Raw genomic sequence first — 115343 nt, forward strand, 5'->3', positions numbered from 1 at the left:
CTTTTAACTCTTTTAGAGATGTATATAATACTTCATCAATTTGTTCTGCTTGTTCTTTTATATTATGGTGTGCTCCACCTTTTACTTCCTTAATGATGGAATCAATAATGCTCAACTCTTTTAAGTCTGGTGCAGTAATTCTCATTTTTTCAGCTGCTTGTTTAGCCTGCCCAGCATCTTTCCATAAAATAGATGCTGCTCCTTCTGGTGTAATAACCGAGTATGTGGAGTTCTCTAGCATATGAATATGGTTACCAACGCCAAGTGCTAAAGCACCACCACTACCACCCTCTCCAATTACAATACAGACAATTGGGACTTCCATCGATGCCATTTCAAATAAATTTTTGGCAATAGCTTCACTTTGTCCTCTTTCCTCAGCAGCTTTACCAGGATATGCACCTTTTGTGTCAATAAAACAAATAATGGGACGATTGAACTTATCCGCTTGTTTCATTAGGCGCAGGGCTTTTCGATATCCTTCTGGGTGAGGCATTCCAAAATTTCTGCGAATATTTTCCTTCGTGTCCTTTCCTCTTTGATGGCCGACAATCGTTACTGGTAGTCCTTTGTATTTCGCAATTCCACCTACAATTGCCTCGTCATCTCCAAAGCCTCTATCTCCATGTAATTCGATAAAATCGGTAAACAAATGGGGAATATAGTCAAGGGTCGTTGGTCTATTTGGATGTCTAGCAATTTGAACTCGATCCCAAGGTTTCATATTATCATACACATCTTTTTCCAGTTTTTTTAAACGTATTTCTAATTTCTCAATTTCTGTACTTAAATCAACATTCGCATTTTCCGAGAAGTCTTTTAATTCTTGGATTTTATCTTTCAATTCATTAATTGGTTTATCAAAATCTAATCCTACCATTCTAATTCACCACCAGTTTGATGCATTTCAAGCACTAGGCTAAGTTTTTCTTTTAATTCTAATCTAGGTATTACCGCATCTAATTGACCGTGCTTTAGTAAAAACTCTGCCGTTTGGAAGTCCTCCGGAAGCTCTTCTCCTATTGTTTGTTCAATAATACGACGTCCCGCAAAACCAATTAATGCACCTGGTTCCGCAAAATTATAATCGCCAAGTGAGGCAAAGCTTGCAGAAACGCCTCCTGTTGTTGGGTGGGTCATAATGGTAATATATAAACCGCCATTATCGCTAAATCGTTTTAATGCTATACTTGTTTTCGCCATTTGCATAAGACTTAGCACGCCTTCTTGCATTCTTGCTCCACCAGAAGCCGTAAAAATTATAAAGGGTAGCGAAAGCTCGTCAGCCTTTTCAACAGCGAGAGTAATTTTTTCTCCAACTACTGAACCCATACTCCCCATCCGGAAAGAAGAATCCATTACAGCTATTACTACTTTTTTGCCATTTATTTCTCCTGTTCCTGTAACAACAGCTTCATTCATATTTGTTTTTTTTATATCACCGGCAATTTTATCTTCATAACCAGGAAATTGCAAAGGATTTCCGGTTCTCATTTCTGCATTTAGCTCAACAAAAGTTGCTTCATCTAAGATGCAGTTCATTCTTTCATAAGCTTTCATGGGCAGATGATACCCACAATTTAGACAAACCTTATGATTCTTCTGTAATTCACGTGTATACATTATTTTCTTACAATTAGAACATTTTGTCATAATCCCTTCAGGAACTTCATTTTTTGATAATTCTGAAGGTAATGTTGCATATTTTAGTTTTTTTGATTTCGAAAATATTCCCTTAATCAATATGGAAACCTCCCCATAAGTAACAATTTAGATTTGAATCGGATTCCTATCATTTCCAAGCACCAATAATCAGTTGAAATTATTGTAATTACTAAATACACTCCATAATTGCATTTGATTCTTTTGTTTTAATGAATCTAAAAGAAGGAGGTAATCCTCCCTCTTCCATTCTTTCGCAGGAATTGTTAGTGAATGATAATAGTCATTTAAAATAGTCCATAAACGATGGACCAAGAAATTATCAGCTATTTTAATGATTTGAAAGAAAAACTCACTTTCTGATATTTCTCGTTCATTTACCAACTGTTTTAAATGTGCCAATTCATCTTCTGTAATTTTTTCCATGGCAATATATAGAGCATTTAATTGAATATAATTCTTAGTTTCCAAAACGTCTTGTTTTGCTTTATCATTCTGCAATATAAAAGTACTGATCAATTCTACTAATTTATGACCTTGAAAATCACGAAGAAAGGTTCCTTCCCCTTTTCTTGTTTCAATCAGTCCAAGCAGCTCTAATGCCCTCAGAGCTTCTCTAATGGATGATCTGCCTGCGTGTAGGGTATCACTTAATACTCGTTCAGAGGGAAGCTTGTCCCCTGGTTTCAGGCCGTTTTGATTAATCATTTCTCGTAAATGATTCACGATATCCACATATAATTTGGATTCCTTTGAAGATGATTCATTCACCTTATGTCATCACTCACTTCTTTCTTGCCTTTTTTTTGGCAATGTTATTAGAAAATAAATAAAGTATAAGTACAAAAAATCCAATCCAAAAATTTAGGCTAAGTGGTCTGACCAGTCAGCTTATTAAACAATATAACAACTTTTTAAAGTTGTAAAGTTTTATTCAGATAAGAAAACGCGATTAGCACCTAGTAAAGTAGATAATTCAGCGATACATTCCTTACTTGGTGAAATTTTATATTCTTCGTTTAAAACGATGTTTTTTCCTGTTTCCTCATAATGAATAATAACTGGAGTAGTTCCTGGAAATTTCCTCATAACCGCCAATAGCTCTAATCTTTGGTTCATCATATGCTTCTCATTCATCACTTTAATAAACAACTTATGTTCCTTTTTAGAAAGTGACTGGACAATCGTCCTCATCGATTCAACTAATTGAATAACAAATTGTTTATTGCCGTTTCTTTCTTCACATTTCCCTTCCAAATATACGATTTCACCCGAGTTAAGCAGACTTTGATATTTCTTAAAAATAGTTGGAAAAATAACACCCTGCATTTCTCCACTCTGATCACTAAGCTGGATAAATGCCATTGGCTCTCCTTTTTTAGTGCGAATGATATTTATTTCTGTTACATAGACAATGCTTTTATGTTTTTTTCCTACTTCCATTTCATTAATAGCAAAGGTTTGCAGAGTTGCTTGATACGGCTTATAGATAGACACTGGATGGTCTGATAAGTAAAATCCTAAGGCATCTTTTTCTAAAGCCAATTTATCTTCCACTCTAAGTGGTTCTACTTCTACATATTTCGGTTTAAAAAAGAAATCATCCTCACTAAATAAATCATTTTGCTCTTCATCCTCTGGGTGAACCAATTGTGCATGCTGTATTGCTACATCAATAGATGCCAGCAAAATAGCACGATCAACTCCGAATTCATCAAAGCTTCCGGAATAAATAAGCATTTCCAGCACTCTTCTGTTAACCGTCTTCGGGGATACTCGTATACAAAAATCAAATAAATCTTCAAATTTTTTCTGACTTCTCGCCTTAAGTATTTCTCTTAATACATTTCCGCCTATACCTTTTATGCCTGCTAAGCTATAACGAATTTTATTCTTTTCTACACGGAAAAAGTAATTACTTTGATTAATAGAAGGCGGAGTCAATTCAATATCCATCTGTTTTAACTCTTGAATATACTGAATTATTTTCCCTGTGTTTCCAATGGATGATGTTAATAGTGCCGCCATAAAATATAGAGGATAGTTTGCTTTTAAATAGGCAAGCTGATAAGCAATCATGCTATATGCTACTGCATGACTTCTATTAAAACCATAGTTGGCAAAACGCACAATTAACTCATATATTTCATTCGCTGTTTTTTCGTGATATCCTTTTCTTTCTGCTCCTTTTACAAAATGAATCCTTTCTTTTTCCAGAATTTCCTTTTGCTTCTTACTCACAGCTCGTCTTAACAAATCCGCCTCTCCTAGTGAGAACCCTGCCATTTTAGAAGCAATCTGCATAATTTGCTCTTGATAAACAATCACTCCATAGGTGCTCTTTAGTATCTCTTCTAAATCAGGGTGATAATAGTTAATCGATTCTTTGCCATGTTTTCTATTGATGTAATGAGGTATATTCTCCATTGGTCCTGGACGATAAAGCGCATTAACAGCTACAATATCTTCAAAATCAGTTGGCTGTAACCTCTTTAATACATTACGCATTCCTTCTGATTCCAATTGAAAGATCCCAGTTGTCTCTCCTCTACTTAATAGCTTGAAAACATTTTGGTCATCAATTGGTATTTTTCGTATATCTATTCTTTTCTTCGTCGCTTTATAAAGCATGTCAAGAATAGCTTCAATAAAAGATAGATTTCTTAATCCAAGAAAATCCATTTTCAATAAGCCTAGTTCCTCTAAATATTCCATGCTATACTGTGTTAAATAAATATCGTCATGGCTCCCTTGGATCGGAATAATATCAACAAGGGGCTGTTGACTAAGAACCACGCCGGCAGCATGGGTTGATGTATGCCTTGGAAGCCCTTCGATTTTACATGCAGTATCAAATAGTTTTTGATTACGAGGAGATGATTCAACAAATTGCTGCAAACGAATGGATTCTTGATAGCTTTGTTTGAGATTAATGCCTAGTTTTGATGGGATCATTCTTGACAGTTCATCCAACTCTTTAACAGATAAGCCAAATGCTCGGCCAACATCGCGTAAGGCTGCTTTAGCAGCAAGTGTACCAAAGGTAATAATTTGCGCAACATGAAGCTCTCCATATTTATTTTTCACATATGAAATAACTTTTTCCCGCTTATTATCAGGAAAATCAATATCGATATCAGGCATGGAGATTCTCTCTGGATTTAGAAACCTTTCAAAAAGCAATTGATATTTAATAGGATCTACATCTGTAATATGTAAAACATAAGCAACAATAGATCCCGCAGCTGAACCCCTTCCAGGACCTGTTAATATTCCATTCTCTCGCGCAAACTTCATAAAATCCCAAACTATTAAGAAATAGTCACTATAATTCATTCTCCCAATGATGTCCAATTCATATTCCAACCGTGCAGTGTGTTCTGGAGAAGGATGAGAATATCTGTCATTTAAACCAGCCATACATAATTCTCTCAAATAACTAAGAGCATTTTTGCCTGCAGGTACAGTATATTTAGGCAAGGTTGCAAGTATGCCATTCATTTCAATCTGACAAGACTCTCCTACCTTCCATGTGTTTTCCAGAATATCTGGTTGATCATTGAATAACGTGATCATTGCTTCTTTGTCTTTTAGATAATGTTGATTAGAACTCCATTCATCTTGCTCTATATCGGAAAGCTTCTCCCCATTTTTGATTGCCTTTAAGCATTCATAAGCAAAATGGTCCTCCTCCTCCAAGTAAAATACATTATTCGTTGCTACCAGCTTCACTTTCTCTTCGGAAGCTAATCTGGATAACTTTTCATTTAATGCATCTTCAATAGCAATGCCGTGTCTTTGAATAGATAAAAAGCATTGACCTGGTTCAAAAATGGACTTCCATAACATTAATGTATTTCTTGCTGATTCCGAATCATCCTTCAGTAAATTTTGTTCAATCTCTCCTTCAAATCCAGGTGAGATTGCAATCAAGCCTTTGGCATAATGCTTTAACCATTTCACAGGAATTCCTTGTGGGTTTTTTGTTTGAACAGCACTCGTTATTTTTAATAAATTTTTAAAGCCGTGACTAGTTCTAGCTAATAAGACCAATGGGTAAGCTTTATCTTCTTCCCATTCACTTATTACATCAACCGTTAGTCCGATAATCGGTTTTATCCCTTGCTTTAATGATTCTTTATAAAAAGAAGCTGCACCATACATCACATTGCGATCCGTTAAAGCAATGGAACGATAGCCATACTTTTTAGCATTTGTAACTAACTCTTTAATTGAAAGCGTGCTAGATAAAAGGCTATATGCACTAGACACTTGAAGATGTATAAAAGACATAAAATTAATTCACCACTTTTCTTTAAAATTTTTTATTCCTTCTAAACAAGAAAATATGTAAAAAATGCTTGGAAAAGGTGTCATTTTTTCTTTATTTATAACCTTTTACCACTATAAAGGCTATTCCTTTTTAAAAAGCAATAATTATTATTCTATCTTATTAGTTTATCTCAAAATAAAAGACTTTTTCCTTTCATTATAGATGTTCACAGCAAAAAAAGAAAATATGTTCTCTTTATTAAGAAATGACGTTAAAGTTCCACACAAGTATATGTGACCTTTAAAATCATTCATAAATGGAATAGATTGTCCATAATAATAAGAATAGAAGATTACAAGATATGCGAAAGAGAAAAAATACACAACCGTGAGAATAAATATTTTATTCTATGGAGAAGAATCATTCCTATTTGATTTGCTGCTTGGATAGAAACAAAAACTAATAAAAGTTAGAGAGGTAAACGTATGAATCAACAACCATTCTTCCCTACCTTCATCGAAAGCTACTTTATTGCCTTAGGGGTTATTTTAGGAGGCGCACTTTTAGGTGGACTTGCTGCATTTCTAACTGGAAAACCACTCCTTACTGAAATCATTCGCATTTCTGGAATCATCAAAATTTGGGCGATTGTTACAGCGATTGGCGGGACATTTGATGCTATTGATACGATTGAAAAGGGAATCTATGATGCTGGTACAAAAGACTTGTTCAAACAAATCTTATTAATTGTTTCTGCTTTTGGAGGAGCACATACAGGCATTACAATTATTAAGTGGATTACACAGGAGTATATATAAATGAGAATTCCACCATATTATAAAAATCAAGCTGTACAACGTTTTTTTGCCGGAATGGTTATCGGTGGAGTAATCAGTTGGTGTATTTTTGTCTTTATTTTTGGTGTATGGCAGGAACGATATAGCTCGGAAATTAAAACACAGAAAGCAACTATTGAGGATTTAGAAAGAGAGAAAAAAATATGGCAAGAGGAATTTGCTGCCCAAAATAAAACGACCGAAGAAAAGCTGACAGTCGAGGATATCGTTGTAAAGATTAGCAATGCAGATAAAGAAAAATATGATATTAAGCCCTTTAATGCCTTAGAGATGGAAGATGCCATTAAAGAAGATTTATCGACCATTATTGCAAAAGACCTCGATATGGTCTATAAAAGTCGCGCACTGTTAAAAAAATCGATTGAAAACAAAGTAGTTGTTTCTGATAAAAAGCGTTATAAATTTAAAGTAACAGAGTTGATTATTTATACAACAGTTCATGTCGAATTAAGAGTCACCTTTGGCGATTAAAAAAAGGGGCTATCCGTCAAGCATAACGGAGCAGCACCTTTTTTCTTTCTTGACGAATAATTAAACTATTAGAGAATTACCTTATCTACAAACTTCCTCTAAATCCTTCACTACTTTACCTGCATCATCCCATTGATAAATGGTTGCGCCTGAGGCCATTGGATGTCCTCCACCATTATAATTTTTTGCAATTCCATTAATAACTGGACCTTTGGAACGCAATCTTACGCGAATCTGATCTGCTTCTTCAATAAAAAAGACCCATGCTTTTAAACCTTTTACACTCCCTAAACTGCTAACAAGTAACGATGCCTCTGCAGGAGTTGCCTGAAATTGAGCTAATATTTCCTTATTAAGCTTCATACTTGCTACTCCATTGGCATGAACTTGAAAATTTTGCATAACATAGCCACTTAGCTTGACAATATGAGGATCGAGTTCATACATTTGATCATACATTTCTGTGCGCGAAAAAGAATATTTGATTAATTCTCCAGCATAATGAAATGTTTTTTCTGATGTGCTTGGATATAGAAATCTCCCAGTATCTCCAACAATTCCCGCATATAGCAGCCTCGCAGACTCATCACTCATCTTTAGCCCCTGATCTTTTCCATACAAATAAAATTCATAGATCAACTCACTTGTGGAACTTGCTGTAGTCTCTACCCAAACTATATCGCCATATGCATCATCATTGGGATGATGATCTATCTTTATTAGCATTTTCCCAGTCAGGTAGCGCTGATCACATACTCTTTCTTGATTAGCCGTATCACATACAATCACCAACGCATCAGCATAGGTGCTGTCATCAATGACATCTAGTCTTCGCAAAAAGTTTAAGGAAGCTTCTTCTTTTCCTACCGTATAGACGTTTTTATCCGGAAAAGAAGTTTTTATGATTTCTGCTAATCCACCTTGCGATCCATATGCATCTGGATCTGGACGGACGTGTCTATGAATAATGATAGTATTAAAGGCTTTTATAGCATCTAATATTTTCTGTTTCATTTATTTCTCCCTTCATTAATGACGATCAATTAATTGACACATCATCATCGCTTTTCCAACAAGTATTCCATGGTTAAACACTTCTACATCCACTTTCCCAAATTTTCGTCCAACTTCTAAAATTTTAGGAACTATTTCAATGACACTATCCATTTGAACTGGCTTAATAAAATAGATGGTCATATTTTCGACAACTAAATCACCTTTTTTAAACCCTCTTAGTACTCTGTTCGCCGCTTCGGAAACAACCGTAGTAAACACCCCATAAGATATGGTCCCTAAGTGATTAGTCATTTGCGGAGTTACTTCACAGGAAAAGCTTGTTTCCCCTTTGTTTTTTCCTTTAGTCAATAAGACATGCTTTGTGACAATATCATCAATCGTTTCCCCAATTTGCGGTTGCCTTTGGTTCATTTGCAACGCTTTTAATACATCTTGTCTACTAATAATCCCTTCTAGCTTATTTGCTTCATCTACAACTGGCAGGACTTCAATTCCTTCCCATACCATCATATGAGAACAAGAAGCAACACTTGTTTTGCCACTAACCGTCATTGGGTGTTTTGTCATGACTTTATCAATCGTCATATCCATCGATTTTCCAATGACATCTTTTGAAGTAATCATCCCTTGTACTTTTAAGCTTTGATCCACTACTGGGAAACGACCGTGTAATGTTTCTTTATTATATTTATGCCATAAAGCCACATCATCTGTTGTCTTTAGATAAATCGTATCTTTAAGCGGTGTTAAAATATCTTCTACTAAAACAATTTCTTTTTTTATGAGCTGGTCATAGATTGCCCGGTTTATCATCGTTGCCACAGTAAATGTATCATAGCTTGTTGAAATTATTGGGAGTTGCAAATCGTCTGCTAAACGTTTCACATGCTCCTCTGTATCGAATCCACCTGTAATTAAAACCGCAGCACCAGCTTTTAATACATGTTCATGTGCCCGTACACGGTTCCCTATGATCAAAAGGTTTCCAGGACCTGTATAACGCATCATCGCATCTAATTTCATCGCCCCAATAACAAAACGATTTAAAGTTTTATGTAAACCAGCTCGCCCACCAAGAACTTGTCCATCTACAATATTAACTACTTCTGCATAGGTTAACTTTTCAATATTTTCTTTCTTCTTTCGTTCAATTCTAATCGTACCAACTCTTTCAATGGTACTTACATACCCTTTATTCTCTGCTTCTTTTATCGCTCTATATGCTGTTCCTTCACTTACATTTAATGCTTTCGCAATTTGTCGAACAGAAATTTTTTCTCCTACTTGTAATTCATCAATATAATTTAATATTTGCTCATGTTTTGTAGCCAAATTACCACCCTCTTTTAAGAAAAGCACACTGCTTCTCGCAAACAAACTTAGAAAATTCTATTGCTTATATCTCTCGTTTGCTCTAAGCGAATACTGCCTGTACTAGACATTTTCATACCATTTCTTGCAATTTATTATAATTTATTCATCTATGTTTCAATAGTTTGCGGCTAACTATTAATTTCTTCTCTTTAAAGCTGCCTTCTTTAGTATCTATGTTTTCCCTAAGTAAAAAATCTATTGAAAAAAGCTTGTATATCTTTATTATAGAGTGAACTACTAGGGTATTCAATGAATTCTCTGTTAATCGGCATTAAAACATTCAGTCATTTCGTTTTTGTGTGGAGTATATCTTTTGTGAACATCTTATTTCTTTTTAAAAAGTCTGATTGGTTTTAACATATTACAAGCAAAAAAGGGCTGGAAGAAAATAATCCCAGCCGAAGATAAATCGAACCACTATACGTATATCACCAATAAAGCCTCATATAATTATTTATCAACAAACGGATCCTTATTTATTAATAACGGGAGATAGATTGTTCGTTTTAATTCTATCCCTCTCCTTTTTTATCTTATTGGTAATAATAGATTTTCTTCTTTTTCTGCACTTTACTATAAGACCTTTTGGCTGTTCGTGGTTTTTTAGGGGTATATAGTAATGCCGTTAAATTTCCCGCTACCACCATTAAGGCAAAGGCTAGCCATGTAATCGAAAATATTCCTTCAACCCCATCACTGAAGGGAGAAAGTCTTGGCATGCCATAATATAAAAGAACACCACATAGTAATATACATAATAAATATCTATTCTTATTCATAATCGCTAAAACCTCCTTGATACTATCCTATGCGGACAAGAATAAAAAAAGTATTTAAAATTAGCTAAAGCATCTATTCACACAGAAAATTTCGCAAGTCTAAATATTTACATACACGACTTATGTTGATAATCTTATAGGATAAGAATAATATTTAACTCGTCCTACAATATAAGAAAAAGGAAAAAGTATAGACTTGTTAAGAAACACTTGGAGGTAGGTTGAATTGGAAAAAAAAATAGCGTCTCTAGCAAATTGGATGAAGCAGGAAGAAATTGATTTCACCTTTTTAACATCTACAGATAATATTTTCTATTTTAGCGGATTCTATAGTGATCCACATGAAAGATTATTGGCTTTGATTGTCTTCCCAGAAAACGATCCGATATTAGTTTGTCCTGCAATGGAAACAAATGATGCAAAAGATGCCGGGTGGAACTATGATATCATCGGCTATAGCGATACAGAAAATCCATGGGAAACTATTCAAAGTATGGTTCAAAGCCGTACAAGCCGTACAAGAAAAGTAGCTCTTGAAATGGATCACATGAATGTGGCAAGATATCAGGCACTTCAAACATCATTTCCTAACATTGAAGGATATGTTTCTGCAGAAGAAAAAATTAATACTTTGCGCATGATAAAAACATCAGATGAATTAGCTAAGATAAAAGAAGCTTGTAAATGGGCTGATTTTGCTATTGAAGTAGGCTGTAATGAAATAGTAGAAGGCAAATCTGAAATGGAAATTCTAGCTGCTATTGAATATGAATTAAAGAAACAAGGAATTGGTAAGATGTCCTTTTCAACCATGGTACTAACTGGAGTGAACGGCGCTTCCCCTCATGGAAATCCAGGAGAGACAAAAATAAAAAAAGGAGACTTAGTATTATTCGACTTGGGGGTTGTTGTTGATGGATATTGTTCTGATATAACAAGAACAGTGGCATTTGGCGACATTAATGAGAAGCAAAAAGATATTTATGATACAGTTTTAAAAGCTCAGCTAACAGCTATCGAAGCCTCTAAGCCTGGCGTTTCTTGTGCTACTGTTGATCTAGCTGCTCGTAACACAATAAGAGAAGCTGGTTATGGCGAGTTTTTCCCTCATCGTTTAGGACATGGATTGGGTATTAGTGTTCACGAATTCCCTTCCTTAACTGAAACAAATTCCCTTGTTTTACAAGAAGGTATGGTATATACAATCGAGCCGGGCATTTATGTACCGAATGTTGCAGGAGTCCGGATAGAAGATGATGTATATGTTACAAAAGATGGAGTAGAGATTTTAACAAAATTTCCGAAAGAGCTTCAAATTATTCAATAAATGGTAAATAAGAAAATCCGCTTGATTTTTTGCTAATTATTATGCGGGTGCCAACCACAAACCTGTTTTCTAAAAACCCCAACGATAATTCGGAGTTTCCTCGAGCATCTCCATATAATCGTTGGGGTTTATATTTGGTTAGAATACTTAAAACCACTATTATCATCTCTTTTAAATGTACTTGCACCTAATTTTATATTTTACATAAAATACCTAAACTTAAAAGGGGCAGAAAAGGGGGATGAAGAGAATGGTTAAATATGTAGATTATACAGATTCAAAAGTCCAATACCATTTTGATGTAAATAAAAGTAATTTTTTCACAAGAGATAGTCATAACTATATTAATGTTTTAGGAGAACAACAGTTAAATTCGTTAGAAAATGTATCCTTGCTAGATATCTATTTAAGTAAAGATGTTGTTGTAGAACCACATATTCACCAAAATGCGGCAGAGCTCGTATACTGCATTTCTGGTTCTGCTACTGTTTCACTGTTAAATCCTTTCACAAAAAAAGTTCTAAACTATACCATTACGCCTGGCCAAGTAGCTAATGTTCCTCAAGGCTGGTGGCATTATGAAATCGCAAATACAAATAAGACGCATTTATTAGCTATATTCAATGCACCTACACCTGAAGCAATCTTTGGCTCTGATTTACTTCGTCTAACTCCTCCAGACTTAATGGCACATACTTATTCATTAGATCTTAATAAGTGGAAATCCACCATCTCTCCTATTAATAAAACAACGATTCTAGGTCCGGCTATTAGTAGAAATAGCCCTAGCCAAAATTATTATGCTGACGCCAATTATCCTCAGCCTATCTATCAGCCTTACTACATTCCAAGAAATTACTAACAAATAGAGTTCAGATGAGGTACCAAAAATTATTCATTAAAAAAACGACTTTTTTATGACAGCACTCATAGGCTGGTTAGTAGGGAGCGCTGAGGGAGGTTCAGCCTACTTCATGTATCCGTAGATTAAACAAACTAGTTTTGCTCTTCCTACTGTCCTTTTTGTTTTAGTCTTTTATTTGTTTCTGCTCTTTGTCCAAGAAGGCATCAACCGCGCCGTCGTTATAGGAATCCATCACTTGGGCAGTTACTTCTTCGCTTCCCTTTTCATCAAATTCAAAATCATTCTGTATTCTTTCATTTTGTTTGTGCATCCCTATTCCTTCCTTTCTTATTTTCTTCCCTATTATTTGAATGAAAAGTTAACCTTATGCATGAATTGGGTATATAATAGAAGGAGATAAACTTAAGGAGTGAATGCTATGAACGTAAACTATCAAAACATTATTGTGGCAGTAGATGGTTCAGATGAGGCTGATAATGCTATAAAGAAAGCGATTTCGATAGCAAAAGAAAATAATGCTAGGCTTGTCATTGCCCACGTTATTGATACGAGATCTTTTGCAACGGTAGCTGCGTACGATCAATCCATTGCAGCTAAATCAGATGAATTCGCTAATGAGCTCTTAGATAAATATATTGTTCAAGCAACTGCAGCAGGAGTTCAGAATGTTGTAAAGGCAATTGAATTCGGTTCTCCAAGAGCAGTAGTTCCTCGGGAAATTGCGACAAAGTATAAAGCAGATTTAATTGTGTGTGGAGCGACAGGTTTAAATGCCGTTGAGAGATTTATTATCGGTAGTGTCTCTGAAGGAATTACCAGAAATGCTCCTTGTGATGTTTTAATTGTTAGAAGCAGTGATCAATAGATATAAAAAGAAGAAAGTTCTATTATAGAAAGCAGTGTTTGCAATCAAATAATAGAACTTTCTTCTTTTACTTCACTTCTTCTTTTTCCCAAACACAAAGCTTTGCTTTTTCAATCGCTTGCTTTATTTGGGTAAATCCAGTTCCGCCAGCACTATTTCGTCTTTCAACTGCCGTTCTGGGATTTAATACATGGTAGATATCCTGTTCAAATAAGCTGCTCGCTTCTTGTAATTCTGTAATACTTAAATCCTGCAAATAACATTTTTTATTCACACAATATAGAACCAATTTCCCTACTACTTCATGCGCCTCTCTGAAAGGCATCCCTTTTTCTGATAAATAATCAGCTAATTCTGTAGCATTAGAAAAGTCATTTTTCGTGGCATTTTCCATTCCTTGCTCATTAACCTTCATTGTTTGAATCATACCAGCAAAAATGCGCAAAGAGCCAACCACCGTTTTTACGGTATCAAACATCCCTTCTTTATCTTCCTGCATATCTTTATTGTAAGCTAAAGGCAAACCTTTCAATACAGTTAACAAGCCCATTAAATTTCCATAAACCCGCCCGGTTTTTCCACGGATTAATTCAGCCATATCTGGATTTTTCTTTTGGGGCATAATACTGCTTCCCGTGGAAAAACTATCGTCTAATTCAATAAATTTAAATTCTTGAGAAGACCAAAGAATAATTTCTTCACTAAAGCGCGATAGATGCATCATTAAAATAGAACTAGTTGATAGAAATTCTAGGATAAAGTCACGATCGCTTACTGCATCCATACTATTTTCATAAATGGAATCAAAGCCAAGTAGGTCAGCACTATAGGAACGATCAATAGGAAAGGTTGTTCCTGCTAAAGCACCGGCACCTAGTGGTGATACATTAATTCTCGTTACGTTTTCCTGATATCGCTGTTTGTCTCTTTCAAACATCCAGAAATACGCCATTAAATGATGCGCAAAAGAGATAGGCTGGGCACGCTGAAGATGTGTATACCCAGGCATTACTGTTTCAATATGATGCTCTGCCTTTTCCAACAACGCGCTTTGCAGCTCATTCAATAATTGAATAATTTGCTTTACTTGTGTTCGCAGGTAAAGATGCATATCTGTTGCAACTTGATCATTTCTACTTCTACCAGTATGGAGCTTCCCACCTATAGGACCAATTAAATCCGTTAATTTACTTTCTAAATTAAGATGGATATCTTCTAATTTTACAGAAAAAGTTAATTCATCCTTTTCTGCTTGCTTTTTTAACGTAAGTAACCCATTTTTGATTTTCTCTGCCTCTTCTACTGACAATATCCCTGTTTTAGAGAGCATTGCCACATGGGCAATGCTCCCTTCTATATCTTCTAATACTAGCTCCTGATCAAAGGAAATGGACGCACCGAATTCATCTACCCATTCCTCGGCAGATTTTGTAAATCTACCTCCCCATAATTTCTTCACACAGACACCTTCTTGTCGTTTTCCACAATGCTTTGAACCTTTGTAGGAAGTCCCCAAAGTTTAATGAAGCCAACCGCTGCTGCATGATCAAACTCATCGTCGGAAGTATACGTAGCAAGTTTTTCATCATATAAAGAATATGGTGATTTTCTTCCTTCTACAATCGCATGCCCTTTAAATAGTTTCACGCGAACCGTTCCTGTCACGTTTTTCTGGGTTTCTTGCAAGAAAGCTTGCAATGCTTTTGTAATTGGAGAGAACCAAAGTCCCTCATAAATAACTTCTGTGATTTTCTTTTCGATAACTGGTTTAAAATGTGCTACTTCTTTTACAAGCGTAATATCTTCTAATTCTTTATGTGCTTTCATCAATGTTAAAGCACCTGGACATTCATACACTTCTCTTGATTTAATTCCTACTAATCTATTTTCTACATGATCGATTCTACCCACACCATGTTTTCCGGCGATCTTATTTAACTCAAGAATTAGCGCAGATAAAGAATAAGTAATACCATCTATGCTGACAGGGACACCTTCCTTAAATTCAATTTCAATAATATCTGCTTGATCAGGAGCATTTTCGAGACTTACTGTTAAGTCATACGCTTCTTCTGGAGGGGCAGCCCAAGGATCTTCTAAAATTCCACATTCATTGCTTCTTCCCCATAGATTTTGGTCTATAGAAAATGGACTATCCAAGTTAACCGGGATTGGAATATTTTTTTCTTTTGCATAAGCAATTTCTTCTTCACGAGACCATCCCCACTCGCGGACTGGTGCTAATACTTTTAAATTAGGATTTAATGCTTGGATAGATACTTCAAAACGCACTTGGTCATTTCCTTTTCCCGTACATCCATGTGCGACCGCAACAGCATTTTCTTTTTCTGCTACTTCTACTAATTTTTTGGAAATTAAAGGTCTAGATAATGCAGAGACAAGGGGATACTTTCCTTCATAAAGGGTATGTGCCTGCATAGCAGTAAGTGCAAAATCCTGTGCGAATTCTTCTTTTGCATCGATGACATAAGATTGAACTGCACCAACCGAAAGTGCTTTTTGTTGTATAAAGTTCAAATCCTTTCCTTCACCAACATCTAAGCAGCAAGCTACTACATCATAACCTTGATCCTGTAACCATTTTATTGCTACAGATGTATCTAATCCTCCTGAATATGCTAAGACTACTTTTGGATTTGCCATTACCTAATTCCTCCTATATGCGAATAAATATTCATTTATTTATATTTTTATTCAAAAACTATATGTATCACTTTAACAACTTTCCCTAATAATTTCAATAGAATTTTTATAAAAATTTAAATAATTTTATTTTTATACACACAAAAAGATAGGAAGTCTCAGTATACATCCTATTAATAAACTAATTATTTGTATCTATAAAAATAAGCTTAATGTTTTATGCATTATTTTATACATTTCATTAGTAGATAAATCTATTTTTATATATAAAAAAGGTCAACCCTTTTCTTTACATGAAAAGTTATTGACCTTTTTATTATTATTTATGCAACTCGCTGACGACATGACTTAATTCAGGAAGGATTAATTTGTTCATCGCAAGCCGTACAGCCCCTGTAGATCCTGGAGTACAAAAAATGACCGTATTATTAATCGTTCCAGCAATCGCTCTTGTTAGTATGGCACTAGAGCCTATATCTTCTGTATAGCTTAACATTCGAAACAGTTCTCCAAATCCATCTAATTCTTTTGTTAAGAGAGGTTTAATAGCTTCGATGGTAACATCCCTTGGTGAAATTCCTGTCCCTCCATTTAGGAGAATACAGTCTATTTCAGCTGATTGCACGCCCGTTATTATTTCTTGTACAATTTGTTCTTTCTCATCCTTTACAATGACATACTTTTGTATAGAATGGTTTTCCTGTTCTAGCAGATCAATCATCAATTTACCGCTTTTATCATTTTCCTCAGATCTTGTATCACTAACGGTTATTATTTTACAGCCCACCTGTAAGTATTGATGCTTCGTATGGATTTGTTTATTCATCTTTCCCCACTCTTTCGCTCGTTTTCTTTCTCCACTGTAAAATATGCTTCATGTGTCTTATCCAATAATAACGATGCTTTGTCGCGTGTAAATAAATGAAGGCGATGCATTGGTCTTGTCATTGCTACATATAAAAGCTTTAAATCTATTTCTTCTTGGGAAAAAGACTCATTTAACGTAAAAAGAAGAACTGCGTCAAATTCCAGTCCCTTGGAAAGGTAGCTTGGGACAATAATTAAATAATTCTTTTCAAGATCTTCATTTTCTTGAAGAAATTGGACATTAGGCACTTTTCTTTTTTGCATCTCTTTCAATATTGCTTTACATTCTTCCTCTGTTTTACCAATAATAGCAATAGAGTGATAACCGTCATTATGCAGTCGATCTGCTACTTGAATCATTCTGTCAACCAATTCTTGTTTTTGCTCATATAAATGAACAGTTGGTTTTTCTCCATGGCGGACAACTGGTTTTACTTTGGGCAAATCTTCATTGACTAAATGCAAAATTTCATTTGCCAAAAACATAATTTCAATCGTAGTCCGGTAGCTTTTTTGCAAGGTCATATAATTCGCGCGCGGAAAAATAGTTTGCTGTAATGTCTGCCAGTTCTGTAATCCTCGATAGGAGTGAATCCCTTGTGCTAAATCTCCAACAAGGGTAAACATATCTGTTTCTAGTCCTGCTTTTAAGGCATATAGCTGAAATTCGCTATAATCCTGCACTTCATCAATGACAATATTCTTCGCTCGATATTCTTTATCTATGCCAAATATTTTATACTGCAAATAAAATAATGCCCCTAAGTCCTCGATTTCCACTTTCTTTTGTTTTAATATCTTTCGCTGGAAGGCAATCAAATAATCTAATTGCTTTTCTGTTAGCGAATCTTCCGTATATTTTCTAAGGAGCTCCTTATCCGCAAATAATCTGGAATAATACCCATATAAATCGGTTGTTTCCATCGTCTTCATATATCTTCTAACAGCAGTTGATGCTTCTTTCTTTACTGTTGCTAATCTTTCTGCCTTCGTGTCTAGAAAATAGACAACTTTCTCTTTACGCTTTGTATCTTCTTTTATCTTTAAGGCTCGATCTAATGCATCTTCATACTTATCTTCCAACTTACTTAAGATTATTTTCTTTTTCCGTTTTAAATCAGCTTGTAAGATTCCCTTTATTTTCTCTTTCCGTTTGATTAAAGGAAGATAATCGTATTCCTTCTTAAATAAACGCTCCAGTTTCTTTGCTCCATATAACGGGAATTTTTCTACCCGAAAATCTTCTTTTGGACTCATTTCATTACATATATCCACTAAATATTTATCCATTACCTTTTTATATTCTAAAGATCCTTTATAACGGGAAAGCCACTTAACCAATTCTTCTTGTTTGTTCGTATGATTTATAAATGTTAGTAGTTTTTTATTTGACTGAATTTCTTGCCAATGCATAGTAAAACATAATCTAGGAATGTCGTTTGGCGAATCTTCTCTACGCCCAAATCAGGCAGTGCTTGTGCAATATATCCGATAAACATATTATTTGGCGCAATAATCATTAATTGCTCAGGTTGAAAATATTTTGCATAGTTATAGATAAAATAGGATATTCGGTGTAAAGCAATAGTTGTCTTACCACTTCCGGCCGCTCCTTGCACAATGATCGGTCGATTTAAATCAGCTCGAATTATTTCATTTTGTTCTGCTTGAATGGTTGAAATAATCTCTGTTAGTCGTTGGTCTGCTTTTCCAGCAAGAGATTGCTGCAATAATTCATCTGTCGTCGTTAAATCTATATCCTGATAATGAAGGAGCTCCCCTTTTTCAATTTTAAATTGTCTTTTTAACGATAAATGCCCATCAATCGTTTCTTCATTGACTTCATATGAAACTTCTCCCAATCGTCCATCGTAATAGACATTTGCAATTGGTGAACGCCAGTCTACTATAATTGGTTTTTGTGTGTCTTTTTCAAAAAGCGATGTCTTTCCTAAATAATAGACATTCTTTTGGGATTTCCCTTTCATTTGATAATCAATCCGCGCAAAATAGGGAGCATCTAAAATACGTTTTAAAATACTTAACTCGGTTGTTGCAAGCTGCAAAAACTTACTATTCGTTAAATAGTTGATATAACTCAAACTACTGTCAAGCGCCTCTTCATTGCTTATGGATTCTCGCACATTTTCCTGTAAAGTCCCTTGATTGATTTGCGCCTCATGCAAAACGTCATTCATATAATTTTTCGTATATTCAAGTCTTTTCTTTTCCTGTTCCCATTCGTCTATTGAAAAGTCTTCCATTGTTTCCCCTTTCTCCATTTATAAGAAACTTCCATCCGTATTTTAGTCCACGGTTGCTGCACCTATCTCAAAGTCGGATAAATTCTATCTTGTTTGCTTAGTAAATAGCTTTTTTGATAAAAATGATTTGCCATTTCCGTCATCCTTTTCGTAAAATGGTAATTCGCAGCTGCTCCTATTATGGTACCAGCCTTACTGTATTTCCTTTTAAGAAATAAAATAAAGGAAAGCTTTATCAGCTCATTTAATAAAGAATGCAGCATCTTTTCCTGAACTATTTCATCCTTTCCATCATAAAAGAAACCTTGCTGTTCTTGCTCTAATTCATCCATTAGCTCATTCCATGCTTCTTTTCGCTGCTCATGCGGTAAACAGCCTGCACAGAAAACTTTCAATGCCGTCATGATTTCATTGGGACTATCTGCTGGTCTCCCATATAGCGAAGCAAGAACCTGAACGGATCGAAGATTAATAATAAGCATCGAGAGAAAATCTCCCATGAAAAAACCAGTATGCTTTGAAGCCAAAGCCCCTTGGACCGAGGCAAGCATCCTGTAATGAGCCATTTGTTTTTCTGCAATGGATTGTAATTGGTCTATACTCAATTTTGTCATATCTCTTAAAGTGAAGATGGATTCATTATGTACTCTTGCCTGCTGCATAATTTTTTGGGCGGTGTTTCGTTGAAATGTGGAATTAATTAAGATGGCATGAAGATGAAATAAGATATTATTAAGTGATCGTACAATTTTTTGTTTTTGCCATTCAGGTAAATAGGATAAGCCAGTATCTATGTAATCTGAATAAAGATGGAGAATTTTGATTGGGCGCTCACTTTTCCTTTCCTTTTCCCATTGTTCTATTTTATCCAAATAATAAGCTTCAGCTTTTGTAAGCATTTAATCCCCCCTGAATAATAAGAATCATTCCTTATTTTACTAAAAGAAGCCAATAAAAGACAATCTTTATCGTACATTGAGCTACGAAAAAGATTGTCTTGTTATTCTTATCCTAGATCTTTGCAGACTTAACTTAAATACCAGCTAATCTACAAACGTCTCTTGCAATCATTACTTCTTCATTTGTTGGGATTACCATTACTTTTACTGGAGAATGTGGATAGTTAACGAATGACTCTTCTCCAGAAATTTTATTCAATGTTGGATCCCAATATACTCCCATAAATTCAAGACCTTGAAGAACTCTTGCACGAACAATTTCACTATTCTCCCCAATACCAGCAGTAAAGATGATTGCATCTACACCGTTCATTCCAGATGCATATGAGCCAATGTATTTATGGATGTTATCTGCAAAAATTCTCAATGCAAGTTCCGCACGATCGTTGCCTTCTTTTGCTTGCTCTGTAATATCACGTAAATCACTGGAGAAACCAGAGATTCCTAAAAGACCACTCTTCTTATTTAACACTTGTAATACTTCATCAGCAGATTGATCTGTTTTTTCCATGATAAATGGAATTAACGCAGGGTCAATATTACCAGAACGAGTTCCCATTGTAACACCTGCAAGAGGAGTGAATCCCATTGAAGTATCAACAGACTTTCCACCTTCAATAGCTGCAATACTAGCGCCATTTCCTAAGTGACATGAAATTAAACGTAATTGGTCAATAGGACGGCCTAATAATTCAGCAGCGCGTTGAGACACGTATTTATGGCTTGTTCCATGGAAACCATATTTACGAATTCCATATTGCTCATAATATTCATATGGAAGGCTGTATAAATAAGATTTTTCCGGCATTGTTTGATGGAACGCTGTATCAAATACTGCTACAGCCGGTACATTTGGCAATACATGTTGGAATGCACGAATACCAGTTAAGTTAGCTGGATTGTGTAAAGGCGCTAATTCAGATAAAGTATCAATTTTACCAATTACATCATCTGTAATTAATGCAGAATCAGCAAATTCTTCTCCGCCATGAACTACACGATGACCAATTCCTTCGATTTCATCTAAAGAAGCGATAATACCTAACTCTGTTAATTTGCCTAAAAGAATCTTTACAGCGACATCATGATCAGGAATTTCTGTAACTTCCTTGATTTTTTCTCCGTTGACAGAGATATTAAATACAGCATCAGTTAATCCAATACGCTCTATTAAACCTTTTGTAATTACTTCTTCACTTGGCATTTCGAACAATTGAAACTTTAGTGAAGAACTACCAGCATTAATCGCAATTATTTTTGCCATAAAATGATTTACTCCCCTTTTGTATAACAACTTTTTATTTATTTGCCTGACATTGAACAGATCGAATCATACAACAGACAAGATTTACTTCTTTCAGTTTTTCATTAAAACATTCTACTAGAAACATTTCAAGCACATTATGCCCAGTTATTCATTTTTTTTTAGATTTTCGTCGTTTTTTCGAAAAAAAGACAAATTTATGCCGATTATCTTCTATATAATAAAAGGAAACTGTCTTATAACACTTAACGTAATTTAAGTTATTATCCTTATTTATTTGCTTGTATCCATGTGTCCAATTCACTTAAAACTTGTTCCATTGCACGCATATTAGAGAAGCTAGGCACTTTTGCAAGTAAAACTTGCTTTGGTGCTACTATATTATTCCCCTTTTTCTGTAGAATCAATATACTTTTTGCGGACTGTTTATTTTTGAAAAGCGTCTCTGGCAATTGCATTATTGCTTGTATGTGTACTTCTTCTTTTATATAGTCATGAAGTTTAGCCGCTTGCTCTGATTCAAATAAATTATTGGGAATAACAAAGAAAGCATAGCCACCAGGCTTAACATAATTTATACTTTGTTCGATGAACAAATGATGTGCATATGTATGCCCATCTTCTGCTTTCACTTTAAATTCATTCGCACGAATATCGTTTGGATAATACCCTACTGGTAAATCACTTACGACAACGTCTACTGGATCGATAAACAAATGTTCTAAACTATCTTGGTTGAAAAATTCAATCGGTTGTTCCTGAAGATTAGCATTTACTAACGCTAACTGTAAAAGCAAGTCATCAATATCAACACCGTAGGCAGCGATGTTCTTACCGATTTGATGATTCATCACAGTGGTTAATAAATTCCCTGTCCCAACTGCCAAATCTAATAACCGAAGTTCTTCTTTCGTATAAAACTTTTGCACTAAATAACCAAACAGGATTCCAATTGAATCTGGTGTCATTTGATGATTAGGCTGTGTATTTTCTTTCATCCCTTTTAAAATGACTAATTGAAACGCTTTACGAATTTCCTCTTTTGAGTATTTAGCCAAGTGAATCGATTCATATGATTTTTTTAATCTTTTTTTACTTAATTCACTCAATTCTTCCTGTAAAATCGCTTCTTGAAAAATATTCTCTCCTGTTAAAGCTAAAGATTCTAAATACGTATATTCTAGTTCCTCTTGTATGATCAAAGCTGTTTCATTAAAAACTGTAAATAATTCTTCTACTGGAGAAATGTTCATTTTATCACCTAATTATTATAGATTTCTTAAAAAATAAACCAAATAAAAAGAGTCTGTCCCTTTTAAAAGGCCAAACTCTAGCTTATCATACGGTTAAGAAATTAACCAGATAATCGATTGTTTTATCTGCCATTCAGCAAATTAATTAGCTTCTTTTACTGCTTTGATTGCTGCCTCATAATTTGGATGGTTGCTTCCTTCACTAACATATTCTACATATGTTACCGTATCACTAGCATCTACTACGAAAACCGCACGTGCTAATAATCGCAATTCTTTCATCACTACACCATATGCTTCCCCGAAAGACAAATCTCTATGGTCTGATACGGTAATAACATTATCCAACCCACTTGCTGCACACCATCTTCTTTGCGCAAAAGGTAAATCGACACTCACTGTTATTACTTCCACATTCTCAAGCTTGGAAGCTTCCTCATTAAATTTTCTTATTTGTGCATCACAGACACCTGTATCAACAGAAGGAACTACACTAAAAAGACGAATCTTTCCTTTTGAGCTAGCTAAAGATACTTCTGACATATCATTCGCTAATACTGTAAAATCGGGAGCTTTGTCTCCAACTTTGATTTCGTTCCCAATCAGTGTGACTGGATTATGTTTAAAAGTTACATTTGCCATTGGTCTCTCCTCCATATTCTTATGTAATTACTTTCATCATATCGATAGTTGCTACTATTTGCAAAAAATACGAACTGTTTAAAGAACATTTGCAGGCAAAGTGAAACGAGCTCACCGATTCTTGTGAACTCGTTTTGCTAACAATTAAATTTGCAGCTTGCTGAATATTAAAATTCAATATCTTCTTTTTGTTGCTGCGATTGTCCTTCACTACTGTTGGAATCAGAAGACGATTCTTTCTTAGCAAACATTTGCTGAATTTTATCAACAGCTTGTGGAGCAATATCCAAGATTTTTTCATAAAGATGAGTACTTTCATCTAAGTGGACCATTTTTACTCCTTGAGCATTTACAATCAGAAATGCAATTGGTGTAATACTAACTCCACCACCGCTACCTCCACCAAAAGGATGCTTTGTTAAAGAATCATTTAATGAATGGTTCTCTAACGTAAATTCACTGCCTCCAGCCGCAAATCCAAATCCAACTTTAGACACAGTTAAAATCACACTGCCATCTGGTGTTTCTACAGGATCGCCAATAATCGTATTAACATCAATCATTTCTTTTAAATTTTCCATTGCAGTTGTCATTAAGCCTTGAATCGGATGATCTGACATTTTCCTATTCCTCCATTGTCTATTGTTTACTTTGGATAGACGTTTCCTTTGTTTTAAAATTAGGGAAACCATCTTTCCAATATTTCACCAGTTTAATTCCTGCCATCATAGCATGCCCTAACCGAAATTGAATCATACAAGAAAATAATGTTTCAGAGGCAACTCCCTGAAATTGAGGATAGATGTTTATTTTCGGCATATCATGCAGCTTCATATAATTACTAATCATTCCGATGATACTGCCTTTTACTGACCAAATAGCACCTGAAATCATCCCTGTATGTGCGGCATCTCCTAAACCTACAATAGAGCTCCATTCTATATTCTTTATTGTTAGTTTTGCTAAAAATGACCTTACTATGCGGTGAAAATGAACAACATGATTTAATAGCTCTTGGGAATTGGACAAAAAATTTAATAAATCTGAGCCAGAAAATTGTTTTGTATCCTCTATTTTCTCTTTTTTGCCTGCTATTTCTGTTTCTTCTTCTATTACTAATGTCGGAGAGTCCTCATCTATTTTAATTAGAGGTATTGTCTTTTTATAGCGAATAATTCCAAATAACGCACGAACTTCTATTTTTAAATCATCGTTATCTTTCTTATGGTAATAGCGGATATGTATCGTTAATTTTAAAAAAAATGAAAATAGTAGAAGTAATAAAAAAGCACCAATTATAATAGCTAGAATGAAAAGAACTTTCATTTTGGTAACACTTCCCTTCAGCTTATTATTATTGGATAAAACAGCCAAAATTAAACATGCTAAGTCAGGGGGGAATTACCAGAATCCGTGTCTCACACAATCAATACAAAAAACCTGAACAATTATACGAAAAATAAACATTTCCGTATAATTGTTCAGGTCTATATTAGTTAGAATACAGCAATCCTAATCTCATTTTCTGTTAACGATCATGTACTACTGCCGTATCAGCAAATAAATCATGAATTCCTTGTTTTTTTGGTAAGAAGGCAACTAAAGCATATAAAATGAAAAAGCTGCTAGAGATAAATCGGCCTATCCACTCACGGAAAAGAATAGTATCCCATGTTAGTTTTTCTTTGTTTATCGGGACTACTTTTAACCCAAAAATCATTTTCCCTAATGTTTGTTTCAAAAATTTTGTCATTAGCACAAAATATAAATAAAACGTAATAGCGGTACAAATGTTTACCGTAGAGAAAATACCTGATTCATATAACGGGGCATCTGCTATTCGTAAAATAGGATAGATTAGAATACGATTAACACTTGAAACAATAATTAAATCGGCCAAATATGCCCAAAAGCGCATCCAAAATCCTGCATATACATAAGAACCTTCCCCCAATGGCAACTTCTTTTCTTTTGGTACAATTGGTGTTTGCTCATTCCTATCTACTATTTCATTGTACGAAAAAGTAGATTCTGAAACCGTTTCTTCCTTTAAAGAATTTTCAGTTTCCAACTTTTCATGTTCATTACTCAATTAGTTCCCCTCCTATTCTGCATATAAATACATTAAACGAGGTGAGTTAGCATTTGTGACGATTTTTAATATATTTGCTAATTCTTTATCCTCACTTGTTATTAATTTTTTCGCAGTCATGCCAAACAAGGAACCAAAGCCAGTATTGTCCGTATACTTAACAACCGCAGCATCATTTAATTTATTGTCTGCTTTCATCTTTTCTACAACATCATCAAAATAACCAAAATCATCAATCAAATTTAATTCCTTCGCTTGTCTTCCATCATAGATACGACCATCTGCGATTTTCTTTACTTCTGCCTCTTTCATACCTCGTCCGTCTGCAATGACTTTAACAAAGCCCGCATAAGAATTATCAATTAATCGTTGTAAAATTTCTCTTTCTTCCTCTGTCATTTCTCTAGTAGAACTCATGATATCCTTGTATTTACCACTTTTAATTGTAACAAACTCGACTCCGTACTTTTCAGCAAGACCTTCAAAATTATATCCACTCATAATAACACCAAGCGATCCCGTTAATGTTTCAGGACTTGCAAAAATTTTATCAGCAGGAGCTGAAATATAATAACCACCAGAAGCTGCCATTGATCCCATTGATACGTAGACAGGTATTTTAGCTTCCTTTTGAATTTCCACTATTTTATCGTGAATCTGCGCACTTTCCACTACTCCTCCACCTGGAGAGTTCACTTTCAAAATAACTCCTTTTACACTTGGATCTTCTTTTATGTAATCCAGCTTTTCCATAAAGGAAGTATGGTTATAACCAGCTGCTGAAAAAAGAGAATCAGCATCCCCAGTATCCTGTATCGTTCCAGACACTTCTAGAACCGCTATTTTCTTAGCAATATTACCATCCTCTATGTATTCTTCTACATAAGGCGCTTTACCTTCGCCTAGAAATTGCCCAAATAACTCTTCCACATCGGTTGTAAATGCTATTGATACCAAACTAGTAATAATGGAGAAGGCAAAAATAACACCTGCTATTCCTAAAGCCGCCCAACGTTTTCCATTCATTCACTCAAAACCCCCTAATATTTGTTCTATTTTCTATACGTCCTACCAACAAAAATGTTTCAGAAAAACCAACTTCAATATTTATTATTTTACTTCTCATGCTATTCCTTTAGCTTCTTTCTTTTTTGCTGAAGAAAATAGCTTTGTTCGTGAAAGAGAATAAATTGTTAATGCAGACCAAATAAATATAAATGCTAATAAGTGTGCCGTTGTAAAAGGCTCATGATAGACAAATACACCAAGAATTAATGTCAATGTAGGTGTTAAGTATTGTATGAATCCTAGCATGGATAAAGGAATTCGTTGCGCTCCCTTAGCGAAAAATAATAACGGAGCAGCTGTTAACACGCCTGATATAATTAACAAAAAGTCTAAACTGGTTGAAATGGCCAAAAAGGCATGATCCCCTTTAGCAAATAAATAACCGATATAAAGGAGTGCAAATGGGGTAATAAACATGGTTTCCAATGTTAATCCTACATCGGAATCAACTTTGATTAATTTTTTGGCCAAGCCATATAAACCAAATGTCATTGCTAAAGATATTGCTATCCAAGGAAAGGCTCCATGGGCGAATGTAATAATACAAACTCCAATTGCAGCTAATAAAACGGAAACATACTGGATCTTCGATAATTTTTCTTTCATCACAAAAATGCCTAATAATACACTTACTAATGGATTTATATAATACCCAAGACTCGTTTCGATTATTTTGTTGGCATTTACCGCCCAAATATAGATAAACCAGTTACAACTAACTAGCACAGAGGCTATAAATAGCATAATCCCCTGTTTTTTTTGATACTTAAAAGATCGTAGTGTTTGAAAAAACAGTGTCCATTTCCATGTAATAGTTAGTAAAATACACATAAAAATAAACGACCAAACTATTCTGTTTGCAAGTATTTCATCTGCTCCTACTCCTTGCAGATGTTTCCAATATATCGGAAACAGCCCCCATATTAAATAGGAAATTCCCGCAAAGATGGCCCCTATCCGTACATTATTTTTCTCCATTTTTCATCGCTTCTTTCTATAATCGAAATATTCCATATTATATATATTTTTTTGGAGGCTGACAATCAATCTTTTTTAGAAATCTTTGGAATGGATTAACTTCCTCTGTTAATTACGTTCATACATTATTTCATTTCCAACAATCGTTTTCATTACCTTGATTTTCTCTATTTCATGTGGATTTACGTGAAAAATATCCTTATTTAAAATCGTAAAATCCGCTACATACCCTTTCTCAATTTTCCCCCGATCCTCTTCATGACAAATTGCATAGGCACTGCCTTTTGTATACAGGCAAACTGCTTCATAAATCGTTAAAGCCTCTTTGGGAATATATCCTTTTCCTTGTTTATCCTCTTGGTTAGATCTTGTCACTGCTGCTTGAATTCCTACTAAAGGATTCACATTTTCAATTGGAGCATCTGAACCTCCTGCACAATGCAACCCTTCTTCTAATAAAGTTTTCCAAGCATAACAGTATGCTAAATTTTCCTCTCCCAGTCTGTCGATAACCCATGGAAAATCGGAAACTACAAAGCTAGGCTGGATATCTAGTATTAAAGGTAATCCCTTCAAGCGTTCGATTAAATCCTTGCGCAGCATGGTTGCATGGATAAGACGGTCTCTCCCAAAGCCTTGCAAAGGATACTTTTCAATGGCATTCAACACCATCTCAAAGGCAGCATCCCCAATGGCATGTACAGCAATCGGGCATTCTTTTTCTCTAGCCATTGCTACTAGGTCATTTAACCTTTCTTGGGTAAAAATACTTACTCCATTTGTCGAAGGATCATCATGATACGGTCTACTTAAAAAGGCAGTTCTTCCTCCGAAAGCGCCATCTGCAAATATCTTCATGCTACCAAACTCTACCCATTCGGAACCACCTAAGTATTTCCCACCATCTTCTATCATCTCTTCAAACACTTCATGGTGCACAAGCAGATGGGCTCTAAATAGATTGCCCTCTTCTTCGATTACTTTTTTAAAGGACTGATATGTTCCTTTATATCCATGATAGTAATTTAAGTCTTCTGTATGAGCTCCAGTAAGGCCTAATCGATAAGCATCTTTAATTCCCGCTCGCAATGCATTCTCCACATATTCGTCTGTTACTTTTGGTAGAACACTTGTAATTAATTCTTGAGCTTGATCTTTAAATACACCGTTAGGATTGCCTAATTCATCCTTCTCCATAACTCCCCCGAATGGAACTGGTGTATCATTTGTAATATTGGCAATCTTTAAAGCATATGAATTCACCGCAATCGCATGCTTGCATATCCGATTAAGGAGAACGGGATGATTAGAAACATGCTGATCGATGTCCTTAGCTGTCAGGACTTTCTGTTCAGGCCACATGTTTTCATTCCAACCATCGCCAATAATCCATTGCCCTTCTTTAATATCCCTTGCATAACTAGCTAACATCTGTAAAGCTTCCTCTTTTGATGTGCAAGCAGATAAATTTAGTCTTAAAAGCTTTTCTCCGTGGCCAATCAAATGCATATGACTATCGACAAAGCCTGGTAGAAGCACATCGCCTTTTAAGTCTATTTCTCCCTCTATGGTTCCGCCATGTTTTTCTTGCAAATATTCCTTATCACCATAATCTACTATATACTGTCCATCTGTTAGTATAGCTTCTATGAGATCTCCGTCTTCTTTAAGTGTGTATATTTTCCCACCATAAATAAGTTTTTTCATGAAAACCCCTCCCATTTCCACTTTTCTTTTTACAAAAAGGACACTCTTTAAAGTGCCCTTTTTGTCTCCCTATTTCATTTAATATACTATTTTAGTACTTACTATTTTTTTCATTCTCTCTTAATTCAACTCGTCTAATTTTACCTGACGTCGTTTTTGGTAGCTCATTCATAAATTCTATTTTCCGAGGATATTTATAAGGAGCGGTTAATTTCTTTACATGGGATTGCAGCTCTTTCGTTAATTCCTCGTTTCCTTCGATTCCATCTCTAAGGACGACAAATGCCTTCACTACATTCCCTCTTATTGGATCTGGACTTGCTACAACCGCACATTCTTTCACCGCTTTATGTTTAACAAGCGCATCTTCCACTTCAAATGGTCCAATCGTATAGCCAGAACTGATAATAATATCATCTCTTCTACCTTCAAACCAATAATAGCCATCTTCATCTTTTCTCGCACGATCTCCTGTAACGTAATAATCCCCGCGAAATTGATTTTGTGTTCTTTCTGGTTCTTTTAAATATTCCTTAAACAACGCTGGCGTATCTTTGTGAACTGCTATGTCTCCTACTTCACCAACTGAACAAATTTCACCATCTTCATTGATAATTTCCACCAAATTTCCTGGTGTTGGTTTTCCCATGGATCCAGGTCTTAATTCGACTCCTTTTGTTATCCCAACTAATAATGTATTTTCTGTTTGTCCATATCCATCACGTACATCTAGGTGGAAATGTTCTTTAAATACATCAATTACTTCCCTGTTTAAGGGTTCGCCAGCAGAAACAGCACTTCGTAATTGGTTTAATTGATACTTATGAATATCCTCCACTTTCGCCATTAGACGATACTCCGTTGGTGTACAACAGAAAACATTAACCTCATATTTCTCCAAAAGCTGTAAATATTTTTCCGGATTAAATCTACCATGATAAACAAGTCCAATTGCTCCTGAACCTAATACTGATAATAAAGGACTCCATACCCATTTTTGCCATCCAGGTCCTGCTGTTGCCCACACTAAATCTCCTTCTTCAATACAGAGCCAATTTGGAGCAGCTGTTCTTAGGTGAGCATATGCCCAGCCATGCGTATGTACAACACCTTTTGGGTTCCCTGTAGTTCCTGAAGTATAGGAAATAAAAGCCGTATCTGTTTTCAATGTAGGAGCTAACTGTAGCTCGTCAGAAACATCCTGTGCCCTTGCATCTAAATGCATCCATCCTTCTTTTTCTTCTCCCAGCACAAACCGTTTAATCATATGTATATCTTCCACTAGTTCTAATTCGCCTATGAAAGGATAATAACTAACAACTGCTTTTACATCTCCATGCTTGATCCGATATTGCAAATCTTTGGCACGCAGCATTTCGGAACTTGGTAAAATCGTTAATCCTAATTTTAATGCAGCTAAATATACTTGATATGCTTCTATTATTCGCGGAACAATAACAAGCACGACATCTCCTTTTTGTAAACCCTCATCCTTAAATACATTTCCTATTCTATTTGCTGCTTTCATTAAGGAGGAATATGTAACTTCTTTTGTTTCGCCTTCTTCGTTCTCCCATTTCAATGCAAGTCTATCTTGATTCTGGGCAAATTTCTCAATCTCCGAAACAAAATTATATTGTTTTGGAGCTATTAAATCTTCCGTCTTCATAATCAATTCCTCCTGATTCTAATTGTAAATACTTAACCCATTATACTACCCCATTTGTATTTTTTAAATTATTTAAATTTCAAAGCACTAGGAAATTGATAGTTTTTTAAAGAATTACTCTAATATCTACATGGAAGTTCGATAGAAGAGGGTGGGACAAAAGAATTTTACATAAAGAAAAAGCCAAACTATAATACAATAAAATATCGTAATAGTTCGGGTTTTTCTTTTCGCTGATTTATCTTTTTTATAGCTAAAAAACAAGTTCGTTCCATTGCGCTCCAGTCACTCGCTTTCCGCGGGGAGGAAGCTGAGCCTCCTCACTGCGCTGCGGGGTCTCAGCCTTTCCTCTATTTCCCGCAGGAGTCGAGTGTCTTCCACTCCATTTCACTAATCTTATAAAATGGGGCGAGAAACAAAAATAGATTTTATTTATCATTCGTCTAATTCAACAAATGATTATTCAGCTTTAAGCATATCCTTTTTAGTTTTGTCTCAGCCCCATTTATTTTTAAACAATACCGCAAAGAAAGAGCAAGGCGTTATGCCTTGCTCCTTGTAGCCATTTTATTCAATTATTTTGAGAAACCGCCGCCTAATTGTTGCTCAGCCATTTGAACTAAACGTTTAGTGATTTCACCACCAACTGAACCGTTAGCGCGAGAAGTTGTTTCAGCACCTAAGTTTACACCAAACTCAGTAGCAATTTCATATTTCATTTGATCTAGAGCTTGAGAAACTCCAGGTACTAATAATTGATTTGAATTGTTGCTGCTTGCCATGTGTATCACCTCCTTGTGATAATAGAATGTGTAATACACATGGCATTCATTCGTTTTAATTACTGGTAATTCTTCACAAAAATATTGGGAATTTTTGTTACCAAAAATTATACTGCTTCGCTCAGAAAAGGGAATCCGTTTCCGTGTTTACTTTATTACTCTCTTCTCTTTTCAGAATTATCGTTTCCACATTTTTGACTGCTTCTTCAATCAAGGGCTCAAAATCAGTAAAACTTTCATAATACTGTATTTTTTCCTTTTTCGGTTTTGTTTTTGGAGAAGAAGGCACAAATACTGTACAACAATCCTCATATGGACGAATGGAAATATCATGGGTATCAATTTTCTTTGCCCATTCAATAATTTCCGTTTTATCTGTTGTTATTAAAGGTCTTAAAATAGGAGTATTAGTCACGTCATTGATCGCATACATGCTTTCGAGCGTTTGGCTCGCCACTTGCCCTAAGCTTTCTCCCGTAATGATAGCTAATGCTTCTTGTCTTTTCCGAATTTCATCTGTGATTCTTAACATAATTCTTCGTGTTGCAGTCATCGTATAGTTCTCTGGAATTTGTTTATGAATCAACTGCTGAATTGTCGTAAATGGAACAATATGCAAAACAAAATGTCCGTTAAAACTGGCCAGTTTCTCCGAAATATCAATTACCTTTTGTTTTGCTCTTTCACTAGTAAACGGCGGACTAAAGAAATGTACTCCCTCTACTTCAAGTCCCCTTTTCATGGACAAGTATCCAGCTACCGGACTATCTAATCCTCCAGATAACATCAACATTGCTTTTCCACTTGTTCCTGAAGGTAATCCTCCTGCTCCTGCTATATTTTCACAGGAAAGGTAGATAGCTTCTGTTCTGACTTCAATTTGGACATTTATATCAGGGTTTTTAACATCTACTTTTAAACCAGGGATATTTTTTAATAAATGACCACCAATTGTCTGATTGATTTCATTAGTGTCAAGTTCAAACCCTTTGTCTGCGCGTCTAGCACTTATTTTGAAAGTAGACCCTTCCTCATATAAAGAAGTAACAATTTCTAAAGCTGCCGCTTTGATTATTTCGATATCTCTTTCTAGCTTTATTGCAGGACTAAAAGATTGAATACCAAAGATATTTTTTAGAACTTTGGAAATTCCGTCAACATCTTCCCCATTTAATAATACATACATTCTTTCTCTTTTTGCTTCAATAGACACAGTCGGAAATGCCTCTAAAGACTTTGCAATTGTCCGTCTTAATTTATCTACAAATTGTTTTCTATTTCTCCCCTTTGTAGATAGTTCCCCATAGCGTATTAAAATACGATCATATTTCATTTCATTACACCTCTCAACCATTCTTTAATATCTTGTATTGCAGCCATTACTTTTTCCATTTCTTCCATTGTGTTTGCATACGATAAACTAATTCGAAAAGAGTTTTCAGCAATTTGTTCGGGTACACCCATACCTAATAATGTCTTACTAACTTTATTAGTTTTGGAAGAACATGCACTCGTTGTAGAAATATAAATATCACGTTCTTCTAATGCATGAACAAATACCTCTGCTTTTATTCCTTCAATAGAGAAATTAAGAATATGGGCCACACTTTTTCCTAGAGCTGGCGAATGGATAGAGACACCATCTATTCTAGCTAGCTGTTCACGCAAATAAAGATTTATTTGTGTGAGGACAGACATTTTCTCTTTTTGATTTTGTAACTGCATCCGTAATGCCTTGGCAGTTGCTACTGCCCCAGCTACATTCTCTGTTCCACTTCTAAAAGTATTTTCTTGACCACCGCCGGCTAATAGTGGTTGAATTCTTTTACCTTCTTTTATATAAAGAACGCCATTCCCTTTAAGTCCATGAAATTTATGTGCTGAAATCGTATAAGCGTCTACATTAGCCTTCTTTAAAGAAATTGGCTGCTTTCCAATTCCTTGAACTCCATCCACATGAAAAAAAACATTCGGATAATTAGATAAACACTTGCCTATCTCTTCAATCGGCTGAATTGAACCTACTTCATTATTAACATGCATCACTGAGACTAGGATGGTTTCTTTACGAATATGTTTGATTATATCTTCTGCAGAAACTTGTCCATATTTATTAACGGGGACATACGTAATAGTAAAACCATCTTCTGCTAATTGTTCCATTACCTTGTGAATAGAATCATGTTCAATAGTTGTTGTTATTATATGATTTCCTTTTCCTTTAAACGTACGAGCTATCCCTTTTAAAACAGTATTATTCCCTTCTGTTCCTCCTGAAGTAAAATATATTTCATTACTCTTTACTTCTAAGAGCTCAGCAATTTGCTCTCTTGCCTGTATTAGTAGTTTCTCCGCTTCCATACCTATCCGATGGATCGAGGATGGATTTCCAAAAAACTTTTGAGATACTGTTGTATAAGATTCAAGAACTTCTGAAAAAGGTTTAGTTGTAGCACTATTATCTATATAGATCATTACATCGGAATTTCCTTTCCTTGAAAAAGTTAACTTTACTTAGTTAAATGGATATATTTATTAACAGCCATTAGTCGTATCATATCTTAAAAATAGGATCTTTCTAGAAAGAAGTGGTTTTTCAAAAGAATATTTATCGATTGAAAACTGCGCTGCTTTTTTATACTCTTTGACAGGATATCCGCTAAGCCAAACGCTTAACGACAGATGCCCGTTGCATTTAGGTATTAAGCCCCACCATGAAAGTTTTACTTTATAATGCTACCATATGTTAAACCTTTTGCAAATACACGGATAAGCTGCACCATTCCCTTCATTCCGTAAAAAAAAGTCTGAGTTGATTTCCTCAGACTTTTTTTACACATATTACTTTGGCTTCTTAATGTTGATTTTCTTTCCATTCATTTGACCAAGCTTCGATTTTACTCATACTGCCTGGCTCTATTTCTTCGATGGTGGCTGCTGCATATTGCAATGCCTCTTTATAGCGGTAGTTTCTAAAATGAGCTTCAGCTTCTAATAAACCTTGATGGACTTTTTGATATTTACGACGATACCTATTTCCATATTGAATAATTTTCTCTGCTAAATAAACCGTTTCAACCAATTCAATTGTTACGTTTACTAGCATTGTCACTTTTTCTTCGGTCACATCAATGATCTTCTTCGCTTCAACCATATTTAACGGCGTATGCTCTAGCATTCTTTTTGCTTGGTCAATACTCTCTTTTGCTTCTTGCATTAGTTGATTATATTCCTCTGTGACACCTGGCAAATTGCTATTTGTCACTCTTCTTACCGCATCGGCCACTTGTTTACTTAATTCTCTTAAGCGATTATGGGCAGAAACTTCGTCTTTACGAAGGGCATGAAGCTTTTCAAATAGTGCTTTTTGTTCTAAAGAAGCATTTTCTAACTGTTCCTTTAATACTTTTAACTCTTCTCCCAAAAGTGTATGTGCTGCTGATTCGGTTAGTAGTTTATGCTCTAATACTTCATATTGCTTGAAAAGAAAATTCAATTTCTTCTCTAGCTTAAATTGAAGCTCAATATCTTCATTATCTAAATTATAGTTCTTTTGTAACAAGCCAACCTCTACTTGAAGCTGCGCATTTCCTTGCTGTACATCTGCTAAGATTTCTTTTGTTGCATTCATATTGATATGGCAATAATTTTTTGCTAGCACTTCTTTTTCTAATAAGTCATAAAGTAAATCTAGTTTATCCTGAATTTCAGAAACAACCTTCTCTACAGCTTCCACATTTCCTTCCTTTAAATCTGTTTCTGTGGAAGCAAGTTCATTAGTTAAACTTGCTATTTCTTCTTCCATTTGCAAATGTTCTAAAATGTATCCTTGCTCTATCATATCTGCATACCCATCTTTTAACTCATCAAGTTGTTCTGGCAGCTTCGTTTGACATTCAATTAATAATGGAGGAATTTTTTCAATCAAATAAGTAATAGTTGATAAACGATCCTGGATTTTATATACTATTTCTCTTGCTTCTAAATAATCTCCATTATTCGTTTTCTCATCATAAGTAATAAATAATTCCGCTATTTCTTGAAGCATTGTTTCAATCTTTTTCTCTGTATCACCAAAAGTATGGCGATGGGCTAAAAGATTTTTTTTGCTGACACGATAAGATTCTTTAAGTTCTTCCATTTCAGTGCGGTTTTTTTCTTCACTACCGACAAGGTTATTAAGCTCTTCTAATAGTGTATCAATTCTTTTATCCACACTTTCCATTTTCATCCGAATAATATCTTGTGTCTTTTTCGCTTTTGGAAAATTATATTTATCAATATAACTCTCTGTATCAAAAAGCAGCTCTTCAATTTCAGGTAATTCAGCCGTAACGATATCGTCCCATTCTTTTCTCCATCTTTCAAATAACTCTTCAGTTTGTCCAATCATATTTAATTGTTTAACCTTCGCGAGCTCTTCCAGTACTGGACGATTCATGATATTTATTTTCCAGTTTTCTAATTCATCTACTCCGTTATAATACTTTCTTTTAATAAAATATCCCGCTACGAATAGGCAAATAACTATTCCTATTCCTCCAATTATGTAATTCATTTGAAGCCCCCTGTTCATACACCGGCCATAATTCCGTATCTATTTTCACTATTGTTAATCAAAATTAAGCAGCAGTAATCCATAAATAAAAAACAAAGGATTAAATGCCCTAAAAAACTTATTAAGTTCAACAACTCTATGTGATAACGAAATATGTTAAAACAATTAAGAGATGTCTCCCTATAAGCAAGTAAAATTCTTTGTATTTATGATAACATGTAAACGACAATTTTTGACTATTATTTTACGTTTTTTTCATAATTTCGTATTCTTTTTTCAAAGTTCGATAGATATCTTAATTATATAAGGATTCATTTAAAAATACACGTAGGAAAACTTCTTTATTTACCTCGCTGTTAAATTAAGTATATATTGAATATAGAAGGAATAGAAAGGATGGTAATTACAATGAAGAAGGACGGACATATCCATACACCATTTTGTCCTCATGGAACAAAGGATTCGCTTAGGCAATACGTTGAACAAGCAATTATGCTGGGTTTTACGGAAATGACATTTACAGAGCATGCACCATTACCAAAAAGTTTTATCGATACCACGCCAACACAGGATAGTAGTATAACGCTGGAAGCACTGCCTTTCTACATAAAGGAAGTTCAGCATATCAAGAAAGAATATAAAGAAAGGATAAAGATCAATATAGGGCTTGAAATAGATTATATAGAAGGATTCGAACTAGAAATAAAAGATTTTCTAGCTGAATGGGGACATTTTTTGGACGACAGTATCCTAAGTGTTCACTTTTTGAAAAATCCATTATCTAATCGCTATGATTGTGTGGATTATAGTCCTGAATATTTTGGACATATGATCGAACAGTATGGGGGAGTTTCAAAACTATATGACTGCTACTATCAAACACTTCTTAAATCGATTAAAGCAGACCTAGGCCCAGCCAAGCCAAAAAGACTAGGCCACATCACCCTTATACATAAGTTCCAGCAGCTTTATCCACAGGAACAAAACTTTCAAACAATTATTTTCACCATTTTAGATGAAATGAAAATACATGGATATGAACTGGATTATAATGGTGCAGGCGTAAATAAGCCATATTGCAAAGAACCATATCCCCCTAAATGGATTGTGCAGGAAGCGATAAAACGTGATATCCCTTTAGTATATGGATCTGATGCTCATCAGGCAAAAGATTTAGGGCAAGGCTGGGACGTCATGTTATGGAATAATCAATAATTCTTTTTCGTTCAAACAAACAACATCGTGAATCCACCGATGAACCTCTTCTAAATATTTTCTTTTAAAGTAGTCCTCATTTAAAAAAATATGAAGAACTTCGGTCACATAATAAGAATGAATAAAAGGCATCGAGAGCAGTCCTTTTAATTGTATAATACTATAGGAAATAGATTGTTTTCTAAATTCCTTCCTCTCGATTCCTTTTTCAAGGATTTGCGTAAAAATATACCTTTCTTTTACATAATAGGTGGACATTATTTCTCTTACAACTTGTGAATCGATGGATACCTCTCGTAAAACAAATCTTGTCAGCTGTGGATTTTTACATTGATAGGTAATAATGCAATCCACCATTTTCTTCAATTTCTCTGTTGGACTACCAGACTGAAGAAATACTTGTTCAAGCAGTTCTAAATACGTTTCAAAAAAGTTCATATAGCAATACTCTAACAATCCTTGTTTCCCATTGAAATAATACGATATATTGGCAATATTCACCTTTGCTAATCCAGCAATATCACGTATAGAAGTACCGTGATAGCCTTTTCGATTAAATAAAGAAATGGCTGCTTCCACAATGGCATCCCTTGTTGAAATTTCTTTCATCTAGTCTACCTCTTTTCTGTTGCGAATCATTAAAAAGTATGGTTGAATATTAAAAACTTCTATATAATTGAGAAAGACTGTTTTTGTAAAGACAATCGTTTTCTATTTAATTACATTTCTTTATCAGTAGGAAGAATCCTTTAAAAACCTTCCGACAAAGTGCTGGATTCTTCTGTATTTATCGTCAAAAAACAACATTTAAAATGAGAAAGATTGGTGATATACATGTTTAGTGTCGAAACATATAATGGTAACCGCGAACAACAGTATCAATTAGTTGAAAAGCAATTACGTGCATTATTAGAGGGAGAACATAATGCTATTGCGAATCTATCTAATGCCTCCGCATTATTGAATCAATTTTTGCAAAACATCAATTGGGTAGGTTTTTATCTGGTAGAAGAAAATGAACTAGTTCTTGGACCATTCCAAGGATTACCTGCTTGTGTTCGTATTCCATTTGGGAGAGGTGTTTGTGGTACAGCTGCTCACAATAAAGAAACTGTAAGAGTTGAGGATGTCCATCAATTCCCTGGCCATATTGCGTGTGATGCAGCTTCTCAATCCGAAATTGTCATCCCTTTAGTCAAAGAAGATGGCACATTAATTGGAGTACTTGATATCGATTCCCCAGAAAAGAATCGATTTGATGAATTGGATCAAAAATACTTAGAATTATTCGCTTCTACTTTAGTTAAGTATTTATAATTATAGGAATAATTTTGTTATTGTCAGCTTGCAAAAAAGGTGTTTAATCTTTCCTGTGGAGAAAGGTAAAACACCTTTTTATTCTCTAAATAAGAAGAGTATTTTGAATGATAACCTTGTCTTTTCCTGTTTCTTTTGCCGTGTACAACGCTTTATCAGCACGCTTAAAAAGGGTATTATACGTATCATTACTTTGTTTATTCCAATAAGAAACCCCGCATGAAATGGTTACTGCTGGTTTAGAAATTCCCCTTACCTTTTTTACTAATCTTTCAGCAATAGTAACACCTAAAGAAAGAGGAACTCTAGGGAGATAAATGGCTAATTCCTCTCCACCCCATCTAGAACCAATATCAGAACTTCGAATATTATCTTTAATAATATTCGCTACCTGTATAATAATATCATCGCCAATTTGATGACCATATGTGTCATTTATCAATTTAAAATCATCGATATCAATTAAAATAAACGTTCCTTCCTTATCTTCCCGTAAAGACATTTGGATTTTTTCATCCAAATAATTTCTTGAATATAATTTTGTTAAATGATCTGTAACAACCATTTTTTCTAATTCTTCTCTTAACAAAGAATTGGTTAAGGCAAGGGTCGAATGATGAATCAATGATTGTAATAGTTTAAATGTATCAAAGGAAAAATGATAGGCAGAAGGATGCATGACAATCGCAACCCCCTTTAATACACCTGTTTGCATCATCGGCACAGCCATAATGGATTTATATCGTGTCCCCTCAAGCTGCATACTAAAATCTCCTAGAAACAGAGAATCTTTCTCGATTTGAATTTTTTCTTTAACATATTTAATATATTGCTGTGATTCTTGATTAAAAAAGAAAGAAGAGCTCCCTGACAGCACTTTTGTAGAATTGTTTTCAAGTGAAAATAAGATAAATCCTACTTCTTGTGCATCAAAACTAGCAGATATTCTTTCACAAATATAGGTCATTATTTCGTTTAAGCGCAAATTGGAATTTAATTGATGAGATGCCTCATTAATTAGTTGCAAATCTGTAACTAATTTTTTAGATTGTTGATATAACTGAGCATTTTCCAAAGCCCCTCCTGCTGTATTAGCTAATAAAGAAATAAATTCCACTTCGTTTTTCGGAAAGGAGATTGCATTTGGAACAATAATTTGCAAAACGCCATAGACTCCTTGTTTTCCTTTTAAAGGCGCATAAATAACTGAACTTTTTTCCTCTTTTAAGTTTTCGAATTGCAATTCAGCAGTGACATAAGATTCCATCGCAGCCGTATTTTCGCCATCATATTCTAAGTCCTTAACTGGTAAATCTGTTGGACTATTGTTATCGTGGGAAAGCAGAAGAAAATAATGATAGAATGGGTAAACTTCCTTTAAAGTGAAGATTACTTCTCTTAATACGTCTTCCATCATCATGGATGAATGAAACTTCTCCGTCACTTTAAATAACTGCTTGTATTTCTTTTTTTCTTTCATTGTGTCCGCAATATTCTGCATATTCACAAAAAAACTTCCGACTTCTTTCCCTGCCATCTCTAACAAAAAACTCTCTCCATTGGGGTCATCCAATATTTCCTTCTTCATTTTAATTGCTAAAATATGATCGACTTTTTCTTTTTTCTTGTTCTTTAGTGCTAACAACATATAATCATGTGCCAAATCATCTTTTATAGAAGTTCGAGAAAATTTATATTCACATAGAAAAGATATGTCTTCGTTCAGACAAACGTCTTTATCTGCGCAATTCTTTAATCCAGTTGAAGATACAATCTTCCAATTAACATCCCATTCTTCGTTAGTATACAAAGTTACTTCAACGGCACCAAATACTTCTTGGATTGCTTCAAGTGCAGCTTGCGTGATGATGCCAATGTTTTCATGTATCACTTTCGTATTATATAAATCAAAAAAACGACTTTTTAACATTAATATTTTTTGGTGGCCAAGGAAGTCCATGTATTTATCACCTAATTCACCTAACTATTCATTCTTTGATTATTTATTCATAATTTACATAGACAAAATAAATCGATATATGCAATCTCATTATAAATAAATTCCCATCCCATTTTGGTTATTTAATAATAAATATAGTTTTGGAATTTAAATCGTAACAAATTTCTGAAAAACAAAGCACATAATTAATAACAGGGAAATAATTTCTTGGAGGACATTAACTAATAATGCTAAATAACAAAAAACAGTTCTAATTACTTATATTGTATACCTATTCAAACTGGAGGAATATTACGCATAAAATCCTTCAAAGTATTGCTACCCAATAGGCTTTCAATGAAAGATATGCAAAAAGATTTCTAGGATATCTTACCTAATAGGATAATCTAGTTAAATTATACTAATTATATCATATTGGCAATAAATAGGTAGAAAAAAAATGATAAGATCTTGTTGATATACTACGATTTTCTCGAAAAATAACGTATCTGCAAATACTACTTGACTTTTCACCTATAAAAAACATATAATATTCTTTGTGTAAAATAGCGCAGCATATGTAAACACTTTTTGTCTTATTTTGTTCCTCAAATATTGATTTGATGGTGTATTGAGTAACCCTTGGCTGCTAGGGCGAAGGTACAGGAAGACAAAATAAACAAGAAGACATGTTACATCTGTTTTTATTTTACCAAATAAAAACATGAAGGAGGAGTCAATTATGGCTCGTTATACAGGTCCAAGCTGGAAACTTTCTCGTCGTCTTGGTATTTCTTTAAGTGGTACAGGTAAGGAGTTAGATAAACGCCCTTACGCTCCAGGACAACATGGTCCAAACCAACGTAAAAAATTATCAGAATACGGATTACAATTACAAGAAAAACAAAAACTTCGTCATATGTATGGTGTGAACGAACGTCAATTCCGTAATCTTTTTGATATCGCAGGTAAAATGACTGGTAAGCATGGTGAAAACTTCATGATCTTATTAGAAACTCGCCTTGATAACGTTGTTTACCGTTTAGGTTTAGCTCGTACTCGTCGTCAAGCACGTCAATTAGTTAACCATGGTCATATCTTAGTAGATGGCAAACGCCTTGATATCCCATCATACCGCGTTAAAGCTGGTCAAACTATCACTTTACGTGAAAAATCTCGCAACCTTGAAGTTGTTAAAGAAGCAGTAGAAGTAAATAACTTCGTACCTGATTTCTTAACTTTCGATGCAGATAAATTAGAAGGTACATTCACTCGTTTACCAGAACGTTCTGAATTACCAGCTGAAATTAACGAAGCTCTTATCGTTGAGTTCTACTCTCGTTAATAGAATTACTAAAAAAAGCCCCTTTTTCCTTTTGGAATCAGGGCTTTTTTAATGACATTATGTCTTTTCTAGTCACAATTTCCTCCCAAAGGAAAAAGGAGCTCTCCCCAATTAGCCTTTTCTTTCTTTTTTGGTCTTTTTACAAGAATATTATTTATAAATAATCCCTCTTCATAAAAAAATGTTGCTATTTGCACTTGGTGAAAAAAAGGAAAGAACAAATCCTTTATTCTCATTTCTATATCTCTTGTATATTTAACATTTGGGAGACTAATCTGAATAACAGTCTTTTCTCTTTTTTGTTCATATACAAGCCAATATTCATTGACAACCTGGTTTATTATTTGTTGAAATCCCCATTTTTCTTTTCCCTTTTCTTCCCTGCTAGTAAGACTTATTTTATCCCCTAATATCTCTTGATTCTTAAATAGTTCTATTATACCCTCCTTTTGGAAGTCCACACTCCATTCGGGGGAAACGAGATCTCCTGTTAGGATTGTCGGGAAGCAGTCCATTCGATCTTCTACTTTTGTTTGTTGATTCAAATAATCTATTATCGCCATATAAGATGATCGACTATCACATTGATTCACTTGCAGAAGGATTTGTTCATATATATTTGCCCGTAAATTAATTAAAGTAACAATATTATTTTTCCACTTCACTTTATCAAAAAGCATTTGAAATTCCGGAATCACATAGCTGCTCTCAAAACGACTTAAAGGGTATTGAAAAGCGATAGAATAATGATCCTTTTCATAATACTTCATCATAAACATTCGCATTACAATATACTCTAAAAAAGGAGACGGTACATTTAAGACTTCACTGTTTAGTTTCATTGGTTTCACAGGAAAAGTAAGTCTATTACATCTTCCCGTTTCTCCCTCCTTCAACAATTGTTTATTATAAGTATAAAACAATTTGTTGGATAAACAGATTAGAAATGGAAAAAAATATATCTTTTTCACATTTTAGACAATATATTGTAACAAAATGTTGCCATTAAAAATGCTGTCTGATGAAAAATAGTTCTTTTATCAGACTGTAGACAAACCTTAGAATTTTAAAAATAGAAGTTGGTCTATAGTATATTTAATAATTTCATAGAATAGTGACATTGCTTTCTGTGGGACTTGTGCTGAGCCGCGGTCTGCTTACAGCCTGCAGGATCTCAGGCATCCACAGGAATCTCACCCCTTATACACTACAAACAATACATAAAAATCCCTTTTAACTTTTCTAAAATCATTTTGTCAACAAACTGATTTCATTTCATTAAATACCATTATTTCATTTCAAAAAACCACCCTAAAAGTTTCCTTTTAGGGTGGTTGCCATTAAAACTTAATTAAATAATATTTTTTCTTGCCTCGACGGATGACGGTAAACTGTCCTTCAATTCGATCTTCTTCAGTAAGTTCATAATCTAGTTCCTGTTTGCGCTCTCCATTAATATAGACAGCACCATTTGTTATATCTTCGCGCGCTTGTCTTTTCGAGGATACAATACCAGCAGCCACTAATAAATCAACAAGCAGAGCTTCTCCTTCTGTATGTTCATATGTTGGCACATCTTTAAAGCCCTGTTTGATTTCTTCTGCCGTTAAATTTTTTATGTCTCCACTAAAGAGCGCTGCCGTTATTTTTTGTGCCTGTTCTAGGGCAGATTCTCCATGAATTAATTTCGTCATCTCTTCCGCTAATGTTTTTTGTGCTTTGCGGAGATGAGCCTCTTCTTGTACAGACTTTTCTAATTCCTCAATTTCTTCTTTAGAAAGGAAAGTAAAGAATTTCAAATACTTAATCACATCAGCATCTGCTGTGTTAATCCAAAATTGATAAAATTCATAAGGAGTTGTTTTTTCAGGATCTAACCAAACAGCACCACTTTCCGTTTTACCAAACTTCGTACCATCTGCCTTTGTCACAAGTGGAATGGTTAAACCATACGCCTTAGCCCCTTCTGGCATATTCTTTCTAATTAATTCTAACCCTGTTGTAATATTCCCCCACTGGTCACTTCCGCCAATTTGCAATTTACAATCATGATGTTCATATAAATGTAAAAAGTCTAATGCTTGTAAAATTGTATACGTAAATTCAGTAAAAGATATCCCTGTTTCTAAACGATTAGCAATGGTATCTTTTGCTAACATATAATTAATTCCAATGTGTTTTCCATAATCACGTAAGAATGTAACAATATCCATTTTCCCTGCCCAATCATAGTTATTCACCATAATTGCACCATTTGTTCCATCAAAGTCAAAGATTCTTTCCAATTGTCCTTGTAAGCATTTCACATTATAGCCAATAACATCTAATGTTTGTAGCTTTCTTTCTTCGCTTTTTCCACTTGGATCCCCAATTAAACCTGTTGCCCCACCTACTAACACAATTGGGCGATGTCCTGCGTTTTGAAAACGTCTTAATGTTAAAAACGGTAATAGATGTCCAATATGCATGCTATCAGCAGTAGGGTCAACGCCACAATATAAACTAGTCATTCCTTTTTCCAATTGTTCTTTCAATCCTGCTTCATCTGTCTGTTGGTAAATAATACCTCTCCATTGAAGATCTTCTAGTAAATTCATGTATATTCCTCCATTATAAAGTAAACTATCCTTGTCCTTTTTTTCGTTATTGATTTAAAAACACAAAAAAGTCCCTGCATCTAATATGCAGGGACGCCAAATCAGCGCGGTACCACCCAAAACTTGAGAAAATAGTTTCTCCACTTCATTTGAATAACGGTTCACGCCGTTCACTGCTACTAATTTACTATAACTTTCCCAGTGAAAGCTCCAGGAGGTAATTCATTCTTTTATTTATACCATTTTGCACCGACCAATGGCTCTCTGTTTATAGTGATAAAAGAACTACTTCTTCCCTTCAAAGCAATAACGAATCAATATATAGTTAGTTTATTTTTATCACATAAAAGCTGTTAATGTCAAACAATTATTCGAAGAAACAGGAAAAATATCGAACTCTGTCTATATTCCCCTCTCCTTTATGCTATAATGTATGTGATTTTAGGGGGAATGATACCATGAACGAAAGGCCGAAGTGGAAAAATGCTTTAAACCATTTTAAAAACTTCTTCACCAATAAACGAACACTGAAAGGAGCCCGTTTAACCTATGAAGTAACATGGAATGTAGCTTTGCTCTTTATCATCATTACTGTGGTAGGGGGTGCATTTGGGCTCGGAATTGGTGCAGGATACTTTGCATCACTTGTTAAGGATGAGCCAATCCGTCCTTACACAACAATGCAAAAAGATATTTATAATTACGAAGAAACTTCAGAGCTATTCTTTGCTAACGATGAGTATTTAGGAAAAGTGCCTACAGACCTTGAGAGGGAAGAAGTAAAAATTAAAGATGTTTCTCCCTATTTAAAAGATGCTGTTATCGCTACTGAAGATGAAAATTTCTACAATCATAACGGAGTAGTTCCAAAAGCAATCTTCCGTGCATTATTTCAAGAAGTAGCAAATTCTTCTACGCAATCTGGTGGAAGTACGTTAACACAACAGTTAATAAAGAATCAAATTTTAACTAACGAAGTTTCTTTTGAACGAAAAGCAAAAGAAATTCTCCTAGCACTGAGGCTAGAGAAATTCTTTGAGAAGGATGAAATATTAGAAGCTTACTTAAATGTTTCAACCTTAGGAAGAAATTCATCTGGCAGAAACATTGCAGGTGTACAGGCTGCAGCAAATGGTATATTTGGTGTAGATGCAAAGGATTTAACTTTGCCTCAAGCTGCATTTATTGCAGGTCTTCCACAAAGTCCATTTGGCTACACTCCTTTTACACAAGAAGGAAAATTAAAAAAGAAATTAGAACCAGGTTTAAATCGAATGAAAACAGTTTTAAACCGAATGTATGACCAAAAGAAAATTTCTAAACAAGAATATGATACTGCCATGAAATATGACATAACGAAGGATTTTATCGGTCCGCAAAAAAGTCCAATTGAAGATTATCCGGCTGTTACGATTGAAATCCAACAAAGAAGCATAGAAATTATTGCCGAATTGTTAGCAAAAGAAGATGGATATACAAAAGAAGACTTACAAGAAGACGATGTATTAGCAGAACAATACACTACACTTGCTGACCGTCAGATCCATCAAAATGGATACAAAATTCATAGTACCATCAATAAGAAAATCTATGATATTCAACAAAAGGCAGTCAAAAATTTCTCTCTTTTTGGACCAGATAAGAAACAACAAGTGATTGATCCAGAAACAAAAGAAAAAGTGACTATTATGGAACCTGTTGAAACTGGAGCAATTTTGATAGAAAACAAAACTGGGGCTATTTTAAGTTTTGTTGGAGGGCGTGATTATAATCGAGAAGCAACAAATCATGCCACACGTAGTGTTAGATCAAATGGTTCAACCATGAAACCACTTTTAGTTTATGGTCCAGCAATTGAACTGGGAACATTATCGCCTGGAAGTGTTTTACCAGATGTTCCATTAAGATTAAATCCTAGTAAACCTGGGAGTATTTGGCCAAACAACTATGACTCGCGATTTCATGGTTTAGTAACAGCAAGATATGCACTACAGCAATCATACAATGTTCCAGCAGTAAAAGCATATATTGATATATTGCCACAGAAACCAATTAAATTCTTAGAAAAAATGGGCATTTCGTCATTAACTCCTGCTGATGCTTCAAACAGGGCTACTGCTATCGGCGGCCTGGAGGATGGTATAACTGTTGAAGAAAATACCAATGCCTTTTCTACCTTTGCTAATAGTGGGAAATTTATCGATGCTTATATGATTGACAAGATTGAAGATAAAGATGGCAATGTTATTTATCAGCATGAAGTAAAACCTGTCGATGTATTTAGCCCACAAACCGCATACTTAACATTAGACATGATGAGAGATGTGATGAATCGTGGAACAGCCGCTGCCGTAAACAGCCGCCTAAAATTTAATTCTGACTGGGCTGGTAAGACCGGAACAGCCCAAAACTTTACAGATTCTTGGTTAGTTGCGACAAATCCAAATGTAACTTTTGGAGTTTGGACAGGTTATGATACACCAAAATCTTTAGAAACGTCTGGTATATCATACAGTAAACGTAATAACTACTTGTGGGCAGATTTACTAAATGCTGCATATGACGTTGCACCTGATCTTGTAGCTCCGTCCAAAAGCTTCAAGATGCCTGGTGGAATCGTAAGACAATCTGTATGTTCTATTTCTGGACTACTGCCTTCTGAGGGATGCTCAAAAGCCGGATTAGTGACAACTGATTTATTCAAGTCAGGAACGGTTCCATCTAAGAGGGACGACAGTTTAGTTGCAGGTAAATATGTAAAAATCGGTGATAAGAAATACATGGCTTTAGATTCTACTCCAAGTGAATTCGCTGAACCAGGATTAATGCTAAATCCAGACTATATCGAAAAGCTATTTGGTATTCGTATCAGCGATCCAAGTATTCTAAGCGAGAACAATCAAAAGCTCAAGAATCTTATCATTCCAAGCAATAAAATTGAAGACAACGGGAAGGCTCCTAGTGCACTAAAAATCAATCTTAAAGGTAACACTATTAAATGGAGCAAGCATAGTGAAAAAGATGTAATTGGTTACCGGGTCTATAAAAATGGCAAAAAAGTAAAGAGTTTAAAAGCAGCAAATACGTTAAGTTTTAAAGGTGGTAATGGAAAATATATTGTTAAAGCAGTTGATATTGCTGGGAAAGAATCAAAGGCATCAAATGAAGTGGTAATTGGCAATTCCCAAGAAAAGCAAGAGAGTCAAACTAAAAAGGAAAGTCAAGAAAAAAAGACCAGCACTAAAGAGCAAACAGCGAACAAGCCAAAAGACAACAAAGAAAAAAACAGCAAGCCAAATAATGACAAACCTAAAGACGACAAGCCAACAGAAAATAACCAGCAAAACAATAAAGAACAAACAGAAAAGCCTGATAAAAAGACAGAAAATGATTAACTCCAATAAGGTTGGAACATAAATATTTCAATAACCATAACCTCAAACTATTATACGTACACACTAAAATCTATTCGTATAATGGTTTGGGGTTTTTATTTATTTTACGAAAGAAGGTTTGTGGTAATCATCAGCAAACTGAATATACTTCACTTTCCATAAGGTGAGCGCCATGCTCCTAGCGTCTTTAGTTTCTGCAGGAAGCAGACAGTACATCGTGTCTGTAGAGTAGTAGTGAATTGGATTGGTGTTTCGCACTAAATTAGAGAGTATTCGTCATTATGCAATATATTTTGTCCATCAGCAACTCTTTTCTCGTTTCTTTTTTTTCAAAAAAAAAGACCAAGGCTGGATGTTTAATCCGATTTTGGTCTTTTCCGTATCTAAACTTATTTTGTAGATTTTCGAGATTCTATACGATGTGGAAGTGTAACAATATGATCTTCTACTGTTTCTTTATTCATATATTTAGTAAGCAATCTCATAGCCACGGCACCGATATCATACAATGGTTGTACAACAGTTGTCAGTTGCGGGCGAACCATAAGTGTTAATTTTGTATTATCAGAGGTAACAATTTCGAAATCCTCCGGAACATTATATCCTTTGTCTTCTGCTCCATGAATGACACCTAGAGCCATTTCATCTGAACCAACAAAGATTGCCGTTGGTTTATTATCACCTTCAATTAATTTATCGAAAGCTTCCATACCAGATTCATAGCTATAATCTCCTTCAACAACTAAGGATTCATTAAATTCGATTCCAGCTGCTTCTAATGCCTTTTTATAACCGCCTAATTTCTCATTTTTGTTGATTGGTTCTTCTAAGGATCCAAGGACAATTCCAATAGATTTATGGCCCTTTTCAACAAAGCTAGTTACTACATCGTACGTAGCTTGCGCATAATCAATGTTAACAGAAGAAATCTTTTTGCTTTCTTCAATACTAGCCGCAAGCACAATTGGTACAGGAGACTTTTCAAATTCAGTAACATGTTCCTCTGTTATATTGCCACCCATAAATACAATACCATCCACTTGTTTGCCTAACATGGTATTTAATAAGTGCAACTCTTTATCTTTATTTTGATCAGAGTTACTTAAAATAATATTATATTTATACATTGTAGCAATATCCTCAATACCTCTTGCTAATTCCGCGTAGAATGTGCTTGAGATATCAGGGATAATTACTCCAACCGTAGTAGTTTTCTTACTTGCTAGCCCTCTTGCTACAGCATTTGGACGATATCCTAAGCGATCAATAACTTCTAATACCTTTTTTCTTGTTGTTGGCTTAACGTTTGGATTTCCATTAACAACACGGGAAACGGTTGCCATAGAAACACTAGCTTCTCTTGCGACATCATATATTGTGATATTCATTGTGATTTTTACACTCCTTTTAGTCGAACTATTTCTTTCTATTATTTTATGGCAAGAAGCTACTTTCTTAATCATAAAAGATTCCCAATTTAGCTAATCTTGTCTAAGTATGTACTAATGATACGATATAGCAGGAAAACCCGCAATGACAAGCTTTCATTTTTTTTCAAAAAAAACGACTTTTTTTCGCTTTTTTAGCAAAAAAATTTTTTTATTAAGCATTCTTCCATTCAGTTTACCATAAAATGAGGAAAAATATAAATGAATTTGTCATACTATCAAATTCATTATAAAAAATAAAAAACCTCGTAAGTGTTTCTAAACAATTACGAGGTAATGATAATCATATTTTTATGCATTTACATATGGTGTAGCTTGTAACGCACGGTAAAATTCATCGAATTGGTCAATATCCATTTGCTGTGCTGAATCAGATAATGCGACAGCAGGATCTGGATGAACTTCTGCCATTACTCCATCTGCCCCAATAGCTAAAGCTGCTTTCGCACAAGGTAATAATAAATCCTTTCTGCCAGTTGAATGTGTCACATCAACAAAGACAGGAAGATGTGTTTCTTGTTTTAAAATTGGAACAGCAGAAATATCTAATGTATTTCTTGTTGCCCGTTCATACGTACGAATACCACGTTCACAGAGGATAATCTGATCATTTCCTTGTGACATTATATATTCTGCAGCATTGATGAACTCTTCAATCGTTGCTGCTAAACCACGTTTTAATAGAATCGGTTTTTTTACACTTCCAGCAGCTTTTAACAGCTCAAAGTTTTGCATATTACGAGCACCAATTTGAATAACATCAATATAATCTAACGCTGTTTCAATGTGTTCCGTACTAACAATTTCACTAATTACTGCTAAATCGTATTCATCTGCCACTCTTTTTAAGATTTTCAAACCTTCTACACCAAGTCCTTGGAAATCATATGGAGATGTTCTTGGCTTAAATGCGCCACCACGAAGAAGCTTTAATCCTTTATCTTGTACGGACGCTGCCACTTGAGCAACTTGTTCATATGATTCTACTGAACATGGCCCAAACACAAATTTAGGTGTACCGTCACCAATTTTTGTTCCTTTTATATCAACAATAGTATCCTCTGCTTTTTTCTTACGAGATACTAATAACGCTTTACTGTCATCTTCTTGTTGTAATTGTAAGCCCATTTTGAAAATTTGCTTAAACAAATGAGAAATTGTCCCATTATCAAATGGCCCATCATTTTTATTTAAGATATGATCAAGCATTTTTCTTTCGCGAACAGGATCATATCGATGTGCACCGTGGGTAACTTTTGTTTGGGCAATTTTTTGCACAAGGCTTGCCCGCTCATTAATTTTTTCTAAAATTTCTAAATTTAATTCATCCACTCGATTACGTAATTCTTCTAATTCCTTATTACTCACAATCATCTCATCCCTTCATTAAAAGCACAAATCCATGTAATTTCCTTTACACTATTTGCTTAGATTCTTTATACAAATGCAAAAATATGTTACATTTCTCTTAATTGGGTTAATTATAAATCATATTTATCCCATTGTCACTAATTTTATTTAATGCTTAAACGCTTTTAAGTGCTAAAGTGCCAATTGTTTGTCAAGAAGTTAGATAATTGGTTCACTATAATCTATTTTAATTTATATTTTATAAACAATCTTTAAATAAAAAGAAGGTGTTTTCTATGCAAAAACATGAAAAACTATTTGCATTAGATATTGGTACTCGATCAGTTGTCGGAATTATCTTAGAAAAAAAAGAGGATAGTTATCATGTAGCTGATTTATTATCCATCGAACATACAGAAAGAGCAATGTTGGATGGTCAAATACATGATGTGTTAGCTGTTTCCAAAATTATTAAAGAAATAAAAGATCAGTTAGAAATCAAACATGGACCTTTAGAAAGAGTGAGTGTTGCAGCTGCTGGAAGAGCCTTAAAAACTGAACGGGCTGCTTATGAAATGAATATAGAAAGAAAGCCACTCATTACAAAAGAAGATATTTTACATATGGAGTTAACAGCTGTACAGCAGGCACAAAGCACTGTCGCAGAAAAAAATGAGCGAGATAAAAGTCAATTTTATTATTGTGTGGGCTATTCCGTCCTTCGCTACTCTTTAGATGATCAAGCTATGGGTAGCTTAATTGATCAGCAAGGTTCAATAGCGAAGGTAGAAATTATCGCAACTTTCTTGCCTAAAGTAGTAGTTGAATCATTAATCGCTGCCTTGCATCGAGCAAATTTAGAAATTCAGGCATTGACGTTAGAGCCCATTGCTGCCATTAATGTCCTTATTCCTCCATCGATGAGAAGATTAAATGTAGCTTTAGTAGACATTGGAGCAGGAACATCAGATATAGCTATCACCGATACTGGAACCGTCATTGCCTATGGAATGGTACCTGTCGCTGGAGATGAAATAACAGAAGCAATCAGTGATGCGTATTTATTGGACTTTCCATTAGCCGAAAAGGCAAAAAGAGAATTATCTCAAAAAGATCAGATTTCTATTTCGGATATTCTTGGCTTTACAACGGAATTGCATAAGGAAGAAGTAATTAAGGAAATTGAACCAGCTTTAGATAAATTAGCAGATACGATTTGCCGGGAGATTCTTTCATTAAACAATCATAAATCCCCTAAAGCTGTAATGCTTGTTGGTGGTGGAAGCCAAACGCCAGCTTTACAACAAAAAATGGCGGAAATGCTTAATCTGCCTTCTAACCGGGTTGCCATTAGAGGCATTGATGCCATTACTCACCTTACATTTGAGGAAAATTTCCATTTAGGGCCCGAGCTTGTTACACCAGTCGGAATTGCTATCGCTGCTGAAAAATCGCCAGTCCAATACAAAACAGTTTATATAAATGAGCAGCCTGTAAGACTGTTTGAGGTAAATAAATTGACCGTTGGGGATTGTATTTTAGCATCTGGCATTCGAATGAACCAATTATACGGAAAGCCAGGTAATGCAATGATTGTTACAATCAATAATCAAAAAATTACCATACCAGGAAGTCATGGTGAAGGACCCACTATTTTAAGAAAAGATGTCCCTTGCTCTTTAGAAGATACAGTAGAAGATGGCGAAACATTAACGGTTTATCGTGGCAGAGATGGAGAACAAGCCATGGTTCAAATAAAGGACTTACTAGATGCTGAATCGGACAAAGAAATAAAGATCAATAATAAAAGCTATACGCTTCATACCAAAATTCTTTGCAATGGCAACCCTGTTTCCCCTGAGCATCCGATTGCTGACAAAGATATCATTGAATATAAAGCAGACACTACTATTCAAGAAGCACTAGAAGGGCTCCATTTAACGAATTTAATAGAGGAGTTAAGACCTTTCCAACTATTGATTAACGGCAAAGAGACTGTCCTTCCTGCTTTCTCTGGGAAGGTTGTTAAAAATGGTCTTCCTTGCCGATTAAACCAATTGCTTAGTCACAAGGATGAAGTTATCTTGGAAAAAAGAAAAACACCAACTGTTCAAGAATTAGCAGAAAGAAAACAAATTTTAATGTATCAAGTACTTCCAGTTTATTTTAATGACAAAAAGATTACACTTACAAAGCAGCTAGCACAAATACAAAGAAGAGGACAACTCCTCCAAATGGAAGATCTCTTATTCAGCGGGGATGATATTCGTATCGAGCAGAAACCATTTGAAGGCTTTTTATTTCAGGACTTATTTGCGTTTGTTGATATCAATATGCCACAAAGTGGCGGGGGATCTTTTCAGCTATTGCGTAACGGCGAACAAGCTACGTTTTTGACCCCTATAGAAAAAGGGGATAAATTATCGATTGTTTGGCCAGCTAAAACGAAAAGCCCTTCTATGAATAATTAATTGTTTACCCAAGGAATTCAGAATGCACTCCTTCTGAATTCCTTTTTTATCGAATGTTTATAACTTATTTTCTTCGCTAGCTTTTTGTAAAGAAGCTGCAGTAATCTGTCCATGGGATGCATGCCAAACAATATTATTATGAACAAAAAGCAATGCTTGTGGTGATTCATGTCTTACTTCATATTTTTCAGCAATATAATTAGATACATCTCGTGCATCTTGCACAGTTAAATAATAAGTATCTACTGCATTATTTCCGCTTGCATATTGCTTATATTCATCGAAAGCTCTCGCACTAATTGGACATGTTACACTATGTTTAACTAACCAAAAAGCATCTTTGTTCTGAACTAACTCTTCGATCTTTTCGATAGTCTTTATTATTTCCATACCTAAAAATCACCCTTTATCTATTTGTTTATCCCATGACATATAAAAAAACAGTCTATATACCTTTTCTTTCTTGCATTATTCTAAAAGATTTGGTTCTCATTGAATGCAGAAAGCAATGTGTATATAGACTGTATACTTTATCTCGCTTTTATACAAAAATAATGTTTAATGGTTATATTTACTTTCTGTTTCATCAAATGCACGTTTTGTTTCTTCTAACTTTTGCTGAATTTCATCAAACTCAGCATTTTTTAAGCTTGAGCTTAAATCAGATGCTTCTTCTTTTAGCTCATCAAAACGGGCTGACATATTTTCTTGCCCTTTTGTTTTTTTTACTTTATCCATAATTTCAGCAGATGTTTTGGTAACAGCATTACTAAGTTGATCTGTTTTATCTTTAGCAATAGAAATAAACTCTGAGCCTTTTTCTTTGACCGTATCAGTTAACTCAATCCCTTTTTCCTTGAGTATGCCAGCTTGTCCGTTTAAATCATGAAGCAGTTCTCTTCCAGGCTTTGGCGCAAGAAATAAAGCAGTTGCTGCTCCGACAACCCCACCTACTAGAGCACCTAATAGAAAATCCTTTGAACTTGAGCTTTCATTTGCATGAATTATTTCTTGTTCTCGCTTCATCTTAACATCCTCCTTTTAATTACTTCTTACTCGTGTTCGGTTTTGTTCAGCCTTCTTAGCTCTCCATTGATCTCTAATATTCATAAACACCTTGCTGTACTGAACAATTTGAGCTATTTTATCTTGATTTTTTACAAGGGTGTTTTCTACATTATTGGTAATCGTTTGTACCGATTGATTAAACCCTTGTACACTCGTACCAACATCTTTTACTGCGTCAACCACAGAATTTAAACTTTCAGATTTCTGTTGAATATCTGCAGCTAAATCATTCGTTTTTTGCAATAAAATAGTTGTTTCTCTTGTGACGCCATCCAGTTGCCTTTCTAACCCGACAAGTGTTTTAGAAACACTATCCAGTGTAGTATGTAATGACTTCAATGTTCTCGCAACATAAATGACAAGAACCGTAAACGCAATAGCTATTAAAGCTACACTTAAGTATAAAAGATTTATCATATTTATCGCACCTCCACTTTATTGGTCTTTTCCCAGATTCGCGTTTGCTAAAACCTTAGTTTTATTATAATTGGAAAAACTTTCAGAAACAAATGATTCTTTAGCAAGAGTAACTATACAATCGAAGCAAATAATCTTTCTTCCTTATTTTTTCTATTTTAAGTTTTTTTATTTAAGGAAAAAATATTTTCGGGTACAATAAGATAGTTATCACATTTTTTAATATTTTGGAGGTACATATGAAGGATCCACGAATTGATCAACTAGCAAAAAACTTAATTAATTATTCCATTCGCTTACAAAAAGGCGAAAAAGTTCTTATTGAAAACTTTGGACTTCAAAAGGAACTTGTAAAAGCGCTTGTGCGTGAAGCATATGCAACTGGTGGTTATCCTTTTGTTTCACTGAAAGATAATGATATTAATCGCTCCTTGCTTTTAGGCGCTCAAACAGAACAATATGAAATGATGGCACAATTCGAAGCAAATGTCATGAGTAATATGGATGCATACATCGGGCTTCGAGCTGGTGATAACATTAATGAGCTTGCAGACGTTCCTGCAGAACAAATGAAGATTGAAGGTGCAACCATTGGCAAAAAGGTACATAGAGAAATTCGTGTACCAAACACAAAATGGGTAGTTCTTCGTTATCCAAGCCCATCCATGGCACAGCTTGCGAGAATGAGCACCGATGCATTTGAAGATTTTTATTTCAACGTGTGCAACCTAGATTATGGAAAAATGGATAAAGCAATGGATAATCTTGTAGAATTAATGAATCGTACCGACAAAGTTCGCTTAACTGGTCCTGGCACTGACTTAACTTTCTCTATTAAAGATATTCCGTCCATCAAATGCTCTGGTCAAATGAATATTCCTGACGGCGAGGTTTATACGGCACCTGTACGTGATTCTATCAATGGTGTACTAACCTATAATACACCTTCCCCTTATCAAGGATTCACTTTTGAAAATGTCAGCCTGAAGTTTGAAAATGGAAAAATTATCGAAGCAACATCTAATGACTCCGAAAGATTAAATAAAATTTTGGATACAGATGAAGGCGCTCGTTATATTGGCGAATTCGCTATTGGGGTAAATCCATATATTCTTCATCCAATGCAAGATATCTTATTCGATGAAAAAATCGATGGAAGCTTCCACTTTACACCTGGCCAAGCCTATGATGATGCATATAACGGCAACGATTCCAATATCCACTGGGATATGGTAAATATTCAACGTCCTGATTATGGTGGTGGGGAAATTTACTTTGATGATGTACTTATAAGAAAAGATGGTAAGTTTGTTATTCCAGAATTAGAAGTATTAAATCCAGAAAATTTAAAGTAACCTATGAAAAAGGGAATCAGAATTTTTAAATTCTGATTCCCTTTTATTATTTGCCTAATGTTTTTTCATAAGCACTTTGATATTTTTGAATATCTCCTGCGCCCATAAACAAGATTACACTATTATCATGTTCTTTCAGAGAAGAAACTGTCTCTTCTGAAATAATTTTGCTTCCAGGTACCTTATCAGCTAAATCTGTAATACTTAGCTTTCCATGATTCTCACGGGCGGAACCAAATATATCACATAGATAAGTAGAATCTGCTAAATTTAAACTATCAGCAAATTCTTGAAGAAATGCTTGAGTACGAGAGAATGTATGTGGCTGGAATACAGCAACAATTTCTCTATCTGGATACTTTTGGCGAGCGGCTTCCACCGTTGCTTTTATTTCCGTAGGATGGTGAGCATAATCATCGATAATAACCTGTGTACCAATTGTCTTTTCTGTAAATCTTCGTTTTACACCTTCAAATGTCATTAAGCGCTCTTTAACGATTTCCGCATCTAGTTCCTCATAATGACTAAGCGTAATAACAGCTAAAGCATTTAAGATATTATGGTCCCCAAATGTCGGAATGGAGAAGGTATTGTAATACGTATTACGTACATAAACTTCAAAAGTTGTACCTTCAGTTGTTTTCTCCACATTTCTCGCTTGGAAATCATTTTCATCTCCAAATCCATAAAATACAACTGGTACTTTTGCTTGAATTTTTTGTAAATGTTCGTCATCCCCACAAGCAAAAATTCCTTTTTTTACTTGCCATGCCATCTCTTGAAAGGCAGAAAAAACATCATCCACATTGGCAAAATAATCTGGATGATCAAAATCAATATTGGTCATCAATGCATAATCAGGGAAATAGGATAAGAAATGTCTTCGATATTCACATGCTTCAAAAGCGAAATATTCTGCTCCAGTTACCCCTTTCCCTGTACCATCACCAATTAAATACGCTGTCGGCTTTGCCCCCTTCATTACATGGGAAAGCAAACCAGTTGTTGATGTCTTTCCATGTGCTCCAGTTACAGCTATACTTGTAAATTGCTTCATAAAATCTCCAAGGAAACGATGGTATCGAATCACTGGAAGACCCAGTTTTACTGCTTCTTCAACTTCCTCATGTGTATCTGGAAATGCATTTCCTACAATAACATTCATTCCTGGTTGAATATTTTCACGTTGAAAAGGAAGAATTTTTATTCCAGCTTGTTCTAAAGCAATCTGAGTGAAAAATCTTTTATCCACATCAGAGCCTTGTACCTCAAAACCCATATCATGTAAAATTTGTGCTAATGCACTCATACCCGACCCTTTTATACCTACGAAGTGGTAAATAGTCATATAAAGAACCTCCAACTACGCATATCTTTTAACAGTATATGATATCCTCATTCAATTTGCTCATTGCATTTATGTATGCAACTTTGTTCACTTTATTTTTCTCATTCAACTAATTAATCATGTTTCGATAATACACTAACTTTTTTTTCCTTTTTTTATTTCACATTTATACATTATACCATCTTTCATGATGAAAAACTATGGAACAGTATAATTCCAATGTATGGCAGCAGTTTACGTAGTAATCCTTTTTCCTACTTATTCATTTTCCTGTAATAACAGCAATTCACTTTCTGTTATTAATACGTCTCTAGGCTTTGTGCCTCTCGCTTCTGATATAAACCCCTGCTTTTCCATCATATCAATTAATCTCGCTGCTCGGTTATATCCTATCTTGAAATTCCTTTGCAGACTAGATGTAGACGCTCCACCTTGTTCAATAATAAATTCACAAGCTTCATAAAATAACTCATCTTCTTCTTCAGACATTTGAACTTTTTTTAACAGCTCTTCTTGTTCAAATAAATATTCTGGTTTTCTTTCTTTCCTAACATGTGCCACTACCTGATCAATTTCTTCATCTGATACAAATGTACCTTGCAATCGAACGGGCTTTGATGTTCCATTTTCTAAAAATAGCATATCCCCTTTACCCAAAAGCTTCTCGGCACCACTAATATCAATGACGGTACGTGAATCAATTTGAGAGGAAACAGAAAACGCAATTCGTGTTGGAACATTTGCCTTAATCAATCCCGTAATAACATCAACTGATGGTCTTTGTGTAGCAATTAATAGGTGAATCCCACACGCTCTTGCTTTTTGAGCTATTCTACTAATCGCTTCTTCTACATCCGCAGGTGCCATCATCATTAAATCGGCTAACTCATCAATTACGATCACTAAATATGGTAATTTCTCACTATATCTTTTATGTTCTTCCGCTAATTGATTATATTTTGTAATATCTCTAACACCAGCATGTGCTAATAGCTCATACCTTCTTTCCATCTCTTCGACAGCCCATTTTAGTGCAGCAGTTGCCGTCTTTATATCTGTAATAACAGGACTTGCTAAATGGGGAACATAATTATATGGCGCTAATTCAACCATTTTAGGATCTACTAATAATAGCTTTAATTCCTCTGGCTTTGCTTTGTATAGTAAGCTCACAAGCATTGTATTAATACACACACTTTTTCCAGATCCGGTTGCTCCAGCTATTAATCCATGTGGCATTTTGCGTAAATCTGTAACGATTGGTTTTCCTGAAATATCCAAACCCATTGCTACCGTCAAGGGAGATGTTGAACTTTTAAATTCTTCACTCTCCAAAATCTCTCTTATAAGTACAGGGCGACTTTTTTGGTTTGGAACTTCAATTCCTACTGTATGCTTTCCAGGAATCGGCGCCTCAATTCTGATATCCTTTGCAGCCAAACTTAATTTTAAGTCATCAGAAAGATTGGTAATTTTGCTAACCTTTACTCCTGGTTCTGGTTGTACCTCATAGCGTGTTACAGAAGGTCCTTGTGTAACATTTACCACCTTTGCATGAACATTAAAATTGGTAAATGTATCGTTTAACAGCATAGTCTGCTCTTCAATCCATCCATCCTTTTCTATTTGCAAAATAGGTGGATTCAATAAATTTTCTTCGGGAAAAACGTAATAAGGTAAGTCATTTTGTTCCTCATCTTCTTTTTCTATCATAGACGGAACTACAGCTTCTGCCTTCGACTGTGACTCTGGCTCCTCATATATTTTTTTCTCGACTTTTTGATTTGCCAATCGTTTTCTGTCTTTATTTAGCATCAACACATTAAATGGTAAAGGACCTTTACGAGAAGATGTCTTCTTCTCCTCTATTTTCCCCTGGGAAACTTCTTCCTTCTTTTCTTCTACTATTGCTTCATCATTTTCCTGATAAGCTTCTTCTACTACTTCCACTTCTTCAAACTTTAACAATGATTGATCATCATTAAGTTCTTGAACGTCTATTAAACTTTCTTCCTGCTCATTTACTTCCATTTCTGCTTCGCTGGCAAAAATGCTTAGAGAAGCAATATTCTCTACCTCTAGTGCACTATCAGCTTTAGAACTTATTTCTTCATGAAAATATTCCTCAGCTTTTATAGAAAGAGATGAATCTTGCTCCATTATACTGTCCACTGTTACCGTTTCTTGCGCAACAGCTGTTTCAGCCTTATGCAGTTCAACTGTCTCCTCATTATCATGTTGTTGTCCAGATTCTTGCGGTTCTAGCGACTCTATGTTACTTTCCGCTTCTTGAAGTTCAGCTACTTCCGCATTCTTTTCCATTTCTTGAAGTTCAGGTGACACTACAACTCTTTCTGCTTCTTGCGGTTCTGCCGCCTCTAAATTCCTCTTCGCTTCTTGTGATTCAGCTACCTCATCATTCATTCCAGCAAATGTTAGTAGTTCTTCATTTACTCTTATTTCCTTTTGTTCTTTCTGGCCACTGTTCGCTTCTTTCGAAATTCCAACTTTTTTTTCTATTATTGGTCGCGATTCCGTTGTCCTTGTCTCTTTCCTTTCTGGACGGTTATATCCATATATCGGAGAAACAACTTCTGTAGGTTTGAAAGGACGATTAGTACTATATGTATTGGATACTTTGTCTTCCTTCTGGTCACTTTTCGTCTGTTCTACATATGGAGGTTTATATGGTTGATCGTTTTCACGCCTATTCTCATGGAAGGCTTGCCTAGGTTCTCTTCTCTTCCTTCTATCCGTCTCTTTCTTATCATCTTTCTCTTCATCTGGAATTAGCGGAAAGCGAAAGTTCCCTTTCGGATATTGATAAATAATCTTTGAATCTATTTCTTTCTTCCATGCCGTAGACTCCATTTTCGGTTGCTGTTCTACTTCAACCGATTCTTCAACTTGGTTCAGCTCCTCTTCTTCACTAGCAAACTGTTTAAATACTTTTTTGAACCAATTCACACGTAATCACTCTTTCTTTCCAATCTCATTACTATTTTAACAGTTATGTTCAGAATTGGGAGCACTATTTTTAACAACTCTCCCTTTCCCTCTTTAGCAGAAAGTTAAACAAAGATAAATTTCCTCTTTGTTCTTTTTAATTGCCAACACTCCAACAACTCTGGTTCTATAACTAGACTAGATACATTTACCATAGCAATTAAAAAAGAGACACCTTTTGAAAGTTTGTATATCCTAATTGCCTCTTTCATTAAGTCTCTCTTTTTAATTAGGTTAAAACAGGGAACTTATAGAAACATTCTAGCTTTTCCATCCATATAATTGTTATTTTAGTATAAAAATATTTCAATCAGATGTCATTCAAAAGTAAATTATAAATCGATTTGATTACATTGTCCCTATTATCTTTCTCTTTTTTTATTTTTACCTAAAATAAATATAGGTTCTAATTCACCATCCTCATATAGGAAAGATAGTGCTGTAATAGGAACTCTTCCGCTTGCAAAGAAACTCATCGTCATTTGAGCTAAGATATCGTATCCTGTTTCATTTCGAATATCACCAATAATTAGTACATCTTGATGGGGAACAGCTACCGTCATTGTGCCTTCACGCTGCTCATACATATCCTTTAAAAAGGCATCATTTAATATTCGACTTGCATCATAGCCATCATTGCTGTTTAAAAAATAAAAAACATTACCAGCAACACTATCTGCTTTTACATTTGTAGATAAAGACCTAACATTAAAAAGAGCCATTTCCTTAATCGAAGTGGCAGACCAATTTTCTTTTTTCATCAATTTCTCATCAATGAGGCGATAGGTATTCCCCATATCCAAAGCATAATAAATTCTAGTTTCTGCCGTATGCTCATCTGTTATAAAGGGAATTTCCTCATTTGATTGTTGAGGAAAAGAAGTGGAACGAATCACAGGAAATATTTTTTTCTCTTTTCCTTCTATTTCTCCATCTTTTTCGATTGCTCCTAAGCCCTGTTCAATATAATAAACAATCTCGTCGACTGCTTTTTCTTTTTTTGTTTCCCATTTTGCAATTATTTCAGGCAAGGAAACGGTAACTCCCTTTCCTGTTGCTTTACTCTCTATACGTACTTGATCTTTTTTACTATCAAATGAAAAAGTTCGATCCTCATTACTTATTCGTTGGATAAGCATATCCTTCATTTTTTTACTTGTCATTTTCATGCTTGTTTCACTTCCGTCCTCTTCAATTTCTTCCTATTTATTATACTCTAAATGATTCGATAATCATCTTTTTAATAGGCAGTTTTTTCTTGTAATCAATGGAAAAAGGTTATCTCCGCTTAAAATATAGCAGTGAACTCCGTCCTTTTCCAAGCTACATTTTATATAGGAGACAACCTTTTATAAGACAAACACTTTTTTACTATTACAGCAAATAAAGAACAAACTCGCTACTGATGCTTTGTAGACTTAATAAGCCTCCACGGTCTTATTCCGTGTTGAGAATAAGCTAAATCATTCTCTCACTTATTATTTTCTTTATAAAGATTCAATAAATTTTTCAATTTCTTCCTGTGTTTTTCGATCTTTGCTTACAAATCTACCAAGTTCTTTCCCGCCTTCAAAAGCGATAAAGCTTGGAATACCAAATACATCTAGCTCTATACAAGTATCAATAAATTTATCGCGATCGATATGTATAAATGTATATTGATCATATTTCGCTTCAACTTCTGGCATAAATGGTTCGATAAAGCGACAGTCTCCACACCATTCTGCTGAAAAAAGAAATATATGTTTCTCTGGACTATTTTTAAGCTCTGCAAATTCTTCTGCTGATTGTAAATGTTTCAATGTAAATGCCCCCTTCATAATATGTACCCTTTCATAAATAGTATCAGAATTATAGCTTCCTCACTACTAATATGCTTTCCTATTGCTTCATTTTTATCAAGCTTTTTCTACTTAAATTCAGCTAATTTCTAAAGTCCCTCTAGCTCTTATTTTCTTTGATATTCCATTTGACCTAGAAGCAATTCAACAACATGTTCAAACATTGCTGTCCTATTAATCCTGCCGTTTGTGAAGATTCCTATAGCACCTTCTGTTGAGCGAACATTTTCTTTTTGGGCATATTCATCCATAACCGGACCTAGTTCTCTTCCTGCAACTAATTTTGTTTCAATTTCCTTTGGTAGCGGAATTCTTGCTCCACTAGCTATATAGGTGGTTCCATCCTTCCAAACAAGCGCTCCCCAATTAGTTAAAAAGAGAATGTCATTTGTTCGGTGGACGCCTCCTTCCAAGCCAATCCCTATCTCGCCGGCCCCTTCCTGCAATGCAGCCTTCGCTCGGTTAACGGCCCCTTTGATCGTTTCCTCATCTGAAAATGGCTGTTCGCTTACCCCAGAGCTCACATTAAATGTAGCAAACTCTATAGCCGTATCTTTTTCTAAACAGTTTTTTACTGCTTTTACTTTTGCTTTATTATTAGTGCCAATACAAACTTTCACTTTGCTTCACTCCTAATATCATGACAAAATAGTTTATAAAAAAGGTATCTCTCATATACCAATTGTATTGGAGATACCTTTGATTAAATTTTTTATATGCATTATTTTAAAAATAGTTTTGGTTATTATTGATTTGCACGCAGTGTTTCGATGGTTGTATGATCCGTTGTTTTTACTAATTTAGTTACCAGTTCTTTTGCTGCCGCATAATCATCGATGTGGATAATAGAAGCACTTGTATGAATATAACGTGAGCATATGCCAATAACAGCACTAGGTACACCATTGTTTGAAATATGAACCTGTCCCGCATCCGTTCCGCCTGGTGAAATAAAGTACTGGTAGGCAATATTATTAGATTCCGCTGTATCTAAAATAAATTCTCTCATCCCTTTATGCATAACCATCGTGGCATCATAAATGCGTAACAATGCTCCTTTTCCAAGCTGACCAAATTGATTTTTATCACCAGAGGCATCATTTGCAGGACTTGCGTCTAAAGCATAAAATACATCTGGCTTAATCATATTAGCTGCAGTTCTAGCACCTCTAAGACCTACTTCCTCTTGCACAGTAGCCCCAGAATACAAGATATTCGGAATCTCCTCCCCTTGAAGATTCTTTAACAATTCAATCGCTAAACCACAACCATAACGATTATCCCAGGCTTTTGCCATAATTTTCTTTTCATTAGCCATTGGCGTAAATGGACAAATTGGCACAATCATTTGACCAGGCTTAATCCCAATTTTCAATGCATCTTCCTTATCATCCGCTCCGATATCGATCAGCATATTTTTTATATCCATTGGTTTACTTCTTAATGCTTCGTCCAATAGATGTGGAGGAATCGAACCGATTACCCCAGTAACAGGTCCTTTATTAGTTATAATCTGTACTCTTTGTGCTAAAAGAACTTGACTCCACCAGCCACCGATAGGCTGAAAACGAATCATTCCGTTATCCGTGATTGCAGTAACCATAAAACCAACTTCATCCATATGTCCGGCAACCATAACAGTTGGTCCATTTTCCGTTCCTCTTTTGACCCCAAAAATACTGCCAAGGTTATCTTGTACGATTTCATTTGTATAAAGACTTAATTGTTCTTTCATAAATTTTCGAACTTGGTGTTCATTTCCAGCTACTCCCGGAAGTTCCGTTAATGTTCGAAACATATCTAATGTCTGTTGTTCCATTCTAGTTAAACCCCTTTAATTACTATGTATTTTGATAATATATTTATTGTACCGAAATATCTAACTGCATACCACTACTTTCCTCTAACCAATTAGAAATTATCCACTTTAAAACCTAGAACCAGTATTCAGGAAGAAATCGGCTAATCATTTCTTCTATGATATAAATTAGTTATAATAACAATATCTACTTTTTTGTAGCTCGAAGTATTTAGCCTAATACAAAAAAATACGACACAAAACATAAGGAGTTCTATTATGAATTGGAAACATATCATAGGCGGTGTTGTGGCAGGACTAGCCGCAAGCTATATCGTGAAAGAAGTCATTGTTAAAAATAGTAGTCTTTCGGGTGACCAGGTCTTATCTTTAGCTAAAACTGCTTTTAAAGAAAAGGGACCGATTAACGGATCTTGGATAAATATGGAGAAGGAAATACTTCATACGCAAGCATCTTCCCTTACCGTTTATAGAGGTGGTATCACTCGCATGAACGGTGACACACAAGAAGTATATGAATTCATTTCAGATAGTGAGACAGGCAGGATTCTTGATGTTAATCAATTAACCTAACTGTATTTTAGCAGCTGGGACAAAGCAATTTAAAAGAATAAAAAACCCAACCAATGATACGAAATATTTTTGAAATCTTCGTATCATTGGTTGGGTATATCTTGGCTGGAAAGGTTACGTCTCCAACCTCTTTTACTCTTATTTAAATTGCACTTCACAACGATAAATTCTATTTCCTCGATTAGAAAATTTCTCTTCATATTCAGTCATGATATTGCCCTCATAATCGCTATTATGCAAATCAAGGCTTACATATTTTAAAAGCATTCCATATTCAGAAAAACTCTTAAGAGAGTATTCAAATAACCCTTGGTTATCTGTTTTAAAATGCACTTCTCCTTTATCAATGAGAACTGATTGATATGAATCCAAGAACGTTTTATACGTAAGTCTTCGTTTTTCGTGTCTTGTTTTTGGCCAAGGATCGGAAAAATTTAAATAAACTCGTGCAATTTCTCCTTTTTCAAAATAATCCTTAAGCTTTTCTGCATTTATATTCATTAACTTCAAGTTTGGTACTTCTGCTTCAATTAATCGATCTAACGCAGAAACAATGACACTTTCCTGAAGTTCTACGCCAATATAATTAATAGAAGGATTTGCTTTTGCCATTTCTGTGATAAATCTACCTTTTCCAGTACCAATCTCAATATGGATCGGCCCTTTTTGACTAAATGCCTGATCCCATTTCCCTTTCCAATCTTCCGGGGTTTGGATAACATATTGCGGATATGCACTTAATTTATCTTTCGCCCATGGTTTATGTCTTAATCGCATGTGGACACTCCTTATTAATAACTATCGTTTCAAACAATATCATGCATTATACATCGATGCAATACTCTTTTCTTGGCAATTGATTTTTTTGAAGGATAAATTTACATTAGGAACATTTGTATAAAGAAAAAAAGAATTCACAACCTATAAGTGAATTCCTTAACTGGTATTTGAAAAGAATGATTTTACTCTTTTCATACTAGAACCTATAGAAAGGGTGTTCTATGTGCCTATAAACCATGAGCATCAACTAGCATTATTAGCCGATATTCTCAGTAATCAACAAACAGATTGCTGTGGATCTGTAGCAGAATGCGAACAGATCGAAAGATTGATTACTTCTTTAAGAACCAATGATCAAATTGATCAAAATATCCTTCCGATTTTAGAGGAAGTACACCTTTACAGCAAGCAAGGAGTCAATGCCTCCAATTTAGACAATCATATTCATTCACACCAAGACCAATTGTCGCAATGGGTAGATGGAATTAACAATTTATCTTAAAAAGGTAAATGGACGATTAATCAATGTCATGTAAAAATTGCATCCATTTTTGCATTTCGCTAAATCGGCCTTTTTTCTTATACCAACGTATGGAATTAATCGTTTGAGCAATAACATACCATTTCATTCTTAAGGATAAATGATCGGTAAGTTCATACCCATAAGTATGTAACCAATTTTTCCAATCTTCCTTTGGAATGTACCAATAAAGTAACATGCCTAAATCAATGGCTGGATCTGCAATCATTGCACCATCCCAGTCAATTAAATACAACTGGTTGTCTTCAGAAAGCAGCCAGTTGTTATGATTTACATCACAATGACAAACGACATGCTCTGTTGTTTTGATAAACGGAAGATTATCCTCTAAAAATTGGATATAACGAATGATATCTTCGTTATCTTTTAATTCATCGTCTATTTCTGCTTTTATGACTGACAAAATCATTTCAGGATGAAAAGATGTTTTACCTAGTCTTTTGAGCATCTCTAATAAAGGCTTAGAGGTATGAATTTTTTTGAGTAACATGGTTACTCTTTCATCCGTCATATCCGAATGACTAAATTCTCTACCAATCAGCCATTGCTGGGCAGTAAAAACATCTCCGTTTTCAAATCTTTTTGTCCAAACAAGTTTTGGGACAATTCCTTCTGCTGACAGCACAGCTAAAAATGGAGAAGAATTTCGTTTTAAAAAAAGCTTCTGTCCATTATTTTGTGCAAAAAAGGCTTCGCCTGTTTCTCCACCTGCAGGAGTTATTTCCCAATCTTGCCCTAATAAATGTTCCAAAATTGTTCACCTACTATATATTATGCTCCAAAAAAAAGATGAGAAATTCCTGTTTGAGTCTTTTTTGTCCTAAATTTGTAGGAAGAACAAACAAAAATGGTTATTAGCTATTCATCAATTATAGTAAATTATACTCATCGTACAGCTATCAATCTTTAACTAGCACATATGTGCCTAAAATTTAATGAGATAAAAAAGAAAAAGGACATAGTATCCATACAATTATACTATGTATCCAATATTTCCAATCATTTTATATTAAATTTTACTTAAATACTTATTTTTAATTGAAAGTTTCTCATTTAAATATTATCTCTTATTTCATTTTTTAGTCAAGTGAATCTCCAGTTAAAATAAATATTTCTCTTAAAAAATATCGAATTCTCCTATTAAGAACATCTCTCGTGAAATTCCCACTATTCAGGCAATAGTAATCTCACTTGCCAAATAGCATGCTATTTGGCAAGTATCGTTACACTACTTGGGTTAACTATTAGGCTGTCTCCATGTATTATTGGATAGTCCTCTTCATATACGATTCCGTCTTCCACAAGTATCTTCCATTCATTTTCCGGACAAAAGCCTTTCTCTGCAGACTCATTACCATTTATCAATACGATGATAGTTTTCCATTCTCCAAATTGCTGCAAATCATCTAAACAATACTGGATAACTTCATTTGCTTGCTGATTTATAGTTACATGTTTTTGGATTTCTTCCACAGATCGTAACCGGAAAGCACGATTATTTTTTCTTAGGGAAATTAATCCTTTTATATAGTCAACATTTCTTAAGAATTGGTCTTTTCTATTCCAATCTAACTGATTAATCTCATCAGGCGATTGATAACTATTTTCCACACCAAATTTTGTGCGAAAAAATTCCTGTCCCGAATGCAAGAAAGGGATTCCTTGACTTAGAAGAACAAGAGAAGTTGCCAGTCGATGTTTTCTCCTTTTCTCTTCATCTGATGCCTCTGGAAAACAAATATCGATTTTATCCCATAATGTATGATTATCATGTGATTCCACATAGTTTACAGATTGCCCTGGTTCAAGAAACATGCCACCCTCTTTATAGATTCCAACGCTTCCAGCTAATAATTCAGCAATTTCTCCTTTATATTGCATATTTCCAAGCGCGTATCCTCGATCATATTGATCAAAGGTGCTCCCCTTTATTTTATCTCTAAATTGATCATTAAACTGGCCTATTCTAGGCAGCGACTGTTGATTAGCAATAATGGCTTTCTTGTCATGATTGATGGGGGTTGCAAGATCCCAGCCTTCTCCAATAATTAAGATGCTCTTATCAACATTATCACAAATTGACCGGACTTCATTCATTGTTTGGCAATCAAGTATTCCCATCAAATCAAAACGTAATCCATCTATTTGATATTCCTCTATCCAAAAACGAACGGAATCGACAATAAATCTCCTTACCATCGATCGTTCAGAAGCAATGTCATTCCCTACTCCAGTTCCATTTGCTGGCATACCATGCTTATCATAGCGGAAGTAATAACCTGGAACGATTTTTTCAAAAGAGGAATCTTCCTTTTTATAGACATGATTATATACAACATCCAAAATCACACGAATGCCTTGTTCCTGTACAGCATGAATCATTTCTTTCAATTCATTAATTCTTACATAAGGATCCATTGGGTTTGTTGAGTAACTGCCCTCTGGAACATTATAATGGGAAGGGTTATAGCCCCAATTGTATTTTTTTAGCACCTCTAGCTCATCAATTTCTTCAAAGTCGTGTACTGGGAGGAACTCTATATGGGTGACACCTAAGTCTTTAATATAGGTTAGCCCTGACAGATTGTTTTGGGGCGTTTGCGTATTTAATTCTGCCACTCCAACATATTTGCCCTTTTGCTGAATTCCACTGTCAGGATGTATCGTTAAATCGCGTATATGAGCTTCGTAGATGATACTATCTACATCCTGTTCTAACGGCGGCAAGGCTGGTTTCTGCCTTTTGGTTTTATTTAAGTCAACGATTACTCCTGTTTCTCCATTTACAGAAACAGCGACAGCATATGGATCAATCGCTTCTTTCCATTCCAAGTTAATAAGGACTAGATAGCTGTAATAATAACCTTCCAAATCTGCTAAATAGGTTGTTTTCCAAACACCTTTTTCTTGTCTTTCCATCTCTACAATACGTCTTTCCTTACTAGATGGATCTGGAGATTGCAGCACTAATTTCACTTGTTGGGCAGTGGGAGCCCACAGATAGAAAGTGCACTGATCGGAAGCATAATGAACACCTAGTGGTCCATCATAATAAAACTCCTCATCAAATAAAGGTGTTCTGATAACCGCACCTATCTGTAAATCTGTCACACCTTTATTTCCATCTTCGACTTCATATTTTTGTCCGATCTGTATCTTATTAAGCGTACGGCATTTGTACTTGACGAAATGCTGCATTTTTTCTTTGGATTCAATCACAAGATTAATAGCTTGATTATTCCCTCTTAATATAAATGATGTTGATTCCCCTTGGAAATACGAATAGGGAAGTAGAACAGTTATTAATGACATTTCATCTAAATAGGCAAAGAAACTCCTTCTTATCGATAACAAATCCCTCAACTCCCTTTTCTCATGAACATCTATCTATTCTCAACTTCCCCATTATTGCTTATGATTCCTCTGTATCCCATTCATACCTTCTTTTCGCATTCGTCAAACCATAATGTAAAAGACTTTCTGCTGCTTTTAATTGAATTGCTTTAATTGGTGAATGGTTATTTCTCATCTTATGAAACCATTCTTCATAGTTTCTTTTTTCGATAATTTTCAAATCATATGGTGGTGCTGGAAAATCAACATAGCCATTTCGGGTAAGGATTACTTTTTGTACAGGTAAAGTAATGTCATACTTTTCTAGAATACCCTTTACAATTTTCTCTGTTCTGTTTATAGATATGACAGGACTAAGAATCTTTTTCTCCTTATCCCCCTTTTTTTTAAGCCAAAATTTATCATTCGAACCAACAAATACAGCTGAGTTCTCTGCTTCAAGAACATGTATACACCAAACATCTGTTGGTGTAACTATAATGGTGTCCAATTCAACAGGAGCATTCTTCAATTGAAATAGCGGTTGATAGAGAACCAAAAAGGTATCTGGGAATCTTTGCAAGAAATATTTTAATAAATCATCATAATAAAGTGTTTTTTTTACTTTTGACATTTCTGTGAGCGTAGAACTGGCCCATTTGAGCTGAAATTCAAATAATTGATTTAGAAACTGCTGTTTTAACTCATCGATTGATTGTGGATGTTTATATTTTTTGGCATCGTAATCAAAGTCTAGTTCTTCTTCATCTTCTTCCTTTTTTTCGCTTTCATTAATTTTGGCCGTTTCTGCATCTTCCAACTTATTTCGATTTAAGATGGTTTTCTTTACTCTTTCCAGCAAAGTCGGTTTTTCCATTAACCAGTTGTCTTCTATTGGATTCTCTATGTAAAAGAGACTTCTGTCTTTAGTATCAAAAGCTCTCTTTAATCCTGTCCATTGTTGTTTTTTTAAACGAACAAAACGTGATGGATACAAGACAATGTTCTGCTCATATCGCGAAACATAATCTTGCAATTTGATTAACTGCGCCAAGCTTTTTTCCCCCTATATTACAATGTTTCTATTGCTTGTAATTATGAAAGCTGTAACTATTTATTATCTCATATTTAGGTATTTTATCCATATGTGTTTGAAACAGATGAATGCTATCAACATTAGAAATAAAATTTTCAGGCATTGAAAACTCGTTTAACTCCTGCTCTGAAAAGATGGTGTCTTCCTTCCATTTTCTCGCTAAAGTCAAATGTGGATGAAATGGCCGCGTTTCTAACTGAAAACCAGCCTTGCTGCTTACAGCAAAGACCTGATTTCTTAACTCAACCAGTTTCTGCTCTTCTTTCATCCCTGCCCAGAAAATCCGCGGATTTTGTCGCTGGCCGAAAACACCCAAATGATCTATATGTATTTGAAAATTAGTACTTAAAGGAGATGATTGATTTAAAAGAACATGTAACTTTTCCTTTTGTTCATCGGAGGCACTTCCTAAAAAGGCAAGTGTAATATGATAATCTAAAGGATGCACCCATTTCTTAAAAGGAAATTTTAGTTGTAACTCTTTTTGTATCTTTTCTATTTCATTTATAACTTGTACATTTGGCTTAATACCAATAAAGTAATGAGGAATAGTTGTCTTCATAATCTAATCTTCCTTTTAGCTTTTTTTCTCCAGATTATTATTTCCTCATAAAATTCATTAAATTCTGGCCTACCTTAACGCACGGCCTTGTATTTCCTTTATAAGAAACATACTTTACGGAGAACAGCCTGTCTTTGTTTTGTTATAGCTCCTAGTAACTTTATTCTATTATATAACCTATCGGATTAATTTTAACCGTATCTGTACGATATTTTAGAAATATATATGCTTACTATACCTTACTTTCCATCGAATTGCTTTCTTAAAAAAATGAGTTGTCTCAGAAACATAGCTATTAGCCAGTCTGAAACAACTCTTTTTTATTTTTATAAGCAAAAACTAATTGCTTATTTGTCCACACTCACTAATGATTGCATCAACAAATAAATTTTGGAGTTTTTTTGTCATTTCTCCAACTTTCCCTTCCTTGACGGGGACATTATTCACAGAAACGATTGGTGTAACTTCGGAAGTTGTACTGGATAAAAAAACTTCGTCAGCATCGATTAAATCTTCGATAGAAAATGCCTTTTCTTCAACCTCAATCCCATTTTCGCCACATAATTGAATAATTTTTTGTCTAGTAATTCCATTTAATATAAATTGATTTGCTTCGTGTGTTTGAATCTTTTCTCCATTAACAATCCAAATATTTGAAGAGCTACCTTCTGTTACAGATAACTCTCTATACTGGATGCTTTCATAACAATCTGCTTCTGCAGCTTTTTGTTTCGCCATTACGTTTCCAAGCAAATTTAAACTTTTTATATCACATCGTGACCATCTAATATCTTCTACGGTAATGGTACTGACACCATTTTCCAAATTATCAAGTGGTCTATTTAACGTCTTAGTATAAGCTACAAAGGTTGGAGTAACTGCTTCTGTTGGGTAGCTATGATTTCGCGGGCTCACGCCTCTTGTGAATTGCATATAAAGGATACCGGTGCTTAATGAGTTTTTGGCAATTAACTCTTCTAAAAGATTAGTTAATTCTGAGATGGAATAAGAAATAGCTATGCCTATTTTCTCGCTGCTTGCAGATAATCGTTCTAGATGTTCCTTCGCCATGAACATTTTACCATTGTACACACGGATTACTTCATATATCCCATCGCCAAACTGATAACCTCTATCTTCAATATCTACTTTCGCTTGTTCTCTTGGTATAAACTCCCCATTCATTAACACCATTCTCATTTTCTCTTCTCCTTTAATAAAACATTATTTAGCTAATTCATATATTGCTTGTGCATAAATAGCAGTTGCCTTCAACAAATCTTCTATATACATATATTCATCTTTTTTGTGCGCAATATCTTCTCTTCCTGGAAAGAGTGGTCCGAAAGCAACTCCTTTTTCTAGCGACCTAGCATAAGTGCCTCCACCAATTGATAAAAGCTTCGCCTTTTCACCAGTTTGCTCTTCATAGACTTTGCTTAGTGTCTGAATTAATTCAGAGTCTTTTTCTACATAATGCGGTTTAGAATCCGTGAAATTTTCCAAGCTGAAATTATGTTCTGCTAGTAATTTTATTAATTTTTCTTTTGTTTGATCCATATCATTGGTAACAGGATAACGTACTGTCTGTCCTATTTTCCCACCATGATCTGCCTGATAATCCAATATCCCAGCATTTAATGTCAGCTCTCCTGTTATCTCATCCTCAAAATCGATACCAAGTTTTTTTCCTCTAGAGTCATTCACAAAGAAGTTTCTTACAAATTGAAAATAATGGTCCGCTTTTTCATCCAATTCTAACTCTACGAGAAAATTAGCCAGCTTTAATCCAGCATTTATGCCATTATTAGGCTCTAGACCATGTGCTGAAACTCCCTCTAATTCTAATACTAAATCGCCATTGTCAACTAAATAGCGGCCAGGGATATTTTCAAGTTTCAAATAATTTTGATATCGTTGAATAATCTCCGTTTGCTCTCCTTCTTTGACTTCTAACACAGCTTGCGCAAAGTCTGGGACCATATTATATCTTCTACCTGATGAAAAACAGAGAATTTTAACTTCACCGGAATCGCTAGATGCTTCCGTGTATTTTTGTACAATGTCAAAATCAGAAATTCCTTTTTCCGCATAAATAATCGGAAAATCTGCATCAGGAGCAAAGCCGATTGTAGGCATACTTTCTTCTTGAAAATAAGTCTCTACACATCTCCAATCACTTTCTTCATCGGTTCCAATAATCATTCGAACCTCTTTCGTTAAGGGAAGGTGCAGCTCCTTCACAATTTTCATTGCATAGTAAGCAGCCATTGTAGGGCCTTTATCATCTAAAGCGCCTCTTGCGAATATTTTCCCATCGCGAATCTCTGCCTTGTAAGGATCACTTTTCCATCCATCTCCCTCAGGAACAACATCTACATGGCAAAGAACCCCAACGCTTTCTGTTCCACTACCATAAAGTAAATGTCCAGCAACATTTTTTACATTCTTACTAACAAAACCATCTTTTTCACCCAAGGATAGCATATAGGTTAATGCTTCTTTCACACCTTTTCCAAAAGGTGCATCCTCTGTTGCATTTTCTTCATCTAATACACTCTTAATTTGCAACAGCCCTTGCAAATCCTTAATAAAACTATCTTTACGATTATGTACTTCATTTAACCAATCAATTGAACTCATAGCTGCCTCCTTGCAAGCTTATAAATATATTATAGAAAAAACATATCATAAAACGCTTTATATGAAAAATAAAAGCTTTAAATCCCTATTCCACTAAATTATCATTAAGTATAGTATACCTTTTATTAAAAACAAAGCTATACTTATTTAATCTAGCATATGGAAGGAATGTATTTAATTGGGATACGTAGAAGATTTAAGAAAGCTTGTCGGAAAAATGCCTATTATTCTTGTTGGAGCAGTAGTTATCCTGTTCGATAAAGATCAGAAAATACTTTTGCAAGAGAGAAAACATCCTAAACATGTGTGGGGTTTACCTGGTGGATTAATGGAATTAGGAGAAAGCACAGAAGAAACAGCAAAACGAGAAGTTTTCGAAGAAACGGGTCTGCAAGTAACGAATCTTCAATTATTATCCGTTTATTCTGGGAAAGATTATTTTGCGGTGGCCGCAAATGGGGACCCTTTTTACACCGTAACAACTGCCTACTGCACTTCAGAATATGAAGGAAAGCTCAAAAATGATCAAGAGGAGGCATTCAGTCTCCGATATTTCAATTTAGATGAACTACCAGAAAAAATGGTCGGCAGCCATAGAAGAATGATTGAAGACTTTAAAAAGAATTTAAAGAGAATTTAAAAAACCTTATCCCGTTTTATTTTTTTATTTCATTTGGTTTATCAACCACAAAAATCGGGAAAGAAAGTTATTTACTAACTTTTCGCATTTTTATTCATATCATAAACATAAATCCCATATGATGAATGTAAAGAAACCCTGCAGGGGGTGGTAAATAAATACATAAATAAGCAAATATTTTGTAAATTAACGCAAATAATGTAGAATATATTAGTAAATAGGGGTACAATATTTATATAGAATTTCATTCTATTAACTATTTCACTATTTATTTAACCAGTTGAAAAGGGGTTGTCTGTGGAAAAGAAAATTACATACGCTTGAAGATTTTACTCTTCAAATAAGCTGTCGGTCGCTGGAATTTGCCAAAGGTTTGAAAAAAGGATAGGGAGTGGTTTATTGAAACCTTCAACTAACCGGATGTTAAACCGTATCAAATCCGTCTACATGTTTATTAGTAAGCGTGGAACTGTCACAACACAAGAGCTAGTGGAGGAATTTGGTATTACTCCGCGAACGATTCAAAGAGATTTGAATGTGTTAGCTTATAATGACTTGGTACAAAGTCCAAGTCGTGGAAAATGGACAACAACTAGAAAAAAAGTAAAAATGACATCCTAAAACGAATGGAACGAACTTAAGTTTAAATTTTGTATAATAAAAGCAAAAACCTTACTAGATTTTCAGGAAAGGATTGATATTTTCCTAAAATCCAAGTAAGGTTTTTACTTTTACTCCACTAATATGGACTATTATGGCCATATTCTAATTATTTACTTCATAGTTTCTTAACAGCTCTATTTCTTCTTCTGTCAACTCCCGATATTCTCCGAGCTCTAGTGTTTCATCCAGTTCCAACGGTCCCATGGAAATTCGCTTTAAATAAACAACTTTTTTCCCAACACTTTCAAACATTCTTTTCACTTGATGAAATTTTCCTTCTGAAATCGTTAGTTCAATATCAGAAGTTTCGCCAGCTTTTAATATTAATAGGTGACCAGGCTTCGTAAGGTATCCATCATCTAAAACAACGCCCTTTTTAAATGCCTCGATATCCTCTTCGCCTACTTTCCCACTTATAACGGCAAAGTACGTTTTCGGAACGTGTTTTTTGGGAGATAATAAACGATGCGCTAATTTCCCATCATTTGTGAGCAGAAGTAAGCCTTCTGTATCCTTATCCAACCTTCCTACAGGAAATGGATTATAAACGGAATCCTCTATTTGCAGAATGTCTACCACTGTTTCTTCTCTTGTATCTTCAGTTGCAGAAATAATGCCAGGTGGCTTATTCATCATTAAATAAATAAACTCTTTGTATTCGACTATTTCATTATTTAACGATACTTCATCCTTTTCCGGATCTACTTGATGCTTAGCATCTTTAATAATTACATCATTTACTTTTACTGCCTTATTTTTCAGGAGCATTTTCACTTCTTTTCTACTTCCGTACCCTAAATTAGCGAGCATTTTATCTATTCGCATATAAACTCAACCTCTATCTATTATTTCTATTTTTAAAGGCTCTTTTCTTTCCTATTATTTAAAAGCTTGCTTCCTACTATTTCTCCTAAATTAAAAAGGAAGTCTAAATTTTTGTTTTATTTTATTAGCTTGCTCTCCAAAAATGCGATAAATCAATTTAGAGCGGTAAGCTAAATATACGTATATGAGAACTCCAAAAATAGCTACAATAACAACCATTAATAAAGAAGCTACAACAGACTCTGTTGATAAAAATAACCGGAGTAATGAATAGACAATATTTGTTACAATATACATCATTACCGAAAATCCAATGATGAGAATGCTTCTTCGAATAACTATTTTATAGGAATAATTTGCGTATGCCTTTATTACCCCTAAATTAATGAGAATAGATACTGTATACCCTAATGAAGTTGCAAGGATAGCGCCATTTGTTTCCCATCTTTCTATAAACGGGATATTTAAACTTAATTTAATTAAAATCCCTACTAATAAACTTAATATAGTAAATCGTTGCTCATTTAACCCTTGTAAGATGGACGCGGTAACTGGATAAAGGGAAAAAAGAATGGCAACAGGAGCATACAATCTTAGCACTTCTGCACCCATTAGAAGATCTTCTGTCCCATAAAACAACCGATACACCGGCTCTGCTAGAACAGAAAGACCAATACATGCGGGCAACGTAATAAATAATAAGACTTGGAAAGTTTGATTTAAGTTTGTGGCAAGATCGGTATGATCCTCTTTTATAAAGGCTCTTGTAATCATTGGAATTAATGCCATCGAAAAACCAGTTGCAAGCGATACGGGAATAATAATGATTTTATGGGTTTGGTAATTAAAAATATTTAAGGCTGTTTCAGAGATTGAACTTAACCCAATACTACTCATCGCACGGTTAAAAGTAACAGTATCGATTGCCTGAAATAACGGATTCGCCACTCCCACGAAAACAAATGGAGCAGCAGACAAAAGAATTTCTTTATACATGGAGCGCAGACGAATATCTGTCTGCATGCCTTTATCATATAATAAAAGATTATCATACTCATCTTTACTTTTTCGCCAATACAATAGCAGCACAGCAAGTCCACCTATTGCACCGACAAATGCTGCAAAAACGGAAATACTGACTGCAGTAATCAATTTTCCTTTTAATATAAACAGAACAATTGCTGACCCGCCAAGTAAGAAAACAATTCGAACAATCTGCTCGATTACTGTCGAGACAGCTGAAGGTGCCATTGCATCATGCCCCTGAAAAAAGCCTCTGATTAAACTCATAAACGGAACGACAATCAATGCAAAGCTTACTGCGCGGATAACTGTTGTAACCTGCCCTACGGTTGAGGTCAAGTCATCATCTGATATAATAAGCCCTGCTAAAAAAGGAGCTGCTGCATATAAAGCTAAAAAAGACAGGACCCCACTTGCCAGCATGATCACTAATCCTGACTTAAATAATCTTCTTCCTACTTTATATTCTCCCATTGCATTATATTTCGAAATAAATTTACTTACAGCCAATGGAATACCAGCTGTTGCAATACTTATTACAATAGTATAAGCTACATAAGAATATTGATATAGCACTGTCCCTTGTTTTCCGACAATCATATTGAATGGTATAACATAAAATAACCCTAACGCTTTGGATATAATGGTCCCAAGTGTTAAAATAAATGTGCCTTTAAGCAATTTTGATGACATAAAATCCCTTCCTTAAACGAAGCTCTCTTAAAACGTTACACAAATAAGTATTTTACCACGAAAATAGGTAATAAAATATATTCGATTAAAAGTAAATATGAACATTTTCTTACACACTATTAGTAGTGTACCCTTTCTTAAAAAGAAACGCTACTTTTAATAAAGAGCATGATGCGGTTATGGATTACTATAAAAGGAAAGAATCCCCTTTTTTTAAATTAGTGGCTAACAGACATATTCCTTTATAAGATAGATACAAACTAAAATAATAACAAAGAAAACGACACTTTTTCAAGAAAGTAGGATGTAATATGCAATATGATGTAATCGTGATTGGCGGAGGACCATCAGGATTAATGGCCGCAATTGGAGCGGCAGAACAACAGGCGAAAGTATTACTAATTGATAAAGGAAATAAGCTTGGCAGAAAATTAGCCATTTCAGGCGGAGGACGCTGCAACGTAACTAATAGGCTTCCAATAGAGGAAATCATAAAGCATATACCTGGAAATGGGCGTTTTCTCTACAGTGGATTTTCTGAATTTAACAATGAAGATATTATCGCTTTTTTCGAAAAGCTGGGGATTGCTTTAAAGGAAGAGGATCACGGCAGAATGTTTCCTGTTTCCAACAAAGCACAGTCAGTCGTAGATGCCTTATTAAGCGAACTTGACAGATTAGGGGTAACCATTCAGACCAATTCCCCAGTAAAGACAGTTAACTATCATGAAAATAAAACAAAAACGGTGATTCTACAAAATGGTGAAACTAAAACCTGTAAGTCACTGATCATTGCAGTTGGTGGCAAATCTGTACCACATACTGGTTCAACAGGGGATGGCTATGCATGGGCTAAAAAAGCAGGGCATACAATAACGGATTTATTTCCAACAGAAGTACCTATCACTTCGAAAGAAGCATTTATTCAAAATAAAACTCTACAAGGGGTTTCACTAAGAGATGTAGCATTAAGTGTACTTAACCCGAAAGGCAAACCTATTATTACCCATCAAATGGATATGATATTCACCCACTTTGGTATTAGTGGTCCAGCCGTATTACGATGCAGCCAATTTGTCGTGAAGGCAAAGAAAAAATGGAATTTAGGGGAAGTGAAAGTTTCCATTGACTCATTTCCTGATAAGAAAGAAGAAGAGCTTTTTCAAGAGACAATGACATTGCTGAAAACTGAACCAAAGAAAGCAATTAAAAATACGTTAAAAGGTCTATTAATAGAACGATATTTATTATATTTGCTGGAGCTAGCAAATATCGATCCAGCAGCTCCATGTGCAACTATTTCTCAAGATAAAATTAGAGTCTTTGTTGGTCTATGTAAAGCTTTCACCTTTGATGTAAACGGAACGTTACCGATAGAAAAAGCTTTTGTCACTGGCGGTGGTGTATCTATAAAGGAAATTGCCCCTAAGACAATGGAATCGAAAATGACGGAAGGATTGTTCTTCTGTGGTGAAATATTAGATATTCACGGATATACTGGAGGTTATAATATTACATCAGCTTTTGTAACAGGAAGGCTGGCAGGTGTCAATGCTGCTTTAGTTGCTAAAAGTGAATAAAAATAAGCAGAGGTGCTTTTCACAAAGGCACTTCTGCTTTTTATTTTTCTCTAATTAAGTTCTGTAAATAATCATGGAGGAAAAACAATAGATTTGATCCTCCTCATCCTCTTGCATGGCTGCGACATTGTATTTGATATCGATTAATTTCTTCTCATCTATTTTCTGTAAAAATTTATTCATCTGTAATTCTAGATCCTTCTCGTGCTCTTGATCAAATAATTTCACTTTAATCATCTTTTCTTCCTCTCCCTATTATTTTGTAGGTTATAGTTAAAGGATAGACAAAATTCTTACTATTCAATCAATTATATAAAAACTTTTAACTTTCTTTTGAATTTCTTAACAAGCTATTCTTATACTTTCAGAGTGTAGACACTTTTAGATTTCATTTAAGTTATGTAAACGAAGTCCATATAAAAAGCTCAGAGAATAAAGGAGAATAATACCTTATCTTTGAGCTTTTTTGTTTATATTAGCTATCAGCCTTTAAACTGTTTTGCCATGCCAATTTAGCATGCCTCCTTCCATATTTACCACTTTGAAGCCTTGGTCTTGCAAATAGTAACATACATTTTCGCTTCGTCTGCCTGAGCGGCAAATCATGATATATTCTTTATCTTTTGAAAAGTAATCTAAATTTTCAGGGATGCTATTCATTGGAATGTGTTTTGCTCCAGGAATAATTCCTTCTGCTACTTCTTCGTCTTCCCGAACGTCAACTAATTCTAGCTTTTCTTCATTAGTCAGCTTTTCCTCTAATTCCTCAGTAGTAATTGTTTTTATCGTATCCATTTTATTTCCTCCATTATCACCTTTTATACTGTGTATATAGTTTCTCTCATTGTAATATAGATTAAATGACTACGTTATGCAATTAGTCTGCCTAATTGACCGAAAGAGGAGGCTGTCAAAAAAGACAGCCTCTCCCTTTTAATTTGCAACGATATTAACTAATTTACCAGGAACGGCAATAACTTTACGTACTTGCTTGCCATCAATCTGCTCTTTAACTTGGCTATCTTCCATAGCAATCTGCTCTAACGCATCTTTATTAGCATCTGCTGGAACCATTAGTTTCGCTTTCACTTTACCGTTAATTTGTATGACAATTTCGATTTCATCATCAACCAATTTTGCTTCATCATATGCTGGCCAGGCTTCATAGGCAATGGATTGATTAGAACCAGTAATGATTTGCCATAGCTCTTCAGTAATATGCGGGCAAATTGGAGAAAGTAATTTCACGAATCCTTCTACATATTTCTTCGGAATACGATCTGCTTTATAACACTCATTGATAAACACCATCATTTGTGAAATAGCCGTATTAAAGCGAAGTGCTTCAAAATCCTCTGTAACTTTTTTCACTGTTTGATGATAAATTTTATCTAACCCCTTCATTTCCTCTATATCTTGAACTTTAGAAGTAAGCTCTCCATTATCATCAACTAACAATCGCCAAATACGATCAAGGAATCTTCTTGAACCATCAAGTCCATTTGTTGACCATGCAATGGCAGCATCTAATGGTCCCATAAACATTTCATACAGACGAAGTGTATCTGCACCATGACTAGCTACAATTTCATCTGGATTTACGACATTTCCTTTTGATTTACTCATTTTTTCATTATTTTCACCGAGGATCATTCCTTGATTATATAATTTTTGGAATGGTTCTTTCGTAGGAACAACACCTAAATCATAAAGTACTTTATGCCAGAAGCGTGCATATAATAGATGCAAGACAGCGTGTTCTACTCCACCAATATACATATCAACTGGTAGCCATTCTTTAATTTTTTCTGGATCAGCAATCTGCTCGTTATTTTTCGGATCAATATAACGCAAGTAATACCAGCTGCTTCCAGCCCATTGCGGCATGGTATTTGTTTCACGTCTGCCTTTTTTGCCAGTAACAGGATCAACAACGTTTACCCATTCTGAAATATTCGCTAACGGAGATTCACCTGTTCCAGATGGCTTAATTTCAGATGTTTCTGGAAGTGTCAATGGTAATTCCTCTTCTGGAACACCTGTCATTGTGCCATCTTCCCAATGGATAATAGGAATTGGCTCGCCCCAATAGCGCTGGCGGCTAAATAGCCAATCACGAAGTCTATAAGTGATTTTCTTCGTTCCTATTTCTTTCTCTTCTAACCAAGTAATCATTTTGACAATAGCTTCTTCTTTATTTAAACCATTTAGAAAATCAGAATTTACATGTTCCCCATCGCCAGTATAGGCCTCTGTTACTACATTTCCTCCAGCTACCACTTCTTTAATTGGCAAACCAAATGTTTTAGCAAATTCATAGTCTCTTTCATCATGTGCAGGTACAGCCATAATACTTCCTGTACCGTAGCTGACAAGGACATAATCAGCGATCCAGATTGGCATTTTTTCGCCATTTGCTGGATTGATCGCGTAAGCACCAGTAAATACACCAGTCTTCTCTTTCGCTAAGTCCGTTCTTTCTAAATCACTCTTACTTTTAACCTTTTCTAAGTAAGCTTCTACAGCCGCTTTTTGCTCTGAAGTTGTAATTTTCTCTACTAAAGCATGTTCAGGAGCAAGAACTGCATAAGTGGCACCAAATAATGTATCTGGTCTTGTTGTAAAGACAGTGAATGACTCATCATGATTGTCAATTTGGAAGGTAACTTCTGCTCCTTCTGAACGCCCAATCCAATTTCTTTGCATTTCTTTAATACTTTCTGGCCAATCTACTTCATCTAAATCTTCTAACAAACGATCAGCATATGCTGTTATTCTTAATACCCATTGACGCATCGGACGTCTTTCTACTGGATGTCCACCACGTTCACTCTTACCATCAATAACTTCTTCATTAGCTAGAACCGTTCCTAATGCTGGACACCAATTTACTGCTACTTCATCGACATAAGCTAAGCCCATTTCATACAATTTGAGAAAAATCCATTGTGTCCACTTATAATATTCTGGATCTGTTGTGTTAATTTCGCGATCCCAATCATAGGAAAAGCCTAATGATTTAATTTGACGGCGGAATGTGTCGATGTTTTTTTGTGTGAATTCAGCTGGATGGTTACCAGTATCTAGCGCATATTGTTCTGCAGGTAAACCAAATGCATCCCACCCCATTGGATGAAGAACATTAAAATCCTGCATCCTTTTCATACGCGAGAGAATATCTGTTGCTGTATAGCCTTCTGGATGCCCAACATGCAGTCCTGCTCCAGATGGGTATGGAAACATATCTAAAGCATAAAACTTTTTCTTGCTTTTTTCTTCACTTGTTTTAAAAGTCTTGTTTTCTTCCCAAAACTTTTGCCATTTCTGTTCTATTTTCTGATGATTAAAACTCATCCTAAATCCTCCCATAAAGTTGTTTTGACCAAAATAAAAAGCCGCTCATCCCAAATAGGGACGAGAGGCATTATGTATAATCTCCCGCGGTACCACCCACAATTAGTGAATAAATCACTCGCTTCATTATCCTTTAACGCAGGTGTACGGCAAGCATTACTAAAAGTTCACACTTGCAACTCAAAGGTGAGTTCAAGATGTTTTTGACTGACTTGCACCATCCGTCAGTTCTCTTCTTTCAAAAGGGCATCTTTACTATTCCTTATCCTTGTTGATTACTTATATATGTTTTTTATTGTATTGTATTTTAATGTATGTTGCAAGTAGTTTTCAGATTAAGTACATATTAATAAGAGAAATCAAATTAGTCGTTTTGCAACTTAATTATAGTCAAACATTCATTAGAATTTTGCCATTTTCATTTTCAATGAAAACCCACCTTTGACCTTCGTTACTAGAACGTCCAATCGAATCAGCCGCTCTTTAAGAATCGATACATACTAATCAATATCTGTCTAACAAGTGTTTACACTCTTTATAAACCTCGTAACCAAATATTTCTCTAACCTCAGCTTCTTCTTTTGTCATTGTATTCACACGAAGCAACAAATTCTACTTGTGGGAGCTTTGCATAAATTTCAGCATGATAGGTACTGATTTACCCTACACTAATAACACCCATTCTCAACTTATTTTCATTATTTCCATTGCTTTCATAATTTAATCACATATATTATTCTTATTGCAGCTAACTCCTTACCTATTTCAATAGTTTAGTTTACAATAAAAGACTACTTGAGCATTTTTAGTGGAAAGCAACCGTTAAATTTTCCAAAATACGGATTAATCAGATCCAAATATAGCTACTTAAATTTTGACATTGGCTCACTTTAATATTTTTCGCTCTAAAGTATCCTCTAATAAGGACCAAGCTTCATGACAGCTCGGAGCAGTGATAAACGGTTTAAACCCATAGTTTAAGTACATATTAACCGCTTGGTAACTTGTTGTTTGCGATGTAAGGTATGCTTTTGAGTGATATTTAGCCAAGATATTCATCGCCGCACTTAGTAAAGGTTTGGAGAGTTTCTGTCCTTGATATGCAGGGACAATTCCTACCCAATGAATTCTTCCTGTTATTTCTCCATCTCCTTTTAAGTCACCATACCATGCCGTTGTTGTTCCAATCACTTCTCCATTTTTATTCTCGATGAACAAGCATCTATTTGTCATTTCATCAATATATGGTCCAAATTCTTTATAAAAATGCGCTAAAGCAGCTTCTTCGCTTTCAAATTCATCTACACTCGCCTCCACAAATGCCCAATGATGTTCATCACCTTTTTCAAATAACCTAATTCGAAATTCAGCTGGAAGCGGGTATTGAGGAATATGCGACAAATCTTTTATCACCATACTAAGTGGAATTCTTTTCATTTGAATCAGCTCCTTTTATAATTGATTGTCTATCTTAAATCACGACAAGACACCTTATATATATTTCTTAGCTGTTCATACCCTTTACAAATCGTTTAGTTATTTCCTGAGGACGTGTAATTGCTCCACCTACTACAACAAAAAAAGCACCAAGCTCTAATGCCTTTCTGGCATCTTCTGGGGTTTCAATTCTCCCCTCAGCTATGATAGGAACGTTTACTGCTTTAACAAGATTATCTAATAATTCAAAGGCTGGACCATTTTGCAAATGTTGCGTTTTCACTGTATATCCAGCTAGGGTAGTACCAACGAAATCGCAACCCATAGTCTCTGCACGTATACCTTCCTCTAGAGTGGAAACATCCGCCATAACTTTTTTGTTAAGGTTATCCTTTATAAAATCAATTAATTCCTGTAGATCTTCTGCCCTTGAACGGTCGGTTGCATCTATCGCAATAATGTCGGCGCCCGCATCAGCCACAAGCTGTGCATCTGCCTTAGTTGTGGTAATAAATGCATCATAGCCTGGATAATGTTTTTTTAGAATCCCTATAATAGGTAAATCTACTTTCTCTTTAATTCTTTTGATATCCGAGTAACCGTTTGCTCTGATTCCTACAGCTCCCCCTATTTTTGCAGCAAGCGCCATTGCAGCCATAAATTCTGAACCATGTAATGGCTCAGAATCCAATGCTTGGCAAGAAACGATTAAACCTCCCTTTAGTTTCTCAATCATCAAATTACTCCTCTCTTGAATATATTAGTATGCTTTATCAACCACTGCTTTTGCAGTAGCTTCTCTATATTTTAATGCTATTTCTTTTAACCGATGTGCAACCCCATTGCATAACTTGCCGACATGAAACCGTCTTGAAATGCAGTTTCTCTACCGCCTGTTAATAAAACAACAGTCTGAAATCTTTGTAATGGGAGAATGTTAATGTGCGTAATATATAATTTTAACCTCATTGTTTTTGGCAATATTTAAAGCATCAATAGTATCTTTGGTACTGCCACTTACTGAGATACTAATAGTAATTTTCTATTTGGTTAGCGTTGTTGCAGACATTGCCTGCATATGAGAATCAGTAATCATTTCAGTACCATACTTTTTATGAATTTACTTCGTGCGTCTACAGCAGTGTTCCCTAAAATGCCTGCCCCCAAAAAAGAATTCCTCGCCCTTTTTTGTTTTTATAGTTTCAGAACTGCTTCAAATAGATTACCAAAAATTCGCTAAGCTTGAATAAAAATTTGTAAATAACTAGGTTATCTGCTTCCTTTATAGATATGCCTATATTTCCTTTAAGGTTATATCATTACCATTTCTTTACCCACTCAGCTACTAATCGAAGTAAATTTCTATCTTGATTTCTACTAGCTATAAGAGAAAGACCTACTGGTACTCCATTGCTTGTAGTTAATGGTATGTTCACTTGGGGGAAACCCGTTAATCCTGCAATACAGCACAACTGAAAGGTTTGCTTTCTTCTTTCTTCTAATTCATAAACAGGTAGATTTAAAAGAGGTGCGATTCCTGGAGCTGTAGGAATGATCAAAACTGCGTCATCTTTAAGCAGTTCTTCCATTCTTTGCTGAATTTTACGTCTCAACTGATGATATGGTGCTAAATCTTCGTCTTTTATTGTACTCGCCCACTTAAATCTTTCTGCTATGCCTGGCCCAAACGTAGGCTTTACTTTTTGAATCCATTCTCCATGCTCCTGCCAAATTTCTTTGCCCTGTAGCATTCTAAAGACCTCAGACCACTCTTGCAGACCTTCTTCTGCTATAACCGTTGTTGTATAATTAGGTACCGACTGTTTTAATTTCTCCAATAAAGGAGCAAAGGCTTTATGAACTTCTTGGTCTGCCAATGCCCATGCATCACTTCCCATGATAAATCTCGTAAAAGAGCCGTCTCTTTGGGCAGGCAAAAGCACTTTTCCAACTTCATTTAGAATTTCTGCGTCATTTGCCATCCATCCAACGGTATCAAAGCTTTTTGCAAGAGGGATTACTCCTTCTATATTCACTGCTCCATGGGAAGGGCGGATTCCATAAATTCCACAATAAGAAGATGGAATTCTTATCGATCCTCCTGTATCTGTCCCTAAAGAGAAATCTGTCCGTTTTGCAGCAACTGTTACAGCTGAACCACTGGAGGATCCACCTGGAATTCTATTAGGGGCCATAGGATTAACTGGAGTTCCGTAATGAAAATTTTCTCCATTTAAACTATACATCAATTCATCTGTGATTGTTATACCTTGCAGCCGGGCACCATTATTCAGCAAGCTAGTAATCACAGGTGCTGTTTCTTTAGCAGGAGGATGACTAGAAAGCCAATCTGGATTCCCAGCCGAGGAAAGATAATCTTTAATAGCAAAAACATCCTTTACAGCGAAAGTCAACCCGTCCAAGTTTCCTCGTTTCATTGGTTTCAATGAAATATTTTTATCTATGTATGCACCAAAATCACTCATTGATCAAATCCCCTTCCAATCATTCCTATTCATGTATCTCCACTAAATGATCGACCAAGTTGTAATTTTTCACTTCCCAGCGCTTCTCTTTATACTGAATATTGCTAATACAAGCATTTGATAAATATTTTTCTATTTTGAGAGATTCTTCTGACACTATGGTTAATAATGTATGGATAACTGCACCGTGAGCAACTAGTAATACTTTTTCGTTTGGAAACCGGCAAAGAATTTTTTCTAGGCCGCCAGTTAGTCTTTTGACAAGGGCTTCTCTTGATTCCTGGTTTGGATAGTGATGATCTGGATAAAGAATCGCTCGTTCTTCTCTTGTTTTCCCTTCCGCATCGCCAAAACTGCGCTCCATGAATTCATCCATTTCTACCACTTCTAGTTGCAAAGCTTCATTTATAATTAACGCTGTTTGCTTTGCTCTTTTAAGAGGACTTGTAACAATGACATCCCAATCTGAATGCTTTAAATAGTCACGGCATTGTTCTGCCTGCTTCTTTCCATTTTCATTTAATGGGATATCCGTTTTTCCTTGAATCCTTCCCAGTGCATTCCAATCTGTTTCTCCATGCCTTATTAAACATATTTTTGTCATTTATTTTATCCTTTCTCCATGCTTAATTTTGGGGTTATTACTACTTTATTAGAAAAATACTTATTTTTCAAATAAATTAAATATTAAAATGATTATTATCGACTTTTCATCCTAATTTACCTTTCAAAAACGCTTTTTATCGCTCTTTTCTATCAGAAAATTCCGCCTTTAAAAAAATGGATAATATTCTATTGCAGGTTTGTTAAAAAGCAACTACACTTATTTTGGTATTTAAGAATAAAGTTGAAAAGGAGCATTATTATGCCTCGTTCTCTATGGCTTTTAGTTATTGGAATGGCTGTTAACGTTACAGGATCTTCCTTACTTTGGCCTTTAAATAGTATATACATTCATGAGCATTTAGGAAAAACACTTACGGTTGCAGGTTTTATTCTTATGCTTAATTCTGGAGCAAGTGTTATCGGTAATTTAATCGGAGGCATTCTTTACGATAAATTAGGGGGATATCTATCCATCTTATTAGGGATCTCTTTAACCGCCTTTTCTTTACTAGGATTGACTCTTTTCCACAATTGGGAAGCTTATTGTACATTCTTTACGTTATCTGGTTTTGGATCAGGTATTATATATCCTAGCATGTACGCAATGGCAGGGAATGTTTGGCCAGAGGGAGGAAGAAAAGCTTTTAATAGTATTTATGTTGCGCAAAACGTTGGTGTGGCACTAGGATCAGCAATTGGTGGCTTTATCGCTTCTTATTCGTTCCAATTAATCTTCTTGTCCAACACCCTTATGTATGGGGTATTTTTCCTTATTGCCTTCTTTAGTTATAAAAACATTCAAGTAAAAACAGATGTCCTTCCTTCTACTACTGGTACGGTTTCTAAAAGAAAAGGAAGACATTTGTTAAAAGGCAGTCCCGCTATGTATTCACTCGGTATTTTAGGATTGGGATATTTATTGTGCTGGATTTGCTATGTTCAATGGCAAGCTACCATTTCCACCCATACACAGGAGTTAGGTATTCCTTTAACACAATATAGTTTATTATGGGCTGTTAATGGTGGTCTCATTGTGTTCGGCCAACCGCTGATTACTTTTTTCACCAAAAAAGTATGTACATCTATAAAGAAACAAATGCTTATTGGAATCGGTATTTTTATTGTTTCCTTCCTTATTGTAGGAAAAGCAGAATACTTTACTGGCTTTCTTGCGGCGATGATAATCTTAACAATCGGAGAAATGCTTATTTGGCCAGCAGTACCGACCATTGCTGATAAGCTGGCTCCTAAAGGGAAAGAAGGCTTTTTCCAAGGAATCGTAAACAGTACAGCAACTGGTGGAAGAATGATTGGTCCACTTGTCGGGGGAATGCTTGTTGACAGCAGTGGTATGACTTTGCTTGTGCCTATATTAGTCGTGCTACTTGTAATTAGCTTGTTTACAGCCTTTTTCTATGATTATCCCACAAAAGAAGCTTCTAAGTTAACGCCTAAAACCAATTGATATAAATGTCCCAACAGTCACCATACCGTTGGGACATTTTTTATTAATAAATTATTCTTGTCTTGATTTGGATTTAGCTGGTTGACCTCCAGAATTCTCATATTTCTTTTTGGCGGCTTTAATTAGATCAACATCTTTCCCCAGCTCTATATCCTGATTATTTATCCCATTACGTGTTTTTTGTTCTGGATTATTTTTCTTCGAACGTTTATCCATTTTAATCCCCCTCTTAATGCAGTCTTAATGTCATTTGATTTTGCATTTGCTCTATCAGTAATCGCATGCGATGCAGTTCTTCTCTTTGCTGCTGGTTTGCACTGCGATCCATCGTGTGCAAATCATTGTAAATATTCTCTAATTGCATTTGTGCATCCGTATATTCCGTATCATTAAAATGTTCCTGACGTCTTGCTGCTTCATATTGCTGTTCTGCAAAATTGATTACATCATTACATCTTTGTAGTAAGTCGCTCATGGAATCGCGAGTAGCCAAATAATAACCTCCCAACAATCTTTTCAATTAGAAGCAGATTGCTTCACAAGTAGTATCTGTCTATTGTTCCTCTCCTATTACTTCCTTTTCTTAACTGATGAAGAAATTCTGTTGGATAAAGAACTGAGTCATGTTAAAATGCTTAGGTGGAAATGACAAAAAAAGAATTAAAATTACTTAGGAGGTTACACTGATATGAATCAGAATAACCCATTCCCATTTGCCTCTGATAATAAGAGATATCATACATGGAATTATCATCTTCGAAATGAATTCGGTCACAAAGTTTTCAAAATTGCCCTAGATGGCGGCTTTGATTGCCCAAATAGAGATGGTACTGTAGCACATGGAGGATGCACTTTTTGCAGTGCAGCTGGTTCTGGCGATTTTGCTGGCAATCGTGTTGATAGCCTTGAAAAGCAATTCCATGATATAAAAAACAAGATGCATACGAAATGGAAAGACGGAAAGTATATGGCCTATTTTCAAGCGTACACCAATACTCATGCTCCTGTTGATGTACTGCGCGAAAAATATGAAGTGGTGCTTAAGCAGGAAAATGTTGTTGGTCTATCTATCGCAACACGCCCAGATTGTTTACCAGATGATGTTGTCGAGTATTTAGCAGAACTAAATGAACGTACTTATTTATGGGTAGAACTAGGCCTTCAGACGGTTCATGAAAAAACCGCAAACCTTATTAATCGGGCTCATGATTTTCAAACATATGTGGAAGGCGTTAATAAGCTGAGAAAGCATAATATTCGTATTTGCTCCCATATTATTAATGGTTTACCAATGGAAACGAACGAAATGATGATGGAAACAGCCAAAAGCGTTAGCGAGCTAGACGTACAAGGAATTAAAATCCATTTGCTTCATTTATTAAAGGGAACTCCAATGGTCAAGCAATATGAAAAGGGCCTGCTGAAATTTTTAACATTTGATCAATATATATCATTAGTTTGCGATCAATTAGAAATATTACCACCAGAAATGATTATTCACCGAATTACTGGAGATGGACCAATTGAATTAATGGTGGGGCCAATGTGGAGTGTAAATAAATGGGAAGTATTAAACAAAATTGATGCAGAATTAAAAAGCCGCAATAGCTGGCAAGGTAAATTCTATCAGGCAAATAAGAAGGTGACACAATGAAGTTAGACAGAGTCATTCCATTTGCTCATCAATTATTGGAAAAAGCAATATCGAAAGGAGATATTGCAATTGATGCTACAATGGGAAATGGTCATGATACCGTTTTTTTAGCCAATCTTGTTGGAAACAAAGGAAAGGTATTCAGCTTTGATATTCAAGAAGCTGCTTTACTGGCGACAAAGGACAAGCTAATTAATCAAGCATTGCAAGAAGCTGCTTCTCTTCATTTGTGCGGACATGAGCATATAATGGATGTGATTCCTTCTCAGTACCACGGAAAAGTCACAGGAGCTGTTTTTAATCTAGGCTACTTACCTGGTGGAGACAAGTCGATTGTCACAAAGGCTGAAACAACTATTGCCGCAATCGAACAGCTACTTCAAATCCTGTCTAAAGAAGGGATTATTGTATTAGTGATTTATCATGGCCATCCAGAGGGAGCTATTGAACGGGACAAACTTATTACCTATGTTGAAAATATAAATCAACAGGAAGCTCATGTGCTTCGTTATCAGTTTATAAACGGCATTAATAATCCGCCTTTTATTATCGCAATTGAGAAAAGATAGTCACAATATTAATTCAAATGAAATGAAATGGAATGAAACTACTGACATACTTGTGGAAAGAAGCTCAATACCCGCTGCAACAAAATGAGGATGGGACAAAACAAAATATATATTGGATAAAGACGAACAATCTCTAATTCAGTGGTGAAACCAATTCGTTCCATTACACTACAGACACACGATGCGCCGGGGAGCAACCTAAGTCTCCTCGGCTAAAGCCTGTGGGGGCTTAGGCTTTGCTCTGCTTCCCGCAGGAGTCGAGTATCCTCCGTTCCATTTCACTCCTTTTTTAAAGCTTATTTAGTTTTTTAGCAAACTAAAATTACTAGAAAAAAACAGAGCAGACTGAATACACGTAGACTCCTATGGGAGCTGCGAGAAAGTCCAAGACCCCGCAGGAACGAGGAGGCTTGGCGCTCGCCCCATGGAAAGCGAAGTGTATTCAGTCTGCGGGTGATTACCACAAACCTTTTTTCTTAAAATAAATAAAAACCCCCAAATAATTATACGAATATTTCCTAATATGCACGCATAATTGTTCGGGGTTATATTGGGTTGAAATACTTATGTCTCACCCTTATTTTATTTGCTCAATGCTCTTAATGCTCCACTCGGTATTACTTTTTGAAACTTTCTATAAGCTCTTCCGTTCAGATAGAAAAAATAGCCGATTGGACCAGATGTCCTAATCATGTTTTTGGCAAGCTTGCGGATATTTCGTTGCTTATTTACCTTCTCGTCAGATAAATAGACGCCTAATAAACCTCGGTTAATCAGTTTATGAAATTTTTGATGAGGGAGTTTATTAGTATGGCGATCGGCTTCTGTTACAAAATGCTTTAGACGATTAAATAATTCCTCTTCATTTTTATAATAGAAACAAAAGTTTAAGTCACCACCTATTTTATCCTCTTCTTGATCGATAAAATAGTCTAGTAAGATATGTAGTCCTTGGATATAAGGAAAATATCCATCTCGAATTAGTGCTGGATAAGAATCATCAAAATCATCCCGAAATGCATAAGAGACTAAGCAAAAAATTCCTAAAGTCGAGCCAGAGCAAGCAGAAAATTCATACCACTCCATTTTAGGGACATGATTTTTATTTTTTTCAAACCAAAATTTCAATCGAGGAATTCGTTCTTCCATTATCACATGTTTATGTATCTGTAAATCACAGTAGTAGCGGCATAATTCTAAAAGCTGTTCCTTAATGCTTCCGTAATTCTGTAGCTTTGCTAGTGTATCTCTGCATGTCTTAGCTAAATCATATAAGTAGCCTCCATCATCTTGATCCTCTCGATAACGATAATAATTACTTGGTTTAGCTCCAACAGTTAAAGCGTGTTCCATTGATTCATGTAAAGCAGAAAAATCTTTCGGATCAAGCGAAGTGCTTCGATCACAAAGATTATCTAAATAATCACTTATCGTTTGGTAGGCTACAATAAATTTAATTACTTCTTTGTACTTGCTCATGGCAATTAGGGCCATGATGGAACCACCTTCACAATGAAATGTTTTATTCTCAATACTTGCTAATGCTTGTTTTCTTAATTCTAAATTAGGAATACTCTCTGCTCTTTGCGCCCAATAGCTCAATTCTTGATGGACAACTGGAAAAACCTTTAAGTAAACTTTTGACATTAATGTTATTGGCATCTTTGGAACTGACATATAAAAAACCTCGCTTATACAATATAACCAATTGCTTTCAATTGACTATTGATAAAATCCTTCGTGTATTCAAAAACTTCATCTCTTTCTGGTTCATTAAAAATTTCATGATAAAACTCTGGCCATTCTTTATATCTCTTTTCAGATAATGGTATCATATTGAACCAGGTTTTTACCATTTTTTTATCTACAACTAAATCGCCGCCGCCTTGCATAAGCAAAAGTGGCAAGTCTTGCGTATTGGCGATGTCTTCAAAGGCTTTCTTTGTTGCATTAATCAATTCACGGTACCATCTGATAGAAACTTTCGTTATATATAAAGTATCATTTGAATCAATTTCTCTTACTTCTGCATTACGAGTTGCCATATCAATCGTTAAACCGGAATTAACTCTTAGCTTTGGGGCCACTTTATTCAAGAGAAGTGATACTAAACTCATCAACTTGGAGGGGTAATTAATCAACCCTAAGCATGGTGAAGATAAAATCAAGCCTGCTATTTTTAATTTCTCCTGCTGGAGAAGTCTAATAGAAGCAAGGCCCCCCATGCTATGCCCCAATAAAAAAATAGGCAGATCAAATTGATAGGCAGCTTGAATCCAGTCTTTAATTTCTATTGTATATTCATCAAATGAATCAATATGTCCTCGATCAGATCTAGTTGTCATACCCTGTCCAGGAAGATCTCCCATTACAACATGAAAACCAGCTAACCGAAACATTTCGATAAGCCAGCCATATCTACCATGGTGCTCCATTGCTCCATGAACAATAACAATGACCGCTTTCGCGTTTCCCTCAGCTTCCCATTTCCACATAAAAGCTCCTCCATCCCATGTAAAAATCTAAATTGGCTTTATTCAACTTTAACAAACCAGCAAATTATGAAAAAAATAAAGATTTTATTTGTAATATAACTTATTAATAATAAATGCGAATAGACGAAGATCAGCTTTTTTTATTATGATCCAAAGTTACTTTAATTATAGCAAATAACTTAGAAATGTACCTTTATAATACAAACCTCATCATTTATCAAAATAAATGGTATACTAAAAAAGGTTTCTTTTGTCGAAAAATAGGGAAAAGGAACGAAAGAATGGATAACGTTTCTTAAAAGTTCCAAAATTAACTAAAAGAAAGGAAACTTTGTGACAATTTATATATTTTCTAAAAGAACTTTTTTTCAAGCCGATATAATTTAATAAAGAAATTGATTAGGTGATAACTAAATGGAATCAAATACAATAATAGTAATTTCATTGATTACTTTATTTTTCTTATTATATTTATTAGTAAGAAATAAACTAAGCATCTTTGTAAAAAGTCTCTATTTATTTACGATATTCGCCATGATTGCAATTAGTTTTCTACTTATAAATAGAGACGGCTATCAAGCAATTGTTTATGCGAAGGAGTTTGCCACACAAAATACTCGAAAAGCCCTCTTATCCATAAAAGAGGAAACAAATTTAATAAAAGAATCTGTATTATTAGATGCTCCTATTATAAACCAGTTACCTGAACTTCCACGAGGCTGTGAGGTAACAAGTCTTGCTATGCTGCTTCAATATGTAGATGTAGATGTCGATAAAATGACGCTAGCAAAACAAATTAAAAAAGATACTACTCCCTATACAAGAGCAAACGGTAAAATCTATTATGGACATCCGAATGATGGATTTATTGGGGATATATACTCATTAAACGGTCCAGGTTTAGGTGTATACCATAAACCAATTGCTGCATTAGCGGAGAAATATTTACCAGACTCTATTGTCGATTTCACCGGATCTGATTTTGAAGAAATAAAAAATCATTTATCGAATAATCGACCAGTATGGGTCATTACAAATTCAACATTCAAAAAGTTACCAGAGAGCCAATTTCGGACATGGAATACACCAAGCGGAACTGTAAAAATAACTTATTCAGAGCATTCGGTTCTTATTACTGGCTATGATGAAACATCTATCTACTTTAATGATCCACTTACAGGAGAAAAAAACAAAAAAGCACCCATAAAGGATTTTGAAGAATCCTGGGTGCAAATGGGAAGTCAAGCAATTACGATTAATTCTTAATTGCTACCTTTCCTTCTTTTAAATATTCCTTTTCGAAGGAATATTTTTTTTCAATATAAATACTGTGCCAAACCATGAACATCAATACTGTCCATATTTTACGGCTATTGTCTGCTTTACCTTGACAATGGTCCTCTAGCAACTGAAGAACAACTGATTTATTTAATAAGTGATCTGTATCACTTTCTTTAATAATGTTTTTCGCCCATTCATTCATTTCATCTTTTAACCAATGACGAATTGGAACAGGGAAACCTAGCTTTTTACGATTTAGTACATGCTCTGGGACAAAGGATTCTGCTGCTTTTCGTAAAATATATTTTGTTGTACCATCCGCTGTTTTTAAGGAAGTAGGAATTTTAGAAGCAACTTTAAAGACCTCTTTATCTAAAAATGGTACGCGTAATTCTAGAGAATGAGCCATCGTCATTTTATCCGCTTTTAATAAAATATCCCCACGCATCCACGTATGAATGTCAATAAACTGCATACGATCCACAGGATCATATCCTCTGCTTTCTTCATATAATGGATTTGTAATATCACGATAATGCAAACCATTGTTATAGACAGAAAGTAGTTTTTCTTTTTCCAACTCAGAGAACATTTTTGCGTTTCCAATATATCTTTCTTCCATCGGTGTAACTCCGCGTTCAATGAAACTTTTTCCTTTCACGCCTTCTGGAAGAATATTTGCTACAGCTCGCAACAATTTTTTTCCGACGTTCGGAATTTTATTAAACACTTCAAGAGATTGTGGTTCCCGATAAATATTATATCCGCCGAATAACTCATCTGCACCTTCTCCAGATAGAACAACTGTTACATGTTTTCTTGCTTCACGTGCTACGAAATATAAGGGTACACAAGCTGGATCCGCTAAAGGATCATCCATATGCCACATAATTCTCGGAATTTCGTTCATATATTCTTGCGGAGAAATAATATAACTAATATTTTCTAATCCTAATTTATCAGCTGTTTCTTTTGCTACATCGATTTCACTGAATCCATTATGTTCAAATCCTACAGAAAATGTTTTAATGTTTGGATGAAATTCCTTAGCAATACTAGCAATAATGGATGAATCAATTCCTCCTGAAAGGAATGATCCAACAGGAACATCACTTCTCATATGCATTTTCACACTATCAAACAGTACATCTTTAATTTCTTTTGTATACTCGTCCTCTTGCTTTACAACAGGTTTAAAGGATGCTCTCCAATAGCGTTTGATTTCCATAGGTTCACCAATTTTTTTGGTAAAATAATGGCCTGGTTCTAGCTTTTTAATTCCCTCTGACATCGTATAAGGCTCAGGAACAAATTGATAGGTTAAATAATGTTGTAGAGAACGATAATCGATAACATCACTTTCTAATGCTAATGATATACTTTTCTTCTCAGAAGCAAAGTATGTTTTCTCTCCGTCATCAAAATAAAAGAATGGTTTAATCCCAAACGGATCGCGTGCTCCGTATAATGTTTCTTCTTGTTTATCCCAAATGATGAAAGAGAACATTCCACGCAATTTCTCAACCGCTTTTTCCTTTTCATGGCTATATAAAGCAATAATTACTTCTGTATCTGAATTTGTTTGGAAGGTCAATCCAGCCTTCACTAACTCTTCTCTTATTTCTAAATAGTTATATACTTCTCCGTTAAAGATTATCCAATAACGTTCATTTTCATATGTTAAAGGCTGATGCCCACTTTCAATATCGATAATACTTAATCGGCGAAAACCGAATTGAATGTGGTTATCATAATAATATCCTTCATCGTCAGGACCTCTATGTGTTATAACACGATTCATTCCTGCAAATAGTTCTTTTTGTTCTTCTTGAAAGTTCTGTGCTTTTTCATGTACACAGCCAACAAAACCACACATATTGCTCTCACCTTCTCCATTTCTTTTCCTACATGCATTGAGACATCTATAACTAACTCATTGTTCTAATAGCAGAACCATAATCAATTTTTTACTATACGCTTAAATAGAATAGATGTTAATAGGTAATAAGTTTCATAAAAACTTCACTTAGTCTTCTATTTTAACATAAATAGTGTAAATATATAAATCAGTTATTAGCATTTCCATCCTTATTTTTTATACATGTAATACAATTGTCATCATTAAGTATTAGACGAAAAAAAAAAGAAAGAAGTTACACTTTCTTGTAACTTCTTTCTCAAGTTTTATGCTTCTACTGCTTTTTTTACTAGCTCTGCTCTATCTGTACGTTCCCATGGCAGATCGATGTCCGTACGGCCAAAATGTCCGTAAGCGGCTGTTTGTCTGTATATTGGTTTGCGAAGATCGAGCATTTTAATAATTCCTGCTGGGCGAAGGTCAAAGTTTTCACGTACTGCTTCTACTAGCTTATCTTCTGAAACAATCCCTGTACCAAATGTATCAACAGAAATAGATACTGGCTGCGCTACACCGATTGCATATGCTAATTGTACTTCTACTTTATCAGCTAATCCTGCAGCGACAATATTCTTTGCTACATAACGTGCTGCATAAGCAGCGGAACGGTCCACTTTTGTTGGATCCTTTCCAGAAAACGCTCCACCGCCATGTCGTGCGTATCCACCATATGTATCAACGATGATTTTACGTCCAGTTAATCCAGCATCTCCTTGTGGTCCGCCGATCACGAAGCGTCCTGTAGGATTAATAAAATACTTCGTGTTTTCATCGATTAATTCAGCTGGTACAACAGGATTGATTACATATTCCTTAATATTGCGTTGAATTTGTTCTAATGTCACTTCTGGATGATGCTGTGTGCTAATTACAATTGTATCAATGCGCACTGGTTTATTATTCTCATCATATTCGACTGTAACTTGTGTTTTACCATCTGGACGTAGATAAGGTAAGATTTCTTCTTTTCTAACCTCAGCTAGTCTTCTTGATAATTTATGTGCTAACGAAATGGGTAAAGGCATAAGTTCCTTTGTTTCATTACATGCAAACCCGAACATTAAGCCTTGATCTCCTGCACCAATTGCTTCTATTTCCTCATCCGTCATCTTACCTTCACGAGCTTCTAGAGCTTGATCTACCCCTAATGCGATATCAGCGGATTGCTCGTCAATAGAAGTTAATACTGCACTTGTTTCTGCATCAAATCCATACTTTGCACGTGTATACCCTATTTCTTTAATCGTTTCCCGAACAATTTTTGGAATATCCACATATGTAGAAGTAGTTATTTCACCTGCAACGAGTACTAGACCTGTTGTTACAGAAGTTTCAGCAGCAACTCTTGCATTAGCATCTTTAGCCAATATAGCGTCCAAAATAGCATCTGAAATTTGATCACAAATTTTATCTGGGTGACCTTCAGTTACCGATTCAGAAGTAAACAAGCGACGTTTTGTTGACATCTGATTTCCTCCTTATTTTAGAAAAAAGTAGAGTGAGGTTTCTTCCTGCACTCCTTAACCTTATCTTGATACGGTACTCATTCCCTAGATAGTATGAAGTAAAAATGGCGTTTTTATCCGAAGTCAATTCCGTGCATTATTATATGTAAAACTTTAAAAATGTTTAAAAATATAATATATATAACGAAGATTTTTGTTTCTAATAAAAACACACATCTAAAAATATACATTTTTATAAAAGATAAATAATTCATTTTACACAAAAAACCTTTTCATTAGTGAAAAGGCTCCTAGTAAAATCAATTCGCACCTTTCACTCTTATCGTTCAAGGAAAAATTCCTTGCTTCAGGTTAGCACCTTTCCTAAGAGAATGTCTGTCCCATTACATGTAAACATGAATGATTCAGTAATTTTCTTCACATAGTAGGTTGCTGGGTTTCATCGGGCCAGTCCCTCCACCAGCTCAGGATAAGAGAGTATCCGTTCAAGGTAAAATGATAGCTTAATCCATCAATACATGTCAATCATTTTTAACTTTATTAATTAATTTGTTGAATTTAATGAAATCAATTTATAAGTGATCGATGTTTTAGTTTTTTCCCATTGTAATTTTTCAATCGTAGCAATCCCCGATATCTCAGCTGTTTTTGTTCTTCTTACCTCTAACGGAATATTCATTGGATATAAACGATAATCTTCTTTTTCTAACAAAAATAAATTTTCTTCTAATCTTATTTCTTTTCCTTTTGTCACAATCATTGTATTTAATTCTAAAGGCATGCCCATTTTTCATTCCCCTTCTCTATTTTTTTCTCTTTCGTAATATGTTACCGGCAATCAAGGCTCCTTGCATGACCATGAAATCGGAACATCAACTAAGATAATAAAGCTTACTTTTTATTTTACCATCCTTTCCGTTTGTTTTTTCATCCAACTGGTTAAGGAAGTGACCACTTTTCGATTTGTAGCTGGAGGAAAGTAGTGAGTTAACTCTGGAAAATACCAAGAGTCTACTTCTTTTCCCAGTTGTTTTAATCTGTCTTCTAATTTGAGACTATGATTAATCGAAACATTTTTGTCCAGCTTCCCATGAATAATAAGAGTAGGAGCATTTATTTTTTCTAATTGATAAAGCGGAGTTCTTTCTTCATATCTGTCTGGATACTTAGAAGGAGTTCCCCCGATCACTCGTTTCATCATCCTACGTAAATCTTTCCGTTCTTCGTATGTTAAGAACATATCGCTTACACCGCCCCATGTAACAATTGATTTTACAGGGCAGTATATACCTACAAATAGAGCCATTACCCCTCCTCTTGAAAACCCAAATACATGAACATCCTGCACATTCGATAAATTCTTAAGGAGTGTAAATGCTGCTATAGCATCATTTCTATCTTCTCCTGCAAAATCTTCATTTCCATCACCACCCTGATTGCCTCTATAAAAGGGAGCAAACACTACAAAGCCTTCGGAAGCAAATTGAATAATTCTTCCAGGACGGACTTTGCCTACATTTTTTATGCCTCCTCTTAGATAAAGAAAGCCATCATACGTTTTCCCATCATTTGGAGAAGCGAGCATTCCTTTTACTCTTAGACCATCGACATAATAAGTAACTAAAAATAAATCTATGGAAGGATTAGGAGATGGAAATCGAATTTTCTCTATCATATCGCCATTTTGCATACTATTTGCTCCTTTCCTTTTTTCTCCTATATTACCCCTTCTATTTGCTTAATAATTCATTTTCAATATAAGCTATACAAAATTGGATGACCTCATCCTTCATAATAAAACTAAAGGATTCATTCCATCGCTTTGTTATTATATTGCCGGTAATCAAAACAGGTCCATCTGTCTCAAGATAATCCTCTTTGGAGGTTAAGTGACTGATTCTTGCAAAAAATACATCCTTCAAAAAAGGAACCTCCCCAAAAACCTGATAGGTCGCAATCCATTTCATACTTTTTATAATGCCACCTGTTTCCTCCATCACTTCTCTGTGTGCTGCTTGAATTGTAGTTTCGCCCATTTCTCTCTTTCCACCTGGAAACTCCAATCCACGTTCCTTATGTTTTGTTAATAACCATTGATCTTTATACTGGCAGATAACTAATACATGTCTTGATTCTTCATTCCATTCATTTTTTACGAATGAAAGTTTCACTAAATTGTTATTTTGATCATAAAATATTTCCATACCTACTCCATTATTATGTATTATTAATATAAGTAGCTTGCATACTAAAGCAAACAGCTGTCATTAACCTGATTTACTGTCTATTATTATCATAGCAAATACTACCATTGAAACTGGAGTTTTTTCCACTAAAATAGGGTATATTTTTTATAGAAGACAGTTTTCTTAATGATATTTATTTTTCAGGATGAATTTTCACGTAATGTAATTAGAAAGGCTTATGAATTTTTGTATCATTCTTTAACATAATGTTCACATAATAACTAGTAATAATAGGATGTTATCATATATAATACGGTTAAATAAAACGGTTACATTTAAAACTGGCTGAAAACTAGGAGGAAACAATAATGAAAATTGTAGATGAACTATATAACTTATATAAAAATAAATTAACTGGTGATGAAGAAGATATCGATATGCTTGCCTTTGCTTTTTTAGAGGAAATGAGTAGAGAAGATTTATTACATATCATCCAAGAATTAAATGAACAAGAATTATATGATTTAATGGGTCTTTATTTAATTGAAAGTTTAAAGGGTAAATTCGCAAGTGAAGATTATCGAAAACCGAATAACCCAATCTTTACCCATCGAAATCTCCATTAATTTTCTATAAAAAGGCTGTTTGACATCCCAAACACAAAAGTTTAGGATAGCAAACAGCCTTTTTTATTATGGATTTGTTATATAATCAAATATGTTTTTCCCAATCAAAGTAGCTGAGACCAAGACAAATAATATTTTTACATATTTAGACCCTTTTGCAATAGCTACTTTAGAGCCAATGTATGCTCCAAAAATCATAGCAATCCCCATCACTATTCCATATAAATAATACACAGAATCATAACATAAAAAAACAATAAGTGCTGTAAGATTACTTCCAAAGTTAAGAACTTTAGCATTTCCCGCAGATTCGACAAAATCAAATCCCATCAGGAGAAAGGAAAATAAAAAGAATGAACCAGTTCCTCCTCCTAAAAAACCATCATAGAATCCTATTAATGGTACAATAAATAGAGCAAACAAGAGTTTCTTTTTCGTCATCCCGTTATATGTAGAATGTAATCCCCATTCTTTTTTCGTAAGAGTATAAATGGTCACCATAATTAAAACAGCAAGAATCAGCGGCTTTAGTGATTCTGATGGGATTTTTTGTACTACATAAACTCCAATTGCAGAACCAATAATGGAAAGAGGTAAGAGTTTTGATAGTAACTTTTTATCTGTTTTTCCATTCCTTATAAAAGAGAGCGAGCTTGTTAATGAGCCCATAGTGGAAGCAAGTTTATTTGTTCCTAACGCAATCTGTGGCGGAAGTCCTGTGAATAATAGTGCAGGCAATGAGATTAGTCCACCGCCGCCAACTACGGAATCAATAAATGCTGCAATAAATCCAGCACCAATTAAAAAGAGTAGCATACCAAGATGTAATTCTTCCATAAAAGCTCCTTACTTTAATTCGTTTTCCATTCCAACATAAAGCTTAAATCTTTGGTGAAATTTAAATCAGCAGTCTTGAGGTAAAAATAATATATCTTGCACAAACAACTTTGTTAATTATTTATTAAGTAAATACTTCTTGTTTTATCTTTACATTATCACATTAAAGAAAAAAGGGAAATTCTTCTTATTTAAAATAAATACAAAATAGTACAAAGTTTTACCCTTTTACCCTATAATTATACAGGATATTAGTTTTAGAGCAGTCATATACACATTCTATCTTATTTTATCGCACATATTATTGCTTTTTTTGTGAGAAAGGACAAAATTCGATGCACATCTATTCAATTGTTTTAAGTGTAATTATTATACTTAATATCATTTTTGCTTTTCTTGTTATCTTCTTCGAAAGAAAAGACCCTATTGCAACATGGGCATGGCTAATGGTGCTGACCTTTATCCCTATTCTTGGGTTTATCTTATATTTACTTTTCGGACAAAATCTAAGAAATAGAAAACTATTTCAATGGGATGGACGAAAAAAACTTGGCATAGAGCCAATATTAGCTTCTCAACTGTTGCAAATAAGTTCAAATCAATTGCGGACAACAAATGAAGTCATTAGAAAAAACCAAGATCTTATTTATATGAATTTATTTAATAATGATGCCGTACTTACGGAGAATAATGCTGTTCAGATATTTACAGATGGTCATAAAAAATTCGATCAATTATTTGAAGATATCAGAAATGCTAAAAAATCTATTCATTTACAATACTATATTCTGAAGAATGATGGGATCGGCTCAGATCTTATTAGCTTACTTGTTGAAAAGGCAAAAGAAGGAGTAGAAGTACGCTTATTATATGATGAGCTAGGCTCAAGAACGTTACGTAAAAAAGTTTTTAAAGAGCTGCGGGCAGCTGGTGGTTTTGTTGAGGTTTTTTTCCCAAGTAAATTTCATCTCATCAATTTACGACTAAATTATCGCAATCATAGAAAGTTAGGAATTATTGACGGGAAAATCGGCTATATCGGCGGCTTTAATGTTGGCGATGAATACTTAGGACTCCACCCGAAATTTGGATATTGGAGAGATACCCACTTACGGATTGTTGGTACAGCTGTCTATGCCATTCAAACACGATTTATTCTTGATTGGAATCAAGCTTCTCATCTCCACGAAATTCAATATTCTCCTGAATATTTTCCTGGTAAGATCGAAGAAATTATTGGTAATATCGGCATGCAAATCGTTTCAAGCGGACCTGATTCAGAGTGGGAACAAATTAAAAATGGTTATATAAAAATGATCACATCGGCAAAAGAAAGTGTTTATATCCAAACACCTTATTTTATTCCTGATGCCAGTTTGCTGGATACCTTGAGAATTGCAGCTCTTTCAGGGATAGACGTTAAAATTATGATTCCTAATAAACCGGATCATATGTTTGTTTATTGGGCCACTTATTCTTATATTGGAGAAATGTTAAAAGCAGGGGCAAAGATTTATATATATGAAAATGGATTCATCCATGCAAAAACTATTTTAGTCGATCGGAAAATCGCTTCAGTCGGAACGGCTAATATCGATATGAGAAGCTTTCGACTTAACTTTGAAGTAAATGCCTTTATTTATAGTGAACAGATTGCTAATGAACTAACAGAGGATTTCTTAAAGGACATGGACTTATCCACAAATTTAACTGCCGACCAATATTCAAAAAGGTCCTTATGGATTCGTTTCAAAGAATCATTTTCAAGGCTTCTTAGTCCACTTTTATAGAACTTAAAATTTGGTTATGATGTTTTAAAGATAAATTTATTTTATGAATAAAAAACCCAAACAATATACGGAATTTTTCATTAACGTTTCCGTACAATTGTTTGGGTTTCTATTTGGTTGGAATATTTATTTCTTTATTATTAAGCAAAAACCTGTTTTAATTCTTCTTTATCTTTGCTTAACCAGAAATTCATCAGCTTTTTTGCACCTTCTAAATCATGAAGTTTTGCTTGACCGCATTGTGTTTCATTAGCTGCTGGAATTTCAGTAATTTCAATTGCTGTTTTCATCGTTGCCTCTAATAAATCGATAATTTCTTCAACGGTTGGTTCCCCACTTACAACTAAATAGTAGCCAGTCTGGCAGCCCATTGGTGAAATATCAATAATATCAAAATGATTGTACTTCTCTACATGTGCGCGTAAATTAAAGGCAAGTAGATGCTCTAACGTATGAATAACATTTGGCTTCATTGCCTGCTTATTTGGCTGGCAGAAACGAATATCGTATTTATTAACTACTCCATCACTACCAACTTTGTGTACACCACAATGTCTTACATATGGGGCTTTTACGGCAGTATGATCTAATTCAAAACTTTCAACTGAAGGCATAAAGTCATCTCCCTTTCTTCTTCTATCTCTATTATATCTAAAAAACCGAGTAATTTCATCAACTTAATATATATAATATTTTCCCAGTGGGAATTTTGTGTTAGATAGTGATTACTTTTACTCCTCTCTCCACCCATGTTATACTACATGCAAAGAAGGAGAGGACATAGCATAATGAAACACATCTTTTTATTTATTATCCAATTTTACCGCAAAGTAATTTCTCCTATAAAGCCGCCAACTTGCCGTTTTTATCCAACTTGCTCTAGTTATGGCTTAGAAGCGATTCAAAGATTTGGCGCTTTTAAAGGAGGATACTTAACCATTAAACGAATTCTTAAATGTCATCCCTTTCATCCAGGTGGTCTGGATCCAGTACCAGAAGATTGGCACTGTAGAAATCATCATCATTCATCAAAAGAAAAACATTAATAACCGTCTATTACCAAGTCTAATTTTCCAGTCTTTGGATCAATCACTAACCCATGAACTGGAACACCACTTGGCAATAGCGGATGCCTTTTAATCATTTCTACACTATGGGTAACACTATCTGATACAGAATCAAAACCTGTTAACCATTTTTCTAGATTAATACCAGAATGTTGTAAAGTTGCAAATGTTTCGTCTGAAATGCCTCTTTCTTTCATTTTTTCCACCATGCTATCTGAATGCAAAGCACTCATTCCACAGTCATGATGACCTATTACCATTACTTCATCAGCTTGCAGCTCATACACTGCAACCAAAATACTTCGCATAATACTTCCAAATGGATGCACAACTACAGCACCTGCATTTTTTATAATTTTCACATCTCCGTTAGAAAGATTCAATGCTTGTGGCAAAAGTTCTAACAATCTTGTATCCATACAAGTTAGAATCACCATTTTTTTATTGGGAAATTTACCTGTAATAAATTTTTCATATTTTTGTTCCCTTACAAATTCCTCATTATAGACTAACATATCTTGTAATAGGCTCATTTTTGCACTCCTTAAAAAATTCAATTCATAAAATACAAATAATTTCTGTTTTAAAGAAAGAGTCTCCTTATTAATAGTAATGAAAATTTGCATAATATACAAATTTGAAATACATGATACTTTCCAACATTGGTACTTCTTTTCATTCGCCCTGTGTATGTAATTCCTCCAACCTTCTAATACTAAGGTACAATGGGACTGTTATCAGTTTCATTGCATCCTATGTGCAAATCGAAGACATCTTCTAAAAAGACTTTTGATAAATAACTTAAGAAAAGGAGTGGTATTCTATGGCAAAAGACGTTCTTTGTGAAGTAAGGAATTGTACTTTTTGGGAAAAAGGAAACCGTTGCGGAGCCGACCAAATTTATGTTGTAAGTAATGTGGGAAAACATGCGGATACGAGTTATGAAACAGATTGTAAAACATTTGAACCTGAAAATAGCTTAAGCTAAAATTTATGGAAATGAAAAAGGAATCCCACTCAAAACTACTAGGGATTCCCTTCCTTTTTTATCTATCCAATTGTACCAAATCAGCATCAGGGTGCTTCCCCTTTATTATTAAATCCTTTAGTATGTTCGAACCGAAAGCACTGTAAACAGTACCATTTCCTCCAAATCCTAAACAATAATATAAATTCTTATGTTGCGGATGTTCACCAATAAAAGGAATTCCATCTTTTGATTCCCCAAATGTTGCGCCATATACATAGTCAGCTTTTAGTTGCAAATGGGGAAAATGCTCTTTAATACGAACTAATAATCTATCCGCATATAGTTGCAAAATCTGTTCATCTCTTGGCGCTTCCCTTGCTTCTTCGTCTAAACCACCCGCTATTATCCTTCCATCCGGAGTTGTTCGCATATAGAAATACGGACGCTTTGTTTCCCAAATTAAACATCGATCCTCCCAATGTGGAAAAGAGGAGACTGGATTCGTTACGATTGCAAACGTTCTATTTATTTTTGTAGGTATGTCTATTGCAAAGTTATCCAAATCGTACCCAGTTGCATACACGACATGCTTGGCCTGTATACTTGAATCGCCGTTGTTAAACAACCAGCAGCCATCTTTATTCTGAGGCTTTGAAACTTCTGTGTTTTCAAAAACTTGAACATTGCTCTTTTGTGCAGCCTCTTTTATTAAGGAAATAACAAACCTTTCTGGGTTCACTTCTGCGTCCCCACTTGTTTTTATTGCCGCATGTTTATTAAATCCATATACTTTATAAATCATATCCTTTTCTAAAAATTCTACTGGGAATTTATACTTTTGAAGCATCTCATATTCTTTTCTTAGAGAAAGTACGTCTGCATCTGTACTTGCGTAATATAAGCTTTGTCTATTTACAAATTGGACATCTTCGTGTAAGGAACTTGCGATACTTTTCAATTCCTCCATCCCATTAAAACATAATTTGTAAAATCGAACTGCGTCTTCTTCCCCAATACTTTCTGCAAAGGAATGCAGCATTTTATCATTTGAATACTGCAATAGCCCTGTGTTGGCAGCAGAGCTTCCATTGCCAACACTACCTTTATCCACAAGAATCACCTGAAGCGATTCCCTTGCAAGCATATAGGTTAATAAGGCGCCTGACATTCCAGCTCCTATTATAAGCACATCACAAGTAACATGATTATTCAACTTTGGATAAACGGGTCTTTCCTGAACCGTTGTTGGCCAATATAATGATCCATGATATAAGCTCATACGTACACTTCTTTCATTGAATTTTTTCACTAGTAGCCACAACATCATGAACTAGCTAAAATTACAAAGAAAAGTCCGATTTTTCCTCTATCCATTTTCTTAATTCTCTTCTGACTATTTTTCCTGAGGCATTGCGTGGGATTTCTGATATAAAAAATACTCTTTTGGGGATTTTATATTTCGCTAGAACATTTGTGCATTTTTCGATAATTGTATTCTCTTGTATTCTTTCATCTGTTACGATAAACGCAATCGGTACTTGCCCCCATTTTTCATCTGGAACTCCAATCACTGCCGCTTCTTTTATCCCGTTCATTTCAGTCAGTACAGCTTCGATTTCTGCTGGATAAACATTTTCACCACCCGAAATAATTAAGTCAGACCGTCTATCTAACACATAGAGAAATCCTTCAGAATCTATATACCCTATATCTCCTGTAAAAAACCAGCCATCTTGTAAATGATTCTCTTTATTTAAATAGCCTTTTGATACATTTGGCCCACACACTTTAATTTCGCCTACCTCATTTGATCCTAAACAATGTCCTGCTTGATTAACAATTTGTAATTGGGCGGGAAACAGTGGCTTTCCGGCTGAACCTATTTTTCTAATACTGTCCTCTGGCGAGAGGGTGACAATTTGTGAGGCAGTTTCCGTCATTCCATATGAATAATAAACAGAAATCCCTTTATTCATACATCGAGTCAGCAGTTCTACTGAGGCTGGTCCCCCACCTAAAAGCATATACCGGAAATAGGGTGGAAACTTATCATGAGCTGCCTTTTCAATTCGCTCTAGCATCGTGGTGACAACCGATATAATCGTTACTTTTTCTTTCCATAAATCCTCTAATACCCTCTTTACATCAAAGGAATCATGTAAAACGACTTTCATCCCATAAATGATACTTCTCATTAAAATCGAATATCCGCTGATATGAAATAATGGGACTGTACATAACCAGGTATCCTTTTCATATAGTCCTGCATTCAACGTATTTCCCACGGCACTCCACCAGTGATTACCGTAAGATTGAATAACTCCCTTGGGAAGTCCGGTTGTTCCTGATGTATACATTATCGTACAAGTTTCCTCTAATGACACTTGATCCTTTTCTATTGGCTCTATGTAGGTACTTTCTGTTATATTTTCTTTATAAAATACAACCAATTCTTTCTCTTCTTCAAGCACAGCTACCTTCTCTTTAAACGCTTCTTCTGAGATTAAATAGGAAACTTTCGCATCGTTTATTTGATAAGCCATTTCTTTCGCTGTTAAGCGATTATTAAGAAGGACTGCCTTTGCTCCAATAATTTGCATAGCAAATAAGTGCAGTACAGTTTCTAAATCACTTTTAACAAGAAACCCCACATAATCTGTGTCCTTTACTCCAATGGCCGACCAAATCCCTGCACGGTAATAAGCCTTTTCATATAATTCTTTAAATGTTAGTCTTTCTTCTTTAAATACAATTGCCTCTCTATCTGGTGTTAAATGCGCTCTATTTTTAATAAAATTCGGAAGTATTTCTGTCATAATTTATTATCCCTCTTTTCTATACAAACAAAGGTGACACTATTATTAGCATGTCCATTAAAACACCATTGCTAAAAACGAGTGTCACCCTTGTATCTATTAATTAATATGAATGAATTGCGATTCCATCTCTTGGATAGCTAACTTTTCATTCATCCTTTTCCATTAAGGAAAACGCGGGAATTGTCCAAAATCAGGTTTGCGTTTTTCCTTAAAGGAATCTCTTCCTTCTTTTGCTTCATCTGTTGTATAGTAAAGCAAAGTTGCATCACCAGCAAATTGCTGTATACCAGCTAAACCATCTGTATCTGCATTAAAGGCAGCTTTTAGGAAACGAAGGGCAGTTGGACTTTTCTCTAAAATCTCCTCACACCATTTAATCGTCTCTTCTTCTACCTTTTCTAACGGTACTACCGTATTTACTAATCCCATATCCAGTGCTTCTTGGGCATTATATTGACGGCATAAGAACCAAATTTCCCTAGCTTTTTTATGGCCAACGATTCTTGCTAAATAACCAGAACCGTAACCAGCATCAAAGCTACCTACCTTTGGACCAGTTTGTCCAAAAATAGCATTATCTGCAGCAATCGTTAGATCACAGACAATATGCAGCACATGTCCTCCACCAATGGCATATCCTTTTACCATCGCAATGACAGGCTTAGGAATAACTCTGATTAAACGTTGTAAATCAAGGACATTTAGGCGGGGAATTTGATCTTCTCCTACATATCCACCATGACCTCTAACTTTTTGATCTCCACCAGAACAGAATGCTTTATCGCCTGCACCAGTTAAAATGATAACTCCTACATTACTGTCATCTCTTGCCATTGCAAACGCATCAATTAATTCACTAACGGTTCTTGGCGTGAATGCATTATGTACATGAGGTCTATTAATTGTAATCTTGGCAATACCATTATATGTTTCATAAATGATTTCTTCATATTGTCTGCCAGCTACCCATTCCACTGTCATTCTTTTTCCTCCTTATTAATAGGGCTGAACATCTATGTTCAGCTCCTTAAAAACTCCAATACTATTGTACCAAAAATTTCTGGTTTCTCCACATGAATTGCATGACCAGCATCATTTATAGTTAAATGCTTTATTTTTTTATTACAGTCAACCATTTCTTCAGCGATTTGACAAAACTTTTGATCAAGTTCTCCTGTAATTAACAATGTTTCTATTGATAAGCGAGAAAGAGAGGACCAATACGAATTTTGTGCACCTGTCCCCATCCCTCTTAAACTATTTGCCAATCCAACTGGGTTATTAGCCAGCCGTTGCTTCCTTATTGCTTGCTTTGCATCTTCACTCAGTATCTTTTGGCTTTTAAACAATGGGATTTCCTCCCATTTGTTCACGAAGTTTATTATTCCTTGTTCAAGGATAGAGTCTCCCAATTTCTCATCTTGTATTCGTCTTTGTTTTCTCTCTATATCCGTTCTCAAGCCGGGAGAGGAACTTTCCAAAATAAGTTTTTTCACTGTCTCAGGATAATTCATACAGTATGCTAACGCTAACCTACCACCCATCGAATAACCTAATAAATGAACAGTAGCCAATTGAAGATGATCAATGAGCGCTTTTAAATGAGTGACACTTTCTTGCATAGTATACTTTTCTATTTCTTCCGGCGAATCTGTCTTTCCATGACCGATAATATCGACCGTAATAACCGTATACTTCTTCTTCCATAAAGGAATAAATGGAATCCAAGTACCACTATCCCCAGTAAAACCATGTAATAATAAAAGAGGTTCTCCTTCTCCTTCAACCGTTACATGATAGCTTATATCCTTTAGTTTGATAAACATAGGCTTCACCTTTTTAATCTAATTGATCTAACACCTTTAGAATCCGATTCGTCATTTGCCGATGTTCTAATAGATTATTTTCCCGATTGGTTTGTATTTCCCATACTCGTAAGCCTTTCGTGAAATCACTATCTTGGAATAATGTTTGTAAATTGTCCCAGCTGTTAACAAGCTTATATTGTCCCTTGTACATTTCCACTGCATGCTTAAAGTCAATATTTAGAGGCGTTCCAAATAATAATTCAAAATGTCTCGGCAGTTCTACTTGAGGAAGAAATGAAAAGATTCCGCCCCCATTATTATTTATTAATATGACAGTGATTGGAAGCTGATATAGCTCAGAAAGAATTAAACCATTTAAATCATGGAAAAAGGTTAAATCCCCTACAATTAAAAAGAGCGGCTGCTTAATAACCCCTACTCCGAGAGCAGTAGATATCGTCCCATCAATGCCATTTGCTCCTCTATTTGCAATAATAGTTACCTTTTTATTTTGTTTATGAAAAAAAGTATCCAAATCGCGAATGGGCATACTATTACCTACAAATAAAACGGCATCATTCGGAATCATTTCACCCAAGCAATGAAAAAGCTTCGCTTCACTCATTTCTTGAATTTCTGCTGTTTTTGTTAATTCCTTTTTGGTTATCTCATTGATTTCTATCCATTTATTTAAATAGTGATTTATTGAGCAAGGAGAAACAAACGATGTAAGCTTCTCACAAAAATAACCTTCTTCACAATAAACCATTTCTGTTGTCAGCTGATTAGGATCACGGTAGCCGCTTCCCCCGTCTATTACAATCTGTTTTGCTCTTTCATTTTCTCGTAAGAAAATAGTTAATGGTTTAGAAATCGGCATACTGCCAAACCGAATAACAATATCCGGTTTTAATAGTGATTTAATCCTTTCATTTCGCAAAAACGTATCATATGTGTCGATGACAACTTCCATGTCCGCACTCTTACTTCGTAGTTGGGAAAGTGGATCAGCTATAATCGGAAAACCTGTTTTTTCTGCCAATTGCAGTATTTTCAAAGAAAAGTTCTCTTTATCCATCTCTCCGCAGATGATAATTCCCTTTCTTTCCCCTTTAGCTTCCAAACTTGCTGCTAAATCATGAAAATAGGAATCATCAATCGTAAACTCCCCAGTTTTAATCTGAATAGACCTTGATTCTTGATCCTCTCGACGATAGTGTTCTAAATTATCTAAATCAGGGATTAATGGCTCTCTCAATGGAATATTCACATGCACTGGACCGCTAGGATGCTGTTTTGCCATCGCCACCGCTCTAGCCCCCACCGTTTTAGCATATCTTATCATACCTGAACTATTATCAGGTGTAGACATTTCCATAAACCATTTAACATGCTTTCCATAAAGATCTAATTGATCAATCGCCTGCGGTGCTCCCACATCTCGAAGTTCATGGGGCCGATCTGCCGTCAGTACGATTAATGGTATGCGAGAAATCTTCGCCTCTACAATTGCCGGAAAATAGTTTGCAGCGGCAGTACCAGATGTACATACTAATACAGTTGGTTTTTTAGACGCCTTCGCTATTCCTAAAGCAAAAAAGGCAGCTGATCTTTCATCAATATGAACATGAAGCTTTATATCCTCTTCTTCTGCAAGCAATAAACTGATGGGGGTTGATCTTGATCCTGGACTGATAACAGCATGTTCAACCCCGTTTTTTACCAACTCGGATATTAGCGCATCCAAATAGGCAGTTAACTGTTGCTGATGACTCATTTTATTTTCCTCCTAACGCAGTTAGCATTGGCTTAAATTTAATTGCAGTTTCTATATACTCAGATTCTGGATCAGAGTCAGCAACAATACCGCATCCTGCAATAATTGTTGCAACATTGCCATCTATTAAGCCAGAACGGATGCTTACTGCAAATTCTCCATTGCCCTGGTAATCAAGCCAACCGATAGGAGCACCATACATCCCTCTATCTAATCCTTCTACCTCTCTAATAACCTTTAAGGCTTCCTCTCGAGGAAATCCACCAAGAGCTGGAGTTGGATGCAATAAGCGTATGAAGGAAATTAGGGATTCTGTTTCTTTTACCTTCCCGCTAACTGGAGTATAAAGATGTTGAATATCTCTCATCTTCAAGATTTGTGGGTTTAATGGCATTTCTACCGTACTACAGACTTCCTCCATAGCATTCTTTATCATTTTAACAACATAATTATGTTCTTCTCTATTTTTGGAATCCGAAAGCAAGGCTTGCGCAAGCGCATCGTCTTCTTCTTTGTTTTTTCCTCTCGCAATTGACCCGGCCAGACAGGTAGAAAAAACAGTTGGACCTTCTTTTTTTACCAATCTTTCTGGAGATGCTCCGATGAAACATTTATTCTTTGCTTCCAAGGCAAATATATAACCATTGCTTTGTTGTTGTATTAAATTTTTTAGCACAAACTCTGTCTCGACGTCATTAGAAAAATGCACTTGACTAGCACGTGCTAACACTACTTTTTTTAAATCTTCATTTAACTCATTTATTACTTTATTAACTTTATTCTTCCATGTTTCTTGATCGATCTCAGTAATCATTTCAATTAAAGGTAAAGAAGGAGGAGATGCTTCTGCTCTTCGATACACAATAGAATGCTTTTTTAACTCCGCTTTTGCATGATCCTGTTTATCTGATGGAATCATTATATTTGTAGTAATAAATTGACTTCCATTTATTTCACTTAACATAAATTGAGGTACGTAAAAATGGGCTTCCCCGAAGCCATCCCAGACATGCGTTTTCTCTTTTAATGGATCAAAGGAGAAACCACCTAAAAGGACTGGTCCGATCCCTATTTCATTGTATTTGTTAAATACTATTGCATCATCTAACAGCTGCCTCCATTTTTTTTCTACAAATGAATAAGAGTTTTCCCCTAATGAATACTCAATCCCTTCACAAATGCCTATTCCTACAAGCATGTTTTTTTCAGAAGGATCCTTCCAAAAAAAACGTTTTCCTTTATAGGAGCTGTAATTGGAAAAGAACTCTAGAATATCTATTTTCTTTTCTAGCTTCTTCACTTCACTAACTAAGACAGTAGGAGAATCACTTTCCTTTATTATTGTTTGTACCATTATTCCTTTGCTATCATTCATCCCTTTGTAAATCCCCCTAAAACTAATCAAGAATATAAGCCTTGATTATATTGGTTCAAAGATATACGCCACTTATTATTTTAGCATATTTTACGATACACCTGTCTTTAATATTATGTCAATCATAGTGAATTCTTAATGCACTTTTCAACTATTTATTTTTCTTAAGAAAAGGCTGCACAAATGGAAAACTAGGTTTGATAACCATAAAACAGGGAAATTTATGAACAGGTTGTCTATATATACTAATAGTAGGAACAGATAAGGATGTGTTTACCTTGTTATCAACAGAACAAATAAATCATTTAAAAAAAGAATTAGAAGACAGAAAAGCAACTTTACTAGATAGAACAAACGGATACGCAAGTGAAGAAAATGCCTTGGAATCAGTTGGAGAATTATCCAGTTATGATAACCATCCAGCAGATCTAGGAACAGAATTATATGAAAGAGAAAAAGATTCTGCCTTAGAACAACATGACCAATCTGAATTACAAAAAATTAATAGCGCCTTAAAGGCAATAGAAGACGGTTCTTATGGAATTTGTAAGGTTTCAGGTAAAGAAATTCCTTACGAAAGATTAGAAGCAATTCCGACAGCTCTTACGCTAAAAGAATATAGTGATGAACAAACTATTCCAAATGATCAACCTATAGAGGAAGATATTCTAGAATTAGCTCATGGCAATGAATTTCGTCATTATGATACTGGCGATGTTAGAGACTACGATGATAGTTTTCAAGAGGTAGCTCGCTATGGAACTTCGGAAACGCCCTCAGATTTACGAGGTGATTTCGAAGATTATGACAGTCTCTACGATAGAGAGAACGACGATGATACTTTCCCGGAAGATTATGAAAACTTTACAGCTACAAATATTGATGGAACAGAAAGAGCAGTATATCCATCTAAAGATCAAGAAAAATATGAACAAGCATTAGATGAGGAAGGAATTGAAGCTCCCTTTGGTGATGTTCCATACCATAAATCAGATGGATATATAGAGGAGGATACAGAAGACGAGGAGGAATAAGAGACTTTTAGATAAAACTAAAGGTTCAATAAGTGAAGGTGAATATTTTTGGTTTAATTTTCGTTGGGAACTTTATTGGATAATAAAGGAGTCGGAAAATAAAGCAACCTGTATGCTCGAAGAATTCTATGGGAATGGCGTGAGAACGGTGTGGTCTAACAGGAGAACTCACCGCTCGCCCCATAGAAAACAAGGTGTCTCAGACATGGATGAAACCACAAACCTTCTTTATTTAAATGAATTAAAAAACCAAACAATTATACGAAACTTATTAGCATCTCCGTAAAATTGCTCGGTTTTATATCGGTTGGATTCCTTTCCTCCGACCTGCTCCTAAACAATTAACTATAAGGTTTTATACGCCAAATATCCTCTGCATATTCCTTTATTGTTCGATCGCTTGAAAAATGTCCCGACATCGCAATATTTACAATGCTTTTTCGCAGCCAGCCTCGTTTATTCTTAAATGTCTGGTTCACCTTTTCGTGAATGCTTGCATAAGAATTAAAATCTTTTAATACAAAGAACTGATCATTCTCTATTAGTAAAGAATCAAAAATAGGATCAAATTCACCCACTGGATGATCATAAAAACCATTTTTTAATTGATTCACTACTTCATGAATTCTATCATCATGATAAAAATACTCTCGAGAACTATAGCCACCATTTTGATAAAGCTCTAATACTTGATCTGCGTTCATCCCAAAGATGAAAATATTATCATCTCCCACTAATTCATGCATTTCAATGTTTGCTCCATCCATTGTTCCAAGTGTCAATGCACCGTTCATCATAAATTTCATATTACCAGTGCCTGACGCTTCTTTACTTGCGGTAGATATTTGCTCACTTACATCAGCAGCTGGAAAAATATGTTCCGCTAAGGAAACTCGATAATTTTCTATAAAAACAACCTTTAATTTATTTTGTATTCTTTTATCATTGTTAAGTTTATGGGCAACTGTATTAATTAATTTAATTATCTTTTTTGCATAATAATATCCCGGTGATGCCTTTGCTCCGAAAATAAACGTTCTAGGCTCCATATCAATGGATGGATCTTCTCTTAATTTATTATAAAGAGACATAATGTGCAAAATATTTAATAATTGTCTTTTATATGCATGCAGTCTCTTTACTTGAACATCAAAAATAGAGGAAGGGTCTACAAGAATTCCAT

Annotated in this window: 103 protein-coding genes, 1 riboswitch and 2 other annotated features (2 of these 106 cut by a window edge); of the genes, 25 read left to right on the forward strand and 78 right to left on the reverse strand. The window is 35.0% G+C overall.

Features of this window, described 5'->3' with window-relative positions; translation table 11 throughout:
- From accA to dnaE, 4 genes are all read right to left on the reverse strand, one after another.
- On the reverse strand, positions 1-880 hold the 5' portion of the coding sequence (accA, locus tag NST77_RS13655; protein ID WP_095332367.1) for an acetyl-CoA carboxylase carboxyl transferase subunit alpha. The gene continues 74 nt to the left of window position 1, outside the view; 880 of the gene's 954 nt are visible here — the first part of the coding sequence; its start codon is at positions 878-880; the stop codon falls past the left edge of the window.
- Complete coding sequence (accD, locus tag NST77_RS13660; RefSeq protein WP_095332369.1) at positions 874-1743, reverse strand: acetyl-CoA carboxylase, carboxyltransferase subunit beta; 870 nt, start codon at positions 1741-1743, stop codon at positions 874-876. Before accD ends, accA begins: the two co-directional genes overlap by 7 nt.
- A gap of 69 nt (positions 1744-1812) precedes the next feature.
- Positions 1813-2433, reverse strand: coding sequence for a FadR/GntR family transcriptional regulator (locus tag NST77_RS13665; RefSeq protein ID WP_095332370.1), 621 nt, complete (start codon positions 2431-2433; stop codon positions 1813-1815).
- Positions 2434-2592: 159 nt separating this feature from the next.
- Positions 2593-5955: a DNA polymerase III subunit alpha gene (dnaE, locus tag NST77_RS13670; protein WP_341123084.1), complete on the reverse strand. Its 3363-nt coding sequence runs from the start codon at positions 5953-5955 to the stop codon at positions 2593-2595.
- Between the two features lie 465 nt (positions 5956-6420).
- Here dnaE and NST77_RS13675 point away from each other — a divergent pair, with 465 nt between their 5' ends.
- Positions 6421-6753: a YtrH family sporulation protein gene (locus NST77_RS13675; RefSeq protein ID WP_016202788.1), complete on the forward strand. Its 333-nt coding sequence runs from the start codon at positions 6421-6423 to the stop codon at positions 6751-6753.
- Entirely contained in the window at positions 6754-7263 is a 510-nt protein-coding gene (gene ytrI, locus NST77_RS13680) for a sporulation membrane protein YtrI (protein WP_095332373.1), read from the forward strand. It begins immediately after the preceding gene.
- A gap of 81 nt (positions 7264-7344) precedes the next feature.
- On the opposite strand, the gene NST77_RS13685 is transcribed toward ytrI, so the two are convergent.
- The 3 genes from NST77_RS13685 to NST77_RS13695 form a co-directional block, all read right to left on the reverse strand.
- Positions 7345-8277 carry a DHH family phosphoesterase gene (locus NST77_RS13685; RefSeq protein WP_123260680.1) on the reverse strand — a complete coding sequence of 311 codons (933 nt, stop codon included), beginning with the start codon at positions 8275-8277 and terminating at the stop codon, positions 7345-7347.
- 15 nt (positions 8278-8292) lie between these two features.
- Entirely contained in the window at positions 8293-9612 is a 1320-nt protein-coding gene (locus NST77_RS13690) for a CBS domain-containing protein (RefSeq protein ID WP_095332376.1), read from the reverse strand.
- Positions 9613-10187: 575 nt separating this feature from the next.
- On the reverse strand, positions 10188-10433 hold the full coding sequence (locus tag NST77_RS13695; protein WP_095332378.1) for a hypothetical protein: 246 nt from the start codon (positions 10431-10433) through the stop codon (positions 10188-10190).
- Between the two features lie 226 nt (positions 10434-10659).
- Here NST77_RS13695 and NST77_RS13700 point away from each other — a divergent pair, with 226 nt between their 5' ends.
- The gene (locus tag NST77_RS13700) at positions 10660-11760 is read left to right on the forward strand and encodes a M24 family metallopeptidase (RefSeq protein ID WP_095332379.1); all 1101 of its coding nucleotides are present in this window, start codon (positions 10660-10662) and stop codon (positions 11758-11760) included.
- A gap of 250 nt (positions 11761-12010) precedes the next feature.
- Positions 12011-12622, forward strand: a complete 612-nt coding sequence (locus NST77_RS13705) for a cupin domain-containing protein (protein ID WP_163188281.1) — start codon at positions 12011-12013, stop codon at positions 12620-12622.
- A 166-nt stretch (positions 12623-12788) separates the two neighbouring features.
- Here the strand turns inward: NST77_RS13705 and NST77_RS13710 are convergent, their stop codons facing one another.
- Positions 12789-12935, reverse strand: coding sequence for a hypothetical protein (locus NST77_RS13710; RefSeq protein WP_163188279.1), 147 nt, complete (start codon positions 12933-12935; stop codon positions 12789-12791).
- 108 nt (positions 12936-13043) lie between these two features.
- Between NST77_RS13710 and NST77_RS13715 the strand changes: the two genes are divergently transcribed.
- Entirely contained in the window at positions 13044-13490 is a 447-nt protein-coding gene (locus tag NST77_RS13715) for a universal stress protein (RefSeq protein WP_095332383.1), read from the forward strand.
- Positions 13491-13557: 67 nt separating this feature from the next.
- Here the strand turns inward: NST77_RS13715 and argH are convergent, their stop codons facing one another.
- From argH to ezrA, 20 genes are all read right to left on the reverse strand, one after another.
- Positions 13558-14949, reverse strand: coding sequence for an argininosuccinate lyase (gene argH / locus NST77_RS13720; protein WP_095332384.1), 1392 nt, complete (start codon positions 14947-14949; stop codon positions 13558-13560).
- Entirely contained in the window at positions 14946-16154 is a 1209-nt protein-coding gene (locus NST77_RS13725) for an argininosuccinate synthase (RefSeq protein ID WP_047941848.1), read from the reverse strand. The genes argH and NST77_RS13725 overlap by 4 nt, the downstream gene beginning before the upstream one ends.
- Positions 16155-16473: 319 nt before the next feature.
- Positions 16474-16980 carry a MogA/MoaB family molybdenum cofactor biosynthesis protein gene (locus NST77_RS13730; RefSeq protein ID WP_095332387.1) on the reverse strand — a complete coding sequence of 169 codons (507 nt, stop codon included), beginning with the start codon at positions 16978-16980 and terminating at the stop codon, positions 16474-16476.
- Positions 16977-18434 carry an ATP-binding domain-containing protein gene (locus tag NST77_RS13735; protein ID WP_341123085.1) on the reverse strand — a complete coding sequence of 486 codons (1458 nt, stop codon included), beginning with the start codon at positions 18432-18434 and terminating at the stop codon, positions 16977-16979. Before NST77_RS13735 ends, NST77_RS13730 begins: the two co-directional genes overlap by 4 nt.
- Entirely contained in the window at positions 18395-19303 is a 909-nt protein-coding gene (locus tag NST77_RS13740; RefSeq protein WP_341123087.1) for a UvrD-helicase domain-containing protein, read from the reverse strand. Before NST77_RS13740 ends, NST77_RS13735 begins: the two co-directional genes overlap by 40 nt.
- A gap of 44 nt (positions 19304-19347) precedes the next feature.
- A complete protein-coding gene (locus tag NST77_RS13745) occupies positions 19348-20184 on the reverse strand; it encodes an EcsC family protein (protein ID WP_095332390.1) in 837 nt (278 codons plus the stop codon).
- A 133-nt stretch (positions 20185-20317) separates the two neighbouring features.
- Positions 20318-21508, reverse strand: coding sequence for an acetate kinase (locus NST77_RS13750; protein WP_095332392.1), 1191 nt, complete (start codon positions 21506-21508; stop codon positions 20318-20320).
- 269 nt (positions 21509-21777) lie between these two features.
- Positions 21778-22761 carry a class I SAM-dependent methyltransferase gene (locus tag NST77_RS13755; RefSeq protein ID WP_303984456.1) on the reverse strand — a complete coding sequence of 328 codons (984 nt, stop codon included), beginning with the start codon at positions 22759-22761 and terminating at the stop codon, positions 21778-21780.
- A 141-nt stretch (positions 22762-22902) separates the two neighbouring features.
- Positions 22903-23403 carry a thiol peroxidase gene (gene tpx / locus NST77_RS13760; protein ID WP_341123088.1) on the reverse strand — a complete coding sequence of 167 codons (501 nt, stop codon included), beginning with the start codon at positions 23401-23403 and terminating at the stop codon, positions 22903-22905.
- Positions 23404-23570: 167 nt separating this feature from the next.
- Positions 23571-24023, reverse strand: a complete 453-nt coding sequence (gene ytfJ / locus NST77_RS13765) for a GerW family sporulation protein (RefSeq protein ID WP_341123089.1) — start codon at positions 24021-24023, stop codon at positions 23571-23573.
- A gap of 19 nt (positions 24024-24042) precedes the next feature.
- Positions 24043-24729 (reverse strand): DUF2953 domain-containing protein, encoded by a 687-nt coding sequence (locus NST77_RS13770; RefSeq protein ID WP_341123091.1) that lies wholly within the window; start codon positions 24727-24729, stop codon positions 24043-24045.
- Positions 24730-24931: 202 nt separating this feature from the next.
- Complete coding sequence (locus NST77_RS13775) at positions 24932-25384, reverse strand: RDD family protein (protein WP_445668917.1); 453 nt, start codon at positions 25382-25384, stop codon at positions 24932-24934.
- Positions 25385-25507: 123 nt separating this feature from the next.
- Positions 25508-26521: a signal peptide peptidase SppA gene (sppA, locus tag NST77_RS13780; RefSeq protein WP_341123093.1), complete on the reverse strand. Its 1014-nt coding sequence runs from the start codon at positions 26519-26521 to the stop codon at positions 25508-25510.
- A gap of 96 nt (positions 26522-26617) precedes the next feature.
- Positions 26618-27541: an EamA family transporter RarD gene (rarD, locus tag NST77_RS13785; protein ID WP_341123094.1), complete on the reverse strand. Its 924-nt coding sequence runs from the start codon at positions 27539-27541 to the stop codon at positions 26618-26620.
- 108 nt (positions 27542-27649) lie between these two features.
- Positions 27650-29248: an amidohydrolase gene (locus tag NST77_RS13790; RefSeq protein WP_095332405.1), complete on the reverse strand. Its 1599-nt coding sequence runs from the start codon at positions 29246-29248 to the stop codon at positions 27650-27652.
- Between the two features lie 91 nt (positions 29249-29339).
- Positions 29340-30917, reverse strand: coding sequence for an acyl-CoA synthetase MbcS (gene mbcS, locus NST77_RS13795; protein WP_095332407.1), 1578 nt, complete (start codon positions 30915-30917; stop codon positions 29340-29342).
- Between the two features lie 575 nt (positions 30918-31492).
- Positions 31493-31699, reverse strand: coding sequence for an alpha/beta-type small acid-soluble spore protein (locus NST77_RS13800; RefSeq protein WP_031534962.1), 207 nt, complete (start codon positions 31697-31699; stop codon positions 31493-31495).
- Between the two features lie 121 nt (positions 31700-31820).
- Complete coding sequence (gene thiI, locus NST77_RS13805) at positions 31821-33032, reverse strand: tRNA uracil 4-sulfurtransferase ThiI (RefSeq protein ID WP_095332411.1); 1212 nt, start codon at positions 33030-33032, stop codon at positions 31821-31823.
- A complete protein-coding gene (locus NST77_RS13810) occupies positions 33029-34174 on the reverse strand; it encodes a cysteine desulfurase family protein (RefSeq protein WP_095332413.1) in 1146 nt (381 codons plus the stop codon). The genes thiI and NST77_RS13810 overlap by 4 nt, the downstream gene beginning before the upstream one ends.
- Positions 34175-34553: 379 nt before the next feature.
- The gene (gene ezrA / locus NST77_RS13815; protein ID WP_095332415.1) at positions 34554-36257 is read right to left on the reverse strand and encodes a septation ring formation regulator EzrA; all 1704 of its coding nucleotides are present in this window, start codon (positions 36255-36257) and stop codon (positions 34554-34556) included.
- 408 nt (positions 36258-36665) lie between these two features.
- Here ezrA and hisJ point away from each other — a divergent pair, with 408 nt between their 5' ends.
- The gene (hisJ, locus tag NST77_RS13820) at positions 36666-37472 is read left to right on the forward strand and encodes a histidinol-phosphatase HisJ (protein ID WP_341123097.1); all 807 of its coding nucleotides are present in this window, start codon (positions 36666-36668) and stop codon (positions 37470-37472) included.
- Here the strand turns inward: hisJ and refZ are convergent.
- A complete protein-coding gene (gene refZ / locus NST77_RS13825; protein WP_341123099.1) occupies positions 37455-38081 on the reverse strand; it encodes a forespore capture DNA-binding protein RefZ in 627 nt (208 codons plus the stop codon). The two genes, hisJ and refZ, sit on opposite strands and share 18 nt — an antisense overlap.
- Positions 38082-38306: 225 nt before the next feature.
- On the opposite strand from refZ, the gene NST77_RS13830 reads away from it, so the two are divergent.
- Positions 38307-38789, forward strand: a complete 483-nt coding sequence (locus tag NST77_RS13830; protein WP_047941831.1) for a GAF domain-containing protein — start codon at positions 38307-38309, stop codon at positions 38787-38789.
- Positions 38790-38874: 85 nt separating this feature from the next.
- On the opposite strand, the gene NST77_RS13835 is transcribed toward NST77_RS13830, so the two are convergent.
- Positions 38875-40749 (reverse strand): sensor domain-containing diguanylate cyclase, encoded by a 1875-nt coding sequence (locus tag NST77_RS13835; RefSeq protein ID WP_341123101.1) that lies wholly within the window; start codon positions 40747-40749, stop codon positions 38875-38877.
- Positions 40750-41470: 721 nt separating this feature from the next.
- On the opposite strand from NST77_RS13835, the gene rpsD reads away from it, so the two are divergent.
- Positions 41471-42073: a 30S ribosomal protein S4 gene (rpsD, locus tag NST77_RS13840; RefSeq protein WP_095332421.1), complete on the forward strand. Its 603-nt coding sequence runs from the start codon at positions 41471-41473 to the stop codon at positions 42071-42073.
- A gap of 68 nt (positions 42074-42141) precedes the next feature.
- On the opposite strand, the gene NST77_RS13845 is transcribed toward rpsD, so the two are convergent.
- Both NST77_RS13845 and tyrS read right to left on the reverse strand, forming a co-directional pair.
- Entirely contained in the window at positions 42142-42915 is a 774-nt protein-coding gene (locus NST77_RS13845; RefSeq protein ID WP_341123103.1) for a hypothetical protein, read from the reverse strand.
- Positions 42916-43413: 498 nt separating this feature from the next.
- Positions 43414-44670, reverse strand: coding sequence for a tyrosine--tRNA ligase (gene tyrS, locus NST77_RS13850; RefSeq protein WP_341123104.1), 1257 nt, complete (start codon positions 44668-44670; stop codon positions 43414-43416).
- 86 nt (positions 44671-44756) lie between these two features.
- Positions 44757-44981 (reverse strand) — a binding site (T-box leader).
- Between the two features lie 147 nt (positions 44982-45128).
- On the opposite strand from tyrS, the gene NST77_RS13855 reads away from it, so the two are divergent.
- Positions 45129-48065: a transglycosylase domain-containing protein gene (locus NST77_RS13855; protein ID WP_341123105.1), complete on the forward strand. Its 2937-nt coding sequence runs from the start codon at positions 45129-45131 to the stop codon at positions 48063-48065.
- Between the two features lie 389 nt (positions 48066-48454).
- Here NST77_RS13855 and ccpA read toward each other — a convergent pair whose 3' ends face one another.
- Positions 48455-49453 carry a catabolite control protein A gene (ccpA, locus tag NST77_RS13860; RefSeq protein WP_341123106.1) on the reverse strand — a complete coding sequence of 333 codons (999 nt, stop codon included), beginning with the start codon at positions 49451-49453 and terminating at the stop codon, positions 48455-48457.
- 351 nt (positions 49454-49804) lie between these two features.
- Positions 49805-50881: a bifunctional 3-deoxy-7-phosphoheptulonate synthase/chorismate mutase gene (locus NST77_RS13865; protein ID WP_341123750.1), complete on the reverse strand. Its 1077-nt coding sequence runs from the start codon at positions 50879-50881 to the stop codon at positions 49805-49807.
- A 278-nt stretch (positions 50882-51159) separates the two neighbouring features.
- On the opposite strand from NST77_RS13865, the gene NST77_RS13870 reads away from it, so the two are divergent.
- The gene (locus NST77_RS13870; RefSeq protein ID WP_341123107.1) at positions 51160-53334 is read left to right on the forward strand and encodes a cell division protein FtsA; all 2175 of its coding nucleotides are present in this window, start codon (positions 51160-51162) and stop codon (positions 53332-53334) included.
- Between the two features lie 57 nt (positions 53335-53391).
- On the opposite strand, the gene ytxJ is transcribed toward NST77_RS13870, so the two are convergent.
- From ytxJ to NST77_RS13885, 3 genes are all read right to left on the reverse strand, one after another.
- A complete protein-coding gene (gene ytxJ, locus NST77_RS13875; RefSeq protein WP_095332433.1) occupies positions 53392-53724 on the reverse strand; it encodes a bacillithiol system redox-active protein YtxJ in 333 nt (110 codons plus the stop codon).
- Between the two features lie 168 nt (positions 53725-53892).
- Positions 53893-54360, reverse strand: a complete 468-nt coding sequence (locus NST77_RS13880; RefSeq protein ID WP_095332435.1) for a YtxH domain-containing protein — start codon at positions 54358-54360, stop codon at positions 53893-53895.
- A gap of 15 nt (positions 54361-54375) precedes the next feature.
- Positions 54376-54819 carry a DUF948 domain-containing protein gene (locus NST77_RS13885; protein WP_095332437.1) on the reverse strand — a complete coding sequence of 148 codons (444 nt, stop codon included), beginning with the start codon at positions 54817-54819 and terminating at the stop codon, positions 54376-54378.
- A gap of 239 nt (positions 54820-55058) precedes the next feature.
- Here NST77_RS13885 and NST77_RS13890 point away from each other — a divergent pair, with 239 nt between their 5' ends.
- Entirely contained in the window at positions 55059-56174 is a 1116-nt protein-coding gene (locus NST77_RS13890) for an aminopeptidase (protein ID WP_341123108.1), read from the forward strand.
- A gap of 46 nt (positions 56175-56220) precedes the next feature.
- On the opposite strand, the gene murC is transcribed toward NST77_RS13890, so the two are convergent.
- From murC to NST77_RS13920, 6 genes are all read right to left on the reverse strand, one after another.
- Entirely contained in the window at positions 56221-57522 is a 1302-nt protein-coding gene (gene murC / locus NST77_RS13895; protein WP_341123109.1) for a UDP-N-acetylmuramate--L-alanine ligase, read from the reverse strand.
- Positions 57523-57780: 258 nt separating this feature from the next.
- The gene (locus tag NST77_RS13900) at positions 57781-60489 is read right to left on the reverse strand and encodes a DNA translocase FtsK (protein ID WP_341123110.1); all 2709 of its coding nucleotides are present in this window, start codon (positions 60487-60489) and stop codon (positions 57781-57783) included.
- 401 nt (positions 60490-60890) lie between these two features.
- Entirely contained in the window at positions 60891-61691 is an 801-nt protein-coding gene (locus tag NST77_RS13905) for a DUF1444 domain-containing protein (protein WP_341123111.1), read from the reverse strand.
- Between the two features lie 324 nt (positions 61692-62015).
- On the reverse strand, positions 62016-62330 hold the full coding sequence (locus NST77_RS13910) for a thioredoxin family protein (RefSeq protein ID WP_095332445.1): 315 nt from the start codon (positions 62328-62330) through the stop codon (positions 62016-62018).
- Positions 62331-62476: 146 nt separating this feature from the next.
- On the reverse strand, positions 62477-62989 hold the full coding sequence (locus tag NST77_RS13915) for a DUF84 family protein (RefSeq protein ID WP_341123113.1): 513 nt from the start codon (positions 62987-62989) through the stop codon (positions 62477-62479).
- A gap of 125 nt (positions 62990-63114) precedes the next feature.
- Entirely contained in the window at positions 63115-64188 is a 1074-nt protein-coding gene (locus tag NST77_RS13920; RefSeq protein ID WP_095332455.1) for a M42 family metallopeptidase, read from the reverse strand.
- A 258-nt stretch (positions 64189-64446) separates the two neighbouring features.
- On the opposite strand from NST77_RS13920, the gene NST77_RS13925 reads away from it, so the two are divergent.
- The gene (locus tag NST77_RS13925; protein ID WP_095332457.1) at positions 64447-64761 is read left to right on the forward strand and encodes a PepSY domain-containing protein; all 315 of its coding nucleotides are present in this window, start codon (positions 64447-64449) and stop codon (positions 64759-64761) included.
- 138 nt (positions 64762-64899) lie between these two features.
- Here NST77_RS13925 and trmB read toward each other — a convergent pair whose 3' ends face one another.
- Complete coding sequence (gene trmB / locus NST77_RS13930; RefSeq protein ID WP_047944502.1) at positions 64900-65538, reverse strand: tRNA (guanosine(46)-N7)-methyltransferase TrmB; 639 nt, start codon at positions 65536-65538, stop codon at positions 64900-64902.
- A gap of 226 nt (positions 65539-65764) precedes the next feature.
- Between trmB and NST77_RS13935 the strand changes: the two genes are divergently transcribed.
- The gene (locus NST77_RS13935) at positions 65765-66043 is read left to right on the forward strand and encodes a YtzH-like family protein (RefSeq protein ID WP_047944503.1); all 279 of its coding nucleotides are present in this window, start codon (positions 65765-65767) and stop codon (positions 66041-66043) included.
- Positions 66044-66059: 16 nt separating this feature from the next.
- On the opposite strand, the gene NST77_RS13940 is transcribed toward NST77_RS13935, so the two are convergent.
- From NST77_RS13940 to pepV, 6 genes are all read right to left on the reverse strand, one after another.
- Positions 66060-66833 carry a phosphotransferase family protein gene (locus NST77_RS13940; RefSeq protein ID WP_123258092.1) on the reverse strand — a complete coding sequence of 258 codons (774 nt, stop codon included), beginning with the start codon at positions 66831-66833 and terminating at the stop codon, positions 66060-66062.
- A gap of 455 nt (positions 66834-67288) precedes the next feature.
- Positions 67289-69436, reverse strand: a complete 2148-nt coding sequence (gene pulA / locus NST77_RS13945) for a type I pullulanase (RefSeq protein ID WP_341123751.1) — start codon at positions 69434-69436, stop codon at positions 67289-67291.
- Between the two features lie 58 nt (positions 69437-69494).
- Positions 69495-70469, reverse strand: a complete 975-nt coding sequence (locus NST77_RS13950; RefSeq protein WP_095332463.1) for a nuclease-related domain-containing protein — start codon at positions 70467-70469, stop codon at positions 69495-69497.
- Positions 70470-70497: 28 nt separating this feature from the next.
- Complete coding sequence (thpR, locus tag NST77_RS13955; protein ID WP_341123115.1) at positions 70498-71073, reverse strand: RNA 2',3'-cyclic phosphodiesterase; 576 nt, start codon at positions 71071-71073, stop codon at positions 70498-70500.
- 339 nt (positions 71074-71412) lie between these two features.
- Positions 71413-72273 carry a D-amino-acid transaminase gene (dat, locus tag NST77_RS13960; protein WP_341123116.1) on the reverse strand — a complete coding sequence of 287 codons (861 nt, stop codon included), beginning with the start codon at positions 72271-72273 and terminating at the stop codon, positions 71413-71415.
- A 24-nt stretch (positions 72274-72297) separates the two neighbouring features.
- Positions 72298-73716 (reverse strand): dipeptidase PepV, encoded by a 1419-nt coding sequence (gene pepV, locus NST77_RS13965; protein WP_341123117.1) that lies wholly within the window; start codon positions 73714-73716, stop codon positions 72298-72300.
- A 178-nt stretch (positions 73717-73894) separates the two neighbouring features.
- Between pepV and NST77_RS13970 the strand changes: the two genes are divergently transcribed.
- Together NST77_RS13970 and NST77_RS13975 are read left to right on the forward strand one after the other, a co-directional pair.
- Positions 73895-74356, forward strand: a complete 462-nt coding sequence (locus tag NST77_RS13970; protein ID WP_341123118.1) for an NUDIX hydrolase — start codon at positions 73895-73897, stop codon at positions 74354-74356.
- 399 nt (positions 74357-74755) lie between these two features.
- Complete coding sequence (locus NST77_RS13975; RefSeq protein ID WP_016202849.1) at positions 74756-74977, forward strand: DeoR family transcriptional regulator; 222 nt, start codon at positions 74756-74758, stop codon at positions 74975-74977.
- 144 nt (positions 74978-75121) lie between these two features.
- Here NST77_RS13975 and NST77_RS13980 read toward each other — a convergent pair whose 3' ends face one another.
- Both NST77_RS13980 and NST77_RS13985 read right to left on the reverse strand, forming a co-directional pair.
- Positions 75122-75844, reverse strand: a complete 723-nt coding sequence (locus tag NST77_RS13980) for a pseudouridine synthase (protein ID WP_341123119.1) — start codon at positions 75842-75844, stop codon at positions 75122-75124.
- A 90-nt stretch (positions 75845-75934) separates the two neighbouring features.
- Positions 75935-77560, reverse strand: coding sequence for a putative polysaccharide biosynthesis protein (locus tag NST77_RS13985; RefSeq protein WP_341123120.1), 1626 nt, complete (start codon positions 77558-77560; stop codon positions 75935-75937).
- Between the two features lie 311 nt (positions 77561-77871).
- On the opposite strand from NST77_RS13985, the gene NST77_RS13990 reads away from it, so the two are divergent.
- Positions 77872-79140 carry a BaiN/RdsA family NAD(P)/FAD-dependent oxidoreductase gene (locus NST77_RS13990; protein WP_341123121.1) on the forward strand — a complete coding sequence of 423 codons (1269 nt, stop codon included), beginning with the start codon at positions 77872-77874 and terminating at the stop codon, positions 79138-79140.
- Positions 79141-79194: 54 nt separating this feature from the next.
- On the opposite strand, the gene NST77_RS13995 is transcribed toward NST77_RS13990, so the two are convergent.
- The 7 genes from NST77_RS13995 to NST77_RS14025 form a co-directional block, all read right to left on the reverse strand.
- On the reverse strand, positions 79195-79377 hold the full coding sequence (locus NST77_RS13995) for a sporulation protein Cse60 (RefSeq protein ID WP_047944513.1): 183 nt from the start codon (positions 79375-79377) through the stop codon (positions 79195-79197).
- A gap of 252 nt (positions 79378-79629) precedes the next feature.
- The gene (locus NST77_RS14000) at positions 79630-79935 is read right to left on the reverse strand and encodes a rhodanese-like domain-containing protein (protein ID WP_095332479.1); all 306 of its coding nucleotides are present in this window, start codon (positions 79933-79935) and stop codon (positions 79630-79632) included.
- A gap of 138 nt (positions 79936-80073) precedes the next feature.
- Complete coding sequence (gene leuS / locus NST77_RS14005; RefSeq protein WP_341123122.1) at positions 80074-82494, reverse strand: leucine--tRNA ligase; 2421 nt, start codon at positions 82492-82494, stop codon at positions 80074-80076.
- A gap of 53 nt (positions 82495-82547) precedes the next feature.
- Positions 82548-82772 (reverse strand) — a binding site (T-box leader).
- A gap of 607 nt (positions 82773-83379) precedes the next feature.
- Positions 83380-83931 (reverse strand): GNAT family N-acetyltransferase, encoded by a 552-nt coding sequence (locus tag NST77_RS14010; protein ID WP_123258096.1) that lies wholly within the window; start codon positions 83929-83931, stop codon positions 83380-83382.
- 67 nt (positions 83932-83998) lie between these two features.
- Positions 83999-84667: an N-acetylmannosamine-6-phosphate 2-epimerase gene (locus NST77_RS14015; protein WP_095332485.1), complete on the reverse strand. Its 669-nt coding sequence runs from the start codon at positions 84665-84667 to the stop codon at positions 83999-84001.
- Between the two features lie 583 nt (positions 84668-85250).
- A complete protein-coding gene (locus NST77_RS14020; protein ID WP_095332487.1) occupies positions 85251-86417 on the reverse strand; it encodes an amidase in 1167 nt (388 codons plus the stop codon).
- Positions 86418-86442: 25 nt separating this feature from the next.
- The gene (locus NST77_RS14025) at positions 86443-87021 is read right to left on the reverse strand and encodes a histidine phosphatase family protein (protein WP_095332489.1); all 579 of its coding nucleotides are present in this window, start codon (positions 87019-87021) and stop codon (positions 86443-86445) included.
- 261 nt (positions 87022-87282) lie between these two features.
- Between NST77_RS14025 and NST77_RS14030 the strand changes: the two genes are divergently transcribed.
- On the forward strand, positions 87283-88488 hold the full coding sequence (locus NST77_RS14030; RefSeq protein ID WP_095332491.1) for an MDR family MFS transporter: 1206 nt from the start codon (positions 87283-87285) through the stop codon (positions 88486-88488).
- 51 nt (positions 88489-88539) lie between these two features.
- Here the strand turns inward: NST77_RS14030 and NST77_RS14035 are convergent, their stop codons facing one another.
- A complete protein-coding gene (locus NST77_RS14035; RefSeq protein WP_095332492.1) occupies positions 88540-88704 on the reverse strand; it encodes a glycogen biosynthesis protein GlgD in 165 nt (54 codons plus the stop codon).
- A gap of 13 nt (positions 88705-88717) precedes the next feature.
- On the reverse strand, positions 88718-88981 hold the full coding sequence (locus tag NST77_RS14040; RefSeq protein WP_047944522.1) for a YtzC family protein: 264 nt from the start codon (positions 88979-88981) through the stop codon (positions 88718-88720).
- Between the two features lie 195 nt (positions 88982-89176).
- Between NST77_RS14040 and NST77_RS14045 the strand changes: the two genes are divergently transcribed.
- The gene (locus NST77_RS14045; protein ID WP_095332494.1) at positions 89177-90142 is read left to right on the forward strand and encodes a TIGR01212 family radical SAM protein; all 966 of its coding nucleotides are present in this window, start codon (positions 89177-89179) and stop codon (positions 90140-90142) included.
- Entirely contained in the window at positions 90139-90711 is a 573-nt protein-coding gene (locus tag NST77_RS14050) for a tRNA (mnm(5)s(2)U34)-methyltransferase (protein WP_095332496.1), read from the forward strand. Before NST77_RS14045 ends, NST77_RS14050 begins: the two co-directional genes overlap by 4 nt.
- A 582-nt stretch (positions 90712-91293) precedes the next feature.
- Here the strand turns inward: NST77_RS14050 and NST77_RS14055 are convergent.
- Together NST77_RS14055 and NST77_RS14060 are read right to left on the reverse strand one after the other, a co-directional pair.
- On the reverse strand, positions 91294-92388 hold the full coding sequence (locus tag NST77_RS14055) for a tetraprenyl-beta-curcumene synthase family protein (RefSeq protein ID WP_095332498.1): 1095 nt from the start codon (positions 92386-92388) through the stop codon (positions 91294-91296).
- A gap of 14 nt (positions 92389-92402) precedes the next feature.
- Entirely contained in the window at positions 92403-93206 is an 804-nt protein-coding gene (locus tag NST77_RS14060) for an alpha/beta hydrolase (protein ID WP_047944530.1), read from the reverse strand.
- 414 nt (positions 93207-93620) lie between these two features.
- Here NST77_RS14060 and NST77_RS14065 point away from each other — a divergent pair, with 414 nt between their 5' ends.
- On the forward strand, positions 93621-94472 hold the full coding sequence (locus NST77_RS14065) for a C39 family peptidase (protein ID WP_095332500.1): 852 nt from the start codon (positions 93621-93623) through the stop codon (positions 94470-94472).
- Here the strand turns inward: NST77_RS14065 and asnB are convergent.
- The 5 genes from asnB to ytkD form a co-directional block, all read right to left on the reverse strand.
- Positions 94462-96363, reverse strand: coding sequence for an asparagine synthase (glutamine-hydrolyzing) (asnB, locus tag NST77_RS14070; protein WP_095332502.1), 1902 nt, complete (start codon positions 96361-96363; stop codon positions 94462-94464). The two genes, NST77_RS14065 and asnB, sit on opposite strands and share 11 nt — an antisense overlap.
- A 308-nt stretch (positions 96364-96671) precedes the next feature.
- Positions 96672-97871 carry a methionine adenosyltransferase gene (gene metK / locus NST77_RS14075; RefSeq protein WP_047944533.1) on the reverse strand — a complete coding sequence of 400 codons (1200 nt, stop codon included), beginning with the start codon at positions 97869-97871 and terminating at the stop codon, positions 96672-96674.
- 316 nt (positions 97872-98187) lie between these two features.
- A riboswitch (SAM riboswitch) is annotated at positions 98188-98347 on the reverse strand.
- A 68-nt stretch (positions 98348-98415) separates the two neighbouring features.
- Positions 98416-98658 carry a DUF2584 domain-containing protein gene (locus tag NST77_RS14080; RefSeq protein ID WP_095332504.1) on the reverse strand — a complete coding sequence of 81 codons (243 nt, stop codon included), beginning with the start codon at positions 98656-98658 and terminating at the stop codon, positions 98416-98418.
- A gap of 111 nt (positions 98659-98769) precedes the next feature.
- Positions 98770-99561 (reverse strand): alpha/beta hydrolase family protein, encoded by a 792-nt coding sequence (locus NST77_RS14085; RefSeq protein WP_095332506.1) that lies wholly within the window; start codon positions 99559-99561, stop codon positions 98770-98772.
- A gap of 40 nt (positions 99562-99601) precedes the next feature.
- A complete protein-coding gene (ytkD, locus tag NST77_RS14090) occupies positions 99602-100075 on the reverse strand; it encodes an RNA deprotection pyrophosphohydrolase (protein WP_095332508.1) in 474 nt (157 codons plus the stop codon).
- A 350-nt stretch (positions 100076-100425) separates the two neighbouring features.
- On the opposite strand from ytkD, the gene NST77_RS14095 reads away from it, so the two are divergent.
- Positions 100426-100683, forward strand: a complete 258-nt coding sequence (locus NST77_RS14095) for a DUF6154 family protein (RefSeq protein ID WP_047944536.1) — start codon at positions 100426-100428, stop codon at positions 100681-100683.
- A 66-nt stretch (positions 100684-100749) separates the two neighbouring features.
- Here NST77_RS14095 and NST77_RS14100 read toward each other — a convergent pair whose 3' ends face one another.
- Entirely contained in the window at positions 100750-101520 is a 771-nt protein-coding gene (locus tag NST77_RS14100; protein ID WP_095332510.1) for a sulfite exporter TauE/SafE family protein, read from the reverse strand.
- Between the two features lie 335 nt (positions 101521-101855).
- Between NST77_RS14100 and cls the strand changes: the two genes are divergently transcribed.
- The gene (cls, locus tag NST77_RS14105) at positions 101856-103310 is read left to right on the forward strand and encodes a cardiolipin synthase (RefSeq protein ID WP_095332512.1); all 1455 of its coding nucleotides are present in this window, start codon (positions 101856-101858) and stop codon (positions 103308-103310) included.
- Positions 103311-103450: 140 nt separating this feature from the next.
- On the opposite strand, the gene NST77_RS14110 is transcribed toward cls, so the two are convergent.
- Positions 103451-103924, reverse strand: a complete 474-nt coding sequence (locus tag NST77_RS14110) for an S-ribosylhomocysteine lyase (RefSeq protein WP_341123124.1) — start codon at positions 103922-103924, stop codon at positions 103451-103453.
- 174 nt (positions 103925-104098) lie between these two features.
- Between NST77_RS14110 and yidD the strand changes: the two genes are divergently transcribed.
- Positions 104099-104356, forward strand: coding sequence for a membrane protein insertion efficiency factor YidD (gene yidD, locus NST77_RS14115; RefSeq protein ID WP_204259848.1), 258 nt, complete (start codon positions 104099-104101; stop codon positions 104354-104356).
- Here yidD and NST77_RS14120 read toward each other — a convergent pair.
- Positions 104353-104910, reverse strand: a complete 558-nt coding sequence (locus tag NST77_RS14120) for a beta-class carbonic anhydrase (RefSeq protein ID WP_047944541.1) — start codon at positions 104908-104910, stop codon at positions 104353-104355. The genes yidD and NST77_RS14120 overlap by 4 nt on opposite strands.
- Positions 104911-105200: 290 nt before the next feature.
- On the opposite strand from NST77_RS14120, the gene NST77_RS14125 reads away from it, so the two are divergent.
- Complete coding sequence (locus NST77_RS14125) at positions 105201-105365, forward strand: DUF1540 domain-containing protein (RefSeq protein ID WP_082138439.1); 165 nt, start codon at positions 105201-105203, stop codon at positions 105363-105365.
- A gap of 58 nt (positions 105366-105423) precedes the next feature.
- Here NST77_RS14125 and NST77_RS14130 read toward each other — a convergent pair whose 3' ends face one another.
- The 6 genes from NST77_RS14130 to NST77_RS14155 form a co-directional block, all read right to left on the reverse strand.
- Positions 105424-106626, reverse strand: coding sequence for an NAD(P)/FAD-dependent oxidoreductase (locus NST77_RS14130; protein WP_341123125.1), 1203 nt, complete (start codon positions 106624-106626; stop codon positions 105424-105426).
- A 61-nt stretch (positions 106627-106687) separates the two neighbouring features.
- Positions 106688-108163, reverse strand: a complete 1476-nt coding sequence (locus NST77_RS14135; protein WP_249877998.1) for an o-succinylbenzoate--CoA ligase — start codon at positions 108161-108163, stop codon at positions 106688-106690.
- A 165-nt stretch (positions 108164-108328) separates the two neighbouring features.
- Positions 108329-109147: a 1,4-dihydroxy-2-naphthoyl-CoA synthase gene (gene menB / locus NST77_RS14140; RefSeq protein ID WP_095332522.1), complete on the reverse strand. Its 819-nt coding sequence runs from the start codon at positions 109145-109147 to the stop codon at positions 108329-108331.
- A 38-nt stretch (positions 109148-109185) separates the two neighbouring features.
- Entirely contained in the window at positions 109186-109992 is an 807-nt protein-coding gene (gene menH, locus NST77_RS14145; protein WP_095332524.1) for a 2-succinyl-6-hydroxy-2,4-cyclohexadiene-1-carboxylate synthase, read from the reverse strand.
- Between the two features lie 13 nt (positions 109993-110005).
- Positions 110006-111751 carry a 2-succinyl-5-enolpyruvyl-6-hydroxy-3-cyclohexene-1-carboxylic-acid synthase gene (menD, locus tag NST77_RS14150; RefSeq protein ID WP_123260660.1) on the reverse strand — a complete coding sequence of 582 codons (1746 nt, stop codon included), beginning with the start codon at positions 111749-111751 and terminating at the stop codon, positions 110006-110008.
- Between the two features lies 1 nt (position 111752).
- Positions 111753-113126, reverse strand: coding sequence for an isochorismate synthase (locus NST77_RS14155; RefSeq protein WP_095332528.1), 1374 nt, complete (start codon positions 113124-113126; stop codon positions 111753-111755).
- 269 nt (positions 113127-113395) lie between these two features.
- Between NST77_RS14155 and NST77_RS14160 the strand changes: the two genes are divergently transcribed.
- Positions 113396-114160 (forward strand): TraR/DksA C4-type zinc finger protein, encoded by a 765-nt coding sequence (locus NST77_RS14160; protein ID WP_341123127.1) that lies wholly within the window; start codon positions 113396-113398, stop codon positions 114158-114160.
- A gap of 341 nt (positions 114161-114501) precedes the next feature.
- Here the strand turns inward: NST77_RS14160 and NST77_RS14165 are convergent, their stop codons facing one another.
- Positions 114502-115343: the final stretch of a glycogen/starch/alpha-glucan phosphorylase gene (locus NST77_RS14165; RefSeq protein ID WP_341123128.1), read on the reverse strand. 1561 nt of this gene lie beyond the right edge of the window; only the last 842 of its 2403 coding nucleotides appear in the window; its start codon lies beyond the right edge, outside the window — the gene reads right to left on this strand; it ends in the stop codon at positions 114502-114504.

The sequence above is a fragment of the Niallia sp. FSL W8-0177 genome, from assembly GCF_038006285.1.
Taxonomy (GTDB): domain Bacteria; phylum Bacillota; class Bacilli; order Bacillales; family Cytobacillaceae; genus Niallia; species Niallia circulans_A.

What these genes read in the sequence shown, in the direction of transcription:
- dnaE (WP_341123084.1), bottom strand. Translation starts at nt 5,955, where the DNA reads ATGTCTTTTATACATCTTCAAGTGTCTAGTGCATATAGCCTTTTATCT.
- NST77_RS13675 (WP_016202788.1), top strand. Translation starts at nt 6,421, where the DNA reads ATGAATCAACAACCATTCTTCCCTACCTTCATCGAAAGCTACTTTATT.
- ytrI (WP_095332373.1), top strand. Translation starts at nt 6,754, where the DNA reads ATGAGAATTCCACCATATTATAAAAATCAAGCTGTACAACGTTTTTTT.
- NST77_RS13685 (WP_123260680.1), bottom strand. Translation starts at nt 8,277, where the DNA reads ATGAAACAGAAAATATTAGATGCTATAAAAGCCTTTAATACTATCATT.
- NST77_RS13695 (WP_095332378.1), bottom strand. Translation starts at nt 10,433, where the DNA reads ATGAATAAGAATAGATATTTATTATGTATATTACTATGTGGTGTTCTT.
- NST77_RS13705 (WP_163188281.1), top strand. Translation starts at nt 12,011, where the DNA reads ATGGTTAAATATGTAGATTATACAGATTCAAAAGTCCAATACCATTTT.
- NST77_RS13710 (WP_163188279.1), bottom strand. Translation starts at nt 12,935, where the DNA reads ATGCACAAACAAAATGAAAGAATACAGAATGATTTTGAATTTGATGAA.
- NST77_RS13715 (WP_095332383.1), top strand. Translation starts at nt 13,044, where the DNA reads ATGAACGTAAACTATCAAAACATTATTGTGGCAGTAGATGGTTCAGAT.
- NST77_RS13725 (WP_047941848.1), bottom strand. Translation starts at nt 16,154, where the DNA reads ATGGCAAATCCAAAAGTAGTCTTAGCATATTCAGGAGGATTAGATACA.
- NST77_RS13730 (WP_095332387.1), bottom strand. Translation starts at nt 16,980, where the DNA reads ATGAATAAACAAATCCATACGAAGCATCAATACTTACAGGTGGGCTGT.
- NST77_RS13735 (WP_341123085.1), bottom strand. Translation starts at nt 18,434, where the DNA reads ATGCATTGGCAAGAAATTCAGTCAAATAAAAAACTACTAACATTTATA.
- NST77_RS13740 (WP_341123087.1), bottom strand. Translation starts at nt 19,303, where the DNA reads ATGGAGAAAGGGGAAACAATGGAAGACTTTTCAATAGACGAATGGGAA.
- NST77_RS13745 (WP_095332390.1), bottom strand. Translation starts at nt 20,184, where the DNA reads ATGCTTACAAAAGCTGAAGCTTATTATTTGGATAAAATAGAACAATGG.
- NST77_RS13750 (WP_095332392.1), bottom strand. Translation starts at nt 21,508, where the DNA reads ATGGCAAAAATAATTGCGATTAATGCTGGTAGTTCTTCACTAAAGTTT.
- NST77_RS13755 (WP_303984456.1), bottom strand. Translation starts at nt 22,761, where the DNA reads ATGAACATTTCTCCAGTAGAAGAATTATTTACAGTTTTTAATGAAACA.
- tpx (WP_341123088.1), bottom strand. Translation starts at nt 23,403, where the DNA reads ATGGCAAATGTAACTTTTAAACATAATCCAGTCACACTGATTGGGAAC.
- ytfJ (WP_341123089.1), bottom strand. Translation starts at nt 24,023, where the DNA reads ATGTCAGATCATCCGATTCAAGGCTTAATGACAACTGCAATGGAAAAT.
- NST77_RS13770 (WP_341123091.1), bottom strand. Translation starts at nt 24,729, where the DNA reads ATGAAAGTTCTTTTCATTCTAGCTATTATAATTGGTGCTTTTTTATTA.
- sppA (WP_341123093.1), bottom strand. Translation starts at nt 26,521, where the DNA reads ATGAATGGAAAACGTTGGGCGGCTTTAGGAATAGCAGGTGTTATTTTT.
- rarD (WP_341123094.1), bottom strand. Translation starts at nt 27,541, where the DNA reads ATGGAGAAAAATAATGTACGGATAGGGGCCATCTTTGCGGGAATTTCC.
- NST77_RS13790 (WP_095332405.1), bottom strand. Translation starts at nt 29,248, where the DNA reads ATGAAAAAACTTATTTATGGTGGGAAAATATACACACTTAAAGAAGAC.
- mbcS (WP_095332407.1), bottom strand. Translation starts at nt 30,917, where the DNA reads ATGAAGACGGAAGATTTAATAGCTCCAAAACAATATAATTTTGTTTCG.
- NST77_RS13800 (WP_031534962.1), bottom strand. Translation starts at nt 31,699, where the DNA reads ATGGCAAGCAGCAACAATTCAAATCAATTATTAGTACCTGGAGTTTCT.
- thiI (WP_095332411.1), bottom strand. Translation starts at nt 33,032, where the DNA reads ATGAAATATGATCGTATTTTAATACGCTATGGGGAACTATCTACAAAG.
- NST77_RS13810 (WP_095332413.1), bottom strand. Translation starts at nt 34,174, where the DNA reads ATGATCTATATAGATAATAGTGCTACAACTAAACCTTTTTCAGAAGTT.
- ezrA (WP_095332415.1), bottom strand. Translation starts at nt 36,257, where the DNA reads ATGAATTACATAATTGGAGGAATAGGAATAGTTATTTGCCTATTCGTA.
- hisJ (WP_341123097.1), top strand. Translation starts at nt 36,666, where the DNA reads ATGAAGAAGGACGGACATATCCATACACCATTTTGTCCTCATGGAACA.
- refZ (WP_341123099.1), bottom strand. Translation starts at nt 38,081, where the DNA reads ATGAAAGAAATTTCAACAAGGGATGCCATTGTGGAAGCAGCCATTTCT.
- NST77_RS13830 (WP_047941831.1), top strand. Translation starts at nt 38,307, where the DNA reads ATGTTTAGTGTCGAAACATATAATGGTAACCGCGAACAACAGTATCAA.
- NST77_RS13835 (WP_341123101.1), bottom strand. Translation starts at nt 40,749, where the DNA reads ATGGACTTCCTTGGCCACCAAAAAATATTAATGTTAAAAAGTCGTTTT.
- rpsD (WP_095332421.1), top strand. Translation starts at nt 41,471, where the DNA reads ATGGCTCGTTATACAGGTCCAAGCTGGAAACTTTCTCGTCGTCTTGGT.
- NST77_RS13845 (WP_341123103.1), bottom strand. Translation starts at nt 42,915, where the DNA reads ATGAAACTAAACAGTGAAGTCTTAAATGTACCGTCTCCTTTTTTAGAG.
- tyrS (WP_341123104.1), bottom strand. Translation starts at nt 44,670, where the DNA reads ATGAATTTACTAGAAGATCTTCAATGGAGAGGTATTATTTACCAACAG.
- NST77_RS13855 (WP_341123105.1), top strand. Translation starts at nt 45,129, where the DNA reads ATGAACGAAAGGCCGAAGTGGAAAAATGCTTTAAACCATTTTAAAAAC.
- ccpA (WP_341123106.1), bottom strand. Translation starts at nt 49,453, where the DNA reads ATGAATATCACAATATATGATGTCGCAAGAGAAGCTAGTGTTTCTATG.
- NST77_RS13870 (WP_341123107.1), top strand. Translation starts at nt 51,160, where the DNA reads ATGCAAAAACATGAAAAACTATTTGCATTAGATATTGGTACTCGATCA.
- ytxJ (WP_095332433.1), bottom strand. Translation starts at nt 53,724, where the DNA reads ATGGAAATAATAAAGACTATCGAAAAGATCGAAGAGTTAGTTCAGAAC.
- NST77_RS13880 (WP_095332435.1), bottom strand. Translation starts at nt 54,360, where the DNA reads ATGAAGCGAGAACAAGAAATAATTCATGCAAATGAAAGCTCAAGTTCA.
- NST77_RS13885 (WP_095332437.1), bottom strand. Translation starts at nt 54,819, where the DNA reads ATGATAAATCTTTTATACTTAAGTGTAGCTTTAATAGCTATTGCGTTT.
- NST77_RS13890 (WP_341123108.1), top strand. Translation starts at nt 55,059, where the DNA reads ATGAAGGATCCACGAATTGATCAACTAGCAAAAAACTTAATTAATTAT.
- murC (WP_341123109.1), bottom strand. Translation starts at nt 57,522, where the DNA reads ATGACTATTTACCACTTCGTAGGTATAAAAGGGTCGGGTATGAGTGCA.
- NST77_RS13905 (WP_341123111.1), bottom strand. Translation starts at nt 61,691, where the DNA reads ATGACAAGTAAAAAAATGAAGGATATGCTTATCCAACGAATAAGTAAT.
- NST77_RS13920 (WP_095332455.1), bottom strand. Translation starts at nt 64,188, where the DNA reads ATGGAACAACAGACATTAGATATGTTTCGAACATTAACGGAACTTCCG.
- NST77_RS13925 (WP_095332457.1), top strand. Translation starts at nt 64,447, where the DNA reads ATGAATTGGAAACATATCATAGGCGGTGTTGTGGCAGGACTAGCCGCA.
- trmB (WP_047944502.1), bottom strand. Translation starts at nt 65,538, where the DNA reads ATGCGATTAAGACATAAACCATGGGCGAAAGATAAATTAAGTGCATAT.
- thpR (WP_341123115.1), bottom strand. Translation starts at nt 71,073, where the DNA reads ATGAAGACAACTATTCCTCATTACTTTATTGGTATTAAGCCAAATGTA.
- dat (WP_341123116.1), bottom strand. Translation starts at nt 72,273, where the DNA reads ATGAGAATGGTGTTAATGAATGGGGAGTTTATACCAAGAGAACAAGCG.
- pepV (WP_341123117.1), bottom strand. Translation starts at nt 73,716, where the DNA reads ATGAGTTCAATTGATTGGTTAAATGAAGTACATAATCGTAAAGATAGT.
- NST77_RS13980 (WP_341123119.1), bottom strand. Translation starts at nt 75,844, where the DNA reads ATGCGAATAGATAAAATGCTCGCTAATTTAGGGTACGGAAGTAGAAAA.
- NST77_RS13985 (WP_341123120.1), bottom strand. Translation starts at nt 77,560, where the DNA reads ATGTCATCAAAATTGCTTAAAGGCACATTTATTTTAACACTTGGGACC.
- NST77_RS13990 (WP_341123121.1), top strand. Translation starts at nt 77,872, where the DNA reads ATGCAATATGATGTAATCGTGATTGGCGGAGGACCATCAGGATTAATG.
- NST77_RS13995 (WP_047944513.1), bottom strand. Translation starts at nt 79,377, where the DNA reads ATGATTAAAGTGAAATTATTTGATCAAGAGCACGAGAAGGATCTAGAA.
- NST77_RS14000 (WP_095332479.1), bottom strand. Translation starts at nt 79,935, where the DNA reads ATGGATACGATAAAAACAATTACTACTGAGGAATTAGAGGAAAAGCTG.
- leuS (WP_341123122.1), bottom strand. Translation starts at nt 82,494, where the DNA reads ATGAGTTTTAATCATCAGAAAATAGAACAGAAATGGCAAAAGTTTTGG.
- NST77_RS14010 (WP_123258096.1), bottom strand. Translation starts at nt 83,931, where the DNA reads ATGAAAAGAATTCCACTTAGTATGGTGATAAAAGATTTGTCGCATATT.
- NST77_RS14015 (WP_095332485.1), bottom strand. Translation starts at nt 84,667, where the DNA reads ATGATTGAGAAACTAAAGGGAGGTTTAATCGTTTCTTGCCAAGCATTG.
- NST77_RS14020 (WP_095332487.1), bottom strand. Translation starts at nt 86,417, where the DNA reads ATGAGTGATTTTGGTGCATACATAGATAAAAATATTTCATTGAAACCA.
- NST77_RS14025 (WP_095332489.1), bottom strand. Translation starts at nt 87,021, where the DNA reads ATGACAAAAATATGTTTAATAAGGCATGGAGAAACAGATTGGAATGCA.
- NST77_RS14030 (WP_095332491.1), top strand. Translation starts at nt 87,283, where the DNA reads ATGCCTCGTTCTCTATGGCTTTTAGTTATTGGAATGGCTGTTAACGTT.
- NST77_RS14035 (WP_095332492.1), bottom strand. Translation starts at nt 88,704, where the DNA reads ATGGATAAACGTTCGAAGAAAAATAATCCAGAACAAAAAACACGTAAT.
- NST77_RS14045 (WP_095332494.1), top strand. Translation starts at nt 89,177, where the DNA reads ATGAATCAGAATAACCCATTCCCATTTGCCTCTGATAATAAGAGATAT.
- NST77_RS14050 (WP_095332496.1), top strand. Translation starts at nt 90,139, where the DNA reads ATGAAGTTAGACAGAGTCATTCCATTTGCTCATCAATTATTGGAAAAA.
- NST77_RS14055 (WP_095332498.1), bottom strand. Translation starts at nt 92,388, where the DNA reads ATGTCAGTTCCAAAGATGCCAATAACATTAATGTCAAAAGTTTACTTA.
- NST77_RS14060 (WP_047944530.1), bottom strand. Translation starts at nt 93,206, where the DNA reads ATGTGGAAATGGGAAGCTGAGGGAAACGCGAAAGCGGTCATTGTTATT.
- NST77_RS14065 (WP_095332500.1), top strand. Translation starts at nt 93,621, where the DNA reads ATGGAATCAAATACAATAATAGTAATTTCATTGATTACTTTATTTTTC.
- asnB (WP_095332502.1), bottom strand. Translation starts at nt 96,363, where the DNA reads ATGTGTGGTTTTGTTGGCTGTGTACATGAAAAAGCACAGAACTTTCAA.
- metK (WP_047944533.1), bottom strand. Translation starts at nt 97,871, where the DNA reads ATGTCAACAAAACGTCGCTTGTTTACTTCTGAATCGGTAACTGAAGGT.
- NST77_RS14080 (WP_095332504.1), bottom strand. Translation starts at nt 98,658, where the DNA reads ATGGGCATGCCTTTAGAATTAAATACAATGATTGTGACAAAAGGAAAA.
- NST77_RS14085 (WP_095332506.1), bottom strand. Translation starts at nt 99,561, where the DNA reads ATGCAAAATGGCGATATGATAGAGAAAATTCGATTTCCATCTCCTAAT.
- ytkD (WP_095332508.1), bottom strand. Translation starts at nt 100,075, where the DNA reads ATGGAAATATTTTATGATCAAAATAACAATTTAGTGAAACTTTCATTC.
- NST77_RS14095 (WP_047944536.1), top strand. Translation starts at nt 100,426, where the DNA reads ATGAAAATTGTAGATGAACTATATAACTTATATAAAAATAAATTAACT.
- NST77_RS14100 (WP_095332510.1), bottom strand. Translation starts at nt 101,520, where the DNA reads ATGGAAGAATTACATCTTGGTATGCTACTCTTTTTAATTGGTGCTGGA.
- cls (WP_095332512.1), top strand. Translation starts at nt 101,856, where the DNA reads ATGCACATCTATTCAATTGTTTTAAGTGTAATTATTATACTTAATATC.
- NST77_RS14110 (WP_341123124.1), bottom strand. Translation starts at nt 103,924, where the DNA reads ATGCCTTCAGTTGAAAGTTTTGAATTAGATCATACTGCCGTAAAAGCC.
- yidD (WP_204259848.1), top strand. Translation starts at nt 104,099, where the DNA reads ATGAAACACATCTTTTTATTTATTATCCAATTTTACCGCAAAGTAATT.
- NST77_RS14120 (WP_047944541.1), bottom strand. Translation starts at nt 104,910, where the DNA reads ATGAGCCTATTACAAGATATGTTAGTCTATAATGAGGAATTTGTAAGG.
- NST77_RS14125 (WP_082138439.1), top strand. Translation starts at nt 105,201, where the DNA reads ATGGCAAAAGACGTTCTTTGTGAAGTAAGGAATTGTACTTTTTGGGAA.
- NST77_RS14130 (WP_341123125.1), bottom strand. Translation starts at nt 106,626, where the DNA reads ATGAGCTTATATCATGGATCATTATATTGGCCAACAACGGTTCAGGAA.
- NST77_RS14135 (WP_249877998.1), bottom strand. Translation starts at nt 108,163, where the DNA reads ATGACAGAAATACTTCCGAATTTTATTAAAAATAGAGCGCATTTAACA.
- menB (WP_095332522.1), bottom strand. Translation starts at nt 109,147, where the DNA reads ATGACAGTGGAATGGGTAGCTGGCAGACAATATGAAGAAATCATTTAT.
- menH (WP_095332524.1), bottom strand. Translation starts at nt 109,992, where the DNA reads ATGTTTATCAAACTAAAGGATATAAGCTATCATGTAACGGTTGAAGGA.
- menD (WP_123260660.1), bottom strand. Translation starts at nt 111,751, where the DNA reads ATGAGTCATCAGCAACAGTTAACTGCCTATTTGGATGCGCTAATATCC.
- NST77_RS14155 (WP_095332528.1), bottom strand. Translation starts at nt 113,126, where the DNA reads ATGAATGATAGCAAAGGAATAATGGTACAAACAATAATAAAGGAAAGT.